Here is a 115,343-nt window from a genome sequence, read left to right as displayed (position 1 = left end):
CGACAAAAACCCAAGATTTAACCCATTCTTCATTCCTAAGATGATTTCAGACATATCGGCTGGAATGATCTCGATGAAATATGGTTTTCATGGCCCTAACTTTGTAACAGTATCTGCTTGTGCATCTGCTACAAACGCCATGATCGATGCTATGACCTATATTAAATTAGGCAAGGCAAAAGTAATGATCACTGGAGGTTCTGAAGCTTCTGTTGTTGAGGCAGGAATGGGAGGATTTAACGCTATGAGAGCACTCTCAGAGCGAAACGATTCACCAGAAACCGCATCTAGACCTTTTGACAAAGACAGAGATGGTTTTGTATTAGGAGAAGGTTCCGGAGCAATCATTCTTGAAGAATATGAGCATGCAAAAGCCAGAGGCGCTAAAATCTACGCAGAACTTGTTGGCGGTGGCATGTCAGCTGATGCTTATCACATTACTGCACCACACCCTGAAGGTCTAGGTGCATACAATGTAATGTTGAATGTGCTGGAAGACGCACAAATGAAACCTGAGGATGTAGATTATATTAATGTACATGGAACCTCTACTCCACTCGGTGATGTCAGTGAGGTAATTGCGATTGAAAGGGTATTTGGAGAGCATGCTTACAACTTAAACATCAGTTCCACCAAGTCTATGACAGGTCACCTTCTGGGAGCTGCCGGTGCTATTGAGGCCATTGCTAGTATTAAGGCAATAGAAAATCAAATTGTACCGCCAACCATTAATCACTTTACTGATGATGAGAGATTTGACCCGAGGTTGAACTTTACTTTTAACAAGGCCCAAAAACGTGAAATTAGAGCTGCACTCAGCAATACTTTCGGTTTTGGTGGACACAATACATCAGTGGTTTTTAGAAAAATTGATTAATGCCTCGGTTAACTAACCGTTTAAGATCAGTTTTTAAAAGGTATTCAAAAGAAGAAAAACGGCTTGCTGCCTCTATCAAAATGATAGTCGGTAGCAAGCCGTTTAATTTAAAGCCTTATCAAATTGCCGTACAACACACTTCTGTGGCACGATCGGTAAAACAAGGCTTCAAGGAGTCCAATGAACGTCTTGAATACTTGGGTGATGCAGTCTTGGGGATGGTGGTTGCCGAGTACCTGTTCAAAAAATTCCCCTTTAAAGATGAAGGCTTCCTAACAGAATTGAGGTCCAGGATAGTCAGCAGAGATTCACTTAACAATGTAGCCAGAACAATAGGTGTACCCCAGATCGTCAAGTTTGACAAGAAGAGAAAAACACCAAATTCTCATAAGTCACTCTATGGCAACGCGTTGGAGGCATTAGTTGGTGCAATCTACATAGACAGAGGATTCAGGTTTGCTAGTAGCTTCATAAAACAGAAGTTACTCCAACCCCACTTTGACCTTGAGGAAATTATCAACACTACCAAGAACTACAAAAGCAAGCTTATTGAGTGGTCGCAGAAAAACACTAAAACCCCTAGTTTTGATCACATACAAACAATTGACAAGGGACATTATAAAGAATTCATTATCCAGGTGTCCATTGACCAAGAACCAATTGCTAAGGGGCATGGTTTAAGTAAGAAGAAAGCCGAACAAGATGCTGCTCGTGAGGCTTGTATCATTTTAGAGCTGGAGTAATGCGCAGGTATAGAATTGCTGGAGGTACTGTCAATCAAACACCCCTTGATTGGGCTGGCAATGTTGCTAACCTCAAAAAAGTACTTAGAGAAGCAAGGGCGGCTAAAGTAGAAATACTATGCCTGCCAGAACTGTCTGTGACCGGTTACGGATGCGAAGATATCTTCTTAAGTGAATGGTTGCCCGAGAAGGCTTTGACCTACCTCCCTGAACTCATTGAGGAAACTGAAGAACTCCTAACCACTTTAAACCTTCCCATTCGGCATAATGGAAAGCTCTATAATTGCTCCGTTGTCGTTCACAACAAACAAATTCTGGGAGTGTATGCTAAGCAGTATATGGCCTTGGATGGTGTTCACTATGAACCGAGATGGTTTAACCCGTGGCCCAATGAGCAGGAAGACCGCATAGAACTATTTGGAGAAAACTACCCCATCGGTGATATAACTTTCGACTTCGAAGATTGGAAGATTGGTTTTGAGATTTGTGAAGACGCTTGGAGAGGCCCTGATAGACCCGCCTGCCGATTATTCGATAAAGGAGTCAACTTAATCCTTAATCCCAGTGCAAGTCATTTTGCTATGCAAAAGACGCTCGACCGCATCCATCTGGTCACTGAATCCTCAAAAAGCTTTGAATGCACTTATGTATATGCTAACCTTTTAGGTAATGAAGCCGGCAGGATGATCTATGATGGGGAAATCATTGTGGCTCAGGAGGGCCAAATGTACCTTCGAAACGAATTACTTTCTTTCCAATCCAGCCAATTGAAATGGGTCGATATTGCTCCCAATGAAAACAAGGCTCCTCAAGAAAGTCTTGTTTCTCCAATTGAACCTAAGGAGGAAGAATTCCCAAAAGCCACTGCTCTAGCCTTATTTGATTACCTGAGGAAAAGTGGAAGTAAAGGATATACACTATCACTGAGTGGTGGGGCAGATTCTGCAACCTGTGCTGTTATGGTAGCGGAGATGGTCAAAAGAGGTATTGAGGAGCTGGGTAAAATGGGTTTCCTAAAGGCCATCGGCAAATCTGAGTTCTCAGATTTAAATGAAAAAGAGATAGTCGGTAAGCTTTTTAATACTGCTTACCAAGGTACGATCAACTCATCTGCAGCAACACTGAACGCTGCCAAAACCTTGGCAGAGTCTATTGGTGCGAAGTTCTTCGACTGGACGATTGACAAATCAGTCGATGCATATACTCAGACCATTGAGCGTGTCTTAGGGCGGGAATTGAATTGGGAAGACGATGATTTAGCCTTACAAAATATTCAGGCAAGGGCCAGGAGTCCGATTATCTGGATGCTCACCAACATCACCAATACCTTACTACTAACAACTTCGAACCGAAGTGAGGGTGATGTAGGCTACGCAACCATGGATGGAGACACAAGCGGTAGCCTCGCCCCTATTTCAAGTGTAGATAAGCACTTCATTCGAACGTGGCTGAAGTATGCGGAAGCCGAATTAGGGTATGTAGGCCTTGCTCCGATTAATGCGCTTCCTCCTACTGCCGAGCTTAGACCTTCAGACCAAAACCAAACGGATGAAGATGATTTGATGCCCTATCATATCATGGTAGAAATCGAAAAACTTGCCATTAGAGATCATAAATCACCAGTCCAAGTATTCCATGATCTGCAATCTCGAAATCTGGAAAGTAGAGACTTGTTAAAAACACACATCATCAAGTTTTACAGACTTTGGAGTAGAAACCAATGGAAAAGAGAGCGTTTGGCCCCTGCCTTTCATCTGGACGAATTCAATGTGGATCCTCGGACATGGTGCCGCTTCCCTATCCTATCAGCAGGTTTCAAAGAAGAAATTGAAGAGTTAAAAAAGAGTTAATGAACCCAGAAGATCAGTTTTTGATCGATAAATGACTTTAATTACTTCGAGCAAACAGTATTGGCATGAAGTACTTTCAAAGAACCCTATTCATTCTTCTGTTCTCATACCTCTTTTCATTTACCGTTTCAGGTCAGGAAGAACAGATCACAGCTAAAGATTCTCTTGTCCATATAGTCAATGAATATTATCGGCTTAATGTAATTGTTTTCCAGGCCAACTCTTCGCCTGATGATATAGAGCGAATCTTTGATCTTTTTACGCCCGACTTTGTCTATGTTCACCCAAAGTATGGAGGTGAATACTCAAGGAAAGATCTTCACAACGGATACTTAAGAAACCAGAAAAACGGTGGCTATGATGGGTCCGTATCAGACATTTACGTGGCTAACATGATCGTAGGTCTTAATGCAGTTACCGTTGAAAAGCACTATGTAAGGAAACAGAAAGATGGAATCTCCCAGAGAGGGGATGCTGAAATGACTCTTTTTGAGTTCAAAAACGGTAAGATTTCCAAGATATTTGAATACTGGTAGGTGTCTCTCCTCGTATCAATAGTGGTCTAAATGGTTCTGAAGAATTAATCAACCTTTACCATACGGAATCTCTTTCCTTTTCGTAATTCCCATATATTTGTTGATTCTATAAAACAGTACAAAATGCTTCTACAAATCGTTTGGGACCCAATGCGGGAAATTATCAAGGACATTCAGCCACCTGTGTGGTATAGTGTCCTGTTTGCCATGGGTTTTATTGTGGGTTACCAAATAATGGTAAACATCTTCAAGAAAGAAGGCAAAGATCCATTAAACGTAGACACATTGACGGTACACATGGTCCTTGCCACCATCATAAGCGCAAGGCTAGGCCATTTGGTATTCTATGAGCCTCAAAGGTTTCTGGCCGACCCACTAATGTTCTTCAGAACATGGGAAGGTGGGCTTGCCAGTCATGGAGCCGCTTTTGGTATTCCTTTAGCCCTGTACCTTTATAGCAATTACTTTGTAGATGCGAGTTGGTCTCCATTTCGATTTAAGTTCAGGAAGAAAAAGAGAGCAGGTCAGAGCTGGCTCTGGATAATTGATCGAATAGTCATTACTGTTGCGCTGGCTGCCGTATTCATTCGAATGGGCAACTTTGTCAATTCCGAAATTGTAGGAAAACCTACTGGTACGGATTATGGTGTAGTCTTTGGTCGTGTTGCGGAAGAAATGATAGAAGATGCAGGTTTAGGAATTGAAAAAGCTGAAGCTTCGAAAGGAGTTTCTACCGAAAGGCCTGCTCCTGGTATAGTACCAGTGGATCTCACACTAACGTTCGAAAACTCTCAACTATCAGAACCAGATGCGAGGAGGATTATCGAAAACAATGTGAAGCGAATATTGACCGGCTATGGTAGTGTTAGAGAGCATTATGCACAAGGCAATGAACCCCTTAATTACGAATTGAAAGTGATCAATAGAAAAGTGGTTGTCACGGTTCACACATGGGGAATAAATCGTCATCCGACACAGCTCTATGAGTCAGCAACCTCATTGATCCTTTTCTTCATCTTGTTGGGCATTTGGATAAAGTATAAGGAAAGAACCCCAGAAGGTTTATTATTCGGAATCTTCTTGGTTTACATTTTCGCTTTGCGGTGGTTTCATGAGACATACAAGGAAAATCAAGTGGCTTTCGAAGATGAAATGACCTATAACATGGGACAATTGTTAAGTATTCCTTTGTTGGCATTAGGGGTATTCATCCTCATAAGGGTCTTTATAAAGTCGAGAAAATCTATAGAATAGCGTGTTGAAGAATAATGGCTGGTGGTATGTTTTATTGATTTGTGTTTTTGCGACACCGACTTTTGCTCAAACCGGAACTGTAGCCGACCTTAACCCCGATTCTACAGTAAGGGTTGGCAAAATCTATGTCACCGGCAACAACAAAACAAAATTAGAAATCATCTTACGAGAGCTCGATTTTCAGGAAGGTGAAGTCCTGAAACTGGCTGATTTCGCTGAAAAAGTCACTTTAGATCAGCAGAAGCTTACCAATACGAGGCTCTTTGTAATGGTGGAAATTGTTCCGCTGTTCATGTCTGAGAAAGAGGTCGATGTTCTCATTAGGCTTCAGGAAAGGTGGTATATCTTTCCCTTACCCATTTTCAAATTGGCAGACCGAAACTTCACCGAATGGTGGGTCAATCAAAATCGAGATTTCTCTCGGGTTAATTATGGTGCTCAACTCATTCATACCAACCTTACAGGGCGCAACGATCGGTTTAGGTTCCGAGCCCAATTTGGTTTCGCAAAGCAGATGTCACTCAGTTACCAAATTCCATATATTAACCGAGATCAGACTATTGGTCTGGGCTTTTCAACAAGTTACACTACCAATAAGACCGTGGGAGTCAACTCCATTGCGCATAGGGCCCAGTTTGTTGAAAGTGACAACGTAATCAGAAGAGCCTTCAGCACAAGTGGAACCATCACTATTCGCCCGTCATTCTATACTCGACATAGCCTAAATGTGGGCTACGTAAGGTCTTCTGTTGGAGACACCATTAGAGACGTTAATCCTGAGTACCATTTACGAAATGAAAGCGTACAGAATTACGTGAGGCTTTCCTATACCTTTAGCCTAGACAAGAGAGACTATATAGCCTACCCATTGACCGGGAGTCTACTTACAGTTCAGTTGAATCAATTCGGACTTGGTAGCTTCAATGACTTCAACATGTTCACTACTCGATTGACATATGCCAAGTTCTTCAACATAAATGATAAGTTCTACTTTGCCAACCGCATCGATGCCTACAATAACTCAGCACAGAACATACCTTACTTTGTTAGGTCTGGATTTGGCTACCGACCAGATTTCATCAGAGGCTATGAAAGGTTTGTGATAGAAAGTAATCGATATATATCCAACAGAACGGCACTCCGCTTTAAAGTGCTGGAAGGCGTACAGGAACTGAGCAGAAGAAGCTTGATCAACCAGTTTAGAACGCTGCCCTATGCCTTCTACCTTAAAATCTTTATGGACGCGGGCTACGCTGGTAATCCGATCGACTCTACACGAAACAACTTCTTTAACAACGAATGGATTGGGAGTATTGGTCTCGGTGTGGATATAGTCACCTACTATGACTTTGTCTTCCGTCTCGAGTATAGCATTAACCGAGAAGGAACTACCGGCCTGTTCTTCAACTTCAAGTCAGCGCTTTAAGTTTATTTTTTATAATTAAAATCAATATCAGTAATTGATTTTATTATATTAAAGCGTGCGCAGGTTATCAATAATTCTGATTAGCTGTGTCACTTTAAATCTTACTCTATGGAGTCAGCTGGCCGGAACACCCCCAAATGGGGCTGTTTCAATAGGTTTAGGTGACATAGTTTCCATAGGCTCTGAAGACTGGTCTATCTTTAACAATCCCGCAGGGTTGGCCGACATCAATGAGATCTCAGGTATTGCAGGATACCAAACCATCCTCGATTTCTCGCCATTCAATAGCGTATTTGCAGGTATCAACCTCCCATCGAGCATTGGCACTTTTGGTCTAGGGGCTTCCAAATTTGGAGATGAGATTTTCAATACACAAATGCTCCACCTGGCCCTGGCTCAGAAAATTGGGATTGTAAATCTGGGCTTCAAAACTGCTATTCAGCAGTTATACATTGACGGCTTTGGTAAGCGATCTGTTCTTGTATCAGAGATAGGTGCTATAACCAATCTAGGCCCAGAACTGACACTTGGAACTCATATTTACAATTTCACTCAATCCAACATCTCAAGAGATATTCAGGAAAAAATACCTGTGATTGTTAGAGCTTCTATTGACTACCACCCAACGGATGAATTGAATCTTTATGCAGAATTTGAGAAGGATGTCAGACTTGACCCCATTATTAAGATGGGCTTGGCCTATAGACTCATTGAGACAATGGTCCTCCGTACTGGAATTTCTCCCACAACAAATAGGCATTCATTTGGGGCCAGTCTGGTGTTAAAGGCATTCACGATTGACTATGGTTTAAGGTCTGGGCAGGGTATCGGAATGCTCCACAGTATTGGCATCATCTATTCTTTAAAGAGATGAAGTGTTCGATACAACTCATTATAGTTGCTTTGTTTATCCCAATGAACGGTTTATACGCCCAAGTCAAGAGGGAATTCGATTTGCAAAGCTTTGTAGAAAAACGCATCAATGACCAAGAAGTGGGTTCAAGCTTTGAAGATCTCTACGAAAGACTCTTGTTGGCTTATGAAAACCCCATTGATATCAATCAAATCGACAGACAAGGATTAATCAACCTTGGGCTTCTTTCCAGCGATCAGATTCAGGCCTTTCTTGAATATCGTGCGGCTAATGGGAAGCTCAATTCGCTCTATGAACTAGTATATGTTTCTGGCTTTGACTTAGAAGTGGTCAAAGACCTGCTGCCCTTTATCACCTTATCACCAAAGGGACTTGACCATAAACCTTTACTTAAAAGGATACTGAGTGAAAGGAACAATTACTTTATCCTCAGGCACGAGCGTGTATTAGAGGAGAAACGAGGATATGCAAATAAAGACATTCCGGATCAAGAGAGCTACTTTGGTTCTCCTGACAAGCTCTACCTACGCTATCGCGTTTCCAAACCTGGAGATTTTAGCCTTGGTTTTACAACAGAAAAAGATGCGGGAGAAAGCATAAAATGGAATCCGAAGGATCGAAACTACGGGATGGACTTCTGGTCTGGTCATGCTATGCTTCAAAATCAAGGCAAGTGGAAAAAGATCATTGCTGGAGACTATCAACTTCAGTTCGGCCAAGGACTGATTTTTGGTTCCGGCTTTTCAACAGGGAAAGGTTCTGAGACGATAAATATACTCGAAAGCGCTAGTATTGGAATTACTCCATACACTTCAGTAGTTGAGGGTGGATTTATGAGAGGACTGGCTACTACTCATGTCCTCAATTCCAAGGTTTCGACCACCATCTTCATCTCAAGCCTCAATCAAGACGCAAATATCACTGAAGCCTCAGTAAACTCAGAAAGCAACTTCTCCACCATCCAACTGACAGGCTTGCATAGAACTCAAAGAGAGCTTGAGAATAGACATCAGGTCAACGAAAAGATATACGGTATCGCACTAGGGTATCATCCAGATCAACGCAGTAAGGTTGGTATTCTAGGAGCATTCAACAAATTCTCAATTCCTATTCAAAGGAGTAATCAGGCTTATAACCTTTTCGAATTTTCAGGGAACCGGAACTTCAACCTTGGCATCTATGGGAGCACCTATTTACAGGGACTGAACTTTTTCGGAGAGGCTGCCATTTCAAAAAGCCAAGGGATGGGTGCCCTTGTCGGTTTTACCACTTATCTCTCCAAAAGAATCCATTTTGGGTTTGTTCTGAGAAATTATCAACAAGACTTTCATTCAATCAGAGGTTCTGCCTTTGGGGAGAATAGTAGAAATATAAATGAGAATGGCGTCTATTGGGGCATTAAGTATAAGCTAAACCGTAAATTCAATCTATCTGCCTACTACGACTCTTTCCACTTTCCTTGGCTTAAATTCAGAGTAGATAAACCTTCCCAAGGCAATGACTTTCTTCTACGCCTCAATTTTAACCCCAATTCAATAACAAGCACTTACCTGCAGATTAGAGGCAAAAGTAAAGATGAGAACGTAAGCCTTGAAGACGATACCAAAATTGTTGCAACTGGCAGAAAACTTCAATACTTAATGAATACCCGGTATCAAGTGACAAGCTCCCTGAGTCTTCAGACAAGGATTCAATGGAGCAGTTTTAATATCTCAGATGAACTGACTAATGGTTATGCCATAATTCAAGATTTGAATTACCAGTTGCTTGACCTGAAGGTTAGCCTCAGGCATGCCATATTCGATACAGAAGGACAGCAAAATCGACAGTATGTCTATGAAAGAGATGTACTCTATGCATTTTCGATCCCTGGTTATAGTGGTCAGGGTGTTAGAAACTATCTACTGCTAAGCTATCGAATGAGTACACAAATAAACATATGGGTGAGGATCGCGAGGACCACTTTCCATGACCTTAGCGAAATTGGCACGGGACTTGAAACCATAGACGGGAATAAAAGAACAGATATCAAATTTCAAATCAGGTATAAAATCAGGTAATCCCTCCTTTCAAACATTATCATTTGTTGGGGACTCTAAACTTTGATATTTTCCTGCCTAGAATAAAAAATGAGGATTATGAATATAAGACGAGTATTGTTTCAGGCGCTTCTCTTTGTAGGTGCATCCACCATGGTGATGGCACAAGGGAAGGCGAATAGAAGTGACAATGAACGGTGGCAGCAACGTGTAAACTACTACATGGAAATTGACATGGACGTTGAAACCAACCGCTATCAGGGCGTTCAGAAGTTAGATTATACCAATAACTCTCCTGACGACCTCAATATGGTCTTTTATCACCTCTACTTCAATGCGTTCCAGCCTGGAAGTATGATGGATGTAAGATCGCGTACCATTCAAGATCCTGACAGAAGAGTGGGAGATAGAATTTCCAAGTTATCGGAAGATGAGATTGGCTATCAGAAAATTTTCTCACTAAAGAAAGATGGTAAAGACCTCGAATATGAGGTAGTAGGAACCATTTTAGAAGTAAAACTCGATAAACCGATCAAGTCTGGTGAAACAGTCACCTTTGATATGACTTTCGAAGCACAAGTACCTGTGCAAATTAGAAGAACTGGTAGAGATAATGCCGAAGGCGTGCGTTATTCAATGGCACAATGGTTTCCTAAAATGGCTGAATATGATTACCAGGGCTGGCATGCAGACGAATACATAGGCCGTGAATTTTATGGTGTATGGGGAGACTTTGAGCTAAAGCTTAAAATTGACAAGGATTATGTAGTGGGCGGTACAGGCTACCTTCAAAACCCGCTTGAAATTGGTCATGGCTATGAAAACCCAGGAGATGTTGTCAACCAAAAAGTAGTTGACGGCAAACTTGAGTGGCACTTCATTGCCCCGGATGTTCATGACTTTATGTGGGCTGCAGACCCAGACTACCTGCACAATAAACTGACAATGAAAAACGGGACTGTACTTCACTTCCTGCATCAAAAAGGTCAGAATACAGAAAACTGGGAAAAGTTAAGACCCTTGACTGAGATGTCATTTGAGTATGCCAACAAGTACTTTGGCCAATACCCATATAAGCAGTTCTCTGTGATTCAGGGAGGTGACGGAGGTATGGAATACCCTATGTCTACTCTAATTACTGGTAATAGAGGAAGTCTTCTGGGTGTAACCATTCACGAATCTATGCACGATTGGTATCATGGCGTATTAGGTAGTAACGAAGCGCTTCACCCTTGGATGGATGAGGGCTTTACTTCATATGCGTCCTCGCGTATTTCTCAACACATATCTCGTACCATGAAAGGTGAGTCTGCACCGGCTACCACTTTAGAGAATATTGGATCAAGATCAGGACAAGGTGGTTACTTAAGGGCAGCTAAAAGCGGTAGAGAAGAAGCCATGAGTACACACTCTGATCATTATGATTTGAATGGAATCTATGGTGCTCAGGCCTATGGCAAAGGAGCGGTATGGATGAGCCAGATGGGCTATGTAATTGGTGAAGAAGCAAGAGATCGTGGTCTCCTAGAGTACTTTGATCGGTGGAAATTCAAGCACCCAAATCCAAATGACGTTCTACGTGTAATGGAAGATGTTTCTGGACTTGAGCTAGACTGGTACAATGAGTACTTTGTTTATACTACTAAGCAAATTGATTATGGTATTAAAGACGTTGTTGGCGAGGGGCAAAAGACCAAGGTCAGCCTGGAAAGGGTAAACAAGATGCCAATGCCGATCGATGTTGTTGTGACGTACACTGACGGTACCAAAGAGGTTCACTATATGGCCCTTAGAATGATGCGAGGTGAAAAACCAGCTGAAACAGCTGATAAAAGAGTCGTTCACGAAGACTGGCCATGGACTCACCCAACTTATGATTTAACGGTTGACAGGCCTATCTCAGAAATTGCCTCTGTTGTAATCGACCCATCAGGCCGAATGGCTGATGTAAACAAAGACAACAATAAGTGGGAAGCTACTGCTATTGAGAAAAAGCGATAAGCAGATACTATTGTTAAAAAAAGATCCAACCTGAACTGTTCAGGTTGGATCTTTTTTTTATACGTCTTCTAACTCATTGATGACAGACTCAATTTCCTCACTGGCATCTCTATAAGCATATAATAGTGCATCCAATAAATCCATTATTAGATACAACCTATTTTGAAACTGCCTTTTATTGACCGTATTCAAATTCTCGAAAGACTCTGTTGAAGTGTTAAAGTATTGGACAATCAATGGGTCGAGCATCTGATCTCGCTTTTCCAAATAAGAGCTTTCAAAGTTCTGAATCCTATTATACACAGTCTCAAGGTTCAACAACTGACTTTTCAAAACAATGCCTTGAATCAGCTGTATATCTCCGCTTTGCAGCATAATTGAATAGGTATTGGCTCCCTCTCTTTTAAAAATGGAAAAGCTCTGCATTCTATTGAAGTAATCACTAAATAGTTGATCAATAGGTTCATTTTCCTCTAAGCCCTTAACCATTTCTTTGTAGGCATCCAAAACATCGCTGACAACCCGAGTGGAACCATCTATACCTTCTCCTTGAGCCTTGAGGTCTGAAGCCAACAAACTCAAGTAGGTCTCGAGTTTGTCATCATTCGTTCGTTCTTGATTCCATCGATCTAAGGTAAAGGCGATCGTTATACCAATGATTACAATTGCCAACTCGAAGAAAAATTTCAAGAAAGTCTTTTTTGTAGCCGCCATCTAATTCTGTTAAAGTTTTACTACAAATTAAGTATTAGTCAGCAAAGGTCAATTAAATGCTTTTTATATAGGAAATCAATGCCATCGAAAAAGGGCGGAAGTCCTCTCGAGAAGCGACAAGTGAATTGGGGCTGTCGGACTTTTGTCGTTTGTGAACGAAACATAGTCCAACACAAAGAGTTCGCAAAATTAAACATGAGCATTATCCATGGTAATTCGCTAAATTAACTGGTACAAATCTTCAAGACATGCCTACCTACAAACTCAAAATCAATAGTCAAGAATATACTATTGAGGCCGAAGCTCAAACACCCTTACTCTGGGCAATTAGAGACGAAGTCGGCCTAACCGGAACAAAATATGGATGTGGAATTGCTCAGTGTGGGGCATGCACCGTGCATCTAAACGGCAACCCTGTGAGGTCCTGCTCTCTTCCCGTAAGCGCAATTGTCGGACAGGAGATCACCACCATAGAAGGGCTCTCTGAAGATAGTTCACACCCGGTTCAAAAAGCATGGTTAGAAGTACAGGCTCCACAATGTGGCTACTGTCAGTCTGGACAAATCATGTCAGCCTCTGCTCTTTTGGAAAAGAATCCTTCACCAAGTGATGAAGATATTGACCAAGCTATGTCCGGTAATATCTGTCGATGCGGTACATATCACAGAATTAGAAAAGCAATTCACCTGGCCTCAAAAGAAATCAGCAATGGAAGCAAATAAACTCAATCGAAGAAAATTCTTGAAGGTATCAGGTATGGCGGGCGCAATGCTTGCCGTTGGTTTCGATACCCTCGCTCTTGGTTCTGACGAGAGTACGCTGAAGATGATCATGCCGGAAGACTTGATCGATGGTGTACAAATCAATCCATATGTAACCATTAGTGAGAGTGGTGAGATTACCATCATGGCCCATGTTCCAGAGTTAGGACAAGGAATCTTTCAAGGCATTCCGGCAATAATTGCTGAAGAGCTAGGTGTAACAATGAATCAGGTGACCATTGTTAAGGCCAGTGCATCCAGAAGGTATGGAAGACAATCCATTGGTGGTAGTAGAAGTGTTAGAAGTCTATTTATGCCCATGAGACAACTAGGAGCAGCTACAAGAGAAGTCTTGGTACAAGCTGCGGCCCAGCAATGGGGAATTGATGCCTCTTCCTGTGAAGTCAAAGAAGGGGTAGTTTACAAGAAAGGATCCAAAGACTCATTGGCCTATGGCGATCTTGTATCCAGTGCGTCCAAGCTTGACCTTCCTAAAAAACCGACCTTAAAGAAGAAAGCTGACTTCAACATCATTGGAAAAGCCACCCATCGCCCTGATCTTGCTGGTAAGGTCAATGGCACTGCAGACTATGGCATTGATGCACAAACAGAAGGCCTACTTTATGCCACGATAGAAAGGTGCCCTACCTTACAAGGAAAGGTAACCAGCTTCGATGCCGATGCTGCAAAAGCTGTGAAAGGAGTGGTTGAAGTAATGGAAGTTACACGCACAGTCTACGGCAAAAAGAACACCGGTATCGCTGTGGTTGCAGAAACCTATTTTGCGGCCATCGAAGGCAGAAAAAAACTCAACGTGCAATGGGATAATGCAGAGTTTGCACAAATCTCTACTGAAAGTATCAACACTGACATGGCCCAACTTGCTCAGGAAGATGGACTGGAACACTTCGAAAAAGGAGATTTTGAACAGAGTAAAGGTAAAAGGGGTGCTACGGGAGACATAAAAGTCCGAACTGCACATTATAGGCTTCCACATGTTGCACACTCGTGTATGGAACCGATGAATGCTACTGTCCATGTTAGAGAAGATAATACTGTTGAGGTGTGGGCTCCAAGCCAAAGCCCTCAGGTACAAAGGCAATTCGCTAGACAATTAGGCATCCCTGATAACGAAGCAGAAGAAAAAATCAAAGTACACCTACCCTTTCTTGGCGGAGGTTTCGGTCGCAGATCAATGAACGATTCGCTTGAGGAATGCTTTCAGATATCTAAGACCCTTAGGAAGCCAGTCAAGCTTATTTGGTCTAGGGAAGATGATACAATGCAAGGCCCCTTCAGACAAACAAGTTATCATCGTATGACCATGACAACGAATTCGGATGGCAGGATTGGTATGCAACATAAAGTGGTTAGTCCAGCCATTACTACGCAAGGAAGAGCATCCAATGGCCGTGTTCCTTTTGAAGTGATGGAGGCGATCAATACCCACTATGACTTTGATGATATATCCGTAAGGTATAGCGAGTACAAAAACCAGATACCTATACACTGGTGGCGCTCAGTCTTTGGTTCCACCAATGCCTTTCCACATGAAAGCTTCATCGATGAAATTGCTACTGAACTCAAAAGTGATCCGTTGCAATTCAGAAAAACGAAACTCCAGTCAGAACCAAGGTTTGTCAAGGTTTTGGAGAAATTGGAAGAAGAGTCAGCCTGGAATGAAAAACTAGGACCAAATGAGGGCAAGGGCATTGCTATTGTTGAAAGTTTTGGCTCCATAGTCGCTCATGCTGTGTTCTTGAAAAAAGAGAATGGCAAAGTATCTATTCCTAAAGTGGTTTCAGTAGTTGACTGCGGTATTTATGTGAATCCGGACCAAGTGATAGCGCAAACCGAAGGCAATATCATTTATGGCTTAACTGCTGCCCTAAAAGATCCGATCACCTTTAAAAACGGAGTTGCCCAGCAGTCAAACTTTGATACTTACAGAATGCTTCGCATTAATGAAGCGCCTCGAGATATTCAAGTGCATCTAATGGAAAATGACGAGGCACCAGGTGGTGTTGGCGAACCAGGACTTCCTCCAATAGCTCCTGCTTTGGCGAATGCAGTTTTTGATCTGACAGGTAAGCGGATGAGATCTCTACCATTCGATCTGCAAGAAATATAAGCTTGTGGAAAATCAATCATTGTATTTTATGGCTGCTATGTATATAGCAGCCGGAATCCCTCATTTTTGGAAGCCAAAGGCATATATCAAAATCATGCCCAGCTACCTGCCCTACCACCTTGAGTTGGTCTACCTCAGTGGAGCACTTGAAATCCTTTTTGGGGTATTATTGCTTTTCCCAGACACTCAAAGTCTTGGAGCTTGGGGTATTATCGCTGTTTTGATCGGTGTGTTTCCTGCGAACATTGATATGGTAGTGAAGTATAAGGGCAAACGAACTTGGTACAGAGCACTACTTTGGCTCCGGCTGCCAGTCCAGCTTTGGCTGATTTACTGGGCCTGGATCTTCACATAATGGATCAACTCTGAACTCCCTTGACTTGCCGTTCGAAAAAACCTTAAAAAAATTTAACACTCTTCTGATTGACTTTTAGGTAGTTAACCTCTCCAGTCGAATTATTTTGGAAATTTTATTTCAATGTTTGAACTTTGATGTTGCAACATTAGTTTAGTATTTGAATTTTGAAAACAGATACAGAAAAACATAAAACATCAATTATCATGAGAACATTTGAAGTACCTACAAGAGAACAAGTGAGCCCAGAGGCTCAAGGCATCTTTGACAATTTAAAACAACAAGTGGGCATGGTGCCTAACCTGTACGCCACGATCGGCTACTCAGCCAACGCATTGAGTTCATTCTTAACATTCCAAGGAGCACAAGCCAAAGGCACATTTAATGCTAAAGAAAGAGAAGCTGTTTATCTAGCCGTTTCACAAGTAAATGGTTGTGCTTATTGCCAGGCAGCTCACACGGCATTAGGAAAAATGAATGGTTTCAGCGAAGAAGAAACTATCGAATTGAGACAAGGACGTAGCGCAGACGCTAGACTAAATGCCATCGTAAAACTTGCTCAAGACATCACAGAAAATAGAGGAAGAGCTTCTGAAGCTAATGTTGAAGCATTCTATGCACAAGGTTTTGACAATGCCGCTTTGATCGACTTGATCGCACTGGTATCAGATAAAACTTTAGCCAACTATGTACACAACCTTACTCAGATTGCGGTGGACTTTCCAGCAGCACAACCTGTAGAACTAGAGGCGGAGTTGGTATAATCACTAAGAACAAAGACTATTTAAAAACATAGAAAAATGAAAAGATCAATAATGATTGTGGCGCTGCTTATCGGATTTGTGGCAACAGGGTTTGCTCAAGAAGAAGCAAAAGTTATCAAACTGGATCAAACTCCAGGTAAGTTCACCAAAGAATCGCTTACGCTTAAGCCAGGGAAGTACATTTTCGAAGTAACAAATGCAGGCGTTGATCACGAGGTTGGATTTGTTATCGCACCGGTAGTCAATGGCAAAGAAGGTGACCATATCAAAGCTGGTTATTTACCAAAAGCTATCAAGGATGGTGAGAAAGCATCTTCTAAAGTGGTAGAACTAAAGGCAGGTACTTACAACTACTTCTGTCCATTGAACCCTACACCACATTACCAGATCATAGTAAAAGATTGAGTTAGTTGATTTGAGTGTTGAGTTAAAGTGCCAGTTCGACTAGTCGGACTGGCCTTTTTTTGTTGTGAAACTTGTAATACTGAATTCGTGTTACAACATTGTATTAGATTATAGATTTGAGTCAAAATGACCCTAGACGAACAATTGGTAAAAGGAACATTTCAGAACGATCATCATCAGACTCGTGTGAATATCCTATATACAGGTTATTGGTTGAGTCAGCAGATGACAGAGCAACTCAAACCTTATGGTATCTCATTGCAACAATTAAACGTTTTGAGAATACTTCGGGGTCAAAAATCTGAACCTATAAGTACCCTGGAAATCAGGGAAAAGATGATCATTGGCAATGCTGATGCCTCTCGCCTGGTAGATAAACTTTGTGCAAAAGGCCTTATTTGGAAAAGGCCCTGCCCTCATGACGGAAGAAAAATACAGGTATTCATAGGGGATAACGGTCTAGCGCTGCTCCAGAAGCTTGATGATGAAATGTCTGTTATTGATCAAATCACTGATAACCTTAATACAAAAGAACTCAAAGCACTTAATCAAATACTCAACAAACTCAGGGCCTAGGCCAACTCCATTGAAAAACAAACCAATTGTAAAGGCCACCATCCTGTTTTGCAGTATGATGACTGTAATGGCGGGGGCTACGATAGCGCCTTCATTGCCTGAAATGACGAAGGCATTTCCAGACAATCCTTCGGCAGAAACACTTGTAAAACTTGTCCTGACCATACCCGGCCTGTTGATCGCGCTCACCTCCCCTATTTCAGGTTGGTTCATTGACAAATTTGGTAGAATTAAACTATTGGCATTTATGCTTTTGCTATATGCTGCAGCAGGAAGTGCCGGACTTTACCTCAATACCTTAGTTGAAATTATCATAAGCCGGGCATTTCTAGGTATTGCTGTAGGGGGCATTATGACGACAGCCGTAGCGCTGATTGGTGACTATTTCGAAGGGAGTGAAAGACAGCAATTTCTCGGTACGCAAGCCGGAATTATGGCGCTGTCAGGGACTGTCTTTATCACTTTCGGGGGTATCCTTGCCGATATAAGCTGGCGCTATCCATTTGCAATCTATCTTTTGGCTTTTGTAGCCTTCCCTCTAGTGCTGATCTTCCTCAAAGAGCCTAAAAAGGTGGTATATGATGAGCTTAATAAAGCCGACTCATCGATTCCCAAATTAGCCTGGACTATTTTTATAATCTCCTTTTTGGGTATGGTAACCTTCTACCTGATGCCAGTTCAAATACCATTCCTAATGCAGGAGATCTCTGAGGTTGGCAATACAGAGACTGCCTTGGCCATTTCAAGCGTAATGCTTATCGGTGGTATTATGTCTTTTCAATACCCAAAACTAAAGATGAGACTCACACACTATCAGATTTATGGAATAACGTTCCTTTTTATGGGTATTGGTTACCTGTTAATTTCAACAGCAGACAGCTATTTGATGACGTTTCCAGGTCTGATCTTCTCTGGCTTGGGAGCTGGTCTTTTGATGCCCAACTCAAACCTATGTTTGGTCACTATGGCATCCCCTGAGAATCGTGGAAAGGTGCTTGGATTATTGACCACATTTATCTTTTTGGGACAGTTTGCTTCACCCTTATTCTTTCAACCGCTGGTGAACTACACTTCTATCAAAGGGGGATTTCTCTATTTATCAATTGCCCTAATTCTTGTCTCTCTTGTAGTGCTAGTTCGAAACAAACGCTTGATTAAACAATCCTAAAGAACTACTGGTCAAGCCATTAACATGGAACTAAAGTCGTTTATATAGCTAATATTCTTGTAGTTGGATGGATAGGCATTACCAGCTTATTCTATCCCAAAGTGGGTGTAACCGATATTTTCCAAAACAGCTATCCAAATTCTGAATACATAAGATTAATTGGATGTCTATGGCTCAGCATTGCACTCATTTCAGTACTTGGCCTATTCAAACCTATCACCTTAGCGCCAATTTTGTTGGTTCAACTCATTTACAAGAGTACTTGGCTATTGGTAGTAGCGCTCCCTTTTATAATTCCTTGGAAAGAATTGCTTTAAGGCAAGAACCTTTAAAACCTCAGAGAGGCCGAGGCTTTTATATTTTAAGATTAAGCTATCAAGAATGACATTCATCTTTATAGAATCCGTTGGATTCTATACTTAAAATTCCTACAGATTATTTTACATACAAAACACCATATGGTGGCAAAGAAAAAGGGTCTGCAAATCAAGTTTGCGGACCCTTTTCATAATTTAGATGGTCTTTGAAAGATTACTTATTCACTGTAACAGTGTAGTTACCAGCTATGCCAGCCCTTGTTGCTCCTGCAAAACTAAAGCTGAAAACAAATCTGTTCACCGTCAAGGTCTGTATAGTAATATCCAAACCATTGCCGTCAAGTCTTATGGTACGGGCTTGCTCATCGGTCCAGCCCCAAGTACCACTTGCGTTAAATAAGTCTGCTCCATTGCTAGTCTGGTAGGTGCCATCTGCAAAAGACAGTGAAAAACCTGGATAATTCGCACTTACATCTGTGCCATCAACCACAATACTACCATCTATCCCAAAGGTCCATTCACCAGCCAAGCTCTCAAAAGCTTCATCTTGGAATGACACACCTTCTGGATCGTCATTGTTACAGGCTGAAACCAGCAATATTGCCAGCACAAACATCATCGATATGTATTTCTGAATCTTCATTGGTGTCTCTTCTATCGTTTAATCATTACTTTTTTCCTTAATACTGACTTGCCGTCATTCAATACAACGATGTAGATACCGCTCGTGAAGCTCGACACATCGATGCTGATCTGAGTTTCTGTCACCCTCCCGCGTTCAAAAACAGGTTGTCCATTGATATCCGTCATCTGTATATCGATTGGGACGTTAGTTCTGTTCGGTAACTCTATATAGAGTGTTGTATTCGCTGGGTTAGGCGAGAATTTGACATCCGCTCTGGCCAAATCATCATCTGTTGAGGTCACTATCACACCTTCGCCATTTACCGGCAAGACCACGCTGGCCTGCTCTGTATCGGCTATGTTATAGTTGAATACAATCTGACCATTGTATTGCTGAGCAATTTGAGGGGTGAACACGGCTGTTACATCTTTGCTTTCTCCTGGACCTACAATCAATGAACCTGGGTCAACGCTGAAGGCTGTGGTAGTATTAATTACCCTCACCTCAGTAGACGCATCACCAGTATTTGTAACAGTCCAGGTTTTAGTATCGCTAAAGCCAAGAACAGTCATTTCAAAAGCACCATCGCCATCAACTACGATCACTGCTTCACCTACATTACTTATCGTTATTGTGAAGGCCTTTTCAAAGATACCACCATTCGCTCCATCATCTGTTCTCACCCTGATACTGTAGCTATCTCTGGTTTCAAAGTCGAAGACCGCTGCAGCTTTTAAGCTATTCCCATCTATTGTAAAACTTGCGTTATCAGCATCACCAGTACCTGATACTAATGAATAAGTATGGGTATCTGTTACATCAACATCAGTAGTACTGAATGTGCCTACTTCATCCCCAATGTCATTACGCTCATCTATACTCATAGAAGACAAGCTTATATCTGTTGGGTTATTATTGAACTGTCTTGAAATGCTATTGCTACCCGCTGCACTAGTATTACCAGCAAGGTCTGCTGCTACGCCTGCCGCAAGACTGACTACTACATCACCTGCAACTGTTGGGGTAATCTCTGCACTCCAGCTCTTACCTGCAATTACTTCAGTGAAGCTAGCAGCCGTACCGTTGGCAACCGTAATATCCGCTATTTCGAAACCACCAACAGACTCATCATATGTGAGAGTGACTGTAAATGGATCATTCACAACAGCCGAAGCTGAAGTGGATAGTGTTGGTATTGGTCTAACGCCATCTACCAATACAGCCGCTGTTGATGCAACGTTGTTGAGTCCCAATATGGCATTTACATCGAACGCATCTTTCATCGTTCCTCCATTTAGATTGATAGCTGAACCTACTGCTATGCCATCGGCATCCAGCTCACTCTCGAGTACAGTATACCTAAACACTAGAGTTGAACTGTTTGTGACAGATCCTACTAATGAAGCATTTACAACACTACCGCCAATGGTTATTGGGATAGTTGGCGTTCCAGTAACAGTCACTGGTAAAACCATGGTGATGGTAAAGTCCAGATTATCGCCAATACCATAAGTACCGGCATCTGGTACTACTACATTGCTCACAACTGATGCTGCAATGGTAGTAAAGCTCCAGTCTGTCGTATTACTGATCCCTGCATAGTCATTACCTGCTTGATCAACAACAGCGCCTTGACCTATCGTAACATAGACTTCCGTTGCCGGAGGCAGTGTGTTTTCCAGATCAATGGTTACTGTTGAACCTGATACAGTAACCTTGCTGCTAGAAACATCGAAGCTTTCCAGTATCGAATCATCACTTGATTTACGAATAGAGATATTATTACCACTCTTCACTACATCTTCTGCAAAGGTCAATACCAAATCTGTAGTTGGCAGTATATCTGTTGCATTATCCGCTGGTGACAATGTAGGAGAAGTGACTTCAGTATCAATGGTCACTGTCAGTACCTGACTCGCTGCTCCTGTATTACCTACTTGATCTGTGGCAATTGCTTTTACAGATATCTCTCCTGTCAAAGTCAGAGGTGAGGTGGTCAATGTCCACGCCCCCACTACATCTGCGGCAGTGACTCCAAAACTAACATCGTTGATAAATACCTCCACATCAGCATTGGCTTCGGCAGTACCATTGAATTTCAATGTTGTAGCATTGGTTAAATCATCACTATCACTTGCACCTGTATCAAAAGCTGCATCTAAATCTACTGTTGGTGCCGCTGGTGCAACTGTATCTACCGTGACACTCAATGCACTACTTTCCACACTAGTGTTTCCTGCAGCATCTGTTGCCTTGGCTGTTACCGAATAAACGGCATCTGCCAGCGTGGTTCCTTCATGGTTAAATATCCACTGGCCTGCACCATCTGCTGTAGTGGTGCCAATGCTCGTACCATCGATAAAGACTTCTATGGTTGCATTAGCTTCTGCAGTACCACTAAAGCTCAGTGTTGCATCATTTGTGTTTTGGTCTGTTCCATTGGCTCCTGTATCGTCAGTTATTGTACTCACTACCGGAGCATCAGGGGCAGCAGTATCAACAGTCACTGACAGTGCAGAACTGGTTGCACTGATATTGCCTGCTGCATCTGTGGCATTGGCCGTTACATCAAATGATCCATCTGCTCGGGCGCTGGTGCCATTATAAACCATGGTCCAGTTGCCAGAACCATCTGCATTGGTCGTTCCAACACTAACACCATCCACAAAGACTTCAACCGTACTATTCGCTTCAGCCGTACCATTAACATCTGGTGTATTATCACTGGTAATCTGATCAGCTCCATTGCTACCCGTATCGTCAGTTATACTACTTACTACTGGTGCTGTTGGAGCTGTCGCATCCTTGCTAGCACCATCGTTAGCTGTCGCTCCAATATTTCCTGATGGATCTGTTAAGGTGACTGATAAAGTAAGTGTACCATCGCTTAGACCTGATAGATCGGCTAAAGTAATCTGGTCGGTGGCTGTTGTAATAGTTCCTGTACCTGTCACGTCAGTTCCTCCACCATCAGAAGAAACCGTATAGTTATAGGTAGCACCTACTTCTGCTCCAGCAAAAGTGAAGGTTGAGGCAGTGGCTTCAGTTGCGTTGATCAAAGCATCATCCATTGTCACACTATAACCACTTGGAGGAGTAATGTCATCATCATCGATAATTGTAATGGTCTGTTGTTGTGTACCACTTTCTGATCCGTTTGTAACTCCTGTGATATCTACAATAATGGTTTCTGCTCCTTCTCCATCTGTATCATCTATTGCTGTGATACCTACTACAGCGCCTGCTGAGGTATTTCCTGCACTTATGGTAATACTCGTGCTTGCCGTGTTATTGTAATCAGTCCCACTTGTTGCAGTACCTGAATATCCCAAGTTCACTGTAACATCTCTGCCTGATACCGCTGAAAGGGTGGCCGTGATAGCACTAGTACCGGCATTTTCAGCAATACTGTTGTTATCTACACTCAAAGTAACCGTAGGCTCAGCATCATTGTCTTGAATCGTATAAGTCAGCGTAGTCTGAGCTCCTAGCGTAGCATTCGCAGGGTTGGAAAGGGTAAGAATGATGGTCTCATCATCTTCGTCCAACAAATCATCAATAATTCCTGTAAGCTGCAGTGTAAGGTTCTGATCTCCTGGATCAAAGGTGAAAGTACCATTCGCAAAAGTGTAATCCGTACCTGATCCAGTAGCCGTACCTGTGGCCGCATAGTCAACCGTAATCGTTTTGCTACTCACCGCGCTTAGTCCAATAGGCAAATCCTGACTTGGTTCACTCTCTGCCTGTCCATCTGTAGCCAGACCAAACTCAACTGTTGGGGCATCATCATTGTCCTGGATGGTATAGGTGTGAACCGTATTGGTACCTAAGGTCGCGTTGCTAGGATTGGATAATGTTACAATAACAGTTTCATCTACTTCGTCCAAAGCGTCATCTACTATTGAAGCAATCGTAATATTCTCGCTGACATCTCCGGCAGTAAAGGTCAAAGTACCATTGGCCAATGTGTAGTCCGTGCCCGATCCTGTAGCTGTACCAGTTACTGCATAGTCAACGGTTATGGTAAAATCACTTGATGTAGATAAGTCTACCTGCAAGTTAGTTGAAGCAGTTGCTTCGCTTCCTGAACTGGCCGTAGCGTTAAATGCTACCGTTGCCGCATCGTCATTTGTGATTGTTCCCGTAGCAGTAGCATCTGAGATCGTGCCGTTTTTACCTCCAGCCTGAAGGTTTGATAAGGTTACTGTAAAGGTTTCGTCAGCCTCGACTACATCATCATTAGACACAGTAACACTGAAAGTTTGCGTTTCGCCAGAAGTGTTCCCCGCAAATGTGAGTGTACCACTGGTAGCAGTATAATCAGAACCGGCTGATGCACTTCCATCACTGGTGGCATAATCTACAGTAAAGGCTTGATCTACCGACCCAGTCAAAGTAGTCGTGAACGTAAAGGTCGTTGTAGCGCCATCTGCATTCTCAACTTTCGTGACATCACCTATCGCTATGCTAGCAGCATCATCGTTCGTAATCGTATAAGTGGCTGCATCTGTAATGTCAACCTCATTCGTGGTCACCGCTGTGAACCCTAAATTTGTCATACTAATCGTAAAGGTCTCATCGGCTTCTACCTTAGTATCACCTAAGCCCTGAAGGTTAAGACTCTGGGTCTCTCCTGCCGTTCCAGTAAAAGTCAATGTAGAGCCTGCCGTTGAAGAGTAATCACTATCCGCTGTAGTTGCTGTACCATCTGTCGTGAACACATCAAAAGCAAAGCCACCCTGTACTGCTTTATCAAGTGTTGCAGTAATAGACTGACTACCAGAGTTCTCTGCGGCTGTCACATCAGCGATAGTCACCGTAGCAAAATCATTATTATTAATGGTATAAGTATGCACCTGATTGGTTCCTAATCCAGCATTGGTCGGATTTGACAAGGTCACAATCACTGTCTCATTAGTTTCAACAATCGCGTCATCTACAATGCCGGCAATGGTGATGTTTTCAGAAGTACTACCCGGGTTAAAGGTCAGTGTACCGTCAGCAAGGGTATAGTCCGTGCCAGAACCACTGGCCGTACCCGTCACTGCATAATCAACTGTTACAGTTACTCCACTGGCGGCATTCAGACTTACCGGTAGGTTTACACTCACAGTAGACTCCGCAGCATTACTGCTAGTCGCATCAAAGGCGACTGCTGTATTGATCGTAGTGAAATTCAGGGTAGTATTATCTGTAATTCCAGCGTAACTATTTCCTACCAGATCATCAATGGCTGTAGCCGCTATCTGAACAGCATAATTACTATTCAAGTCTAAGCTGTTGGTCGGGTTAAGCGTCAGTGTAGCTCCGCTAATCGAAGCTTGTGATCCCGGAGATGCAGCATCAATGGTGACAGTATTGGAAGCATCTGTCAAGTCAATGATCTCGATATTTCCTGTACCAAAAGCGATATCCTCACTAAAGGTGATGGTGATATTGTCTCCTATTCCTATATCCGTGCCGTCATCTGCTGGTGAAGTTGAGCTGATGGTTGGGGCTATTCCATCAATCACTAATGCCTTATTTGCCCCCAAAGAGTTAGCTGCTCCTGGTGTAGCTAAGGTAAGCGTAGCAGCATTACCGGCTCCATCGTTGATCGTTCCACCATTCAATGCAAGTGAATTAGTACCTGTATAGTCTAAGTCTGCACTGACATCGCCTGATTGTACCGTATAGTTAAAGGTTAGGATAGTTCCTCCTGAACCAGAAGTATAATTCACTGTTCTATCAGTAGTGCCCGTCTCTAAGGTAAGCTGTGGTGTACCCGTAACGGTTACATTCTCACTGAAAGTCACAGTTACTGCAATCACATCTCCTGCCTTGTAGTTTCCGTTGGCTGTGCTTGAACTCACACTCGTTACTGTTGGAACAACTCCGTCAACCACATGTGCCTTGTTCGCTCCTAGTGAGTTGGTGGCTCCCGGAGCGGGTAGCGTTAAAACAGCATCATTACCTGCCGCATCTTTCAGACCACCCCCGTTCAATGTCAAAGAATTTGTCGCTTTGTAGTCAAGATCTGCACTGACATCACCTGCTTGTACGGTATAGCTGAAAAATAGTGAGTTATTACCACTACCCGATGTATAGTTAACCTGTCTATCAGTTGTTCCTGTTTCTAGTTCAATTTGAGGAGTACCAGTTACCGTAATAGCCTCACTAAAACTGACATTGACATTAATGACATCACCTACTTTATACGTTCCATTGGCTGATACCGAACTCACGAATGATACTGTTGGAGCAACGCCATCAATAACTATAGCCTTATTCGCACCCAAAGAGTTGGCTGCTCCTGGTGATGCTAAGGTCAGCGTAGCAGCATTACCAGCTCCATCGTTGATCGTTCCTGAATTCAAGGCTAATGAACTTGTACCCACATAGTCTAAATCAGCACTGACATCGCCTGTTTGTACCGTATAATTAAAGGTTAAGGTAGATCCTCCTGAACCGGAAGCATAATCCACCGTTCTGTCAGTAGTTCCGGTCTCTAGGGTAAGCTGTGGTGTACCTGTAACGGTTACATTCTCACTGAAAGTCACCGTAACTGCAATCACATCGCCTACCTTATAGGTTCCATTGGCAGTAGTGGAACTTACACTCGTTACGGTTGGGGCAACACCATCAATCACGATGGCTTTGTTGGCACCTAGTGAATTGGCTGCTCCAGGTGTTGCAAGTGTCAAGGTAGCATCGTTACCTGCCCCATCTTTGATCGTTCCTGAATTCAAGGCTAATGAACTTGTACCCACATAGTCTAAATCAGCACTGACATCGCCTGTTTGTACCGTATAGTTAAAGGTCAATGTCGTTCCGCCCGATCCACTGGCGTAGTTGATCGTTCTGTCGGTAGTACCTGTCTCCAAGGTCAGTTGTGGAGTACCCGTAACGGTTACATTCTCACTAAAAGTTACCGTTACCGCTATTGCATCCCCAACTTTATATGTACCATCGGCAGTAGTGGAACTTACACCGGTGACTGTTGGAGCCGTAGCATCTACAGCAGCACTATTGGTCACAACAGAACTTTGATTGTTAATTGCATCCTCTTCATAAATAAACAAGTGATATGTCGTAGAAGCCAGCGTCAGACCATTCAGTGCAATCGTCTGGTTTGAACCGGTAACAGTCACGGCTGCATTGCCACTCGATACTACATTGGTGGAAGTACCTGACTGATCATTACCTGCTAAGATCTGAGCCTGGGTAGGTGTCGAAGAATTCGTAGTTACTACATAGTATAGCGTACCCGTCTCATTACTCTGATAGGTGATCTGTAAATCATCCGAGTCGGTTTGAGCTAAGGCCTGATTGGTCAATGTAGGTGCCGTAGCATCTACGGCAGCACTATTGGTCACCACAGAACTTTGATTGCCCACTGCATCCTCTTCATAAATAAACAGGTGATATGTCGTAGAAGCCAGCGTCAGACCATTCAGTGCAATCGTCTGATTGGAACCAGTGACGGTCACGGCTGCAGTGCCACTCGATACTACATTGGTGGAAGTACCTGATTGATCATTTCCTGCCAAAATCTGAGCCTGGGTAGGTGTTGAAGAATTCGTAGTCACCACATAATAAAGCGTACCGGTCTCATTACTCTGATAGGTGATCTGTAAATCATCCGAGTCGGTTTGAGCTAAAGCCTGATTGATCAAGGTAGGGGCGGTATTATCTATGGTAGCACTATTGGTCACAACAGAACTTTGATTGTTAATTGCATCCTCTTCATAAATGAACAAGTGATATGTCGTAGAAGCCAGCGTCAGACCATTCAATGCGATCGTCTGATCGGAACCAGTGACAGTCACGGCTGCATTGCCACTCGATACTACATTGGTGGAAGTACCTGACTGATCATTACCTGCCAAGATCTGAGCCTGGGTAGGTGTTGAAGAATTCGTAGTTACTACATAGTAAAGCGTACCCGTTTCATTACTCTGATAGGTGATCTGTAAGGCGTTACTGGCCGTCTGGGCAAGCGCCTGATTGATCAATGTAGGGGCCGTAGCATCCACAGCAGAACTATTGGTCACCACAGAACTTTGATTGCCCACTGCATCCTCTTCATAAATAAACAGGTGATATGTCGTAGAAGCCAGCGTCAGACCATTCAGTGCAATCGTCTGATTGGAACCAGTGACGGTCACCGCTGCAGTGCCACTCGATACTACATTGGTAGAAGTACCTGACTGATCATTACCTGCCAAGATTTGAGCCTGGGTAGGTGTTGAAGAATTCGTAGTTACTACATAGTAAAGCGTACCCGTTTCATTACTCTGATAAGTGATCTGTAAGGTGTTACTGGCCGTCTGGGCAAGCGCCTGATTGGTCAATGTAGGTGCCGTAGCATCTACAGCAGCACTATTGGTCACAACAGAACTTTGATTGTTAATTGCATCCTCTTCATAAATGAACAAGTGATATGTCGTAGAAGCCAGTGTCAGACCATTCAGTGCTATTGTCTGATTGGAACCAGTGACGGTCACCGCTGCATTGCCACTCGATACTACATTAGTGGAAGTACCTGACTGATCGTTACCTGCCAAGATCTGAGCCTGGGTGGGTGTTGAAGAATTCGTAGTTACTACATAGTAAAGCGTACCCGTCTCATTACTCTGATAGGTGATCTGTAAGGCATTACTGGCTGTCTGGGCAAGGGCCTGATTGGTCAATGTAGGTGCCGTAGCATCTACAGCAGCACTGTTGGTGACCACAGAACTTTCATTACCCACTGCATCCTCTTCATAAATAAACAGGTGATATGTCGTAGAAGCCAGTGTCAGACCATTCAGTGCTATTGTCTGATTGGAACCAGTGACGGTCACCGCTGCATTGCCACTCGATACTACATTAGTGGAAGTACCTGACTGATCGTTACCTGCCTTGACCTGAGCCTGAGTGGGTGTTGAAGAATTCGTAGTCACTACATAGTAAAGCGTACCCGTCTCATTACTTTGATAGGTGACCTGTAAATCATCCGAGTCGGTTTGAGCTAAAGCCTGATTGATCAATGTAGGCCCGGTTCCATCATAATCGAGACTCAGCGTGTTAGAGGTTGTATTGCTATTCCCTGCCTGATCAAATGCCCTACCTGCTCCAACAGACACCTGTACATTACCATTACCCGCAGGCGTAATATTAACCGTAAAGCTAGTACTGTCAGCAGAAGCAAAATCACCAGTTGTACCATTCACAACCGTAAGGTCATTCTCCTTCATATTTTCAGCTTCTGAATTGAAGGTGATGGTAACCGGAATCGGGTTATCATTGGTAGGGTCTGTAGAGGTAGTAGTTATTGTCACCGTAGGTTGTGTTACATCTATATTGATGCTTAAGCCAGAGGAAGAGCCCGAGGTATTACCGGCTGCATCCGTAGCCGTAGCTGTAATGGTATGTGCACCCGCTGTAAGTGTTGAAGCCATGATACTCCAGTTACCACCTGTGGCAGTAGCACTCCCAATATTACCGTCTACGTTTGAAATCAGGTTGACAGTAGAACCCGCCTCAGCAGTGCCTTCAAAAGTAGGGGTCTGATTGTTGGTTAGATTATCTGACGTGGATCCTGCGGTATGTTCTTCATTCCCTGAATCTGTAGCAGTAGTCATATCAGGGGTGCTGGGGGCTGAGGGGGCATCTCTATCCACCGTGTGAGTTGCACCTGAGCTGAATGCCGCAACATTTCCGTTTGTCCCATTACCATTACCGGTGTCGTCAGTGATGTTGGTTGAAGCCTTGAGGTCAAGCCTTATAGAACCTGTACCTGTTATAGAACTGACAGTAACTGTAATTGGGTCTCCTGTGCTTGCACTTACGGCTGAAACCGTACCCGTGGCTGTTCCAGATGCTGTAGAAACCGTAAAGTCATCGGTACTGACATTATTAGCGTTTTCATCAAAATCTACTGAGAAAGTCATAGAGGCGTCAGCTGCACCAGGTGATCCGCTGACGGTAATGCTTGAAACTACAGGAGGGTCTGTATCACCTCCGAAAGTTGATCCAGTAAAATCCCCTACAACATCACTAGGAAAGGTAAAACTAGCAATACTCCAAGAACCTAATGTGTTCACATCACTGGCAACGGCACTCAGAGTACCACTAAAACTTGTGCTCCCCGTATACCTGGCTTCACCATCGCCTAAGTTTAAGGCATTCGTCCCATCAGTTAATCCTGTACCCGACAATGTAACGACAGTAGCACCATCGAGTGCTAAGTTTCCAATTGCTGATAAAAATGTACCAGGTGAGGCCCTTGTGCCTGTAACCGCGTAGATTTGTTCGGCTGTTACGCCAGTGCTAAATCCACTTTCGGCCTCTACGGCAGTTCCTTGATTTGCTGAAATCCCCGCGCCATTATCATCGGCATCGGTGATGGTTATTACGGTTCCTTTTGATATGGTTGACCCTGTCGAATTGGTCCACGTCACTTCCCCTTCACTTGAGACTGAAGCGAAAGCAGACCCAGTCCACCCTTCATCTATAAACCTGATGACCTGACCAGCGGTACAATCATCGAGCAACACGAAGGCGAATCCATCATCATTATCATGAAATGCCACAAAAGCGATATCGCCAACGGCATCAATAGAGCCATTATTATTTTGTGCTTTCAGAGGAATTAGGCCAAATAGGCAAAAAATGACTAGGACAAGGAGACGTGTAAGTTTCATGTTTTCTGGATGATTTAGTTGATAGATCTCTTGTAATAAAAGCTTTTCAATAGGTAGTTATAAAATCAAAAAGTGGCCAGGAATAAGCTTCCCTGGCCACATGGTTAAATCAGTTACGAGAAGGATATATTCCGAAAAGTGCTATAATAAAATTCACTCCTAAATAGGGTTGCATATTATTGTAGGCCTGGCCGTTACCAGTCGCCTGAACACTTACGGTTCCAGCAACTTGAGTACCGGCTCCTCCATTATATGCGGCATTCCCTCCGGAAGAGGTGAAATTATCTGTACCAGTATTGGTCAGAACACCTGCAGCCGGATTGGCCTCATCTTCTTCACCTGGCGCTGATTGAACAGGAACATTCATTTCTGCGCCTGTCAAATTTGCTTCATGCGTGTGGTAAGGCATTGTCAGAACATTAACTGTGGTCTCTTCTAAACCGGATCTTTGTCCCAACTTCCGAAACGATAAACCAGGACCGTGACCGGGATGTACAGCCACTCTACCTCGCATGTCAGGGAGCCCATAGGTAGTACGTCCGTCACCACCGAAAGTAGTTCCCAGAATCGAGAACAAAGCAGTATTCTGTGCAATTGGCATTAACTGACCGTCACAAAAAGCCCATGATCTCGGAGCGAAATTTCCTGCAAACATTATTGTAGTTGCTATAAATGGATTTTGCATGAGTTCTTAGTTTCGTGATGGGAAAACGCCTTGTAAAGCAATAATGTAGTTCAAACCCAAAAATGGTTGCATATTATTCACCGGCTGCTGATTACCTGCAGGAAGAACCGTTACCGTTCCAGTAACTGGTACCGCAGATCCACCATAGGTTGCATTACCTCCAGAACTTGTATAGTTATCCGTACCAGTATTCGTTAAAACACCAGCAGCTGGATTAGCTTCATCTTCCTCTCCTGCAGCGCTCTGCACTGGGATCAAGGCTTGTCCATTCGTTAAAGTGGCATTGTGTGTGTGATTAGGTAAGTTATTCAAGGTTAAGGTGTTTGTTTCTGTACCACCTCTTTCTCCCAACTTGACCGTAGTAAGCCCTGGTCCAGTGCCAGGATGAACTGGAACTCTACCTCTCAAATCAGGTAAGGCAAATGTAGTTCGTCCGTCTCCTCCGTAAATAGTACCTAGTAGTGAAAATAAGGCACTGTTTTGATTAATAGGTAGCAATTGGCCATCGCAAAATGCCCAGGCCCTTGGCGCGAAATTGCCGCCAAACATGATAATCTCTGCTAAAAATGGATCCATGATGTAAGTGTGTTAAATGGTTTAAAATTGATTTAAGTGTGTATATATATTCTATTTAAATGCCTAAATATGGATTGAGCCAAGCAGCTGACTTCAGCGTAAGTGCCTGTTGTAAATCCTTGTCTTGGATAGTAGTAGTCTTCACTTCTTTCAAGAGTTTTCTTTCTATCGACTCTTTATCCCCCGAGTAAGAATTTTCGATAATGTAGACTCGGTTGCCTTCTCCCAGGCTCTCCACTGACATATTCAAAAGCCCACGTTTATCACTAACTGATTTTGAACCGTTCAACTGACTTTTTATACACAAACCTGTCTCTCTTCCCAATTGATGAAAGACGTCATAAGGTTTTATCCATTCTTGGTCCATATCAGACTCCGATAATTCCAGAGAGCTTAAATGTGTAGTGTAGATTTTCAAAGGCTCATCTACCTTTTGAGAAAATGATTCTAATAAATAAGGAGTTCCTAATAATGGTATCGTCTTATGAAGACCTCGCTTTATAAATTCATCCAAGAACAGGGTTGACTCCTCGCCACAGAATGCAGCAAATAAAAACTCAGGCTGCTCACGTTCAACGTGATCCAATACTTTACCAGGGTCTGATAACTGTCCCTGCTCGGGCATTGGGCAGACCGCAAATGACCACTGACTCTCTTTGTCAGCTGCCAACATACCTTGGTCCAGCATCATATTGAAGGAGTAACCCATGTCGTAAAGCGCCCCTACAATCATTCCTTTCTTGCCCAGGTCTTTTACAGCCCAATAACCAAGAGACCAGAGCTGCTGCCATAGATGAATGGAGTTTAATCTTACGTTGTTGGGTATCTTTGCTGGGTCCGGTGTATGCTCTCCAAGGTTGTTAATATAGTAGGGTGTATTTCCCTTTACCTTTTCCGACACTTCCATTAAGCCTTTGTTAGATACCCACCCGGTAATGATGTCGACTGAATGGTAACTTTTGAGTTTCTCTATGGCATTTTCCAGCTGTTTGACCTCACCTTGCCCAATGAACTCGGGAATGAATTCAACTTCAATTCCCTCAAGATCAGCGAGTTCTGATTTGATGCCTTTTTCAAATTGTTTCCCGATGGGATATATCGAAGATGATGGGAGGAGTACACCGACAGACACTTCTTTCATTTCAAAAGTGTTTTGTTTGGCGCTACAACTAGATGTTCAAGAGCAGAGATATGCTCTTGTAATGTGTTCTTCAACATGTGTTTTGGTTGGAGTGAGTGAGACCTAACTCCCTCACATTCTAAATCTATAGATTTTTCTAAGAATAGAAAAAGAAATTCTGAACATATGGAAACCAATTGAAGCATTCGTAAGACAGTAGAATACATAATTGTCATATATCAAACGGATAGTTAAGGAGATAAATCTAGAGAAACACAAGGTCTCACATCTAGCTGAAAACAGCTAAAGATGTATTTGGCAGAATGACAAACGCCTCTAAGAGTCCAGAAAGTCAGAAACTAAAAAGTGCTAATAACGATTCAATGGAGAATCATCATTAGCACTTTTACTGTATTCGTCAGGTTGACTTGTGTATAGTGTGTGTTGTGTGTTTCTAATTTTAAGTATTAATCCTAAAAAAAATAAAATTTAGCCCTAAAAATCACCAAGATTATTTACGAACGGTAACTTCTTCCCTGGAACACTCTTCACCAAATAGGGCTTACTAGTTACCCACATCATTCAGCATTTCTTGAATGGCGCGTTCCAGTTGTTGATCTCTATTCTTATCAATAACTCCAGGCATATTCTTCAATTTAATAGTAGGTTCCGTCTGTAGGTTTTCCATCCAACGACCACTTTTATCTTTGGCACTGACAGGCACAACCCCCCAACGCCCTCCATCAGGAAGTCCCTCCCATCCGGCAAAACTACAGGTACCCGGAACCGGCATTCCAATGGTCTTACCTATTTTCAGGTCCGTATAGCCTTGTGCGAAGCAGTGTCCATCTGAATACATGCTTTCGTTGAAGAGTGCTAGTGTTGGCTTAGTCCATCTAGAAGTAGGCTCACCTCCTACAACCTTCGCGGCTGTGGCGTAAGTAATGAATGGTTCGCCAGTAAAGAACATGGCCAAATCCGCCACTAGGTCTCCACCCCCATTAAAACGCGTATCCACAATAATCCCTTTGCGGTCAAAGTACTTACCCATGATATCCTCATAGATGCTCCTATAAGGCCCATCGCTCATACCAGGGATGTGCACGTAACCCAACTTGCCACCTGACTTTTCCTCTACTTCTTTCTCATTGATTTTCACGAATCTATTGTAGAGTAACCCACGTTCAGCGCGCAAAGTGATCGGCTTCACCGTGATTTGTTGTCTATCGGATTTTTTAGGACCTGTGATTTCCAGTAATGTGAACTTGCCAGATTTTCGATTGAGATAAGTCGCTACATCACGGTCTGGGGTAACCAGCTCACCATCAATTTTCTCGATGATCATTCCTGGCTCAATATTGAATTTGGCTTTGTCTAAGGGGCCACCCTTCAACACTTCGACTATCCTTATACCATTGCCCTTATGATCATAGTCCATGAAGATTCCTAGGGACGCTGTTGCATCTGCATTAGGAATACTGGTACCATATCGGGCTCCGGCATGCGAAACATTTAGCTCTCCCAACATTTCTGAAAGCATTTCCGAGAACTCGTAGCTATTGCCAATAGAAGGCAAATATTTAGCATACTCCGTACGCATCAAGGCCCAATCGATCCCGTGGAAAGTTGGTTCATAGAATATGTTTTTGGTGCGGATCCATACGTGATCAAACATATAGCTTCTCTCTGCCACAGCATCATACTCCATTTCCCCTCTTATGCTGATCGACTCTCGTTTACCAGCATCAGGATTAACCTTAGAGATCCTTCCACCACTTAGTAGGTAAAGGTTCTTCATGTCCTTATCCCATTGAAAAGAGCCAAAACCTCCATTGAGTTTAATCGCCATCTTAGTATCTCGAGTTCTAAGATTGGTTACCCAAAGGTTCTGTCCACCTTCGAAGCTTGCTAAATAGTAAAGTTTCTCACCATCCTTAGAAAGCGTAGCGTCACCAAGACTTGAAGAATGGATAGTGAACCTGACCTTGCGATCTCTCATATCTTCAAAGTCGAAGGTCAGATCTTTTTTAGCTTCATCTTTCTTTTCGTCCTCCTTCTTGTCTTTGCTATCTTCTTTCTTCTCTCCCTTTTTCTTTTCTTTCTCTATTTCCTTCATCAGGGCGTACTCTTCTTTATTTAGTTGGTACTTATCCCAACCATCCTGAGTGAAAAACATGGAGTAAACATCCCTTTGTGATTGACCGCTTGTCGCGTAACTCTTCAATCCGTTTCTATTACTGAACCAGATCATTTGCTTGCCGCCATTCACCCACTTTGGTCTGGAGTCATAGTATCCACTTTCTGTGAGATTCACTCGGTTACTTCCATCAGCGGCCATTAAAAGCACTTCGCTATTATTTAAGCTCATACTCCAGTCTACTAAGAGCCATTTACTGTCAGGACTCCAGGTAAAATACTTGTCACCATCACGCATATGGAAAAGGTCATTAGGTGTCAATAAATCAACAGAATTTCCAGACGCTATATCTAGCACCCTAAGCGTTCTTCGACCAGCGATGAAGGCCATTTTCTTGCCATCAGGAGAGTACTGAGGCATATAATTATCCTCATCATTACTCAATACGGCCTCTTCTTTTAATAGTGTCGAAGCGAAAAAGAATGGTTCTTCAGAAGCTCTCTCTTTACTTGACTTGTAGATATTCCATTTCCCTTCTCGTTCACTCGCATAGACAACTGATTTCCCCTCGGGGCCCCAGGTTACGAAGCGTTCTTGTTCCGGAGTATTTGTAATTCTTTTGGTAAGCGATCCATCTACAGAAGTCACGAACACCTCTCCTCTTGCGATAAAAGCTATTTCCTTACCATTAGGAGCAATTGCCATCTCGCGAACACCTCCGTTTATCGATATAAACTTATCTGCATTTGCCTTGTCTTGTGTGCGAATATTGACAGCGATTTTTTGAGGCTGACTTCCCTCCTGCATTGTATATAGTTCTCCGTCATAACCGAAACAAAGTGTACCATTGCCGAAGCTTAAGAAACGTACAGGATGTAAATTGAAATTTGTGAGTTGTTGGCTCTGACTGGGGTCTTCAATGGACAATTTATGTACGTTGAAGGTGCCACTTGATTCATTTAAATAATAAAGACTCTTCTCATCAGCACTAAAAACTGGTTGACGATCTTCCACTTCTCTGTTAGTAAGCATTTTATGCTCATCTCTTCTGACATCATACATCCAGATATCTCTTGTAATAGATGATTTGTGATGCTTTCTAAATTCGTTCTCTCCACCCTTTTTATCATGGTAGACCATATATCGGCCGTCCTTACTGACTTGAACATACTCGGCAGGAATAGTGAAGACTTGGTCAACCCGACCTCCGCCTACTGGCACCTTATACAGTTCGGATTGCGATCCATGTGGATACTGGCGATGCTCCGCTCTGTCTTGCCTTAAAGCACCAAAAACTACGTTCTTATTGTCATGCGTAAATGTATAGGGACTTTCATCATTTGAATGGAAAGTGAGGCGGGTTGCCTGTCCGCCCATCGCATCCATGACATACACATCAAAATTCCCGTAGCGGTCTGATGCGAATGCTATGTGCTTGCTATCCTTACTCCAAACAGGCATATAATCATGTGCCTGATGGAAAGTCAACTGAGTTGCATCTCCACCTGAGGCGGCTACTCGATACAGATCGCCCTTGTAAGTAAAGACAATGTGTTGACCATCGGGAGAGATACTTTGGTATCGAATCCAGTTGGGTGTTGTTTGAGCTTGAAGGTTTGTGCCAATAAGGCACAGCAGAATAATGACCAGTTTTTTCATGTTTTGATTGATTTGGCCCTGAATTTAGGAAAAGAAGGTGGAAGACGGAGGTCAGAAGATAAAAAGTTGGCTTAAGCCAAAGGACGTGAAGTCAACTCCATAATGGTGATCTCTGGTAGTATGCCTATCCTTCCTGGGAAACCAAGAAAACCGAAGCCTCGATTCACATAGAGATATTGATGCTGTTCTTGATAGAGATCCGCCCACTGTTTGTAAATATACTTGGAAGGGCTCCAACGGAAATCACCGATTTCTACCCCTAACTGCATACCATGGGTGTGACCTGAAAATGTGATATCAATATCCGGCTGTTGTCCTCTCACCTGGGCATCCCAGTGACTAGGGTCATGAGAGAGTAAAAGCTTCACATCACCTTCGGCATTCAAAGCAGTCTGATCGAGGCGACCATACTTGGCAAAGCGACCAGCACCCCAGTTTTCAACACCCAAAACTGAAATCTGGTCGGTACCAATTCGGATAGACCGGTTCTCATTCATTAGGAGATCCCACCCCATTCGCTCATGCACCTTGACCATGTCTCTCAGGTTATTATTCTTTTCAGCCATAGAAGACCAAGCCATGTAATCACCATAGTCGTGATTACCGAGCGTTGAAAAGACTCCCAGATCGGCTTTTACCTTTGAGAAAAGATCGAAGTACTCCGAAACTTCTTTGGTTTGGTTATTCACAAGATCTCCAGTAAAAAAGACCATATCAGGCTTTTCAGCCATCAACATTTCAATTCCTCCCTTAACAGCTACTTTATCATAAAAGCTTCCGCTATGGATATCTGATAATTGGGCTACCTTAATTCCCTCAAACTGTTTAGGAAGGTTAGGTAAGTAAACTCTACGCCTCCTGAGCCTATAGTCATAGGCCCCTCTGACTATACCAAAGCTCATAGTGACGATGGGCAGGGTTGCCATAACTACAGCACTTCGTGCTAAAAACTTAGAACGTGGCATCTTCTGTCCGGCAGCCACTCTCTTTTCATACCTTCTTCGTCTGCCTGCAAAGAACAGGCTCAATACTCTTCTTATGTCGTCAAAGAACACGAATACGACCGCAACCAACTTAGCGGTATATGACATGAAAACGATCGACATTAAGAAGGAGAATGGTACCGTTCCTGACTGAACGAACCTTAAATAAACCGCAAGAGAAAGCATAACGATGGCCTGAACCAGATATAAATATCTCAGCGTAGTTCTGAGGGCATTGCTCTTCCCAATTAAGAGGGCTTTTGTTGCCTGATAAGCATAGTAGTCGAGCCAGCCAAGAAAGGCTATGATCACTATAAAGAAAAGTGGCGAAATGCTCATCTAATTATTCTAACCTAATACTGACACGATGGGTTCAAAAAAAAGACTCCCGAGTACCACCTCGGGAGCCACCAAATCAACCTTAACTATGAATGATCCTCATTGAAGAGGATCATAATCACCACGTTAATACTATTATCAAACATCAGGCCAAAACCTTTCTTGGCCCGCCTGAAGATTCTGACATGTCAATTACACTCACTTTACCTCGCCACTTAGCGATTCTATACAATAGCTTATCAGCCAGTAGATACATGGTAGGTACCATAATCAGTGTAAAGAAAGTTGCGAATGTTAGTCCGAATATGATTGTCCAAGACATTGGCCCCCAGAAAATCACATTATCCCCACCAACATAGAAGTCAGCGTTATAACTAATGAATGTTCCTATAAAGTCTATGTTCAAACCAACGGCCAAAGGCACTAGACCTAAGATGGTGGTAATTGCTGTCAAAAGCACGGGTCTCAACCTAGTTCTACCGGCTGAAATTATCGACTCTACCACTTCATCCATTGGCAATGTTTCATCATCACCCATGCCCAGTTCTTGTCTTCTTCTCTTTCTAGTAAGCTCAATGAAGTCGATCAGTACAATAGCATTGTTGACAACAATACCGGCCAAGGCAATGATACCCACCATGGTCATGATTACCACGAAATCCATGTTGAATATTACTAAGCCCAAGAACACACCAATTGTACTCAATAGTACAGATACCATAATGATAAATGGCGCTGTGATCTTATTGAACTGCGAAACGATAATCAAGAAGATTGAGAAAACCGCAATCAATAAGGCTTTCGCCAGGAAGGCCATGTTCTCAGCCTGCTCTTCTGCTTCACCAGTAAAAGCGTAACTGTATCCAGCAGGCATATCGTAATCCGCCATCAACGCTTTTAGCTGGTCATTAATTACGGTGGCATTAGCTCCTGCCAAAACGTTCGAGCTTAATGTCACTACCCTATCCAGATCCTTTCTCTTGATCGATCCATAAGTAGAGCTATATCGTACATCCGCAACAGAAGAAATCGGCACCTGAACCAACTTACCAGAGCTTTGGTCTCTGAAAGTGATGTTCTTATTCATTAAGGCATCTACGTCATATCTGTAGTCCTCATTCAGTCGAACATTGATCTCATAGTCGTCCTCACCTTCCTTATACTTAGAAACTTCTTTTCCGAATAGTGCGGTCCTAATTTCATTAGCAATGGAGAAAGTCGACAAACCAAAACGTCTGGCATTATCACGATCGATATCTATTACCAATTCAGGCTTACCCAATTCTAAAGAACTCTTGAGCTTTTCAATTCCCTGAATGCCTGATTCAGCGATTTTCTGCTTGATGTCCTCCCCAAGGTTAATCAGTGTAGGAAGGTCTTCTCCAATGATCTCCAAATTAACTGGCTTACCCGTTGGAGGTCCTGCGGCATCCTTATCTACTGTCAATGTAACTCCCGGTTGCAGTTTCACTTGAGCACGGATATCGTTCATTACATCCTTTGTGTTCAAATCACCTCTCAGTTTACTCTCGATGAAGTTCACAGTAATTCTGGCCTTATGAGGTTCTTCGGACTGCCCAACTGCTGTAGGGTCATTCGGATCAGCCGCTCCCTGACTCACATTCGTAGATACGGACTCCACAATGGCCTCATATGGTTTGATGATTTCAAGCACTTGGGCCTCAATATCCTTTGAGAAAGCATTTGTTTTCTCAATATCTGTCCCTACCGGATACTCAACAAAAACATTCACATACTTAGGTTCATTCTCAGGGAAGAAAAGGACATTGGGCTGAAATGCACCAAAGATTCCCAGAGAGATAATCAATGTTAAGAAAGCTCCTCCCAGGTACATAACAGGATGCTTTACAGCACTCCTAAGCACCCTAACATAAATCCCTTCCAATCTTGGTAAAAAACCTGCCTGGAACCTCTGTGACAAAGGTCCTAACACATAAACATTAAGCAGTGTAATCACACCAATCAGCATCAAAAGGTTACCAAAACCGATAACACCAAGGCCGAAGGCAAATACAACCCCAGCTATAATGGAGAGCGTAGATCGTATTAAAATCTTTTTGTGATCATACTCTTTTTGACCATCAACTTTCATGAAAGTTGAAATGAAAACAGGGTTAATGACAAGTGCTACAAAGAGTGAAGAACCCAGTGTAATGATCAAGGTCAATGGCAAATAGAGCATGAACTCTCCAATGATACCAGGCCAGAAAGCCAATGGAATAAAAGCCGCTAATGTAGTTGCAGTAGAAGAGATAATAGGAAGTGCAACCTCACCAACTCCTCTACGGGTTGCTGCCATTGGGCTAAGGCCTTCTTCCATCAGACGATAGACATTCTCAACAACCACAATACCATTATCCACCAACATACCCAGAGCCATAATAAGACCGAAGAGTGTCATTGTATTAATCGTGATGCCTGCAAGTCCAAGAATCATCAATGCCATGAACATGGACAACGGAATTGCCATACCCACGAAAAGTGAGTTTCTGGTTCCCAAGAAAAACAGTAGAACCGTCACTACCAGGATCACCCCAAAGATGATATTGTTACCCAAACTACTTACCTGCTCTCTGGTGTCCTTGGATTGGTCATTTGTAATAGTCACTTTGGTCGACTCTGGAATTTGACCACTCTGCCTACTCTCCTCAATTAGCGCCATAATATTATCTGTGGCGATCAACAAGTTCTCACCACTTCTTTTCATGACGTCTACTTTGACCACCGGGTCTAAATCCAGTCGGGCGTAGTTCTGCTTGTCTTTGTAACCAAACTCAACAACCGCTACATCCTTGAGGTAAACGATATTGCCATTCTCGTTGCTGATGATAATGTTCTCCATCTGTGCTGGATCATCAAACTCACCAATAACGCGCACGTTTCTTCTCAATCCATCGGCAATCACATTACCTCCTGAAAGGGTCATGTTCTCTGAGGAAATAGCATTTTCAATATCATTAAAAGTCACCTTTCTAGCCTCTAGCTTGAAAGGATCTACTCTTACCTCAACTTCTTTCTCATCAACACCGACAATATTCGCCTTAGAAACCTGTGGAAATTTTTCAATCTCGTCTTCAAGGTATTCCGCAATATCATTTAGCTCATCCAATGATTTTGATGGGTCAGTCAAGTTGATATTAAGAATTGGGAAGTTCTCTGAAAAGCTAAATTTGATCACGTTAGGATCAGTCTTCAAGTCAGTAGGCAGTTCCGATTTAGCTCTATCTACGGCATCTTTCACATCGATAACTGCATCGTCTACGTCTATGCCTACTTGAAATTCGATCACAATAGCTGAGAAATCCTGTACCGAAGTAGACTGGATATTATCCACGCCTTCTATAGTATTGATCTCTTTCTCAAGCTCTCTTGTAATCAAGCTTTCGATATCCTCTGGCGAGTTTCCAGGGTGAGCCGTACTCACATAGACAGTCGGTTGCTCAACTTCGGGGAAATTTTCTTTCGGCAAAGTGATATATGAATAAATACCTGCTGCCACAATGATCAGTGTCAGCACATATACCGTGATTCTATTGCGGAGGGAAAAGGAGGTTACACCAAATTCCTTATCCACTACATTCTGTTCGTTCTCGTTAGCCATAATCTATCGCTTTGAGTTTGATTAATTTTGAATACTTACAGTGGTTCCATCAGCAACAGTTCTGTTGCCCTTATCCACCACAACTTCGCCACCGGCTAAGCCATCAACAACTTCAGTATGGTTATCATATGAATAACCCAGCTTCACATGTACTTTACTGGCCTTTTTTCCCTTTACCAAGTAGACAAAGTTGCCTTCGAGGTCTTCCTGAATAATTCTGGAAGGGATAACAACCGCGTCATTGGCCTCATAGTCAGTCAATGCTATGCGCGTAACGAGATTAGTTTTGAGGTATTGATCAACGCGAGGCAATCTTACTTCAATAGTGAAAGTTCTGCTTGCAGGATTAATCACTCTTCCAACAGAGATAATCTTTGAATCAAAGCTCTTATCCAATGAAGGGATACTAACAGATACATCATCTCCTCTTTTGAACTTTCCAACGTAGGCCTCAGAAACTTCTGCAGAAATATACATGTCTGCATTACTCACGATTAGGGCTACCGGAAAGCCTGGTTGAACAAGCTGGCCTCTCTTAACAGGCACCTGCTCTACCGTACCACTAAAAGGCGCTCTAATTTCTGCCTTATCCAGTTGTGTGTTTAATGTCGCCAACTGGTTCTCTAAAGAGGTCTTGTTATTCTTGGCCTGCAAATAATCGATTTCAGTGCCTATATTCTTCTTCCAAAGTCTATCACGCTTTTCGAAAATTGTAGTCGCATAATCCAACTGACTCTCAACTTCCGCGATTGTCTTTTCAAGGTTTTCAGAATCAATAACCGCCATCACTTCACCTTCTTCTACGTACTGACCTTCTTTGACATTTACAGCGGTCAAAATTCCAGCCATCTCAGCGCTTACGTCAACATTGGTTCTTGAATCCACGTTTCCTCTAACTTCGATTTTATGTTCGAAATTAGTCTTGGCAGCAGGGACAGTAGTAATTAAAGTCGCTGTCTCAGTCGGTTTATTAAAATCAGGATCTTCTGCAATGATTTCTGCCTCTAAGGTCTTAATCTCTGCCTGTAGGGCTTTGATCTCTGCTTTGGCTTCTGTTAGCCTTGTTTTCTTTCCTTCAACGCCCTCTTCGCTCTGACCGCAACCAACTGCGATTAAAGCAATGAGTAAAAATGTGATGATGTTCTGAGGTTTCATGTCTCTATATATTTTTGAAGTTCTGTAAGTCATTGTGTTGTTAGTTAAGTTTACCCAGTGATCTGTCTAAATCTACTTTAGCAATGATCGCCTCATAAAGGGCACTCAAATAGTTGATTTCGGCTTCTTTGTAGTCTTTTTCAGAATTGATAAGCTCCAAGTTTGAACCAACGCCTTCCGTGTACTTCTCACGGGTGATGTCTGTTACTTCCTTAGCCAAAGCCATATTTTCTCTTTGTACTTCAAGACGCTGAAGATTTACATCCAGTGCATCTTTGGCATCCAAGAGTTGTTGTTTTAAGCTATTGGTCAAAAGTGAGTACTGATTATCAAGTGTCTCTAATTGATATTTTTTTCGGGCCACGGTGTATTTCTTCCGAAGCCCGTCAAAAACCGGTATGCTGATATTCACGCCAATACTAGAGTTGGTAAACCAGGCGCGGTTAGAATTCCAAAGGTTACCAAATCCGTCATTTCCGGTATTCCTTGCCCATCCAGCATTTAGGGTAACCTTAGGGATGTACTGCGAATAAATATTCTTGATATCCAGTTCGGCAAGGCTCTTTAAGTAGTCTAATTGCTGAGCTTCAATGCGTTCTTGCACATTAAATGCATCAACATCTGCAGTCGAATATTCAAAATCGAAATTGGCAAGGTTGCCACTCAATTCAACATCCTTTGTCACTGGCATACCCATTGTCAATTTGAGTAAATTCTTGCTAGACTCTATCACCTGATCGACACCTTGGCGTTCAGTCTTTAGGTTATTCAATTGCACTTGAAGCCTGGTTACATCTATTTTTTCAGCAAAACCATTTTCATAAAGTGCTCTTGTATCTTTCAATGTCGACTCAATCGTACTAATATTGGTATCGATGAGTTCAGTCCTTACTTGATTGACTAAAACCAGATAATACGCCTTGGTGACTTGTTCGATTACATCGATCTCAGTCTTCTTTTCATCAACAATTACTTTTTCTCTCAACATCTTAGCGGCCTTTAAACCAATGAAGAAAGATCCATCCCAAATCATCTGACTACCACTCACACTAAAAGTACCCAAATGCTGAACACCAAAAGCTGCTGGAAATGTCCCATCCGGGGGTGTTTGACCAGTCGCATCAAAAGTTCCGGGTAAAAATATCCTCTGAATTTCTAGGTTGTTGGTATAACCAAAACTTGCATCGACCTGAGGTAACCCATCGGCACGGGTCTCAAAGACTTGTGCATCGGCATCCTTTGTCGCCACTTTAGCATTCTTTATATCTTCATTATTTAATAAGGCATAACTGATTGCCTCTTGAAGAGAAATCCCGCTTTGTGCATTGGCTCCTAGAGCCAATAGCATCAGCACCGCTAAATAGTTTAATCTCCTAATTGAGCGTCTCATTGGTTTTAATTTTTGACGTGGTATAATCATTAAAAAGTTGATGGCCTTCTATGGTAAAAAGACCGTGTATAAAGTGATCGAATAATTGCATTTGTGCATCGTATAGCGAATACTTTTCCCTAGGGAATAAGTTTCTCATAATGAAGGTTTGAACCTGTTCAATCCGCATTATGGCTATCAAGTAAGGATCTACTTCGGCACGAAATAGGCCTTCTTTTTGTCCTCTTTTTATAACTGCGGTTATAGATTCTAACAGTACCTCTGTTTTGAAATCCTCGTACATTTGCCAGGCCTCAGGATAAAACTTCTGTAACTCGTTCATCAGGCTCATCTTCATGTCTTTCATAGACTCTCTCAAACATTGAGAAACCATGATCAACTCATGAACACTGTTTTCGCTAGTAATGGCAGTCCCCTCAAATCTCTCCTTCTCCAAATTCAAGTTCATGCTTGTTATGGTATTAACAAGCTCCTTCTTATCCTTAAAGTATTGATAGATTGTTTTTTTGGAAATCCCCAGGTCGCGAGAAATATCATCCATGGTCACAGTTCTTATACCGAACTGTTGCATGAGTTCACTCGCTCTTTCCGCTATTTTCTCTTTCATTTCCATTCTTGAGCAAAACTAAGGAAACTATTATCGTATTCAAAGTTTCCTGATGTCCTAATGACGTGAATATCAATACTTTTGTTCCAAAAGAATTGAAAAAATCTATAAATCACCTTCTGAAAACGGTTGCACTAACAACAGATAATTTGGCAGATAAAAGACAAAACAATCAAAAATAATGCAGGTCGCGTTTTTAGTAAATGGAATAATTAATTGTCATGCAGATGACTTAAGAATTATTGGTTTTTGAAAAAAATCCAAACCGGAGGTAATTGACTAGATCACAATCACCGATATCTTCCTCAGGCCAATATTCGTTTGAATTAGTGATTATACTTTAGCAACTTCACACAAAATCACCTTATGCCGAAAATCTGGGTTTTCATATTTCTTTTCATGTCCTTCTCTGCCGCTGGTCAAGGCACAGGACTGATAGAAGCCCGTACGCTCCAGGCCGAAGGCAAATTATCGGAGGCATTAGCTGTGATTAAAGAAGCTGTTAAGACCAATGAGTTTAAGGAAGATGGTGGTGCCTGGTACACCTATGCTGAAATTAACAAAGCACTGTTCAAAAATGAGCCTGCCGGGACAATAAAGTCTACTTACTTATCTGATGCCATCCTTGGGTATCAAATGACCCAGAAATACCCCTCAAATAATGTCAGGATTAATCTATCAGCAGATCAGAGTATTGAACAGATCTTTCAGGAATTAATACAGAACGGAGCCCAATGGTATCAGCAACAGGATTATCAGTCTGCTTTGGAGGCTTTTGAAAATGCTGTAATCATTGCACCCAATGATTCTACTATCATCACTTATGCTGCAAATGCTGCGGTTCAGGGTAAGCTTTATGATAAGGCCTTGGCAAACTTCAGGAAGCTTCTGGACATGAGGCCAAAGGAGAGTATTTATCAAAGCATGATCAGTATTCAGCGAGACCTTCAAAAAGACTTTCCGGCTGCCTTATTGACTATAGATCAAGCAAAAAAAGATTTCCCAAATTCACCAGTATTCGATCGTTACAAGCTCGATATCTACTTGTTATCGGAAGAGAATGAAAAAGCGATCGACCTGATTACTGAAATTCTGAAAACGGATATAGATAACGATCAATTGGCACTTAGGAGAGCAGTACTCTATGATGATCGAATCAAAGCATTAAAGGCCGAAACAGTAATTGACAGCCTCGCTCTACAGACTGCGATAACTCAATCTGAAGAAGCCTACTTGAAGGTCCTGGATATCTCTCCAGATAACCTTGTAGCTAATTTTAACTTGTCCATGCTTTACAATGATCAGGCGAATAGCTACTACCTGGCAATCAATAACATGACCAATGATGAGTATAAGGCCAATGCTGAGTCCTACGAAGAAATCGCACTAGACTTTATTAGAAAGGCATTACCAAGGATGGAAGCCGCATCGAGAAAAGATACAACTGACCTGAATATTCTAAGGACACTCGAAACCTATTATGACAGACTCAGTATGGGAGACGAGAAGCGTGCCATACAAAAAAAGCTGAAGGAAAAAGAAGGCAATAGGCCTTAAATAATATACTTCCCTGCTACTTCATTGAAGGACTCCAATTGCTCGTCTATCCATTCAGAGCCTTCCCCTAGCTCTTCTGCCATTATTTCTGCCACTCTGCCAGAGACTCTCAAAGACTCAGTTGCATCAAGAAATAAGCCTCGAACTCTTCTTGCCAACATATCTTCAACTGTCCTTGCCATTTCATGTTTCACCGCCCAAATGACTTGAGATTTCCTAAGGGGTATGGTCTCACTGATCACCTCGGCCAAACCTGGGTCCTCCTCCTCCAGCTCAAGCAATTGATACTTCTCAGTACCATAAACCGCCAGTGGGTCTGTGGTCAAATCGAGGTTTTTGTCATAGCCCGAAACGGGCAGGTTTTTAGTGATACATTTTCGTTCGGGCAAAGCACCAATCAACATGGCATTGTCAACAGTATCTTCGGCCATTTTTCGATAGGTGGTCCACTTGCCGCCAATAATTGTGATCAGCCCCGATTGAGAAATCATAACTTTATGGTGTCTGGATATTTCCTTGGTGGACTTGCCATCTCCTTCTGGTTTGGCCAATGGTCTCAAGCCTGAAAACACACTTAAAATGTCAGATTTGGTTGGTTGTTTTGTCAGGTATTGGCCTGCCGTTTCTAAAATAAAATCTATTTCCTGTTCTTGAGCTTCAGGCTCCAACTCTGGCTTCTCCTTCATGGTATCGGTTGTTCCCAAAACCACCTTGTCATGCCAGGGCACAGCAAACATCACACGACCATCCTTGGTCTGTGGCACCATAATGGCATATTTATCTGGCAAAAACTCCTTGCCAACCACAAGGTGAATCCCCTGACTCGGCTGAATCATAGTTTTCACCTCAGGCTCATCCATCTTCTTAACGCTATCGGCAAAAACTCCTGTGGCGTTGATGACTGCTTTGGCCTTAATGCTATAGTTTTTTCCCGATTCACGATCACGTGCCTTCAGCCCTTCGATAATGCCCTCCGCATTCTTTTCAAGACCAGTGACTTCAAAGTAATTGAGCATTACACCATTATATTGATGCGCTGTCTTAGCCAAAGTCAATGCCATGCGCGCATCATCAAATTGGCCATCATAGTAGACCACACCCCCCTTCAAACCATTTTGGTCGATCGTTGGAATATGTTCAACAGTCTCTTCTTTAGAGAGTCTTTTAGATGATCCAATACCAAGCTTACCTGACATCAAATCATATACCTTCAGTCCTACCTGATAGAACGGACCATCCCACCATTCATAATTAGGGATAATAAAGGCTTGATTCTTAACAAGGTGAGGCGCATTCTGGATCATCAGTCCTCTTTCTTTTAAGGCTTCCAACACCAGAGAGATGTCGCCTTGTTGTAGGTAACGGACACCACCATGCACCAATTTTGTACTCCGGCTTGAGGTTCCTTTAGCAAAATCGTGCTGTTCTAACAGCAGTGTCTTATAGCCTCTCGAAGCAGCATCAACAGCTACACCAAGGCCAGTGGCTCCTCCGCCAATCACAACAATATCCCAAGGCTCTTTTTGCTTCTTGAGCCTTTTCAACATCTTTTCTCTCTTCATGATTTTGCTCTTTTTGGTGGATTATTCAACCCAAGCCTTAGCCCGTTCCACTGCCCGTGACCAATTCTTTTTGACATCAGAAACATCCTTGCCAGATGGCTCAAAAGTTTTGTCAATGGCCCAAAGTGATTGAATCTCTTCTTTACTCTCCCAATAGCCCACTGCCAAGCCAGCCAAGAAAGCGGCTCCCTGCGCTGTAGTTTCTACAATTTGCGGTCTGACAATCTTGAGCCCTGTAATATCCGATTGGATTTGCATTAAAAGGTTATTGGCAGAAGCCCCACCATCTACTCTGAGTTCTTTTTGTTCTATTCCTGAGTCCAGCGCCATGGTATCAATGACCTCCATACTTTGAAGTGCTAAGGCCTCTAATGCTGCCCTGGCAATATGTCCCTTTTCGGTTCCTCGAGTCAGGCCAATCATAAGGCCAGTACTGTATTGATCCCAATGTGGAGCACCAAGCCCTACAAAGCCAGGCACGAAATAAACTCCGCCATTGTCTTCGACAGATTTTGCCAAAGCTTCTATCTCAGGAGCATTGTCAACAAAATGAAGGTTATCTCTTAAAAATTGAACAATCGCTCCACCGATGAAAATACTTCCTTCTAGCGCATAGTTTACCTCATCACCAATCTTCCATCCTATGGTCGATAACAATTTGTGCTTTGATTTGATGACTTTATTACCCGTATTCATGACCATAAAGCAGCCTGTTCCGTAGGTATTTTTCACCATTCCGGGCTCTGTACACATTTGACCAAATAAGGCTGACTGTTGATCACCGGCTATACCGGCAATTGGAATTTCTCCTCCAAACAGTTCTGCATCTGTATGACCATATACCTCGCTACTGCTTTTTACATCAGGCAACATCACTTTAGGGATATTAAACAAGGCAAGCAATTCATCATCCCATTGAAGATCATGAATATTAAAGATCATTGTTCGGCTGGCGTTGCTGACATCTGTGGCATGCACTTTACCTCCTGTCAATTTCCATAGCAACCAACTATCTACAGTTCCGAAAGCCAGCTCTCCCGCTTCCGCTCTAGCCTGAGCACCGTTAACCTGATCGAGTATCCAACGAATCTTAGATGCTGAGAAGTAAGCGTCAATCAATAAGCCCGTCTTGTCCTGAATCATATCAGCATGCCCAGCAGCTTTAAGTGACTCACAATAATCAGCCGTCCTTCTGTCTTGCCAAACGATCGCCTTATGGATAGATTTTCCAGTTTTCTTATCCCAAACCAGGGTCGTTTCCCGCTGGTTGGTTATGCCAATAGCGGCAATATCTGAAGCCGATGCTCCTTGCTTTTCCAATACATCGCTAATCGTAAACTTTTGTGTCTCCCAAATCTCCAATGGATTGTGCTCGACCCATCCTGGTTTGGGGTAGAACTGTTCAAATTCTCGCTGGGAGACATTGACAATCTCACCTTGCTTATTAAATATGATGGCGCGCTCGCTGGTGGTTCCAGCATCAACAGTAATAATGTATTTCGACATAGAAGGATACGAATAAGTTGGATTTCTAATTTAGAACATTTCTGGTTTCAGGCACCGATAAGATCAAAAACTCTTGAATTATTAACTCACCATACTTAAACCGCCATATGATCGTATTGTTAGGAAACAATTATTCCTTAGTGCGTAGACTAATTCTTATCGCTTCGTTAATGTATTCGGCCCTAAGTATCGGGTTTGGACAATCACTTTCTAAGAATCAACAAGTTCGATTAATGTATTCTTTGATTGAGGAGCATGATCCAGATGCTTTCAAAATGCTGGAATCTTTAAGCAAACTCCCTACGAAGTACAAGATCAATCGCATGACCATAACGACCGGCAAACCTACCAAACCAGAGACCTGGCTAAGTGGGAGAACTGCAGAAGAGGTTCGAGGCTCTTTGAACACAGTTGTACATGAATCGCTTCACAACTTCACCAGCTATTATGGGTATCAAATACTAAGCGAAAATCCACCGGAAGATTTTGACTTTTCAGACTCCTTTTCAGCCTTTATGATCGATGGCGATAATATTCTACTAGTTAAGCACTCTGAAGTCTATAATAGCAACGAACTAAAGCGAGATATTCCTAAAGCGCTAAGGACTTTTCGCTACGATCCTTACATCACTCCCAAAAGCAATGTAGGAAGTCAAAAACAAGGGGTTTACGGCCTTCTGGATGAATTCAATGCCTATTATCGAGGTACACGGATCTCCTACAATCTCTTTCCTGTGTACAAAGAAATGGCAGAAAAAAGGCCAGGAGCCTATCTGGATTACATTCAAAACATGAGCAGCATTCGCATGGCTTATTATGAATTCAAATACTTCATGCTTTCCTATTTAAGCAAGGCTCAAACCAAATACCCTCAGCTCTATGAAGGTTTTTTGGCAAACACAGACTTGAGGCAAGCCTACACTTTGATCCACTATAACTTTCAAGAGCTTAATCAAAAGATCGATCAAAGATTGGCCAATATCATAGCTGATTTAAATAATAAGGGAATAGAATCTTATATTAAGGACAATTACTTCTGGGTGCGAACGCGGGGAGTCGGTATGAATTTGGAAGCTATCGGGCTTCTGAAAGAGGAATTATCGAAAAAGCGCTTCACCGATCAGCATGCAGCATTTGTTTTGAATTAAAGATCAATCATGAAAAGCTTGTTTACACTGTTCTTTGCCTTGGCGACAACCTCGCTTTCTGCCCAAAGCACTGTTAAAGAGAGTCTCTCGTTTGAGAGTAAAACCCTCGCCAAAGACATCAACTACTCTGTTTATCTGCCAGACGGATATGAACACTCTGAAAGAAATTATCCGGTAGTTTATCTGCTGAATGGCTTTACTGGAAATGAAACCGACTGGATTCAGTTTGGCGATATGCAACGCATTGTTGACGAAGGCATTGAAACAGGAGAAATTCCTCCCATGATCATTATTATGCCTGATGGTGATGACAGGCTCTATATGAATAACCACGACAATTCTTACCGATATGGTGACATGTTCATCGAAGAGCTCATGCCACATGTCGAGGATCAATATCGCATCAGAGCAGAAAAACAATTCAGAGGTATTAGTGGGCTATCCATGGGGGGAGCTGGAACCTTGCGCTTTGCCATGCTTTATCCAGATCTCTTTGGTGCAGCTGCCGCCTTTAGTTCAGCCGTAGGAACAGATGAAGAAATGTTAGCTGGCCGCCAGCAAGGTTTCGATGGTTATTGGGGGCGCGTCTTGGGGAAAGGACTACAAGGAGAAGCACGATTGTCGGATCACTACCGGAAGAACTCTATACTCGATATTGCCAAAACAGCGGACGTAAAACGCCTAAACACTGTAAGAATCTACTTTGATTGTGGAGATGATGATTTTCTTGCCATAGGCAATGCCAGTCTTCACATCGAAATGCGAAAGCGAGGCATTAATCATCAATATCGCGTAAGAGATGGTGCCCATACCTGGAACTTTTGGAGAACTTCTCTTCCCATCGGATTGAAATTTATCAGTCAAAGTTTCACCCGATAATCAACGGAAAGCTCTCAGCGCCATCAAAAAGGCTAAACCTGTCAGGATTAATAGGAAAGTAAATCCGTTTACTAGGCCATAACTATCGGCTATGAACCCAATCAGAACAGGACCAGCAAGCATACCAATGTATCCTGAGGAGGCCACCGTAGCGATGCCCTTAGACGGCTTGACGCCCTCCTGCTTGGCAGCTGTGCTAAAAAGAATCGGGACGATTACTGAATAACCCAAACCCGCCAGACTGAAGCCAATAATGGCCCATAAAGGGGTCTGTAATAATACTAGTGCTAAACCAGCAATTGCCACCAGACTACCGGCTAAAACCAGCGACTTAGCTCCAAACCGAACATGCAAACTATCCCCTTGAAACCTAGCCATCGCCATCATTAATGAAAACCCAGCAAAACCGGCACCTGCATACTGACCAATAACCTCAAGGTTTTCCTTCATATAGATAGATGCCCAATCGGTGATTCCCCCTTCGCTCATCATGACACAAAACCCAATGAAGGCAAATACCAACACCTTGAATGTGGGTAATTCAAAACCCTTATTGGCCTCTGCTTCGTGTTCTGGGGCATCAATCATATGTTTGAAGAGTGGCGCCAGAGTGACAATCAGGACCACGCCTATCATTGCCATTTGAATCGATAGATCAATAGATAGTGATATGAAAATTGAACTTATAACGGCACCAAGCATCCCCCCTATACTAAAAAAGCCATGGCATGTAGACATGATGATCCTGGACTTCTGCTTTTCAATTTCTGCTACCTCTGCATTCATTGAAACATCTGTTAAACCCATTCCCAGTCCAAGTAAATAGAAGACGCCCATCAACGTGTACTGATCAGAAGCATACCATGGAAGAATCATGCTCAGCAGCAAGACACAAATCGACCAAGCCGTAGTTCTTCGTTCGCCAAATCTGCTAATGATCTTACTATAGAATGGTAATAGCGTTGCAGCCCCCAGTGGAATGAAGAATAGTGCAGTACCCAGCTCTGCCTCACTAAGTCCGAGCTTAACCTTGATCTCCACTAGCCTCGTTACAAAGGCACCAAAGACCATGGACAGTGCCATAAATACCATGGCGACAGCCCGGCTCTCTGGGTGTTGCAATACAAGCTTAATGTTTTTTATCATCGTTTACATATCCTAAATGCCACATCCCTATAACCTGAGTTGGATTCTTTTCTTCAAATTAACCGAGCCCTTCTGGAATTATTTCTTCGCATATTCACCACTTTTTGAACAATATTAACCTTAGAGAACTCCAAACTTGATTTTAAAGGCAATATCATTCAAATTGATACATGCGTCCACTGATAGAAAAAATCTCTCCAGATGTCGGCAGCTCGTTTCACATTCAGAAATATGTGACCAAACATGAGTGCATCATGAACTATTGGCACCATCATCCGGAATACGAGCTTGTCTATGTTCACAAAGGCAGAGGAGACCTCTGCATTGGTAATTACTTATCCCATTTTCAAGATGGTGTTTTGCTGTTTATTGGACCCAATATTCCACACCATCCATTTTTAACTTCAGCTCATGATGACAACTTCGAAGTAGTACTTCAATTAAAAGAGGATTTTATGGGAGAAGGATTTTTCGAGAAACCAGAGATGGGTCAAATCAAACAGCTGTTTGAAAGAGCTAAGCAGGGTATCATCTTCGGCAAGAAGACTAAAGAGAAATCTGTTAAGAAGCTATTAAAAATATTGGAAGCCCCACCATTCAAAAGGCTCGTCCTACTACTGGACTTTCTCAATGACCTCACAGAGTCTTCACAGTATCAAATCATAAACACCAATGCCGCAGCTTTAGCAATAGGTACTGGCGACTTCAATCGTATGAAGCATGTTTACGAATTGGTGGCAGAGCATTACATGGACGATATCAACTTGCAGGAAGTGGCGGATTTGACCAACCTGACAATTCCCTCCTTCTGTCGGCTATTCAAACGTTTAACATCTAAGACCTTTACGAAATTCTTGAACGAATACCGAGTAACAAAGGCCCTGCAATTATTAAACACCGAAGATTGTTCCATTTCGTCAGTGGCCTTCGATTCAGGTTTTAAAAGCCTCTCCTATTTCAATCGGCAATTCAAGGAAATCACTGGACACAAACCCTCTCACTATAAAAAGGCCTATAAGCAATTGATTGTTAACTGACCCGGGCTCATTACAGCATTACGCTCACCCAATGGAGCGTTTTCTCCACCCCCTAGAGAGGTGCCAACAGGCGGAGGGAGACTGAGAAATCAATTCCCATAATCTTAGGGCCATACATTCAGAGATACCGCATTACTCAAAGAATCAATAAATCAAACTTTTCTTAAAGAGAACTCTCTCCACCCCCTAGCCCCCGCCAGCGGGGGACAACTAAGCCCAAAAGATACTCGAACCATTTTAAAGAGACCTAATGATAAAAAAGAGCCTACAAAACGGAGTTGCTTGTCCTCCCTTGAGGGAGCCTGCCTACCGGCAAAGGCAGGGTGTCCACAGGACGGAGGGTGATTCCTATTTGCCTGAATTTTCCAGTTCTTCAATCGAACCTAGTATCGATTCCCTAACCCTATTGATCTGGGTAAGTACCTCATCATCGGTAAATCGGATTACTTTAAACCCAAGTTCCTCTAACCTCTCTTGCCTGACATTATCTTCTAAAGCAATTTCTCCATGCTCATGCGTGACCCCATCAACCTCAATAATCAGCTTAAGTTCAAGGCAGATAAAATCAACAATGTACTTATCAATAGGACGCTGCCTTCTAAATTGATGCCCTTCGAGCATCTTCGCCCTAAGCACATATTTCCATAAGCAAGCCTCAGCCTTTGTCATTCTCTTTCGAAGGGCATTTGCATTTTCCTTAAGGTGCTTGTTGTAGTAGTTATTTGACGGCATCTGCGTAGAATCAAGATAACGAAAGAAAATTAGTTGGCCCAACCCCTAGCCCAGCCAGACAATGAAATGATCAACCTTGTCCTCCCTTGAGGGAGGTGCCGACAGGCGGAGGGAGACTGAGAAATCAATTCCCATAATCTTAGGGCATACATTGAGAGTTATGCATTACTCAATCAATAATGCAACCTCATCTTAAACAGAATTTACTCCACCCCCTGCCCCCGCCAGCGAGGGAAAGCGAAACAATCATCCCTGTCCTCCCTTAAGGGAGCCTGCCTGCGGCAAAGGCAGGGTGCTCCAAGAGCGGAGGGTGACAACTATCTCATCAAATCTAAGAACTTGCCGAGTGCTTCATTTCTATTCTTGGCATCCCAGACGGCCATCAGCTTGGTACGTTGAGGCAAATGGTTCAAAGGAATAAAAAGTACACCTAAGTCCACACCACCTGCCAAAGCGGATGGCACTATAGCAACGCCTAACTGTCGCTCTACTAACCGAAATATACTATTCGCCTGTACAGATCGGTGGGAAACCTTTGGCTCAAAACCATGATCTGAAAATATACTCATGATATTGTCGTAATACTCCTCACTATAATCATTCGAGAAGAGTATAAACTGCTCCTCTTTAAACTGATAGAGACTTTCAAAAGCATCAGGTTGAATCGGATGTCGTTCAGAAACCACCAATGAGAAAGAGTCTTCAAACACTACCTTTTGCTCAAATCCCTTATGCACACTCTCCAACCTTACAAAACCAATATCCAGCCGATCATGAGCAATGGCATCTAGCTGGTCCTTATTATTCAACTCATCCAGAGAGGCATGAACATTTGGATGATCCTTACTCATTTGTTCCAACAACTCGGGTATGATATTCTGCATAGCAGAGCCCACAAATCCAATTCGAATTTCTCCTTCCTCGCCTTCTCCTTTGCGCTTGGTAGCTTCTACTACTCGATCGATATGGTTGATAATATAGTCTGCCTCATCCATCAAGTATTTGCCTGCTTGCGTGAGGCTAACACTTCGCTTGGTACGATTTAAGAGTCTTGTACCTAGCTCCTCCTCGAGTTGTTGAATTTGCTTAGATAAGGCAGGTTGGGTGATGAACAACTTCTCTGCTGCCTTGGCAAAATGAAGCTCTCGGCCCAGCACCAGCAAATACCTTAAATGACGTAATTCCATTAATTACTATTAGTTATTATTCAATAATAATAAATCATTTATAGGAATTACTATTTCAAAGTAGATTTATGTGCTGATAAATCTCAATTGTATGGAAGTATTCAACTACGGATCGCAACATTTAACTGCGGGTAAAGCGCTAGGAATTGCAAATGGCAATATCCAAGGAGCCTTAAATCGCGAAAGCATAGATCGAATTAATCAAAGCACTCAGTATGTCAAAGAGATCACTGAAAACGAAACAAAGGTCTACGGCATAAACACCGGTTTTGGACCCTTGTGTACTACCAAAATATCTGCTGAGGACACCGAGACCCTTCAATACAATATCCTAAAAAGTCATAGTGTGGGTGTAGGCGAGCCAATAGCCCCAAAATTGAGCAAACTGATGATGATTCTGAAAGTGCACTCTCTGGCTCAGGGCTTCTCAGGTATTCAACTGAGTACTTTAGAAAGAATCATTTGGCATATTGACAACGATGCAATCCCTGTTGTTCCCGAAAAAGGCTCCGTAGGTGCATCAGGAGATTTGGCTCCTTTAGCTCACTTGTTCCTACCACTTATTGGCCTTGGAGAGGTTTTCTATCAAGGCGAGAAAATCAGTACTAAGTCACTCTTTGAAAAAACTAACCTCAATTCAATAGCACTTGGTCCAAAGGAAGGGCTTGCATTAATCAATGGAACACAATTTATCGCAGCTCATGCGGTCGAAGTCCTCGATAGACTTCATAACTGTCTCAATCATGCCGATATCATTGGTGCAATGATGATTGAGGCGCTGCAAGGTTCTATCAAACCGTTTTCTCCCGAATTACATGCCTTAAGACCATTCAAGGGCAATCAACATGTTGCCCATCGTGTAAAGACACTGCTGGAAAACTCTGAAATTCTTTCTGCGCATGCTGATTGCGATCGGGTACAAGACCCCTACTCCCTCAGGTGTATTCCTCAGGTTCATGGTACTTCCAGAAACACATGGCTTCACCTAAAAGAATTGCTGGAAGTCGAGTTGAACTCAGTCACCGATAACCCGATTATCCTAAGTGCAGAAGAAACGATCAGTGGTGGTAATTTTCATGGGCAACCTCTGGCATTGCCCTTAGATTATGCCGCACTGGCGGCAGCAGAACTAGGTAATATCTCTGATCGGAGAATTTACCTTTCACTAGAAGGCAAAATTGAAGGCTTGCCCCAACTTCTAATGAATGATACGGGTATCAACTCAGGGTTCATGTTGCCACAGTACACTTCTGCCGCCTTGGTCAGCGAGAACAAAAGTCTTTGCTTCCCTGCCAGTGCCGATAGTGTCCCGACTTCTTTGGGACAAGAAGACCATGTGAGTATGGGGTCGATCAGCGGTAGAAAGGCGTTGGAAATCATTGGGAACCTGGAGCAGATCCTGGCCATTGAATTACTGTGTGCCGCTCAGGCATTCGACTTTAGAAGACCTTTAAAATCAGGTGCAATTCTCGAAGCCTGCCACGCCCATACCCGAGAAAAAATCGATCATGCGGAAGCGGATCGTATCTTCTCCAAAGACATTGAAAAAGCACATCAAATCATTGAAAGCCGCGCCTTCATGGATATCTGCAAAACCGCAGCTACAGATCAACTAACAAGCGATCACCACTCACTATTTGAAGTATACTAGTCATGAATACATTCCATCAAAACCTCCAAGAAGGAATCCCTTCCGTTTTACCAGAAGCACCCGTATTTGATCCGGAAATCAACAGAGCGCCAAAACGTAAGGACATCCTTTCTGATTCCGACAAAAAATTGGCCATCAGAAATGCACTAAGGTATTTTCCAAGCGAATGGCATAATGAACTAGCCTCTGAGTTTTTGGATGAACTAAATACCTATGGCCGAATCTATATGTATCGATTCATGCCAAAGGATTTTGTTTCAGCTCAAGGAATTGACAGCTACCCGGGTAAATCACAACAGGCAAAAGCGATCATGTTGATGATTCAGAACAACCTAGACCCAAAAGTAGCGCAGCACCCTTATGAGTTAATCACTTATGGTGGAAATGGAGCTGTCTTTCAAAACTGGGCGCAGTACAGGCTCGTCATGAAATACTTAGCCGAAATGACGGATGAACAAACATTGGTCATGTACTCCGGTCACCCAATGGGCCTCTTCCCTTCTAGCAAGAATGCCCCTCGCGTGGTAGTCACCAATGGTATGATGATTCCTAACTATTCTAAGCCTGATGACTGGGAAAAATTCAATGCTTTGGGTGTTACGCAGTATGGCCAAATGACAGCAGGTTCTTATATGTATATAGGTCCACAAGGCATTGTTCATGGCACCACGATTACGGTATTGAATGCTGCCCGAATGAAAAGACCCAATGGAGACTTCAGTGGTCTACTCTTCGTGACATCTGGCCTGGGAGGCATGAGTGGTGCCCAACCCAAGGCGGCCAAAATTGCCGGCCTCGTATCAGTGACCGCGGAGGTTAACCCAAAGGCAGCTTACAAACGACAAGAACAAGGCTGGGTAGATTTGGTAATTGAGGATATTGGCGAGCTAATCAGTCAAGTAGAAACTGCTCGAAATACTGGCAGCAACACATCATTCGCCTACTTGGGGAACATAGTAGAGGTTTGGGAAGGTTTTGAGCAAGCCGGGCTGACCATAGATATCGGTTCTGATCAGACCTCGTTACACAACCCATTTGCCGGTGGTTATTATCCTGCAGACATGAGCTATGATGAAGCCAATGTTATGATGGCTGAGCAACCCGATCAATTCAAAGAAGAGGTTTACAAAACGCTTCGGAGACATGCAGCTGCTATTAACAAACAAACGGAAAGTGGCACCTATTTCTTCGACTATGGTAACGCTTTCTTGTTAGAAGCCGGACGAGCAGGTGCTGATGTGTTCAAAGCAAATTCTGAAGAATTCAAATACCCATCTTATGTACAAGACATTATGGGGCCACTTTGCTTTGATTATGGCTTTGGTCCTTTCCGATGGGTTTGTGCTTCTGGTAAGGCTGAAGATTTAGAATCAACCGATGCTATTGCAGCGGCTGTTATCGAGCAAATGCTGGAAGAAGCACCAGATGAGATCAAGCCACAACTTCAGGACAACCTACACTGGGTCAAGGAAGCCCAGAAGAATCAATTAGTTGTAGGGTCTCAAGCACGAATCCTATATGCCGATGCTGAAGGCAGAATGCGAATTGCTCAGGCTTTTAATCAAGCCATTGACAAAGGCGAAATTGGACCAGTAGTATTAGGTCGAGATCATCACGATGTTTCTGGCACTGACTCCCCCTACCGAGAAACTTCTAACATCTATGATGGCTCTCAATTCACAGCCGATATGGCGGTACAAAACTTTGTAGGTGATGCCTTCAGAGGTGCTACTTGGGTTTCACTCCACAACGGTGGCGGTGTCGGCTGGGGAGAAGTCATCAATGGCGGTTTCGGCATGTTACTTGACGGTTCAATCGAAGCTGAAGAAAGACTCAAAAGCATGCTGTTTTGGGATGTTAACAATGGAATTGCCCGAAGAAACTGGGCACGTAACCCACATGCCATGAGTGCCATTGACCGAGCCATGGCATCAGAACCCAAGCTAAAAGTAACGAAACCTCAATTGGTTGAAGACGAATTAATTAACAACCTATTTACGTCACTCTGAATTTATTTCAGGGTCTAAGAGATGCTGAAACACTCAGAAGCTTCGAGGCAGTATGACGATTCATAATCAAAAACAGTAACTTCAATCATGCAAAAAGTCTTCATTAATATCGGTACACTCCTTCAAACCAGAGAGCCGGGCACTAAAATTCTACGTGGTGCATTGATGGCTGATGTTCCCTCATTGAAGAATGCGTGGCTAAAGACCAATGATGGCCTTATTGAGGATTACGGTTTTATGAATGATTTTGTAGAGGACAATGCATATGAAGTGGTTGACCTGAAAGGCCGCATGGTCTCCCCTACCTTTGTAGATTCCCATACCCACTTGGTGTTTGCTGCGGATCGTGATGAAGAGTTTGTCATGAAGATCAAAGGCATGGATTACCAGTCCATTGCTGCAGCAGGTGGAGGAATTATAAACTCTGCCAAAAAGTTAGAGGGGACGTCACTGGAGGAATTACTCGATGGAGCTAGACAGCGGTTATCAGAAGCCATTGCCAGTGGCACTGGGGCTATAGAGATCAAAAGTGGGTATGGTCTTACCATGGAAGCAGAAATCAAAATGCTTCAGGTTATTGCGCAATTAAAACAAGAATTCGCAATCCCCATTAAGTCTACTTTCCTGGGTGCACATGCTTTTCCCCATGCGGATCATGACAAATACATGAAAACGCTTTTACAAGAGATGCTACCCGAAGTATACTCACAGCAATTAGCCAACTACATTGATTGCTTTTGTGAGGAAGGCTATTTCTCAGTGGATCAAATGTGCCACATTCTGGAGGCTGGTGAGAAATATGAGCTAAAGCCAAAAGTCCACGTCAATCAGTTCAATGCCATCGGAGGTGTTGAAAAGGCCATTGAGTTTGGCGCTGTTTCTGTAGATCATTTGGAAGTATTACCAGAATCTGAAATGGTCCTACTGAAAGACTCAGATACAATCCCTGTCGCACTTCCTGGCTGCTCATTCTTCATTAATATCCCTTTCGCTCCAGCAAGAAAGATCATCGAAAATGGATTGCCATTAGTGTTGGCTTCGGATTTTAACCCTGGTTCCGCACCATCATTCAACATGAGTTTGATAAACAGTCTGGCCACGATGAAAATGAAACTATTGCCGGAAGAAGCTTTCAATGCCACAACCTACAACGCAGCACATGCTTTAGAACTGGAATCGGAAGTTGGAAGTATCAGCAAAGGGAAACGTGCCAATTTCATTGTCTCCAAACCCAATAGAACCTTGAATTCCATTGCCTATAATTTCGGTGTCGACTGGATCGATTCGGTGTATATCAGAGGTGAAAAATTCTGATTAGCCATGACCAAAGAATTGCATTTTCACTAAACATTTTGGTGTTTCTTTTTGATAGAATAGGGTTAAACGAATACTAACCTTAATCTATGATATTGCGACAAAGCATTGGTGTTTTAAGCCTCCTGATGTTTATGTTATCGACAGTGAGCCTCAGGTCTCAGACTGACGAGGGTCGCGATTTTTGGTTCAGTTTTAACCCGAATGCAATTCCACAAGGTTCTAATCCCTTCGGCCCACCTCATGACTCCTTCATTGACCTTATTGTACTAATCTCCAGCAGAGAGGAAGCCAAAGTCAAAATAAACGTATTTGGTACAGGAACAGAATTTGATATAGTTGTTCAGCCTGGAACTATCTACAGACAAAAGATCGAAAGAATAAACTCGATAAATTTTGACCCCAGTGTACCCATAGGTGCACTAGAAAATTCAATTCACCTGAGCTCTGATGTTGATGTAAGTGTTAGAATAATCAACGGAAACTTAAGTAGTAGTGCGGCATCCATTGTTTTACCCACACATGCATTAGGAAAAAGATATGTGGTTTCGGGATATATAGACGACCTTGACAATATCAAAGGTAGTGTAAGGTCGCAGGTTGTCATTGTCGCAACCAAAGACAGCACAAAAGTCCAATTCACTCCAACGGAGGGCACTATTTGGAATGCGCATGATAAAGGTGTCACTGCTACAATTGAACTGAACAAAGGTGAAGTCTATAGATTCCGTTCAGCCTTTGACCTTACAGGCACTTTAATTGAATCAACCGATGAGTGTAAACCAATAGCAGTGTTTAGCGGAAACTCTTATACGGAAGTCACCGGTGGACAAAATTGCTTCGCCACGAGGCAAGTGCCCAGTCTAAATAGTGGGTTTACAGAATATAGAGATGGCTATAGTGATGATCACCTTTTCAATCAGCTGTCACCTATCAAATCCTGGGGCACAGAATATATAGCCCTTCCCTTTGGGCTTCGAAAAGGCTTTGTGTTACAGGTAAGTACCGCTTCGGATAACACCATAATAACGATTGGCAATGATGAATATCAACTCAATACAGGTGAATTTTTGAGGACTTTGCACAATGAAGCAGTAACAATAAAAGCAGACAGGCCAATTCAGGTAGCCCAGCTCGCTCAGTCTCAAAGCTGTGATCACCCACCTGGTGTAAACAATCCTACCAACCCTGCCGATCCGTTAATGCTAATGCTTAATCCAAATGAACAACTTGCTACCAGAGCACATATCGACACTTGGGAGGAAAGGTTCTTTTTTTACAACCTGAGCGTTGTGGTAAGAACGGATGAGATTGATAGTTTCGAAATCTCACAAATTGCCAACAGTGATATAGACTTTCATGTTATAGGCGGAAATCCCGAATACTCTTTTGCCATAATCCCACTTGAGGAAAACCAAAACTACATAGTAAACTCAAAGGGGTTTATCGGTTATTTAAGTGCGTTTGCACTCAATGTTGGTTATGGTTATCTCGTAAGCGCAGGAACACGTAACCTTCTGGCGGATATCATTCTTTCCAATGATAACCTAGGTATAATTACCGATGAGGCATGTGCCAACCAAGGCATCAACTTTGAGGCAACTTTCAATGATTTTGATGCTCTGGAACCTAGGTTTACCGACTTTCAGTGGGACTTCGGTGATGGGCAATCAGGAACAGGGCAGTCGACCAATCACATCTATCAAGAAGCTGGTGATTACACCATCACCCTAGTGGCCTCAAAAGGAGATGGAGATTGCAGAACGGAAGAAACATTCTACCGAGACATCACTATTCTTCCCTTCGGAATAGAAGAGATAATTGGACCACAATCTGTCTGCCCAGACGTAGAAGGAGTCGGGTATTACATTGATGGACATCCAGGCAATACATACAACTGGAGGGTCAATGGTGGAACAATTGTCCAAACGTCAAATGATCAGCAGAGGATTTGGGTAGATTGGGACATCACCAATGCCAACGCATCAGTCGAGATAGTAGAATCAAACGCCCTTGGGTGTATTGGAGACACTTTGAAACTAGACATTAGAATTAATAAAGCCTTAGAACCACCAGCTCCAAAACCACTCAATAGTGCATTCAAAGAAGTCTGCTTTCAGGATTTTCGAAGCGTGAGCTATTTCACACCACAAACTGCCGGGTCGGAATATTTCTGGGAAATAGAAGGAGGAAGTTTTACGGGTGGAAACACGGGCAACCAAGTTACAGTCTCATGGAATGGAGTTGGAAGCGGAAAAATTTGGTTCAGGGAAAACAACCCGACAATCGATGCTTGTGAGGGAGTTTCGGATACGCTTCAAGTCACAGTTTTGGAAGATATTGTTTCGACACCGATCATTACGAATCTCAGTTGCTTCCAAAATTCAGATGGAGAGGTTTTACTTGAGGTAAGCGGAGGAAAAGGACCATACGAAGCCATATGGACAGATGGTAGTCAAGGGCTTTGGAGGAATGGTCTGACTGCCGGTAGCTATAGCGCAACAATCTATGATGCAATAGGCTGTTTACAAAATGTATCTGTTAATGTAGCAGAACCTGAAGAACTAATTGCGGAGATAGAAACCCAGTCAACGCTGTGCTTTCAAGAGAATAACGGAACGGCTACTCTCATTATTAATGGTGGAACCGCACCTTATCAGGCCTTTTGGAATGGAGCCAATATACCCGGTGGTCTAGTCAATAACAATCTTGGTGCTGGCTCTCATTCCGTGCGAATCCTTGATGTACAGGGTTGTGAGTTGTCTATGTCCTTCGATATTACTCAACCTGACCCACTCTTTGCGGTCACGACCGATTCCCCTTCATGTCCAGAGAATAAAACAGGAACTATTTTCGTGGAAGCGAGTGGAGGAACCAGACCATACACATATCGTTGGAATACAAGCCCACCACAAGATGCTCAATTGATTAAAGGACTGTCGGCTGGAAATTACTCTGTCACGGTAACCGATGCGAATGGATGCACTTTTACATTTGACGATGAACAGATCAGAGAAAAGTACCCGAGAATTCAAATGCCTAATGCTTTCAGTCCTAATGGTGATGGTGTCAATGATCAGTTCCAAGCGGTGTATGAATGTACCGCTAGTTTTCAAATGAAAGTATTTAATCAATGGGGAGAAATGGTATTCTTCTCTGAAAACATTGATGCAGGCTGGGATGGCTCGTTCAAAAATACCGAAGCTCCGTCAGGTAAATACTCTTTCATTATTAGTTATTCGGCCGAGGTCAATGGACAACCTTTCAACGAAACTGTCAGGGGAACAGTAAGGTTAGTTAGGTAATGATCTAATTTACCAAAGTGTAAACTTCATTAGGAGTCTGTAAACCCTTGTGAATTTGGAATCGTAACAGTCCCTCCGTCAAGCTGAAATCTACACCTACTATGTCATTATCGTCAACACAGTAGCGACCATTAGGTTGTTTGCAATCCACATTGGGATCAAAGAAATACGTCATGACATCATCATAGGTGGTACCATTGATAGTCATGCTTGTGGTTCGTTCAAAAGTGGAAGGATCCATTGTGGTGCCATCAAAGAAGATATAAATATTGGCATCACCCATACTGATCACCATTTGAAGATCTGAAGAAGAAGTATCATCCCTGAACTTATTCAATTCGACCGTTAGATCAGGAATACCTCCAGAAACATCAAACCGTTGTGAAGCATTGGTGGAACATGCGTCAAGATCGGGGGAACCAAAACCTCCACAAGTTTTGCCACTATCCTCGACATCTGTACCCCGAAAACGGAGTGTTACTTCATTCCCTGAAGCATTCTGAAATGTTCTATTTGAAGCAGTCTGATACTTCAAGTTACTAAGTTCGGATTCCTCAAATGGTAGATCACACTTTTTGCAACATCCAGTAACCAGTAATGAGAATATGAAACCACAAAGTAGTATTGACTTTTTCATAGATCTTAATCAATGCAACATAGTTGCAATATCTGAAATATAAGCGTAGACTAATTAACTCTAGAGAGAATTAACATAGACATAATACAAGACACAACTAAATGCTTTTCAGTTGCAAGAGATTCCTTTCAATAAGCTGTCTGTTCAAGACTAGTAATCTATTGGTCTTCCAAAACAAAACCCTTGCCGTGGACATTGGTAATTTTCACCTCAGGATCTTGGCTTAGGTATTTGCGGAGCTTAGAAATGAAGACATCCATACTCCTCCGATTGAAGTAATCGCTCTCCCCCCATATTTCTTTCAGTGTAGTTTGCCGATCTAGAATCTGCCCTTTCCTTAAGCAAAGCTGCTTCAATATTTCAGCTTCTTTGGTGGTAATCGTTTGTTTTTCCCCTTTGAAGACAAGTGTTTGATTAGGATAGTCAAAGCTGTATTGGCCGATCTGGTAGATTATGGATTGATTCGCTTGTCTGTGCAAACCACTCCTTTTCACGATAGCATTGATCCTGGCAATCAATTCTTCCTCATCTACTGGCTTAACGATGTAGTCATCGGCACCTGCCTTGAAGCCTTTCAGTTTATCAATTTTCAAGGCCTTAGCCGTAAGAAAAATCAATGGCACTTCAGGTGATCTACGTTTGATCTTTTCAGCCAGTGTAAACCCATCCATTTTGGGCATCATTACGTCTAATATGCACAAATCAAATGAGCTTTCTTCGAAGGTATCTAGTCCTTGCACCCCATCCTTAACCCAATTTACTTCGAACTCATGCACCTTAAGATATTCTTTAAGGATATACCCCAGATTATCATCATCCTCTACCAATAAAATACGGACTTTAAGGCTCATTATCTCACAGGTAAGTATATGTTAAATTCGCTTCCCTCATTCTTTCTACTATTAAGATTAATCCGGCCTCTATGTGCCTCAATTACACTTTTTACATAGCTTAAACCCAATCCAAAACCCTTCACATTGTGTAAATCACCCGATCCTGCACGGTAGAATTTGTCAAAAATAAACTTCTGCGTATGCTCACTCATTCCTATACCGTTGTCTTTGATAATGAGCGTAATTCCTTTATCCGTTCCCAAAGTACTTACCAGAATTTCAGGTTGACTCTCAGTATACTTCACGGCATTGTCTAAAAGGTTGTAGATAATATTATTCAAATGGGTTTCGTCAGCAAAAATCGAGGGGTTCTCGGCATTCAAATCTAGTATCAATTGCCCCTGTTTTTCATTGATGATCAGCTCAAAATTCTTAGATACCCTTTCGATTAAATCATGAAGATTTAACTGCTTCTTTTCAAGTTTGAAATTACCTGAATCGATAAGTGCCATCTGCAGAATTTTATCAACCTGACTCTTCAGACGCTTACCTTCATTGTCGATAAGTTCAGTATACTTCAATAAGCGATCAGACTGTTTTACTTCATCTGATTTTCTTAGCAATCCCGATGCAAGAGATATTGAAAAGATTGGAGTTTTGAACTCATGCGTTAGATTATTGATGAAGTCATTCTTCAGGTCTGATAACTTCTTCTGCTTATTAATGGTAATGACTGTATAAGAAAAAGCCGCAATTAGGATAAGTAGAAGTAATAAGGAAGTTCGTAACAAAGGTCCATTCTCACCCACGAAACCACCCAACTCGTTGGGGTAGTCGATGCTTACATCAAGGGCCGTATACTCCCCATCACCATGCTGACCATGCCCCATCCCCACATTTGGCCCACAGAGACACATAAAATAGTCATGACCTACAATCTCCTCGATTCGTGGATTACGCGCCCTTTCCTCTTCTCCAGAATAATGGTAGCAACGCCTGCTCGCTCCCATCAATACTTTAAGTTCGTAGTCAATATTGAGTTTATTGAGGTCAAAAACATCATCAATATTTCGCTTTAAATTGACTAGAATGGGGTCTTTTGGCGCATCTTCGAAAGACTCTAACACAAAATACTTTTCTTCTCCTTCATATGAATTGACCAGGTCCCTCAAAACCTTATCCTTGCGAATAGCATCTTGTAAATCGCTGATATATTCGGGTACCAGAAGTTTGAATTGCTGCTGATAAACCTCTACATCAGCCCTGATCAGCTTCAATTGTACGTTTAGCAATCCTATCACAGAAAGTGCTACTGCACCTATTACTATGTATATGGTCAATTTAGAAAGCCTCACTGTATAGTATTTCTTCGAAATTAAAGATAACCCGACAGATTCTGAATGGCTTAACCTTTCGTTAACACTTTTAACAGATCATTGGCTAAGCTTAACATCGCGTTCGCCCTTTGGCTTTCATTCTGGTCATAGTTTTGGGGAAACTTAAAACAACAGAAATGAAAGGTCAAAAACTCAAAAATACGCTCGTTGCAATAGGCGTGTTACTGGCAATTGTCATTCTTACAACCGAGCCGGTCAAAGCTCAGGATAGCAAACCACATTATAAGTGCACACCCTGTGGCTGTAGTCAAGATGATGTTCTTGTCGCTGGTCCTGGAAACTGCTCAAGCTGCGGTATGAAGTTGATCAACATTCACAATCCCGATGAAGGTTTGGCTTACAATAATCTCAACAGCGCACAAGTTTGTGAGTTGCTTGAAAAAGATCCAGATGTAATATTACTAGACGTGCGTTCTGAAGGTGAATTCACACAAAGAACTACCAAGATTGGAAGGTTCAAAAATGCCCTCAACATACCTGTTAGCGAAGTTGCCGATCGCATTGATGAACTAAAACAGTACAAGGAAAAAACTATTCTCGTATACTGTTCAATAAGTGCCAGAAGTCCAAGAGCCAGTGCTGTTTTAGCTGAAAACGGATTTAAGAAAATCAAAAACTTAATGGGAGGACTCAATGCTTGGAATGAGCAATCGCTTGAGAAACTACCTTGCCGAGACACATACACGACAAAACAATAGGTCATGTTAGAACTGCTCAAAAGTATCTCCCGCATTGGTGATCAATTACTACCAAAAAATCCATACAAGTCCTTTATCAGTAAATATCCAGCATTCCAACAGACGCATCATATTGATGAATTAAGATCAAATGACTTTAAACGCTTAGATGAACAAGAACACACTTATTTGGACTTCACTGGTGGGCAACTTTTTGGAGAAAGTCAAGTGCGGAAGCATCACGACTTTCTCTGCAACACCATTCTTGGTAATCCGCATTCCATCAACCCCAGTTCAGCTCTTGCCGAGGAACACATACAAGCCACCCGAAGAAAAGTACTGGACTACTTCAATGCACATGATGACTACATATGTGTGTTTACTTCAAATGCCTCAGCAGCCCTAAAAATCATCGGAGAATGTTATCCCTTTGACCAACAAAGCAGGCTCTTAATGACTTTCGATAATCACAATTCTGTCAACGGCATTCGAGAGTTTGCGAGGAAGAAGAACTGTCCTTTTTCATACAGTCCTTTGACCAACGAACTCAGAATAAACGAGGAGCAGCTCAACTTAGAACTATCCAGAAGGGGATTGAACAAGTTATTTGCCTTTCCTGCCCAATCCAATGTATCGGGTGTTAAACATGACCTCAGTTGGATTAGTAAGGCGCAAGAACAAGGTTGGGACGTACTCTTGGATGCTGCGGCATTTGTACCTAGTGACGAGCTGGACCTTCAAGTGTATCAACCTGAATTCGTCTCCCTCTCATTTTATAAAATCTTTGGCTATCCCACGGGGCTAGGTGCTCTACTAATTAAGAAAACAGCTTATGACAAATTGCAAAAACCTTCTTTTGCCGGAGGCACTATTACCATTGTGAGTGTTCAAGGCGATGGTCACTACTTAGAAAAACAAGCAGCACGCTTTGAAGAAGGCACGGTGAATTATTTAGACATTCCAGCGATCAAATTCGGCCTGGAATATATCGAAGCGATAGGCATTTCGAATATTAAAAACCGGGTCAACTCTTTAACCGGGTACTTGGTAGATAAATTAACAAGGCTCAGGCATGCTAACGGAAAACCGCTGATCGAAATCTATGGACCTAGAAATATGAAAGGTCGTGGTGGAACCATTGCCTTGAATTTCTTTGACCCCGATGGTGTAATGCATGACTTTCTGTCTCTCGAGCAACAGGCCTTTGAACGCAACATCTCTATCCGAACAGGATGCTTTTGCAATCCAGGTATAGATGAAACTAATCACCAACTCAAAGCTGATAAACTCAAGGCTTATTTCAATAAAGAAGGCCAAAAAGACTACTTCGATCTGATAGAGTTTATTGGTCAAAAGAGAGGAGCTGTCCGAGTGTCCATTGGCTATGTCACGAATTTCAATGACCTTGAAACATTTTTACTCTTTTGTAAAACCTTTCTAAATAAAAAGGTCGCTTTATAAAGAATAAAGCGACCTTTCAATAAGCTAATGGGACTTCTACTCTCCCTCATTAGGCTCAGTAGGAACATGTTTCAGCGACTCTTCGATAGCAGCTTTCTCTTCCTCTTCCGTCATTTTAGGAATAGGCTTGACTGCGGCTAATTCCTTTTTTACAGCTTCGTAGAGCTCTTCGCTCACATGGTCGGGGGCCTGTGCTTCTGCAATTTGCTCATCAACTGAGGGTGCAGTAGGTTCTTCAACCTTATCCAGGCTTGCTAGAAATTCATCTTTTAATTCTTGTGTGGGTAGGCTGTCGAGAATAAATTGTTTGTTCTCTTCTAAGCTTTCTTTAAGTGCCATAGTTTTTGTGCGTTTAAAATATATGTGAATTGATTTATGATTAAAAATAGTGAATTCGACTCAAAGCACAACAAAAAGTAAAAGTGCTCAAGCCTCTAGCACAAACCCTTTGCCATGCACATTGGTGATTTTTACCGTTGGATCGTGCTCTAGGTACTTTCGCAGTTTATGAATAAATACATCCATACTTTTTCGATTAAAAAAATCACTCTCCCCCCAAACCACCTTCAAAGCTTTATTTCTATCAAGTACCTGATTCTTTTTCTCACAGAGCAACTGTAATAGCTTAGCCTCTTTACCAGTCAACCGTTGTATTTGCTCATTGTGAATCAAGGCTTGATTGCTTGAATCGAAAAGGTATTCACCAATGGCATACACATCATCATGATATCCATTCGAATGTTCTCGATTCGTTCTTTTGATCAAAGCTCTCACTCTGGCAATAAATATCTCCTCGTCAATAGGCTTTACTACAAAGTCGTCACAGCCTATCCTAAAACCCTTAAGTTTATCGATCTTAAGACTCTTCGCTGTTAGGAAAATAAAAGGTACTGACCGATCGTGGTCTTGAATCTCTCTGGCGAGTGTAAAACCATCTTTCAATGGCATCATAATGTCCAAGATACATAGGTCAAAGTCATCGCTCTTAAAAGTGGTCAAGCCTGCTACACCATCCCGCTCCCAGGTCACTGAAAAGTCATTGATCTCCAGGTATTCTTTTAGAATGTAACCGAAGCTTTCATCATCTTCAACTAGTAGAATTTTGCCTATCATCATACTGAAGGAAAGTACATTCTAAATTCGCTGCCTTGGTTTACCTTACTAGTCAACCCAATATTCCCACTATGTGCCTCAATTATCTTTTTTACATAGCTCAATCCCAAACCGAAGCCCTTCACATTATGGAGATTCCCTGATTCTGCTCTATAGAATTTGTCAAAAATGTATTTTTGAATCTCCTCCCCGATCCCAATACCATTGTCCTTAATGATTATTTCAATACCGCTTTCACTGTCGAAAGTCTTAATAGAAATTGTCGGTACATCGACTGTATATTTCGAGGCATTATCTACCAGGTTGTAGATCACATTGACTAAATGAGTTTCGTCTGCCATTACGATGGAATGGCTGGCATTAAGGTTGAGTTCTATACTACCCTTACGCTTGCTCACTACGAGTTGCATACTCTCGACAACTTTGGTGATCGCCTCATGAACATCCAATTCCTTTTTGTTCAGAGAGAAATTACCAGAGTCAATCATAGCGATTTGAAGCACTTTATCGACCTGACCTTCCAGGCGTTTACTTTCATGTTCGATTAGGCCTAGGTAATTCGCCTTTTTCCTTTCATTCTCATCGACCGAATCGCGCTTTAGCATACTGGTTGCCAATGAGATAGATGCAATAGGTGTCTTAAACTCATGCGTAAGGTTATTGATGAAATCATTCTTTATGACAGAAAGCTTTTTCTGGCGTTGGATAATGACTAGTGTGTAGGCAAAACAGCAAAGCAAAAGCACAATGAAGACAATAGAGAGGATCAAAGCCCCGCTGGATTGTGCAAAAACATAGGAGTCCTGGCTCGGAAAGAATACAGCCAAATGATACTCACCGTCCTGGTCATTACCATTTGAGCATGTTAGTACAGTCCATGAATGTCCTCTCTCTTGAGGATTTTCACAGCTGGCCAGTTCAAAATCCAAACTGCTCCCCTCGTCTCCCAGCACAAAGCTATAAAGGCCATCTTCTCTTCGTGTTTTAGAGTGCTCGTAGACAGCGTACTCATAGGAAAGATTCAACGAGTATGTCTCAAAAACCCCATCAATCAGAGTTCTGAGTTGTTGATCCACTTCCGGATCGTTTAGCCCCCCATTTTTCTTCACGCGCTGTGCAGCCTTGTGCAAAAGTTCAGCATAGGCTGGAGTCTTGGAGAAGCGTTCACCAATCATCCCAGAACAGAGGTCAACTTTCTGCAAAAAAATCTGCTTATGCGTCTCCATGGATGAATTCAAGTTCTTGACTTGAATCATAGATAAGCCCAGAAGCGCAATAGTGGCCAAGCCGATAACCAAGCCGATGGATTTCTTTGATAAGTTCATGATATCAGTAGATCGAAAATACGTGATTTAAGTGCCTTATGTTAGAATTTAACTTTTGCTTAACCATTTTAATTTTTCGATAAACAAGCTTAACTCCCTTTTAATCCACTCATGATTCGACCACGCGTATGTTTGAAGAAACAGCAGCCCAATGGTCAAAATATTTTTCAATCTTCTCCTACGAAACTTCCTCAAACACAAACTCCTTAACAGCTTCAATATTTTAGGTCTCTCTTTAGGCCTCACAGCTGCCATCTTGATAATTTTCTATGCTGATCACCAGCTGAGCTATGACAGCTTCCATAAGGATGCCGAGAACATTTACAGACTAGAAGCTACAACCAACACACCTGACTGGTCTTCTAACCTTGGTTTTGAGCATACCCGCGAACTTGGAGCCGGCACATACCCTGAAATTCGAAATATCGTTCAGGTCAACAATCAGGGTGAGACATACATCTCGGCAAATGGAAAACGGTGGGCTGAAAAGAGCATCAAAAAAGTGGCGCCCGGAAGTCAGTTCTTTCAACTGTTCGACTTTGAAATATTGGAGAGGGTGAAAGACAACGTATTGGAAACCCCGTATTCGGTCATATTGACCCAGTCGACTGCTGAAAGATATTTTGGAGATACACCCGCCATCGGTCAAGTAATAAAACAAGATTCTATTTCGATGCTGGTCACCGGTGTAATAGCCGAAATTCCGTCCAACTCTCATCTCAGCTTTGATATACTCTATACTGATCCTGTTTCTTTTTCCAATAACCACTTTCACACCAACAGCTATATACAACTGGTAGATGGCGCCAAAGCCGAACAACTAGAGGCTAAGATTCTTGCTATGACGGGTGTCGCCTTTAACGAATTCCATGAACTGTCCAATGTCAAGCTTCAACCCCTTGAGGATATTTATTTCCATTCACAAGCGAGTTTTGGAGCTGGTGGAAAAGGGGATCAGCTTCAGTTAATCGTATTCATTGTAATAGGATCGCTCATTCTGTTGATATCAGTTTCCAACTACGTCAATTTATCGTTGGCGATATATTCGAATAAATCAATGGAAGTGGGCATGAGAAAAGTACTGGGAGAATCTCGTGTCAAAATCATTCAAAACTTTTTCTTAGAAGCCCTCTCTACTTCTCTTTTGGTAATCCCCCTTGTGGTTTTAATTCTCCAGATCACCCTACCCCTTTTCAATAGCTTCATGGGGTTGGAGATCCAAAATCAACTAGCGATTAATCCCACTTATTGGTTTGTAGGCGTGTTATTTCTGGCATTCCTTAGTGGACTTACAGTAGTTTACCCAACGCTAACACTTACACGCATAAAAACTGCTGACCTTCTTAAAAGCAGAAATGCTGTGCATACTTCAGGGGGAATTAAGCTCAGGAACATTCTGATTTTCTCTCAATTCATCATGCTCTTCGTTCTCGGAATATCTGCATGGTTTATGAATCGTCAGATCAGTTATTTGGATAATAAGGACATGGGCTTTGATGCACGGAATATTGTCAAGATTACAAATGCCTTTGATATAGGCGACATGAACGCCTTCCAGCTTTATAAAACCAAACTCCTTTCCTACCCACAGATTTCTGGAGTTTCATTTGGCCCAATGATGGGTGATGGTATGAATCCTCTAGCCTACAAGCCTGAAGGTGAGGACGAGATATTTGAGAACCTCCTCTCCTATGGTGTTGACATCGACTACTTTGAGGTTATGGGCATGGATATTTTGGATGGTGATTTCAAAACTGTACTTCTTTCATCTGAGGCTGGTCAGGTGATCTCCCTGGTTAATGAAAGCTTCATCAAGAAATACGGTTGGGAAGATGAACCTATTGGGAAGAAAATTATCTTAAGACCCGGTACTGAAAATGAGTTGAATCGTAAAGTCTCGGCAGTATTTAGAGACTTCCATTTCTTCAGCCTAAAAGAAAAAATCACGCCTCAGATCATATCCTTAACACCTCAACCCCAATTTGTTAACACCAACATCCTTGTTAAGGGAACCACGAATGACAGTCAGGCCATCGTAGACATTATGCAGAAAGAATGGAATTCCATCAAACCCAACCTACCGATGCAATATGATTTCATGGATGATGCGGTGAAAAGGCTCTATATAGAAGAAAAAAGAACGGGTAACATCAGTGTTATCTTTTCCCTGCTTGCCGTACTCCTTTCCGTCATGGGCTTGATTGGATTTATGGTTTACATCATTGGTCTCAAGTCAAAAGAAATAGCCATCAGAAAGGTTTTGGGAGCTTCTCTAGCACAAATTGTTACTTTTCTCAATCGACAGCTTTTCTTAATTATCCTACTTGCTGCTGTCATAGGCAGTGCCCTGAGTTTTTGGCTCTTACAAAGTTGGTTAAGAGATTACGCATACGCCATTAAACTAAGTCCTGTGACTTTTGTCATCGCTGCTATGGCAGTATATGGCATTGTCTTTCTTATCACTTGCATACAATCTTTCAAGTCAGCCTTGTTAAACCCCACTTTAGCCTTGAAAAATGAGTAAAAAGCACAAATGGATCTTTTTAGGGATGATTGCCATTCCCTTCGCAATTGCCTTGGGTTTCAGAGCTTTTGATAACTATCAGTTTCATCAAAAAATCATTACTAATAGAGAACAACAGCCTGATAAGTCATTTACTCCCTCCGATGATGACTGTATACATTTCCTACTAACATTTGGTGAAAGCCTGGATAAACTCAAGTCCAAACTCTAAGGAAAAATCAGTACCATCCATTTGCAAAATCATTTGTACAACAAAATAGTAAGTAATTCGTAAATTGACTGTAAAGTCAAAAAACTTACAAGATGAATCGCTTACTTAAAACCATATGGATAATCATTTTTCTCATACCGATAATACCCTGCAGCGCTCAATCAGGCACTGATAAGCTTCTAAAAATGACTCTCATCTCGCAAAAAGTGGGAGACACATGGGTTCTCAAACAATCAGAACAGTTTCAGTATACTTCCTTTGGACAATTAAAGTCTCACACCATGTCTCTTTTGAAGGATGATCAATGGATTAATAGTAGCAGATTACAATTCGAATACGACTCCATTAGCCATTTAGAAACGCTCCGTTACTGGCAATTGTGGAAAGAAGGAGAATGGTCATCAAACCTTCGATTTAGACCAGTAAGAGATCCTAATGATCGACTCATTGAAGAAAAAGTGGACAAGAAGGATGAATCAAATTGGTTGCTAGCAAGAAAAAACACAAGCTCATTTTCAGAAGTTGGAGGGCTGAAGCAAGAACAAGTATACCTGAATCTTAATGGAGATGATTGGGAATTCAGTTGGAAGGACATTTATACGTATAACGAAGGGAAACTTGTAAAGAAAGTTGGATATAGCTGGAAAAATGGAACCTGGGCCAAGGGGATGATCATCAAGTATTCGTACAATTTGGATGGTCTGAGAACTGAAGAGTTAATGATCAGAGTAATTAATGGAGAAGAATCCAATTGGAGGAGGACTTCATTCTCTTACAAAAATGGACTCAAGACGTTTGCAAAATTAGAAGTATCAAAAGATGGTCAATGGGTCGAAAATCAGCTTCACACTTTCACTTATCTAGATCAAAAATTTCTAATCAACTGATACATGAAAGGTAATTATCTCGGTGAATTTGAAGAATTAGTTATGCTCACCTGTGCCTACCTGAAAGATGAAGCTTATGGCATCAACATTGTCGAAGAAATAAAATCAAAACTGGATCGATCCGTAAGGCTTAGCGCGGTTCATATGACTCTTTATAGACTAGAAGACAAGAAGTTAGTAGAATCACATATGGGCGGATCTACTACTCAAAGAGGTGGTAGAAGAAAGCGAATTTTTAGGATTACCAGTGCTGGCATGGAAATGCTAAAAACCACACAGAGAGGGCGCATCAGTCTATGGAATCAAGTACCTGAACTTAAACTCAATTGATCCAAGATGAAAACACCTCACAAATGGGTTCTTAAATTAATTCATAGGATATGCCCTGAAGAATTACAAGAGGGTATCATAGGAGACCTCATTGAACAGTATGATATCAATAGGAGTCGCTCAAATAAGTTCATCGCCAACTGGCTATTCATTTTCAATGGACTTCAATTTATCAGGTTGGGCATGCTCAAAAGGAGACATCAATATCGAAAACCAAACGCAACATCCATGCTTCTTAGTTATCTCAAAACCACCTTCAGAAATATTCGAAAACAGTCTGCATATTATTGCTTCAATTACATCGGGCTCACTTTGGGGTTGACTTGTTGTGCTTTGGCCATATTATATGTTCGGTACGAACTCAGTTATGACGATTTTCATCATGAACCCAAAAACACGTATCGTGTTACGGGCGAAATTAACAACCGAGCATGGTTCCCTTCTATTCAGGATATATATGCCGAAAGGCTCATGAATGGTACTTTTCCTGAGATCAAGAAAGTCGCAAAGTTTAGGAGAACACCCCAGCAATTTGCCATTTATGGAGATCAACGCCTACCTACTCGCACTTTAGTCACCAATCCTGGGTCTGAATTATTCGACATCTTGAATTTAGAATCCTCAGAAGGCAATCCAAAAGAAATGCTAGCTGAACCTAATTCCATTGTAATGACAGAAAGTTCAGCGAATGCATTGTTGGGAGATTCTCCACATCTCGGCAAGATCATTAAATGGGATTCGCTAACACTTAAAGTGAGCGGCATTCTGGAAGACATACCCGACAATAGCCATTTGACTTTCAATGCCCTCATTGCAGCTGACATACAGTTTTACGGAGTCTTCACTTATATGATATTGGAAGATGATACGGACCTCAATGCGCTGGAGGAGAAAATTGTCTCATTAGATATCCCTGACAATCAGTTCCCAATTAAAGAAATCGCACTTCAACCCATTGAGGCAATTCACCTGGCTGATCCACTTACTTTTGAACTAAAACCACCAGGTGACAAAGGCTACCTCTATTTATTTTCCAGTGTGGCCCTCTTCATACTCATCATTTCTTGCACCAACTATATCAATTTATCCACAGCAATCTATGCAGGGCGCACAAAGGAAGTAGCCATCAGAAAGGTTTTGGGCAGCTCAAAAAGGAATCTCAATTTCCAATTTATGTCAGAATCGTTATTGCTAGCATTTCTCACTTTGCCGCTTGTGATACTGACGGTAGAGCTATTACTTCCAACATTCAGGAATTTTGTAGATGTACAACTGAACAACGAATTTTTAACCTCTCCCCAACACATAGCCATGCTGCTGGTGATCACACTCTCAGTTGGTCTCATAGCCGGTATTTATCCAGTTGTTGCTATGAACCGATTCTCACCCCTGAAGCTTTTTCGAGGTAAAAACTTTGTTGGATCGCATAAAATGTCATTGAGGAAAATATTGCTTACCATTCAATTCACTTTACTCATCTTCTTAAGTGCTGGAGCCTATTTTATAAATCAACAGCTTCGTTTCATACGTCACAAAGACCTCGGCTTTGCCAAAGAAGGCATCATCAAAGTTTCAAATGCTTACAACATTAGATCAGGGGAGCAATACAATGCGATTAAGACCCAAAGCTTATCAAGTCCGCATGTTCTCGGCTTCACAACAGGTATGCCTCCTGGGACAGAGAATTATGGACTGCCTTATCAGGCAGAAGGGCATGAAATAAGAAACGATGCGCTATCCTTCGGCACCGATCCGGACTTTTTTGAAGTAATGGAAGTAGAAGGAGTATCAGGAGAATTTTTCGAAAAAGGACCTATGGACTTACCAAGGCTTTCTCTTCTAGTTAATGAAAAATTTGTAGAAACAATGGATTGGAAAGACCCAATTGGAAAGACCATCACGCTCAGCCCAGGTCGAAACAATCAAAGAGATAGAATAGTAGCGGGCGTCTTCAAAGATTACCATACCCTTTCGCTACACAATGAAGTAGTCCCTCAATTCATTTTTGTCAGAAACGGATTGGCAAGCCCTTCTGAAAACATAATGGTCAAAATTAACATGAAGAACATTCGATCCTCCTTAGAAGCTATTGAGAAAGCCTGGTACTCGGTGTTGCCTGATGTCCCCATTGAGTACGAATTCATGGAAGAAGATATTCAGGCTGCATATGTTCAAGAGCAAAGGGTAGGAAGGCTCAGTGTAATCTTAAGCACCTTAGCCGTGCTCCTAGCCATCATGGGTCTAGTAGGCCTTGCCGCCTATATGGCGCAACTCAGAATAAGGGAAGTTGGTATTCGAAAGGTTCTCGGGGCATCCACAAGGCAGATCATGCTCCTTCTAAATAGAGAGTTCACAATGTTGGTGGTTCTGTCAACCATCATTGGTGGAGCTTTATGTTATTATATGCTGGGAGCTTGGTTAGATACCTTTGCCTATCGAACGTCCATAGATATACTGGTATTCCCGGCAATAGGAGCCCTAATCTTTATCGTTACCTTTTTGACAGTCAGTGCTCAGTCTGCAGGAGCCGCTCTCCAAAACCCTGTAAAGGCACTTAGACATGAATAACTGAAGAATTATCGACTCTCAATCTGGAGAAACTCAAAATTTATTTCGGTCATTATAGGGGTTAATTGGTTTTTATATTGTTTGATTGGTAAGGTGGCCGCCTAATTCGATTTAACAACTCTTATTATGGAATAAGTGTTGAACGCGCATCATATGTACGATGATGCAAAATTGTAACCCTTAAACTATCGACTTATGAGAACTTCAGCATTACTAATGGTAATGTTCATGGGCGTCTATTTTGCCCATGGACAATCAGACATCGAATCCAAATTAATCTCAGCCAAAGTTTATACACAAGGGGCCGAACTAAAACGGTCCGCTACATTAAACCTTAAAAAAGGGAAGAATGAATTTAAGCTGTCCAAACTATCAGCGAACCTGGACCCAAAGACAATTCAGGTAAGCGGAGAAGACATCACAATACTTTCCGTTCGGCATGAAAAGGATTTTATAGAAACCAATACCCCTGAAAAAGTTGAAAAGCTTTTAGCTCAGAAACAGTCTTTGATGGATAAGATTGAAGTGCTGGACATGAAGGTATTCGTCTTAAAAAAAGAAGCCGAATTACTCTCTAAGAACATGAAAGTGATCGGCACTGAGGGCACTAATGGAGAAGACTACCAAAAGGCTTTAGAATACTTTTCAAAGAAGTTCGAAGTCAATACTAATAAGGGCTTTGACTTGAAACTTGAAATTCGAAATCTTAAAAAAGAAGTCAACGAGATTGACAAACAGATCAACTCATATAATGTGGAAGAGGACGAACCTACTTCAAACATTTTTCTGGTGATTAATTCAGAAAAGGACATGAAGCGCGATATCAAGATCAGTTACGCAGTTTCAGAAGCTGGTTGGTTTCCAGCCTACGACATCAGAGCTACTACTGTCAACCATCCTTTGTCTCTCACTTACAAAGCAAGAGTATTCCAGAACACGGGTATTGACTGGAAAGAAGTTAAGCTGACCCTCAGCTCGGGAAACTTGGAAGTTAGTGGTACAGCACCCGCACTGATACCACACTTCTTAGGGAGAAATAATAGAAGAGAATACGTCTATTCTGGACGAGGTAATGTCTCAGGTAGGATCTCTGGCTCGGATGATGGTTTGCCCCTACCACAAGTGAGTGTGTTCGTCAAGGGCACTACTTTAGGCACTGCGACAGACGCTAATGGTTACTATAACCTCCAGGTACCGAACGGATATAATTCGCTGGTATATAGGTATCTCGGATATGTGACTGAAGAAATTGCCATCCAAGGCAGGCCAATTATCAACCTAAGTCTAGTTCCGGATGCCACATCCTTGGGAGAAGTAGTCGTAACTGGAGTTGCAGCGGCCACCCCAGAGAAGAAACTCACTTTTAGCGTGGGCAAAATTAATATGGATGATGAGTATGTCTACTCTGGAAATTCGGGTAACACCCTGAATGGCCGAGTAGCGGGAGTTAAGGTTCGTCAAGCAAGTGAAAGCATGAATCCCACATTCCAAATTCGAGGCGCAAGTCAGCTGAGAGCTCCTAGGCGTGAAAACAATCCATTGCCGGTGAATCAAATAAATTATCAGACCACTTTTGTCTATGAAATTGAGCATCCATATGACATCCCAAGCACCGGCCAACCAGAGGTGGTCGACATTCAAACTTTAGAGGTAAATGCCAACTACATTTACTCTACCAGTCCTAAGGCTAGGGAGAATGCTTATTTGGTAGCCGAAATTCCAGAATGGGAGAAATTGAAACTGTTAGATGGCGAATCGAATCTCTACTTTGAAGAGAGCTTTGTAGGTAAATCGATCATTGACACCAACATTGGTAAAGACACGCTTGATATCTCTTTAGGAAAGGATGAAGGGATTGTGGTTAGTCGAAAGCGCTTGAAAGAATTCGAAAAACAGAAGTTCTTCAGCAATAAGAAGCGAGATGAACGAAAATTCGAAATAACAATCGTAAACACTAAGTCAACTGACATCAACATTAATGTTTACGACCAAATACCCGTAGTGCCTAACAAGGACTATAAAGTTATCGCTGATGACTTGGCAGAAGCCAAGATTGACAAGGAAACGGGTTTATTAACCTGGCACATCAAGCTAAATCCTGGAGAGAAAAAGGTGATTCAATTCAGCTATAGTGTTGAATACCCTAAGTACATGGATTTGGATATTGACTAAACGAAGAACCACCGAAGTCACTTTGAGGCTTCGGTGGTTAAATTTTCCATTGGTGTATTCCTCGGAGAACCTCATACATAATTTTCTTATTTTGGTTGAATCAACCTTAAAGAAAATGATGGATAGATTCAAGCAAACCCTCTTCACCCTATGCTGCCTTGCACTTATCGGCAGCTCAGCATTAGCGCAAAAGAAATATTCTAAAAAGCAGATTGAAAGACTCAAAAATGAGGCTTCCGAGATTGTTGCTTCAAATGCTAAGCAGACTCAGGTGATGATTGACAAAATCTTCAGCTTTGCCGAACTGGGGTTTCAAGAGTTTGAATCATCAAAATACCTTACCAATATCCTGACCGAAAATGGCTTTGAGATCACGGAGTCCGTATCTGGCATCCCAACCGCTTGGTTTGCCAAGTGGAGTAATGGTGAAGGGCCAACCATAGCCTTGGGCAGTGATGTGGATTGCATCCCGAAGGCTTCTCAATATCCTGGAGTAGCTTATCACAAGCCGATGGTTGAAGGAGCACCTGGCCATGGTGAGGGGCACAACTCAGGTATCCCATTAAATATCACTGCTGCTTTAGCAGTAAAGGAGATCATGGAGCGAGAAAACATCGGTGGTACCTTAATCCTTTGGCCTGGTATTGCAGAAGAATTGGTGGCAGCCAAGGCATGGTATGCCCGAGATGGCATGTTTGACGACATTGACATGTGCATTTTCACGCACGTAAGTAGCAACCTTTCAGTTTCTTATGGCCAAGCTTCAGGTACGGGGCTGATCTCCGTAGAATATACTTTCGAAGGAGAAGCCGCCCATGGAGCAGGCGCCCCCTGGCGAGGCCGCAGTGCACTTGATGCAGTTGAGTTGATGAACGTAGGTTGGAATTATAAGCGTGAGCATTTACACCCATTAAAGAGGTCACATTCCATTATCACGGATGGTGGTGATCAACCAAATGTGGTACCCTCAAAGGCATCCATCTGGTACTACTTTAGAGATGTTACCTATGAGGGTATCATGGACATGTACGCTGACGCCAATAACATCGCCAAAGGAGCTGCCTTAATGACCGATACTGAAATGACCTCTAGAATTTTAGGGACAGCATGGCCTCGTCACTTTAACAAAGTCATTGCAGAAACCATGTATGAAAATATAAAACAAGTGGGTCTTCCAGAATGGTCTGAAGCGGATCAGCAGTTGGCCAAAGCGGTTCAAAAAGAAGTGGGATCTACCAATCCAAGAGGACTTAATACAAAACTTTCTTCTCTTGGCTTGCCAGTAACAACTCCTAGAAGCGGTGGATCGGACGACATTGGAGATGTCAGTTGGAAAATCCCCACCGTGACTATGCGATTTCCTTCAAACATACCAGGACTTCAAGGCCATCATTGGAGTAATGCGATTGCTATGGCCACTCCTATTGCTCACAAAGGCGCGACTAACGGGGCGCAGGCAGAAGCAATGACCATTTTGGACTTTCTCCTGAAACCCGAACTTGTAGATCAGGCCAAAGACTATTTCAATAATGTTCAAAGCAAGGAAACTAAGTATAAGCCAATGATTTCGGCAAGTGATATGCCACCTATTTACCTCAATAAAGGAATCATGGATCAGTTCAGACCGCAATTGGAGAAGTTCTACTATGACGAAAACAAGTATGCTACTTACTTAGAGCAATTGGGTATTACTTACCCGACCGTCAAAAAAGAATAACTAGATTAGCTCAGCAATAAAAACACATGAAGTTAAAGTCACTTTTAGCCCTAGTATCTGTTGTGGTCTTAACCTTATCCGGTTGCACTGACTATGCAGAGGATCCCTTTGAACCCTATATCCCGATTGCGCGCATATATGTCTTTACTTTGGAAGACGGGTTCATAACTTATGAAGGTTTCCAATCAGTCACGCTCGAAAGAGATACTCAAAATCCTAATTTCCCATTTGAACTGACTACTTTTTCATCCGGTGATTCGCTCATCCAGGAGTTAAAGCATATACCAAGTGCAAAAGTTCTGGCAAGTGGCTATGCTCTGCCTGAAAGTGACTCACCGGGACAACTTCATGACATTCGATCATTTTCAGAATATTATGAATACTATGATGATTATTACAGAAAGGCGTCAAGACCTGAATTTGATCAAGTAGAAATCATTGGGCGACCTATCTCAGAAACAGAACTTGACTTCCCTTATATGTGGGGAAGATTAATCAAAAACTCATATTTCAACCGAGATATGAGCTCACAAAACGTTAGAATTGGGCTAGCCCAATTTGTTCCATTCTCAGACTCGGATGATCCTAATGGATCAACATTTGTGTTTATCACTTACACCTATTGATCATTTAGGAAAGACCCCATCCCTCTTGTACCTGCTTGTCTATTCCTTGTAGCAGTGATTCCATAACACCCTCCTGTTTTACGAGAAAAAGTAACACATCATTATAAAATTCGTAAATGAATACATTATATTTAGTTCGTAAATGAATGCAAAATAAATATCAATGAAGGGATCATACCTTGGGGAGTTTCAGGAAATCGTACTCCTATCCGTACTGGCTTTAACCAATGAGGCCTACGGAGTCAAAATCCAGAAAGAAATTGCAGAAAAATCAGGACGCAGCATTAGCCGTGGTGGATTGCATAGCACTTTGTCTCGATTGGAAGAAAAGGGCTTTTTGGAGTCTAAACTTGGCGAAGCAACAAAGGTGCGCGGTGGAAAAAGCAAGAAAATCTACTCTGTCACTAACCTTGGCAGAAATGCGCTTATGGAAGCAGAAGCCGTCCGAAAAGAATTCCGAAAATCAATTCTTGACCTCAACTGGATGAAATTCGGTGCTGCCTGAAGAACACATACCAAAATTTCATCATTGGCTCTTTTCAGTGCTTTGCAAAGAAGAGCTCTATCACGAGCTCGCAGGTGATCTGGAAGAGACCTTTGCAGAAAACTATCAGCAGCTAGGCGCAAAAAAGGCCAAGTCAATTTATAGAAGAGAGGTGCTCAAAATGCTAAGGCCTTCAGTCATTCGAAGATTTAAACTATTACCGACATTAAGCCCATTCGACATGCTAAAAAACTATTTCAAGATCTCAATAAGGAATATCTGGAGAGACAAGGAGCATTCCTTCATTAGTATTTTCGGTCTGGCCACAGGGATAGTCGCCAGCATCTTGATTTTTCAATATGTCAATTTTGAATCGAGTTACGATTTGATGCATGATCAAAGCGATGGTGAAATCTATCGCCTTTCTAGAATCTCTACCGATATGGGGTCGGGAGAAATAGATTCTAAAGCATCAAGTCATTATATGGCGATCCAATCCACAATTGGAGATGACTTGCCAGAGGTGAAACATGCCACCCAGCTCTTTCCCCTACCAGGTGTCCTTACCCATGAAACACAAGGATATAATGCCGAAGACATCTACTTTTCTACCAGTTCCTTCTTCGAAGTTTTCGATTTCAAACTCCTAAAAGGTTCAGCTAGCGACCTGGATCAACCTGGCACCATCTTCCTTTCTCAAACCGAAGCTATACGCATATTCAGAACTGAAGATGTGCTTAATAGAGTAATTACTTTTAATGCTACAGGTTTTCCTTGGGAATTGGAAGTACAAGTGAAAGGCGTCTATAAAGACCTGCCGGAAAACACACACCTCCCAAATCCTCAAGCTTTACTCTGTGTCAAACAATCCAATGAAAGGATGGCTGCATTTTTTCCTCAAATGGATGAAAATGAGTTGAAATGGCGACTGACTGGCTACCACACCTATATTAAAGTATTACCTGATACAGACGAGTCAGAACTATCAACCAAACTCGTAGAATGGATCAAGACTTATCGAGCCCCTTTCAACGCCAATCAGGGTAGAGAACACTCTATAAAAGCACACGCTCTTCGAGACATCCATTTTATTAAAGATTATGACGATCAACTTAAGCCTGCTGGAGACCGAAGCATTATCAACCTATTCAAGATCATTGGTGTGCTGATCGTCTTAATCGCCTGGACAAACTTTGTTAATCTGGCCTCAGCCAAAGCAGTAAAACGTGCCAAAGAGATAGGCATTCGAAAATCACTTGGGGCATACAAGAAACAACTCGTTCAACAGTTTCTGTTGGAAGCCATTATGATCAACCTTATGGCACTATTACTCGCCATAGGCATTGTCATCTTAGTCATCCCAAAATTCCATCAGCTCGTTGGATCGCAGGCATTTGACTATTTCGATAGCTTTATTCCCTTCTGGTCGACCTACCTAATCGTCTTCCTATTAGGATCTATCATCACCGGTCTCTACCCTGCTTTGGTCCTTACACGATTTGAGCCGATAAAAGTATTAAGGGGCAATTTTGCCAGTTCCACGCAAGGCACTTCTCTAAGGAAGTCACTCATACTTCTACAGTTTGCCATTGTATTAGTGATGCTCTCGGGTATCATGGCCATTAGGTCTCAAATTCAATTTATGATGAATGCCGATATGGGCATGAACATATCCCAGACCCTAGCCATAGAAGGACCTCCGGGTTATTTAAGGGATTCTACTTATGCCCAGAAGACTCAGGCTTTTCAGGGAGAAGTGGAAAGGAATTCAAGTGTAAAGGCGACTACGCTATCTTCCATATTACCGGGCATCCGAAATAACTTCTTCCAAACCACCAATCGGCAGGATAGACCTTCAGGTGAAACCGTAATGCTTTATCGCAGTTTTGCTGATCACGACTATGTAAAATTCCACGATCTGGAAATCATCAGTGGAAGGGATTTTGACGAGTCCTTAATCGGAGATCAAAACGTCATACTACTGAATCGTGAGGCAGTAGAGCGATTTAATTTCGAAAGCCCCGAAGATGCGATTGGCAAGCGGCTGGATTTCTCGAACAATGTTACTCCCCTCATTGTAGGCGTAGTGGAAAACTTTAATCAAATGGGGATCAACTTTGCCATTGAACCCCTGTCGATCGAGTTGATTAATGGAGGTGGCAACTTTATCAATGTGCGTGTGGATACAGAAAACATCACTGAAACCATGCAGTTTCTAGAGAAAAGCTATGAAGCCTTTTTTCCTGGTTCACCTTTCGAAGCTTCCTTTGTTGACCAGAACTTCAACGCCCTATATGAGTCTGACCAACGCTTCAATCAAGCCCTACAATTCTTCGCCCTCGTAGCAATTTTCATCTCATGTCTGGGCATATTCGGTTTATCTTCTTTTTTGATCAACCAAAAAATGAAGGAGGTGGGCATTCGAAAAGTATTGGGTGCTAATATCATGGAGATCATACGCGTCCTGACGACAGAATACATTTGGTTGATCGCGATATCTACTCTTGTTGCAGTTCCAGTAGCCTATTTACTGATCAATAATTGGCTCGACAGCTTTTTAGTTCGGGTAAAACTAGATCCAACCTTCTTTATTCTGCCCGTTGTCGGACTGCTAATGATCATACTCATCACCATTGGCAATAAAACCCGAAAAGCAGCTTTGACGAATCCTTCTAAGACATTGAAGAGTGAATGAGCTATTTGGTTCGATTGTTAAAAACTAGATATCAATCAGGCCTTCCTTCACAGCCCGAACGATTAACCCTGCCGTATTTTTAACGCCAAGTTTTTCGATAAGGCTTCTTCGGTGACCTTCGGCAGTTCGTGGACTGATAAACAGCTTCTCAGCAATCTCCTTGGCCGTATATTCTTGACAGATTAATTCCAGGACTTCTATCTCTCGGCTGGTTAAAGTGACATTATTTTTGAGCACTGGCTTTTTTGGACTATGATTTTTCAAGCCCCCTAACATGGCTTCTGAGACTGCCTTGTTGAAATAGAAGCCTTCTTCCTTTACACTCCTAATCGCTTGCTCAAGTTCTTCGGGACTGGTGTCCTTCATTAAATAACCGTTCGCACCCAATTCCATTAAATAGGCTATCATCTTAGCATCACTATGCATGGTGAGAATTATAACACCCATTGATGAGTAAAGGGAGCGAACCTCTTTCAAAACTTCGATACCATCCATTTCAGGCATATCAAGATCAAGTAATAGGACATCAGGGACTTCTTCCTTTAATCGGATTATCAGCTCCTTACCATCAGCCACTTCAAAGCATATGGAGATCCCTTCCATTTGATCTATCAAAAAATGGATACCCTCTCTGAAGAGTTTATGATCGTCTGCTATCGCTACCTGAATATTAGTCATCTTTCTGTGTGTCTTTTGTTATCTCAGATGTCAGTTCAATAGAAATTCCTTTCTCAGTCTCATTGAAAATCAGCTCCCCATTCATTAGGCTCAACCTACTTTCAATATTGCTTAAACCCAATCCTGGCTCATGCTTGCCACTGGCCATGCCAATGCCATTATCGTTATAGCTCAACTTCAGTTGATCGCCATTTCCTGACATATGAATTGCTATTCGGTTGGCATTCGCATGTTTGAGGGTATTATTGACCAATTCCTGAATGATACGATACCAGTTCAATTGATACTCCTTCGTCATTACCCCTTTCCAGTCACTCTCAAATACCATTTGAACCTCTCCAGAGGCGTTCAATTGATCTCGGATATTAGCTACGGCTTCTTCCAACCCTAAGGTCTCTAGGACTACTGGTCTGAGGTCATGTGAGACCCTTCTTACGCTCGCGATAGTTCCTTCCAGCAAGTCAAAGACTTTGTCCTTTAACTCGGTAAATTTCTCCTTGGGGGCATTCTGCGCAAGGTGCCTGAAATAGAGTTTGGAGGTGGTGAGCATGGCCCCTACTTCATCATGCAGATCTTTGCCAATTCGGTTACGCTCCTTTTCCTGACTTAGAAGGTTGGCTCGCAACAATTGTTGTTGATATTCGGCTTCCTTTTGTTGATGTTCTTTTTGCTGTTTTAGTAATCTGCGTTGGTAAACTAAGAAAAAAAGCACCACACCTAGGGCTAGAAAGAACATTCCTAACATACCGATTAATATAACATCCGAAACACCTATTTCTGCGGACTCACCCATAGTGCTAAAGCATAAAAAACATTAAGAATGATGTTGAATAATATATTCAAAGCCCATAGGCTAATAGACACCTTCGCAGTTTCCCCCAATCCGGCTACATAATTGACCATAACATAGAGTAAAAGAGTGCCAGAATAATAAATAAGGACCCCAGTATTTAACCAAAACATAGGAGTTCTCTCTAAGGCTAAAAGTGCAGTACCTCTCAAGAGCTGATGAAAATATGTGATTGACAAGAGTATGTATAGGACACTTGAAACAGTTATAGTGTTTGAATTAAACACATCGAGAGGTTGAATAAATAGACTATTAAGCACCGCAAAAAGCAAGAAACCTATTGAAATGGCATTAAAGACCCTCCTTGTAATAACCTCCTCAAATACTCTTTTGTAAATCCTTAATACCACAAGAAAGGTACATGGTACGAACAGATGATAAACCCAGAGATTATTAACCCCTCTCATTCTCAAGTAAGTGGCTAGCGCCTCGTTAACCAAAGCAATTAGGACGATAATGAAGACCAACCTCTGTAGGTAGTTAAGCCTTTGAAACTTAATAACTCCAATTAACAATGGGATGCATATCACCAAGTAAAAGTATGAGATGTAATTGTTTATGAATTCAAATAAAACATCCATAGTTATCAGTCTGGTGGGCACGGAGGTTGTCCAGGAGCACCACAACAAAATGGTGGACAAGCATTGACGAAATCTAAAAAGGTTGTTTCATCTCCTTCGTCATCCTCTTTCTCTATCTCTTCCCCTTTCTTTCCAGCCGCTGCTTTCACTTCTGTATTACCTGTACCAATTTCTAGGATCAGGGTAAATAAGTCGTCATTATAGTAGAAATCTGCCGGGTTAACCGCAAAGGTTATGGCGATTTCACTGGTCTCCTTGAGGATAAGCTTGAGTACTTCCAAGTTGTATCCAATAATGGGATACTTCATCACCCTGACCGCCACTCGGTTAAAGGGATCACTAATCTCGTTGACTACGTTATGAAGATTTATGGGTGGGTTACCCTGACGACCTCCTTCAAGCCAGCCAGCAACACCTTCAATAATATCCTCCAAACCCTTCTCCTCAATATCAGAAACATCCGTCAGCTTTTGGGACAAAAAAAGCTTTTCAATATCACCAGGTGTTTGCCCCAGCCAATTGACAGCAAGGTGGTCTCTCACCACAGGAAGGATTCCATATCGCTTAGCAGGTCTAGCTGATGAATCCCGAGCAGCTTTACTCAAGGTTCGGGAAGCGCTTTGAATAATGTCATTGGTACCGTAGTAGCTTTTGTTGCCATCGTCATCTATGGTCTCAAACAACACCGAGATTGCGTTGTCGGCTATTGCCATACACATCGCCAATTGCGGGTATTTCATCTTTGGCATTTCCTGAGTTACAAACTGCAACAAACCTGAATCAATTTGTCCGAAGCTCACCCCGCGTTGACGATGGAACTGCCCACCATTGCAATTTTTGCAATCTGCTGCTTCAAACTTTTGAAAGCAGTTGAATAGCTCGTTTCCTTTGCATTCCGCCCAGGCCATTATCTGTGCCTGGGCTTCATTATTGCCTATCTTCTCCATAAGTCTCTGATTTAAGTGTATTTATTCAATTACAAATTAAGAAATCGTCCGTATTATCACAGTCTTCTATTACATCAGACCGTTCATGTTTTCATTAATTATTGAAGCCCACGTCCACTGGGGATGTCCTGAGTATTCTTCACAATCATTGTTCAAAGCAAACTCCATCATACCGCAGTTATCGGTTTGTGCAGCAAACTTGGCCGCCTGCTCTACCTGCTTCAAAGCAGTGGACATACCATTCTGATAATCGACCCCAATACCCAAATTCACTTGCTCCACATACTGGGAGTATGTATCGAAGAGGACTTCATTATCTGTTGCGCTATTCCAATAGGCCATGGTATTCAGCCAGTCTAAATCTGTCCCTGCGGAAGATAAAATGGGTTTTTCCTTAGTAGGTCTATAGGCAGCAACAGACATCCTCGAAATGTTTTTTCCGGAACTGTCCGTGGTACCCTTTGGCCCCAGTACTTTTCTAAATTCCTGGATGAGTTCAGTAAAAGTACTAGCCCAAATATCATCTGGCATTCCTGACTCTAAATCAATATCCACACCATTCAAGCCCCATTCTCCATCGATTACTACATCCTTAAAATTCTGCACATAAGCAGGAATATCCACTTCGTTCCACTGAATAGTAGATGAATCCATAATACTCATAAGCACTTCCGTACCCTGAGCCTGTAATTGCCTCGCCCAGGCAATCTGATCTTTTGCAGGATAGGCCTTGGTCAGAAAATTGAAACCAACTGATGTACCATCAGGAGCAGCTCCTGCCACAAATAGTGTAACTGTATTTACATAAGGTGGAGTGACTCCAAGCGTATTGCCATTAGGTTGATAGCCCATCCAATAGCCATTAAACATTTTATCTTTTTTCATCATATTAAGGTTTTGTGAATTGTGTTTTGGTAATGAACCCGAGACTCATTTGCTCCCGGGTTCTGATTTGGTTAAAAGTTGAGGGCGATTAGCCTCCGTAAACACCAATCTCATTGATGAATAATTGCCCGGAAGCAGATGCATCCAAACTCAATTCGATGGTATTGCCACCAGCTTTCAAGGCACCTGAAGGTATCGTCTTTGTAGACGCTTCAAAGCCGCTGTTCTTAGGGTCCATCTGCCAGAAGGGCTTGCCATTGACAGTAATGGTACTTGGTGAATTTGCTTTGCCATTGACTAATGCAGAAGCAACATCAACAGTCAAGTCTACATCAATCGCCTCGGGAAGATCCAGTTGAAAGCGCATGAAGCCACCATTAACCAGTAATGACCAGGTTCTAAAGTCTGCTCTGTATCCGGCACCCTGATAAAGTGGCATAGAAAGCTGTGCCGACTGAGAAGGGTTAGGTATTGTCAGGTTAATAGACTGGTTTGCCAGTACCGCCTGGTCAACACCTGTCGCATTTATGAATAGCTGTGTAGTGGCAGATTGATCAAGGCTGACTAGTACCTCGTTGTCACCAGAAGTCAACCTATCTGCTGGAATTGTCCATGTGACCTCATGAAAGCCAGGGTTATGATCACTGTAAGACTTGACAAGTGTCTGACCATTCACTGTAATCGTGATCGGACAATTTGCTTTACCATCTACCAAGGCCGCAGCAACGTTCAAGGAAAATGCAACTGGAATTGCATCAGCAAGAGAAAGATTGAACTTCATAAATCCTCCTCCTTCGATTAAAGACCAGGTCTTGAAGTCAGCTCTGTAGTCAGCCCCCTGATACAAGGGTAATGAAAGGTTGCTCGTTGCTTTTGGATCAGCAACGGAAAAATCAATAGTTTGGGCATTAAGTGTGCTCATTGTATTTGTGTTTAATTGTTTACCTACTCTATCAAAGGCTTTTCGGTATCCGCCATGTGTTTATTAAAATCTATGATCCAAATGTGGCCGATTAAAAAGCGGATTTTAAGCGCAGAAATTCGGGTTTCTGAAAATCACGTATTTATACCTAGTCACAGAAAATTAGGCTAGACGTTAAGCTTTTTAAAAGGGTATTGATATCCTTCTTCAGATACTTCTAAACTCAAAGATTTTCTTAATTTTGCCAGCGGTATTAACACCCAAACCCAATCGTTCTAATGATTCAATTTTTCGATGCCGGGGCTGGCAAAATTTATGCTGTTGGCCTCTCTTCGCAACTCGCGTCACAAGACCTTCCAAAACTTGAATGGCTCTTCGGAAATGCCTCACTGATACAAGGCGAAACTCTGGAGGGCTTTTTTGTTGGTCCACGAAAAGAAATGATCACGCCATGGAGTACCAATGCCGTGGAAATCACCCAAAATATGGGCATTTCAGGGATAGAACGTATTGAGGAGTTTGAGAAGGTAGAAAGCGAAAACACGGCTTTCGACCCTATGCTTCAGGTTCTCTACAAGGGGCTTGATCAGGAATTATTTACTATCGATATCGAGCCAGAGGCGGTTCGGCATATCGAAGATATTGCCGCTTACAATCAGGCCGAAGGACTCGCACTAAGCCAGGAAGAAATCGACTATTTGAACGAGGTCAGTGATAAGCTGGGCAGAAAGCTTACCGATGGCGAAGTATTCGGCTTTTCGCAAGTCAATTCCGAGCACTGCCGACATAAGATATTCAATGGGGTCTTTATCATTGATGGGCAAGAAATGCCAAGTTCTCTGTTTAAAATGATCCGAAAGACCTCAAATGAAAAGCCAGAGGGATTAGTTTCGGCATACAAAGACAATGTTGCCTTTACCCAAGGACCTGTGGTAGAGCAATTCGCTCCTGCCACGCAAGACAAAGCAGATTGGTTTGAAACCTCCGACTTTGAATCAGTGATCTCGCTTAAAGCAGAAACACACAACTTCCCAACTACTGTAGAGCCCTTCAATGGAGCAGCAACTGGAGCTGGTGGAGAAATAAGAGATAGAATGGCGGGTGGTAAAGGTTCTATGCCTTTGGCAGGAACGGCTGTCTATATGACTTCCTATTCGAGGCTCGAAGATGGCAGAACCTGGGAGGCCAATATGCCCGAACGCAAGTGGCTTTATCAAACCCCGATGGACATCCTGATCAAGGCATCTAATGGTGCCAGTGATTTTGGTAACAAGTTCGGTCAACCGCTGATCTCAGGGTCGGTCTTGACTTTTGAGCACGAAGAAGGTGGCAAAAGACATGGCTTTGACAAGGTGATCATGCTGGCCGGAGGCATTGGTTACGGTAAGAAACCTGATGCCCTCAAAGCAACTCCAGATAAAGGCGATCAAATCGTGGTGATGGGTGGTGATAACTACCGCATTGGTATGGGCGGTGGCGCAGTGTCGTCCGTAGATACCGGTGAGTTCTCAAGTGGCATTGAATTAAACGCCATTCAGCGTTCTAACCCGGAAATGCAAAAGCGTGTATACAACGCGGTTCGTGCCATGACCGAAGGAGACAAAAACCCAATCGTATCAATTCACGATCATGGTGCAGGTGGCCATTTGAATTGCCTTTCTGAATTAGTGGAAGAGACGGGCGGCACCATTGATGTTAAGAAGCTACCAGTTGGAGACCCGACCCTCTCCGATAAAGAAATTATTGGCAATGAGTCTCAGGAACGCATGGGGCTTGTCATCAAGGAAGAAGATATTGCCTATATGGAGAAGGTGGCTCAGCGCGAAAGAGCTCCTTTCTATGTAGTCGGTGAAACGACTGGCGACATGCATTTCAAGTTCGAAAACAAGGTTTCTAAAGAAAACCCGATCGACTGGAATTTAGGACACATGTTTGGATCGTCACCGAAGACCATTTTGGAAGACAAAACGATCGACCAGAACTTTAGTGAGGTGAGCTACGACATTAAAAAGCTTCAAGAATACCTTAATGGCGTTCTTCAGCTGGAAGCTGTAGCCTGTAAAGACTGGTTGACCAACAAAGTTGATCGATGCGTAACAGGCCGTGTAGCTAAGCAACAAACCGCAGGACCTATCCAATTGCCATTGAATAACGTAGGTGTAATGGCCTTGGACTACCGGGGTGAGAAAGGAATTGCCACTTCTATAGGTCATGCTCCAGTTTCAGCCTTAGTAGACCCTGTTGCGGGATCTCAATTATCCATTGCCGAAGCCTTGACCAACATCATTTGGGCTCCAATTGAAAAAGGATTGGGTGGCGTATCACTCAGTGCCAACTGGATGTGGCCCGCTAAAAACGAAGGGGAGAACGCGAGACTTTATAAAGCCGTAGAAGCGGTTTCAGACTTCGCCTGCGATCTGGGCATCAACATTCCGACTGGTAAGGACTCCATGTCCATGACCCAGAAGTACAAGGATGGCGTGGTGTACTCTCCGGGTACAGTGATTATCTCTGCCGGGGCTGAAGTAACAGACCTTAAAAAAGTGGTAGAGCCAGTATTACAACCGGATTTTGAGTCTACCCTATTGTATATCAACCTATCCGATGGAGAGTTCAAATTAGGTGGTAGCTCCTTTGCTCAAATTGTGGGTAAAGTAGGGACTACAGCGCCTACCGTAGACGATACCGATCGCTTTGCCAATACCTTTAACATGGTCCAGGCGATGATCAAGGAAGGTAAAATCATGGCAGGCCATGATGTTTCAGCTGGTGGATTGATCACTACCCTGCTTGAAATGACCTTCTCACAAGTAGACTTAGGCATTGCAGCCAACTTGAAAGCGATCAAAGGCATTGACGACATTTCGACATTCTTCTCTGAGCAACCTGCGCTTTTGATTCAGGTGGCCAATGAAGATCTGGAAGATATTAAGACATTATTCGATACCATTGAAGCTTCTTATCTGGAAGTGGGAAGCCCAATAGGTGAACCTATCCTTTCTATCCAGACTAATACACAGAGCTATCTGATGGATATTGCCAGCTTAAGAGACACCTGGTACAAGACTTCTTACCTATTGGATCAGAAGCAGTCAGGCGAAGAACTCGCCAAGCAGCGATTCGAGAATTACAAGAAACAACCCCTGTCATTTAACTTCCCAGAAGGGTTTGAAGGACAGTATGAGGCTTTGGGGCTTAATCCAGACCGCAAGGAAAAGACAGGCATAAAAGCAGCCATCATCCGTGAAAAAGGAGTCAATGGCGATAGAGAAATGGCTTATGCCATGCATCTGGCTGGTTTTGATGTTAAGGACGTACATATGACCGACTTGATCTCAGGCGCTGAAGACCTAAGCGATGTAAACTTCATCGCCTTTGTCGGTGGGTTCTCTAATTCTGACGTTTTAGGTTCTGCCAAAGGCTGGGCAGGCGCCTTCCTCTACAATGAAAAGGCCAAGCAGGCCCTAGACAACTTCTACGCCCGTGAGGACACCATTTCTCTCGGTATTTGTAACGGATGTCAATTGATGGGTGAGCTAGGACTGCTCTACCCTGAGCACAAAGTGCATCCGAAACTAGACCATAACATTGCCCACAAATTCGAGTCAGGCTTTGTCAATGTGACCATTCCTGAAAATAACTCAGTAATGCTCAGTGGACTGGCAGGTTCTAGACTGGGCATTTGGGTGGCTCATGGTGAAGGTCGTTTCAGGCTGCCAGAAGCAGAGTCAGAATACAACGTCATCGCCAAGTACTCACATGAGGCCTACCCCGCATCGCCTAATGGTTCGGATTATCACGTGGCTGGCGTGGCAAGCAAAGACGGTAGACATTTGGCGATCATGCCACATTTCGAGCGTTCTGTATTCCCTTGGAACTGGGGGAACTATCCTGCAGCACAGAAGGCTGATGTATTGAGTCCTTGGATCAAAGCTTTTATGGCCGCTAAGGGTTGGGTGGAAAGGATTTAGTTGGAAGGTTTAAGGATTTAGACTTTAGATTCTAGACGATAGACTTTAGATATAAGGCCTCAGCTTGAGCAATCAGGCTGGGGTTTTATTTTTTTGTAAATTATTGACAGACAAAAAGAATGCATACAACAGGATCCTCATTAGACAATCTAGAGCTGAAAGTCCTAACTTTAATGAATGAGCCTTATACAATGTTAGTAATAAGTTAAAATAGTCAATGAACCATAAAATTCTTTCTTTAAAGAAAACTTTACCTGAACAATTGAATGAAAGTAAAAAAGAAAACAACTGCCCAATAAATAATGATGCTGTAAAAGCTTATTTTCAGAATGCTCATGTGGAAAATTCAACTCTTCTAGGCATGATGATTCATGATTATAATCTTCCTAATGAAGCAATTGAGTATAGGTTTGAAAGGGAAAAAGAAATCATTAATGAATGGACTTCTAATTTTGACAAATCTGCTAGAGTTCTGGACATTGGTTGCGGCTCAGGTGTTTGGACCGAATTTTTTAGTAAAAAACATGGACATGTTGTAGCATTAGAACAGAGTGACGTTATGCTAACGGCTGCAAAAGAAAGACTTAAGGATATAAAAAATATTGAGATAATTAAAGGAGATGCACTGAGAGATTTGCCGGATAATTATTTCGACATAATTTTTTTAGGTGGACTTTGCATGTATCAAAATGATAATGATGTTTTGAAAATATTAGCAAGTCTGAAAAGGCGCCTTGCGACAAATGGTGAAATAATTTTACGAGAATCTACAGCTCACAAGAATTTATTCAAAGAAAAAAATGGGTATCAAGCAATTTATCGTAGCCCTTCATCCTACTATAGATTGTTTAATAAATCAGGTTTTATTATTGAAAATACTAAGAGAAATTATAGCTATACTAGCTTAGCAATTACCAAACAAATAATCAACTTTCAACGTGAACATTTGCCATTTTTTTCAAAGTACCCTAGAAAAACAGAGCCTTTCGTGTGGTGGGTATTAAGATATTCGGAACCATTTAGTTTTTGGGCTCTACCAAGAATCTTAAACCGCCTGAACATATTCTGGCCTGACACTCAAAATCATTTTTTTAAGCTTAGTTTAAGCTCATGAATAAAGATATAAATCGACCATTATGGAAATAGACTGGGTTCAATTAATCGCGGGCTCTTTAATCCCTATTATTGGATATTTTTTTCGATTAATTTTAATTTCAATAAAAAATAATCGACTAAAAAAAAGCATTATGGGAGAATGGTACTCATACCATATTTCAAGAGTAAATTATAAAGATGAGCTTAGAGTAGAAAAATGGAAAATAAGCACCAAACTATTTAGAGAGGGAATTAATATTAAAGTACTTCAGGAAAACTCAACCAAAAATGACCTGAAATACACAGGTAAGATAGAGTTTGATAACAATTTTGTTATCTTTCATATAACAGGGAAAGAACATTCTGAAATAAATCAAACCAGACTTACAAAACCAATTCCTAATGGGGATACTTTGATGATAGGTTTTCATCTGGCTCAAGACTTCAATCATGAATTATACACTACTCCAAAATTAGTCTGTAGAAGAAAACGGTCACACGAAGAAGCGGTGAAAATTCTAAAAGAATCTACCGAATGGATTGAGGATGAAATTTGTATAAGACTTACAAAAAGACCGATTCCTAGCTTGGAGAAGCCATCAGAGTAAAATCTTTTGCCGCGTTGTAAAAAAATAACGACTTAATCGCTAAGCTTAAATCCATAAATCAAAACGTTGATAAACGGAAAAGTAGGTAAATAAAAACCACTACTATTCTTATACGAGCTCATTAGCTCCAATGGACGAGCAATCGATAGCTACAACATTTAAAAAATGACAAAAAACAAACTGGATAAAATGTTTGGGCCAGTCGGGACTTCGGCAGGAATCTTTATGTTCTTGGCTGGACTGGTTATGACCTACTTTTCTTGGTCTGGGTTGATTCTAGCTTTGATAGGCGCTTTCATTGGATTTACTTCAACAAGTACGCTGATAGATCTGGATAAAAAGAGACTAAAGTTTTCAAGCAATATTTTCGGAATCATTCAAATTGGACAATGGATTTCTGTTCAGGCAGATATGAAAATTGGTATGAAGCAATCGAACCAAGTTTGGCGTGCCTACAGTCAGAGCAACCGGACGCTTGATATAGCTAATGATCATTATCAACTGATACTTTATGATGCTAGTGGCAATGAGATCATGCCAATGCAAAAATCATCTCATTTGGATGCTTTGAAATTGGATATGGATAAGTATACGAAGCAGTTGGGTATAGGGGTAATTTGATTAACTGACAATAATCTGACATGAGAATAAATAAAAGACTAAGCCCAACGATTGCTTTTATTCATTTTAGCTCCATGTCTTGTCAAGACAAACTCATGGTCAATCACTCACAGCGATAACCGCGTATTATCCCACAACGAAATCACAGCCACGACCGTTGTAAATCATTAAAATCAGTAAAATTCGCCCCAACTATGAATAGTAAGTTATTGCCGCTTTTATGTCTATTCCTCTTGGTATCCTGCTCAGATAAAAAAGAAACAGCTGAAGAACAAAAATTAGAAACATTGGATCATCCCTATAAAATTGATTCAATTGTTCACAAACCTATCAGGTTCCATCCTGAGGTTGTGTCTACAAACATTGACAAATTCAATACGAGTTTTAGTCCTGATGGAAACACCATTTACTATACAGTCACAAGTCAAAAATTAGGCATAACCGGAATCGCTTTTCAAAGATTTGAAAAAGGTCGATTCAACCTACCTGAATTTGTTCCATTTGTTTCAGCAGATGTTCCAATTGCAGATGTTCAAATTTCACCTGATGGCCAGTTAATGTTATTTTCTACATTTCAAGACTATCAAGGAAAGCCAGAAGGTTTCAACTTCAATATATGGACTTCAGAATTGAAGAATGGAGAATGGCAAAAACCAGTACCCATGGGCAATCCCATATCCTCATCTGGAAATGAGTTTTACCCTGTAATGACTGATAGTAAAAACTTATACTTCAATTCTGATAAGAGCGGCAATTCCGATATTTATTTATCGAAGTTTCAAGACGGCAAATATCTAGAGCCAATAAGACTTCCGGATAACATTAACTCAGAAAAAAGAGAGGCAGATGCATTTGTAGCGAAGGATGAATCTTTTATGATCTTTGTAAGGGTTGATGAACCAGATGGCTATGGTAATAGCGACTTGTACATTAGCTTTAGAGAAAATGAAACCGAATGGTCCGACCCTATCAACATGGGTGAAGATGTTAACAGCGATCAAGTTGATGGTAGCCCATATGTTACTCCTGAAGGGGATTACTTGATTTTTACATCAGGAAGACTAACAAAAGGAACTAAAGAAACAGCTACTAAAAGTTATAAAGATTTTAGCAGTAGTATTTCTTCGAGTAATAATGGCTCACTCAACTTTTATATTATGAATCTGAACTTAGATAAATACAGACAATAAAAAAGATGTGCAACAGTAGTCTCCTGTTATGTCCCATGTTATGCTAAAAGACACTAGAGATAGTTTCTTGAATCCTTAGTCTTCTCAACTGCCTTCCAAATATTTCTTAAGGTTAAAGTCAATAAACCTATCCCAGGTATGGGAGCAGAAATCGTAACAGAGAAATTCAGGTACTAGCCCCTCATGTCTGAATTGAAGCTCAATTTCATCCTCGTTTAGCTTATTAATTGTCCATTGTAATTGGGTTCCGACCCACTCCTTCTCAACCCCTGCCAGGCCGCCAATGATCTGTTTAGAGTCAATACATTCCCAAACTATTTTTTCGTTAGGCTCAAAAGCCACGACCTTGAATTTGTACCAGGGTTCGCCCCATGACATGGTAAATACATCGCCTAAACCTTGTGCCGGTTTGTCCTGATCTCCCCACCAATCTCCAATTTTTATAGACAATGCCTCGAAAGCGGTTTCGTCTAAAGTATTGACTCTTAAAACATTGGAATAGCTTCTTTCTTTTGAATTCATAATAAAAAATCTAGTTGCAAAATAAAATCAGTTGTAAATATATACAACCAATTGTAATTTGCAATCAGATTTAAACTATAATGAAGCAGCCAAGATCCCATTGCCCTCAGAACCTGATACTAGAAGTGATCGGTGATAAATGGACTCTCTTAATCATAAGAGACATGATCTTAGAGGGAAAGCGGTACTTCCGAGAGTTTTTACAATCCGAAGAGAAAATTGCCTCAAACATCTTGTCGAATCGTCTAAAGTCATTGGAAGAAGAAGGAATTATTTGGAAGGAAGCTGACCCCGATCATAAGCAGAAAATCAGATACTCTCTTACCCAGAAAGGCATTGATCTATTTCCAATTATGATGGAAAATGCCAAATGGAGCTTAAAGTATAAACCTGTAAACGACAGTGACGCTATCAAAGCCCAAGCAATACTGGACAAAGGACAAGAGGGAATCAGGGCTGTTATGAAGAGCCTAAAAAGCGATCACTTAAAGGGAGGTAAAAGTTAGCACAGTACTATCGGACAATGGGTTTTAGTTCAGAATGACATGAAAATCGGCATTAAGCAATCGAACGAAGTTTGGCGTGCCTACACTCAGAGTAACTGGACGCTTGATATTACGAATGACCATTATCAACTGACTCTTTACGATACCAATGGCGAAGAGATTATGCCCATACAAAAGTCATTGGACATGGATGAAGTAAAATTGGATTTGGAGAGATTTAGTCAGCAGTTAGGAACAGGGGTTATTTGATTATTATTGCGGAGGTTACTCGAGTATTCAGTTTCTACAGAGGCTAATAGACGCAATTATTAACAAGCCGACTTCCCTCCTCTGGCAAGTTTGCAAAGCCTGTTGGCATCCAATACATTAAGAGCGCAACCGCTTGTCAATGATACCGTTTTGAGTAATTAAACTAAGTACCATGCAACAGATTAAATGGTTTGAAAGGAAATTTGACTTTTCTTTTCAACAGAATATTTTTCCTTCCATTGTGGAGCGACTTAGCGGAACTCCTCTAAGGTTAAAAGCCAAGGTGGAAGGTTTTCCTCTTGAGTTGTTAGAAGCAAAGCCTGATGGCAAATGGTCTATTAAAGAACAAATCGGACACTTAAACGACTTGGAACCCCTTTGGCAAGGGAGACTCAATGACATATTAGAGAACAATGACTATATGAGGCCTGCCGATTTAGAAAACAAGAAAACGCACATTGCCCAACACAATGACAGCAGAATTAATGATCTACTTACCCAGTTCGAGCGTTCAAGGAGAGTAACCCTTAGCCAATTATTCGAATTGACAGAAAAGGAAATTTATAAAAGCGCATTACATCCAAGACTAAGAAAACCCATGAGGACGATGGACTTGTTCTTGTTCGTGGCTGAACATGATGATCATCATTTAGCTAGAATTACTGAGCTAATGAACAGTCATAATCTCGACTCTAAGTAGTTTTCCATTTGCGGGAGGAATAAAGTTTCACAGAAATCCACCCTCCTATGACCATTTCAACCCAGCTGAGTGGAAGTGCCACAAGTAGAATGCCCCAATTTGATAATCCCATATTTGAAGTAGCCACCCAAAAAATCACGAATACAGCGGCCCATACCAAACTGGATGAAAAGATGATAGAACGGTTGCTACTCCCAAAAAACTGCGTGTATAACCAAACCACAAAGACTAATACGCCAGTCAACAATGTGTCCCATAAACCCCATATAGAAAAAATAAGGCCGTCCATTTCTGCAATTCTATGATCTACTCCGCCCCAATAGTCCTTCATCATGGGCATTACAAGTAGGAAATAACGGAGTATTTCCGATGCATTTATCCATATACTGGTTATCAACACCACAATTATGAACTGTTTTACTCTAAACTTTTTAGTTGGCATGCCTCAAAATTTTTTTGATGTTTTGTGAGATCATCTCAGGAGCTTTGAAATCAGGGTTTGATCGATAAATAGCTACCTCTTTTTCCAAAGAGTCAATACTTAGCAATAGATCAATACTCCTCTCTTTGAATTTTGCGAATTTCAATGAAGAATAATTGACCAAGTTCTGATTAGAGAGAAAATCGATCTTACGCTTACATCTACAAGGGTTTTCAGGGTTTACTAACCCACATTTTCTCTGTAAGAAACTCCTTATTTTCTTCCTTGAACGCGACAGTTGCTGCCTGAAGGTTTCTGGTGAGACAGATAAAACCTCACAGGCCTCTTTACTATTGAATTCTAATATATCTCCTAGAATATAGGCCATTCTATGGCGAGCATCCAGACATAACAATAGTCCTTGTGTGCAACTGACCTTTACCTCCTCTTCTAACAAAAGTAGTTCCCCGCTGTTAGAGACACTGCTTACTTCATTTGATTGCCCCATGTCAATAAACTCTGAATAAGCTCGAAAATCCATAGCAAACTCTTTTGACCTCTTTCCTTTGATCGTGAATAAATAGTTAGAGGCAACCCTATAGACCCATGTGGTAAATTGACTTTGCCTTTTGAATGTACTTAAATGAGTGACTACCTTAATCAAGATTTCCTGAGTGGCATCTTCTGCATCCTCTGGGAACAGCAACATCTTCAAAGAGAGATTGTAAACTAGGTCCTTAACACTCAACAAGAGTCTTTCTAAGGCTTCCTTGTCACCTGTTAAAGAACGCTCTACTAGTAACTCTAAATCATTGCTCATATCTAATTAGACTATTTTGAAACTGGTATTGTGACAGGGTAATCAAAAATACTTAGAAACATAAGCCCAACTAAACAAACCCTATCATGGACATTTAGTAAATTGTCATGAATGGGATAATATGGCCAAGAAAAAGTCAAAGACCATCATCAGAATTGCTTTGTTCACGGGCACTGCTGTCTCGCTTTTCTTTGTACCGTGGATTTTGGTTTGGGCCTGGATATTGCCTTTACCCGATACTGTTCAAAAACAAGCAGAACAAGCCATTGGACACGGGCTGGATGGTATCATTGTCTATGTAGATCAGGCCGGAAAACCACCCGGGTTCTACGCTGCTGGCTGGCACGATCGAGAAAAGAAAATCCCAGCCTACCCTCAAGCGCTATTTAAAATTGCCAGCATCAGTAAACTTTATGATGCGGTGGCAGTAACTAAATTGGTGAGTGCTGAACGTCTATCCTTGGACAAGACCCTTGCTGATTATCTACCAGAGCTTATAGGGCGAATTGAAAATGCGGATAAAATCACCTTGAGATTGATGATCCAGCACCGAAGCGGTATCCCCAACTTCACGGATACTCCCAACTTCTGGGCATCCCCCACCGAGACCTATGAAGAAGGTCTCTCATTAATTCTCGATCAGCCGGCCAACTTTGAACCTGGTGAAGATTACGAATATTGCAACACCAATTATCTATTGATCAATAAGATCATGGATGATGTATTGGGCTATGAAAACTTTCAATTTATCAAAGAGGAGATCCTAGTCCCCTTAAACCTCAATAACACTTTCAGTTCCTCAGATGTAGTGAATATGGACAGTGTTATGAGTGGCTATCATGTAGGCTACCCTCATGATTTAAAAGCAGATGGACATGATATGTTAGCATCAGCAGAGGATGTAGGGGTTTTTCTTAGGGCACTGAACGATGGGACCTTATTTGAAGCTGGTGAAAAGGAGATTTATTCCTCCATTTACGAGTATAATCACGGAGGTTGGGTTCCCGGCTACCAGAGTTTCGCTGAATACAATGAGGACCTGGATGCTATCATTATTCTGTTCAATAACACTACTGATCGTAAGTTGTTACTCTGGAATTTATCCGAAATCATCTGCGGCCGAATTGTGAAAATACTGAAGCGAAACTAGTCCATTCATGAGACTCGATAAGTTCTTCAAAGCCCCACACCCACTCATTTTAGATGGGGGCTTGTCCAATGTACTAGAAGATCAAGGCTGTGATTTAAATCACTCCTTATGGACCGCAAAGCTACTGGCCGAAAATCCAGAAGCTATCATTGAAGCTCACCTTAGGTACTTAAAGGCTGGAGCACAGTGCATCATTACCTCCAGCTACCAGGCAAGTGTTTCAGGACTTATGACCATGGGTTATAGTAGAAAAAGAGCAAAAGAACTTATTCTGAAATCAGTCTTACTAGCCGAAGAAGCTGTTGCCAAAGCCATAGCTTCAGAGACCATTAAGGCTAAACCACTCATTGCCGCGAGTATTGGACCTTACGGTGCCTATTTGGCGGATGGTTCCGAGTACCACGGTAACTATGGTGTTTCTGATCAGGTATTAAGGGACTTTCATGCCGAAAGAATAAGCATACTGGCTGGCTCAAATGCCGATCTCCTTGCCTGTGAGACCATTCCTAGCCTCCTGGAGGCAAAGGTCCTTTCAGAGGCCTTAAAGTATGTCGATAAGCCCAGTTGGGTCTCCTTCTCCTGCAAGGATGAAGAACATTTAAATGATGGAACCCGCATCGAAGAATGTGTTTCACTCTTCAAAGACCATCCTCAAGTTTTCGCGGTGGGTGTCAATTGTACTAAGCCCAAGTTCATCTCTGGATTAATCAAACACATAAAGGAAAGTACCAATAACAAGAAAGTCATCGTTTACCCCAATTCTGGGGAAGCCTACAATGCTCAAAGTAAAACCTGGAAGGGTCTATCAGAACCAAAACACTTTGTAGAGATGTCGAAAGAGTGGGCTAAACTCGGAGCTGATATTATTGGTGGATGTTGTAGAATAGGCCCTGAACATATCCAAAGGATGAGCAAACAAATAAGGCATTTTGTTGGCTAGTCATTCAATTTTATTTTTAATCCGTGTAAGTTTTTCAGGTGCATTTAGGTACTAACTAGTAAAGGACAAATTCAATAGCGATGAGAAAGAGATTCAAACTAGCCGCACTCAAGAAAAAATGGTCAAGGTTTTACAAATCAGAACTAAAGCAGTTCGATAAGTTAATCGGGAGTAAATGCTAGTAAATAGATTGAGTTGAACCTCAAAAGAAGATTTAAATGGAAGTATTCTTTTATGGCTTATTTATGGACAGCTCCATTTTATCTAAAAATGGAATACAATCTACCAACCCAAGGAAAGGTTATCTCGAGAACTATACGCTGAAAATCGGCAATAGAGCGTCACTCATTCCTTCAAAAGGAGGAAAATCCTATGGATTGGTAATGACGGTGAATAGTGACAAGATTCAATCCCTTTATGCCGAAGCCAGCGTATCAGATTATGTTCCTGAAGAAGTCGAAATCATCTTAGATTCTGGCGAAAAGTTGAAAGCGACTTGCTATAACCTCCCATTAGAATTACTGACAGGGACAAATGAGTCCTATGCAAAATCGCTTTACCGACTAGCCCAAACTTTAGACTTCCCAAAAGAATACCTCGATGAAATCAAACAGATGAGCCAAAAGCCTGATGGGACAACAGGATAATCGCTTCAGACATTTTCTTTGTACCTTCTGGGTCTTGACCCATTACCTTAACCAGCAATCAAAGTATGTTTAAAAACTCGAGAATCAGCATCTTATCCGTCATGATCATTTTAAGTCTGGCAATGGCCTGTAACCCCTCATCAGACCAAGGCTTGGACTTTGAAAAAGAGAAAGCGGCCATTCTTGAAACCATAAATGGTGAAACCAGGGCGGCATTTAACAGGGATTATGAGGCTTGGAAGTCAAAGTGGATTCATGAATCGTCCCTAACGAAAACCTATATTGACTTCTCGGACAGCACATTTACCGAAACTCTGGGATGGAAAGAGATTGACGACTTTGTACGAACCTATATTGAGGAGCATCCAGAACCAGATCCTTTACCCGAAATGGTAGATGACATTGAGGTGCGACTCTACGGCACTGGGGCTTGGGTTAGCTTTGAACAGCATGACGCAAATCGAGGACTAAAAAGAGAAACGCGCCTGATGGAAAAAGTGGATGGAGAATGGAAAATTGCAGGCATGCATACAACCATCTACGGCTTTACCAAGGTCGACCAATAAAAAAGGCCCAACTGTTAATCAATCAGGCCTTTTAGTCCGGTTAAATCTTTCTACTTATTCACGTAAAATGGAATATTGGCATGCGCGGTATGATCTTGGTTGTCATCAACATAGATAAAGAGTCGGTATGCTCCCTCCTCATTTGGTGCCATAAATGTCAAGTCGCCTGAAGTCTGATCATTTGAAATCAACCCTTCTATTACGGCAGGTACTTCTTCAGCGTCACCACCAGTAGCATTGGTAGTACTTTCTTTCATGATTTCCCATCGATAGGTGAGCACATCGCTATCAGGATCAGTAACGTCTATTGAAGCCTGATACTGTTTGCCAGCAGTCAGCTTAATGTTATCATAAGGCTCTTTTCCTTCTAGGCTAAAAGTGTTGATGCGTGGACTTCTGTTCTCTGGCCAGGCGCCATTCCAAATATTATGCATTACGTCAATGGACTCGGTTTCTTTCCCATCAGGCATAAACATACCGAACCAGGTAGGTGTTCTCTCCTGTTTTTGGCCCCAAAGGAATACATAGGAACCAATGACCTGAGGCCTTTGCGATTCAATCGCATTTCTATAGCGGCTTCCGTAAAAATCGGCTTTGACCGAGCTATTGTTTTCGACAGGTGCTCCCCACTCGGTATTACCCACTTCCCAGTAGCCAGTAGCTCCCCATTCTGTTACCATCAAAGGGCCTTCCCAACCAGATTCCTTAAGCAATCTTGGCAGTATTTCTACTTCTGCATACATCTGCACACTGAGAATGTCCAGGTCAGGCGCACGCTCCATGATCAGGTGGACAAATTCCTTATTCATACCTGCAAGTGAGGTAGTTGTTAAATGATTTGGATCGATCTCGTGGATCATCTTTGAGATCTCATTGACCGCATCCCAAACCTTTGGGTTTTCTGCTTCATGATTGAGTTCGTTTCCTATACCCCAAATAATCAATGCAGGATGATCCTTAAGTTCCATCACCTCGCCTCTTATTCTTTCAAGTTGGGCTTTAACGGCTTCTTCATCGTCATAATCAAAGCCATGACGCTCTCTGCCTACATCTATGCCCATTGTTACTTTTAGCCCATATTTCTGAGCATCATCAAGTACTTCTTTACCTGATCGCTGACCATTATCTGTTCTCCAGGTTCTGAATGAATTCGCGCCATGCGCAGCCAGTTTGGGAATACTGCCAAACTCAAGGCCAGCTCCCTGAATAAAGAAAGGCTCTCCATTGAGCTGAAGCTCAAAACCATTTTCGACTTTAACAATCGTGGACTTGGTGATTTCAGAAGCCTCATCTGCTTTCTCATTGGAGCAGCTAAAAAAGAACGAAACCAACAGGAAAATGGCAAAATAGGATCTGAATGAATTGAGGTAAGAATCGCGTTTCATTATGTCGTTTTAGTTAATGCTGAATATATAAAAACTTGCTGCAAAATCCTTTGCTCACGTTTGCACTGGATCTACTTAGACACTAATCAAAAAAGGAAGCCCTTTACGAGCTTCCTTTCTATCTCAGTTGATTTCGTATTATTTCTTTCTGCCAGGGGTAAAAGGAGCCCCAGCTTTTTCGAGTTCGGCTTCGTAGGCTGTCAAAGCTGCAAAGAAGTTTTCAGCATTTTTCAAGAACTCTTCAAAGCCACTTTCGGCTAAAGCCAAGTCTGATTTCTGTGTTTCTGTAGGTGCTTGTGTCGTACCACTATGGCCTCCTATGGCAGTGCCCATACGAGACCTGATCGATGGTGAGGTGGATTCGTTTTTGGAGCCTGGAATTGGATCACCATTCAGGCTCTTGCGCAAGTCTGCCAAACCATCGTTCAGTCTTTTCAAAGTTTCAAACATGGCCGGTGTGGCTCCTGGTGTTTTAGGTAATGCTGCACGAATAAACCTCAACTTTTCAGCTGCTTCGCCCATGCGCCTATTGGCATTTGACATCTCTCTTGACAGTTCGTCACCTCTTCTTTGGAACGCGGCCGCTGCCTGATAATCAGCGCCTGAACTCGCATTTGGTGCTGCCTTCACCATAAACTCCTGTGGAGAACCTTGAGACTGAAGACTTCCGTTATTCAAAACATAAAGCTGCACGGAGTACTTACCAGGGGCCACCATAGGTCCTTGTGGTGTTCCTGCCCATGGAGGCCTAAAACCTGGTTGACTAAGGCTAATAGGGTTAGAAGGTGGTAACCTCAAATCCCAAGTTATGCGATGAAGCCCCTTACCAGAAACTCCTTGTAGCCAACGAACAGTAGCTCCATTTGCATCTTTGATTTGAAGCATCGTTGTGGCATTGCCTTCTCTTGATTCTTCAGACAGCTTATCCCAGCCAGGAAAAGGAATACTCTCTCCTTTCTCTCGCATGGCCTTTTCTGATGCCAAACGCTCACTTCGTGCGGTCTTGGGCATATCGTGTAAGTAATAGGTGATCAGCGCGCCAAAATCTGGGTTTGGAGTTTTGAAACTTGTAGAACCCGCGGAAGGCATACCTGCCGCCTGCATTGGCGCATTTGGCATATACCACCAGGCGTCCCTAACCGGAAACACCGTATTGGATTTGGCTTGAATGGCTTTGTTTACTTCCCGCAATGCGGAATAATCATCTAACATATATACCCCTCGGCCGAAGGTTCCGCCAACTAAATCATTATCTCTTGGGTGAAGTTCGATATCTCTAAAAGCAATGGTCGGAACACCAGCTCCTAACTTGATCCAGTTTTGACCCATATTGGGTGAAAAATAGATGCCATATTCTGCTCCTATAAACAGTAAATTCTCATCTATATGATCCTGTTTAATCGACCAAACAATCGTTCCCTGTGGTAGATCGCCAGCAATGGACTGCCATGATCTTCCTCGGTTTTTACTCATGAAGAGGTAGGTATTGTAATCACCCAACTTATGGGCATCGGCAATCGCAAATACAGTATTCGCGTCATGTTGTGAAGCCTCTACATCATTGATAAACGACCTTTCAGGTACTTTCGGCAGGCTTCCGGCCATCTTCCAGTTCTGACCGTCATCTTCGCTGACATGAATCAATCCGTCATCAGAACCTGTATAGAGTAAGCCCTTAACCAATGGTGATTCTGTAATACCAGTGAGCGTGGCATACTTCGACATAGCACCATTGTCATACAGGGCATCTATGCTCGGCACACGATCTATCATTTCCAAAGTATAGCGGTTGGTATTGGTGGTTAGGTCCTCACTAATTACCGTCCATGAATCACCTCTGTCCTCACTCTTCCAAACCCGCTGAGAGCCGAAGTAAATCGTCTTACTATCGTGCGGACTCACAATGATCGGTGCATCCCAGTTAAATCTTTCAGGCGCATCGCCAGGTGCTGGTGATGGCTTAATTTTGATTACTTCCTCAGTTCTTCTATCCAATCGATTCAGCTCACCACCTTGAATCTCCATGTAAACCGTATTTGGATCTTCTGGATCAAAGGCGGCATCATAACCGTCTGCGCCTAGTGGAATATACCAATCTTGATTTCGGACACCTTCCGTGTTGGTAGTTCTTGACGGACCGATCAATGTGCCTAAATCTTGAGCTCCCGCTACGATATTGTAGAAAGGTTCAGCATTGTCTAAAGCAATCTTATAGAACTGCGCGATCGGCAAGTTGGGGAAATGTCTCCAGGTAGTACCTTCATCGAAGGTCTCATAAAGGCCGCCATCTGTCCCTGCGATGAGGTGATTTCCATTATCCGGATCGATCCACAAGGCGTGATTATCACTGTGTTTTTCTCTTCCATTACCCAGCACGTTGAAGTTCTTTCCACCATTGCGTGTTACCTGAATGAACACATCCATCTGATAAATCAGGTTAGCGTCCTGAGGAGATGCTTCAATTTCCTGATAGTAATGAGGCCCTGTTCCACCAGAGGTATAACTATTCTGCTTTGCCCAGCTTTCCCCTTTATCGGTAGACTTATAAAAACCTTTGTTTCTGCCATCGGATTCAATAGTGGCATATACCAAATCTGGATTGGCAGGAGTAACAGCAAGTCCAATTTTGCCCATATCTCCCCTTGGAAGTCCGGTGGTTATTTTCTTCCAAGTCACGCCATTGTCTGAGGATTTATATATCCCAGAATTAGGTCCTCCCGCCAATAGAGACCAGGTTTTTCTCCTGCGCTGATAAGCAGCAGCATAGATAACGTCAGGGTTAGAGGGATCAAACTCAATGTCGGTTATCCCTGTGTTTTCATCGATTTGCAGTGTTGCCGCCCAGGTTTTTCCGCCATCGGTTGATCTGTACAAGCCACGTTCTCCTCCTGAAGACCATAATGGACCTTCTGCAGCAACCATTACCACATTACTGTTTCGTGGATCAATCAGAATCTTTCCTATGTGCTCGGACTTCTCCAGCCCCATTCGATTCCATGTTTTACCAGCATCGGTGCTTTTATAGACACCATCACCCCAGCCAACATGGCGACCACTCACGTTTTCACCCGTTCCTACCCAAACTGTGCTTGGCGTATTTGGATCTATTGACACTGTGCCAATAGAATAAGAAGCTTGATTATCAAATACCGGCTTCCAGGTAATGCCACTGTTATCGGTTTTCCAAACGCCCCCTGAGCCAACAGCGATGTACCAGTTGCTTTTATTATGAGGGTTTACGGCTATGTCCGCAATACGTCCACCCATAACGGCCGGGCCTATATTTCTAAGTTGCATTCCATTGGCCGCACTTTGTAATGCTGAGGGGTCGACTGACTGAGCAGATAAATGAGACAATGAAAACAAGCAGAGGATTGACAGCAGGAAAGCCGTGCTTTTTCGGAAGCTGAGCATGATAATTTGTTTAAGGTTGATAATTGATAGACCAGTTCGGATAGAATCGTTACCAGATCTATGTAAAGCAATTTAAAAATTGTTCCTTCATATGAAGAACCAGTTATCAAACAAGTCTTATAAAAGTCTCAGAAATCCATACGGTACCTCACCTCTCTTCTCGTATTCGATTACAAGAGTATGGAGTCTGCATATTCTCAAGTATTTCAACAAAGTCAGCACTAAAAAAGGCATTGAAGAAGCAGTTAATCGAAGTCAATGGACTAACCGCCTCAACGGCTACATGGATCAAGGGGGGAGAGACAATAACCCTTTACTCTATTGAAGGGGTCAAACCAAAGAGACCGCTCATTTTTCCTTTGAAAGTCTTATTTGAAGATGAGTATCTGGCCATAATTCATAAACCCGCTGGCATAGAAGTCAGCGGCAACAGTTTCAAAACCATTGCCAATGCCCTCAGTCAAAACCTCAATCAAAGTAATGAGGCAGATGCTACCGTCCCACAACCTGTTCATAGACTAGACTATGCCACCACTGGCCTACTTCTGGTGGGCAAAACGAGCAGTAGTATCAGAGCCTTGAACAAGCTTTTTGAAGACAAAGGTGTTAACAAAACTTACTATGCCATCACCATTGGGCAGATGGACCGAGAAGGCATTATTACAGCGTCCATGAAAGGCAAGGAAGCCAAGTCGCACTACTGCATTGCAGATAGGGTTCACTCAGATCGATTTGGGCAACTGAATTTGGTTGAGTTAAAACCAGAAACGGGTCGTAGACATCAACTCAGAAAGCACCTTGCCAGCATTGGCAACCCCATTCTTGGGGATAAGGACTATGGAACTGAAGGACTGATTTTAAAAGGGAAAGGCCTCTACCTCCATGCCTATTCTTTAGAATTCAAACACCCATTCACAAATGATAAGATCCTCCAAATAGACGAGCTGCCATTAAAGTTTAAAAAGATCTTCCCTTTATGGGATGCATTGTCTCAAGGGGATTAAACTTCACTCCTTTAGAAAATTAGTATTTTAGGTCAAAACACTTTGACCATGAAAGCCTTTATCACTACCCTTCTTTTACTTGTTTGTACGACCACATTCAGCCAAGAAGCCATGCGCAGATGGCGAAAAATGAATCAGGTTCGCAATGACAAATTCGATCTGGTACTTCCCGAAGTCATGAGGGAAAACAATATTGATATGTGGATTATCATGAATCGAGAAGGGAATTTGGATCCCTTATACTCAGACCTGGGCGAGGGTTACGTAGGCTCTTTTGGAAGCTATTACATTTTCACCGATCGTGGAGGCGATCGTATTGAACGTGTGTCTTTGGGAAATAACGGTTACTTATTGAAAGAAGGCGGTGGCTACGATTATTTCGGCTCTGTGGATGAATTGAAGGAGTTCGTCATGGAAAGAGACCCTAAACGCATCGGACTGAATATCTCCCCAAATATTGGCGGTGCGGATGGGCTTACGCATTCGGGCTATCTTGAGTTGGCTGAGATCCTTGGAAAGAAATATGAAGATCGATTTGTCTCTGCGGAAAAATTGGTATCTGACTTTAGGTCCAGACGAGTAGCCAGTGAAATTGCTATTTATGGTGAGGCCGGAGAGTTCTCCTATACGATCGCTGAAAGGGCGCTTTCCAATGAAGTGATCACTCCAGGCGTCACCACATTGGAAGATGTGGCTTGGTGGATGAAAGAGCAACAGTTCAAAAATAACTTAGGTTCTTCCTTTGGTATGCCATCGGTCTATATTACGGGTCCCAATGGCGTGGAGGCCACATCTTCTGATCGCATCATCCAAAGAGGCGATGTCATTATGATTGACTGGGGCGTTGGCCTTATGAACATGTTTACCGACATGAAAAGGATTGCCTATGTGTTGAAAGAAGGAGAGACAAAAGTACCGGCTGGCATTCAAAATGCATTTGACCAGAGCATGAAGGTGCGTGATATCGTTCAGCGCGCAATCAAACCCGGTGTAACTGCCAAAGAGGCCGAGGAAGAAGTATATAAACGACTAACTGCGGCCGGATTTAATCGAATGAAGGGTTTCAATCAGTACACGGACCTTGATAAGACCGATGTAATTATTGGTTGCCACTCTGTTGGTAATTGGGGCCACGGCATTGGACCTTCAATTGCTTACTGGAATCCTGTGAGAATCAACTATGAACTCAAGCCCTCGAACCTGATCTCTATTGAGTTTTTCGCTTATACCAAAGTTCCAGAATGGGGTGGGAAGAAATTGAGAGTTCCCATCGAGGATGATGCGGTAATTACCTCCAGAGGAATTGAATGGTTATATCCTATCAATCCGCGGATGCTGGTAATCAAATAGTTCAATTAATCATCACATTGCAACCATACGTGTACTTAACCAGTCTATGATTAAGCAACACAACCCATAGAATTATGAACTACAGAGAAGCAATAGGAACAAAAGAGAACCCTCTGGTACTAAAGACGCCTCCGCAAAGCTCAGAGTACACCATGCATGTTGATGAAAAGGATGGTAAAGAGATTCTGGTATGTACAGTCAAGACAACCGTGCTACACTATGACATTCAATGCATCAATGATCTTCACAAGATGTTGAAGGCACATGGAGACTGGATGGAATTGGGAAGTAAAGATGAAAAGCAAGACACCAAGGAAGGAACAGTAGAACACTGGGGGCGTTCCCCTGAAAACCCAATTGGCGGCTGGTATGGCTTGAAAAAGAACTTTCGAGGAAGATTCGGTATGTATTTACCACCTTTAATGGAAGCCTTAGGCCTTGCTGAGGTGACTCACGAAAAGCGTGGCAACCAAATGAGAGCTATATAATATTAATGAGCAATTTTGAGCAAAGATTAACGGGTGGTCACCCTAATTCTTTGGGCAACACGGTAGAGGTTGTTGAAGAAGTGCTTTCGAATCCAACCCGATTCGAAGAGCTCTTTAACTGCTATTTCAGCAATGATGAGGTAGTTCGACTTCGAACTTCCAATGCGATGAAACGGATTTGCAAGGCTAAAAAAAGCATACTCATTCCTTACATCGATCGGTTCTTAAATGAAATATCAAGTATCGACCAAGCTTCAACTCAGTGGACCCTCGCGAGTCTTTTTCTATTGTTAGAGAAAGACATGTCCGAAGACCAAATAGCCAGTGCCAAGGAAATCATGAAACGAAATCTGGCATTTCATAATGACTGGATCGTACTCAATACAACCATTGATGCACTGGGTAAGTGGTCCAAGAAGGACAGTGCACTGAAGCAGTGGATTCTGCCTCATTTGACAAGATTATCAAAAGATTCACGAAAATCAGTATCCAAACGAGCAGCTAAGGAACTCTCTCGAATTTGATCCGCTGTTTGATTAAGTTTGTGCAATGATGATAATACTCATTGGTATCTTCTTTATAATTCTTGGTGCCCTTATTAAGTATGCACGCATGCATCACCTGATTGCTGGCTATAGTACCATGTCGGCAGAGGAGCAAGCGAAGTATGATATAGAGGGTATTGCCTCAGTGCTTAGAAATGGATTTTTCGGGATGGCCGTGTTGGTAGTCCTTATACCCCTCATTCCATTAGGACTCGATAAGTCTACCTCTGATTTTGTTAGCATCATGATATCCGTCTTTATCGGGGTTACTTACATTCTCATCAGAGTCAATTCAAAACAGTTCAGAAAAAAAGAATAGAAAAGCACTGCCAAGAACTGACAGTGCCTTACCCCTCATCTAAAAAGCCTCAACCGACTATGACAGCTGCTTCTCCATATTTAAAATGGAAAGGTGCGGCAGTTCCTTGAGCATTCGCCCATTCCTTGATAAATAATAATCTGTTTTGTGGTTGCTCAAACACCAAGATGATGTCAGAACCGCCAAAGGCGAAGTAGCCAAACTCGTCCCCCTTGGCCACAGTTTCACCCTCGTTCAACTCCATATGTACTGAAGAAACCTGTGCCATCCCTACAGGAACGATAGCCACTTTACCGATATCACCAGCAGGGCTGCCAGCCGTATCGACTATGATAACTCCCCTTGCTTGTGTGAACTCATAACCATCTTCTGAACCGTCAGGCGCATCAAACTGTCCATTATCAAGTACAACATCCAAGAACACATTACCCGCTACTGCCTGAGAATCGATTACCTTTCCCGCTACTGGTACATGAAAGCGATGGTAGTCAAACGGACTTAAAAAATAGTGCACGAACGTTCCTCCATTGAATGCACTTGCATATTGGCTCTTATTCAACAATTCACTAATACTTCCTAGTGTATGCGTGTGCTTTAACGTGATTCCAGCAGTCCCCTGCCCTTCTTCTATCACATTTCCACTCGCATCAATATTATAGATAGCCTTAAATGTACAGTCAGCAGGCGCACAAACTACTGTATTGTCGTTTGGGCATGCAATCGGACGCATAGGGGTCAAATCTGTTTTACTGTCATTCAACTGTCGATAGAAGAAGTCATTGAAAGTTGTCCAACCTGAAATGTAGTCTGACGAGTCCTGTAAGTTGTACATTGGATCGTCTTCGAAAGACTTCAAGGTTTCCGATGTCAATGATGCCGGAGTGTTGAGGAAATTGCCCCAGGCCTTGGCATAGTTATCCAGCCAATGCTCAAACTTGAAATCGTTGACCTCACTCTCGTAGTTCTGCAAGACGATTTCTTGTCCATTCACCGTTATGTTTTGGTCGATCAACCAGTAAAAATGACATAGTCGATCATATATTTCTTGGCTGTATCCGTTTTTCTCATCAGTGTTATTCCAGGCTGTGTAACCCGGAACTTGATTCTCGCTCGGGATAACTTCGGCAAAGGATGTTAGGTAATCATAGTAGTCATTCGCATTTGTCGGCCAGCCATTGCCATCGTATAATTCATTCAGCGCCTCATAAAGATCAGCATTCAACTGACCATTTTTAGCACCGGTATTGGCAAGGACTAATGACTCTTTCAAGGCGACAGCCAATACTTCGTCTTTGGCTATTTGTACCTTTAATACTTCAATGATTTCGGCAGATGTGATCTCTCTTTCCATAGTTTAGGTTTTTACTGTGTGTTTTGTGAGTAGCGCTGAATAGCTGGCTTATCACAGGTATGAAGTTACGATCGAGCGACCGTTTTTATTCAGCCAAATCGCAAAGTAGCTGAAAACCACCAGCAAGATTCTCCTTGTATCATTGACGGATAAGACTCAATTTTAGACTATGAAACACTTTGATTTAGATCAGAAAAGATTTGTCACAGCCGAAAACAAAAGTGGTCTTGCTTCCCACGAAACAGTATTTGAATATCAACAGAATGGCGAAACCATTACTGGAAGTTACCAAGGCGGATTGATCAAAATTGGTCATATCGTAGGAAAGCAGGTAAATGCAGACACCATAGCGTTATTATATCATTGCATTACAAACGAAGGAGCACTCATGGCAGGAGAATCAACTGGAAAGCTCAGTATGAAAGGAGAACTAATACAGATTAATTTCGACTGGAACTGGCTTAACGGTGACCGATCGGGAGGAAAATCCGAGTATATTGAAGTAATCTCTCAGGCCTAAAAGCTACTGCATAATGATCACGCCCCAAGAAACTGATCGAGCCCAGGTCTTAATACCAACTAAGGACCTCACACTTGAAATGGAGTTCTTTGAGCAGTTGGGTTTCAAACTGATCAACATCTTCCCCGATGACAATCCTGAGGTAGCTGTGATGTCGGGTTTTGGCATTCAGGTTAGGATAGATAAGTCTTCAAAAGTCACAACTCCTGCCATCCACATCCTATCCGATAGTCCGGAACTTATTCTTGGGACTGAAAATCAATTATCATCCCCAAGTGGCACTGTGATTACTGTTGGCCCCAAAACCTATCAGGTCCCGAAGCCAGTTACCAGACACAAGTTCGAAGTCCGACAATTGAGAGATCAGGTACCTTGGGTAATAGGTCGTGCTGGAATGCAATACCGAGATTTAGTTCCGGACCGACTGGGAGGTGGCATCATGGCTTCCCACATTCGCATACCCAAAGGCGGACCCGTTCCAGACATGGTACATTACCATACCATAGGTTTTCAATTAATCTACTGCTATCGGGGCTGGGTCAAACTGGTTTATGAAGATCAAGGCCCTCCATTTATCCTTAAGGCGGGCGACTGTGTGACACAACCCCCTGAAATAAGACATCGAGTACTTGAAGCTTCTGACAATTTAGAGGTCATTGAAATAGGTGTACCGGCAGAACATATGACTACGATTGACCATGAAATGGAATTACCGACCGATCACTTTCGACCCGAGAGAGAATTCGGAGGACAGACATTTTGCCACCATAAAGCTGATGAAGCCAATTGGCAGACTGATGTGGATAAGAACATGAGGTTTCATGACACGGGCATTCTTCTGGCAACAAAGGGAGTGGCCTCAGTCAAAGTCTTCAGCAGGGAAAACTCTTCATCTGAATCCCAAACCATTAATCATCAAGCCGATATCCTCTTCAATTTTGTTACCGAAGGAGAGGTGAAACTAAAGGCCGAAGGACAATCAATTCATCAACTTGAAAAAGGTGATGCTTTTGTTATTCCTCCAAATTTAGATTATCAGCTAACGGATTACT

At 42.3% G+C, this 115,343-nt stretch carries 89 protein-coding genes (2 of these 89 only partly in view); 55 read left to right on the top strand and 34 right to left on the bottom strand.

The annotated features are described in order from the left end of the window. The 9 genes from fabF to BFP97_RS01825 form a co-directional block, all read left to right on the top strand. A protein-coding gene (fabF, locus tag BFP97_RS01865) for a beta-ketoacyl-ACP synthase II (protein ID WP_069840788.1) crosses the window boundary here: on the top strand, window positions 1-877 show its 3' portion. 374 nt of this gene lie to the left of the window's left edge; only the last 877 of its 1,251 coding nucleotides appear in the window; the start codon falls outside the window, past its left edge; it ends in the stop codon at window positions 875-877. Next, complete coding sequence (rnc, locus tag BFP97_RS01860) at window positions 877-1,620, top strand: ribonuclease III (protein ID WP_069840787.1); 744 nt, start codon at window positions 877-879, stop codon at window positions 1,618-1,620. The genes fabF and rnc overlap by 1 nt, the downstream gene beginning before the upstream one ends. Further along, the gene (gene nadE, locus BFP97_RS01855) at window positions 1,620-3,470 is read left to right on the top strand and encodes an NAD(+) synthase (protein WP_069840786.1); all 1,851 of its coding nucleotides are present in this window, start codon (window positions 1,620-1,622) and stop codon (window positions 3,468-3,470) included. Before rnc ends, nadE begins: the two co-directional genes overlap by 1 nt. Window positions 3,471-3,535: 65 nt before the next feature. Next, a complete protein-coding gene (locus BFP97_RS01850) occupies window positions 3,536-4,006 on the top strand; it encodes a nuclear transport factor 2 family protein (protein ID WP_069840785.1) in 471 nt (156 codons plus the stop codon). A gap of 123 nt (window positions 4,007-4,129) precedes the next feature. Then, window positions 4,130-5,260, top strand: coding sequence for a prolipoprotein diacylglyceryl transferase (locus BFP97_RS01845; RefSeq protein ID WP_069840784.1), 1,131 nt, complete (start codon window positions 4,130-4,132; stop codon window positions 5,258-5,260). 1 nt (window position 5,261) lies between these two features. Beyond that, window positions 5,262-6,686 (top strand): BamA/TamA family outer membrane protein, encoded by a 1,425-nt coding sequence (locus BFP97_RS01840; RefSeq protein WP_069840783.1) that lies wholly within the window; start codon window positions 5,262-5,264, stop codon window positions 6,684-6,686. Window positions 6,687-6,741: 55 nt separating this feature from the next. Next, window positions 6,742-7,560 (top strand): hypothetical protein, encoded by an 819-nt coding sequence (locus tag BFP97_RS01835; RefSeq protein ID WP_069840782.1) that lies wholly within the window; start codon window positions 6,742-6,744, stop codon window positions 7,558-7,560. Window positions 7,561-7,601: 41 nt separating this feature from the next. Further along, on the top strand, window positions 7,602-9,620 hold the full coding sequence (locus BFP97_RS01830) for a ComEA family DNA-binding protein (RefSeq protein ID WP_170827384.1): 2,019 nt from the start codon (window positions 7,602-7,604) through the stop codon (window positions 9,618-9,620). A gap of 78 nt (window positions 9,621-9,698) precedes the next feature. Continuing rightward, the gene (locus BFP97_RS01825; RefSeq protein ID WP_170827383.1) at window positions 9,699-11,600 is read left to right on the top strand and encodes a M1 family metallopeptidase; all 1,902 of its coding nucleotides are present in this window, start codon (window positions 9,699-9,701) and stop codon (window positions 11,598-11,600) included. Window positions 11,601-11,657: 57 nt separating this feature from the next. On the opposite strand, the gene BFP97_RS01820 is transcribed toward BFP97_RS01825, so the two are convergent. Next, the gene (locus tag BFP97_RS01820) at window positions 11,658-12,314 is read right to left on the bottom strand and encodes a DUF6090 family protein (protein WP_069840780.1); all 657 of its coding nucleotides are present in this window, start codon (window positions 12,312-12,314) and stop codon (window positions 11,658-11,660) included. A 248-nt stretch (window positions 12,315-12,562) separates the two neighbouring features. On the opposite strand from BFP97_RS01820, the gene BFP97_RS01815 reads away from it, so the two are divergent. From BFP97_RS01815 to BFP97_RS01785, 7 genes are all read left to right on the top strand, one after another. Then, on the top strand, window positions 12,563-13,036 hold the full coding sequence (locus BFP97_RS01815) for a (2Fe-2S)-binding protein (RefSeq protein WP_069840779.1): 474 nt from the start codon (window positions 12,563-12,565) through the stop codon (window positions 13,034-13,036). Then, entirely contained in the window at window positions 13,023-15,206 is a 2,184-nt protein-coding gene (locus tag BFP97_RS01810) for a molybdopterin cofactor-binding domain-containing protein (RefSeq protein ID WP_069840778.1), read from the top strand. The genes BFP97_RS01815 and BFP97_RS01810 overlap by 14 nt, the downstream gene beginning before the upstream one ends. A gap of 4 nt (window positions 15,207-15,210) precedes the next feature. Next, the gene (locus BFP97_RS01805; protein ID WP_221406583.1) at window positions 15,211-15,561 is read left to right on the top strand and encodes a DoxX family protein; all 351 of its coding nucleotides are present in this window, start codon (window positions 15,211-15,213) and stop codon (window positions 15,559-15,561) included. 206 nt (window positions 15,562-15,767) lie between these two features. After that, complete coding sequence (locus BFP97_RS01800; RefSeq protein ID WP_069844155.1) at window positions 15,768-16,325, top strand: carboxymuconolactone decarboxylase family protein; 558 nt, start codon at window positions 15,768-15,770, stop codon at window positions 16,323-16,325. A gap of 36 nt (window positions 16,326-16,361) precedes the next feature. Further along, window positions 16,362-16,730 carry a cupredoxin domain-containing protein gene (locus BFP97_RS01795; RefSeq protein WP_069840776.1) on the top strand — a complete coding sequence of 123 codons (369 nt, stop codon included), beginning with the start codon at window positions 16,362-16,364 and terminating at the stop codon, window positions 16,728-16,730. A gap of 126 nt (window positions 16,731-16,856) precedes the next feature. Further along, the gene (locus tag BFP97_RS01790) at window positions 16,857-17,306 is read left to right on the top strand and encodes a MarR family winged helix-turn-helix transcriptional regulator (protein ID WP_069840775.1); all 450 of its coding nucleotides are present in this window, start codon (window positions 16,857-16,859) and stop codon (window positions 17,304-17,306) included. A gap of 10 nt (window positions 17,307-17,316) precedes the next feature. Then, entirely contained in the window at window positions 17,317-18,474 is a 1,158-nt protein-coding gene (locus BFP97_RS01785; protein ID WP_170827382.1) for an MFS transporter, read from the top strand. Between the two features lie 531 nt (window positions 18,475-19,005). On the opposite strand, the gene BFP97_RS01775 is transcribed toward BFP97_RS01785, so the two are convergent. The 11 genes from BFP97_RS01775 to BFP97_RS01720 form a co-directional block, all read right to left on the bottom strand. Then, window positions 19,006-19,434 carry a hypothetical protein gene (locus BFP97_RS01775; RefSeq protein ID WP_069840772.1) on the bottom strand — a complete coding sequence of 143 codons (429 nt, stop codon included), beginning with the start codon at window positions 19,432-19,434 and terminating at the stop codon, window positions 19,006-19,008. Window positions 19,435-19,445: 11 nt separating this feature from the next. Beyond that, window positions 19,446-30,083 carry an Ig-like domain-containing protein gene (locus BFP97_RS01770; RefSeq protein ID WP_069840771.1) on the bottom strand — a complete coding sequence of 3,546 codons (10,638 nt, stop codon included), beginning with the start codon at window positions 30,081-30,083 and terminating at the stop codon, window positions 19,446-19,448. Between the two features lie 109 nt (window positions 30,084-30,192). Next, window positions 30,193-30,768, bottom strand: coding sequence for a phage tail protein (locus BFP97_RS01765; protein WP_069840770.1), 576 nt, complete (start codon window positions 30,766-30,768; stop codon window positions 30,193-30,195). A 6-nt stretch (window positions 30,769-30,774) separates the two neighbouring features. Next, window positions 30,775-31,344 (bottom strand): phage tail protein, encoded by a 570-nt coding sequence (locus BFP97_RS01760; protein WP_069840769.1) that lies wholly within the window; start codon window positions 31,342-31,344, stop codon window positions 30,775-30,777. A gap of 55 nt (window positions 31,345-31,399) precedes the next feature. Further along, window positions 31,400-32,485, bottom strand: coding sequence for an ABC transporter substrate-binding protein (locus tag BFP97_RS01755; protein WP_069840768.1), 1,086 nt, complete (start codon window positions 32,483-32,485; stop codon window positions 31,400-31,402). Window positions 32,486-33,029: 544 nt separating this feature from the next. Then, the gene (locus BFP97_RS01745) at window positions 33,030-36,260 is read right to left on the bottom strand and encodes a S41 family peptidase (RefSeq protein WP_069840766.1); all 3,231 of its coding nucleotides are present in this window, start codon (window positions 36,258-36,260) and stop codon (window positions 33,030-33,032) included. 71 nt (window positions 36,261-36,331) lie between these two features. After that, the gene (locus tag BFP97_RS01740) at window positions 36,332-37,582 is read right to left on the bottom strand and encodes a metallophosphoesterase (RefSeq protein ID WP_069840765.1); all 1,251 of its coding nucleotides are present in this window, start codon (window positions 37,580-37,582) and stop codon (window positions 36,332-36,334) included. A gap of 145 nt (window positions 37,583-37,727) precedes the next feature. Next, complete coding sequence (locus tag BFP97_RS01735; protein WP_069840764.1) at window positions 37,728-41,204, bottom strand: efflux RND transporter permease subunit; 3,477 nt, start codon at window positions 41,202-41,204, stop codon at window positions 37,728-37,730. A 21-nt stretch (window positions 41,205-41,225) separates the two neighbouring features. Continuing rightward, window positions 41,226-42,359 (bottom strand): efflux RND transporter periplasmic adaptor subunit, encoded by a 1,134-nt coding sequence (locus BFP97_RS01730; protein ID WP_069844154.1) that lies wholly within the window; start codon window positions 42,357-42,359, stop codon window positions 41,226-41,228. 40 nt (window positions 42,360-42,399) lie between these two features. After that, window positions 42,400-43,749, bottom strand: a complete 1,350-nt coding sequence (locus tag BFP97_RS01725) for a TolC family protein (protein ID WP_069840763.1) — start codon at window positions 43,747-43,749, stop codon at window positions 42,400-42,402. Then, a complete protein-coding gene (locus BFP97_RS01720) occupies window positions 43,733-44,356 on the bottom strand; it encodes a TetR/AcrR family transcriptional regulator (RefSeq protein WP_170827381.1) in 624 nt (207 codons plus the stop codon). The genes BFP97_RS01725 and BFP97_RS01720 overlap by 17 nt, the downstream gene beginning before the upstream one ends. Before the next feature lie 366 nt (window positions 44,357-44,722). Here BFP97_RS01720 and BFP97_RS01715 point away from each other — a divergent pair, with 366 nt between their 5' ends. Further along, window positions 44,723-45,913, top strand: coding sequence for a tetratricopeptide repeat protein (locus BFP97_RS01715; protein ID WP_069840761.1), 1,191 nt, complete (start codon window positions 44,723-44,725; stop codon window positions 45,911-45,913). On the opposite strand, the gene BFP97_RS01710 is transcribed toward BFP97_RS01715, so the two are convergent. Both BFP97_RS01710 and glpK read right to left on the bottom strand, forming a co-directional pair. Then, entirely contained in the window at window positions 45,910-47,475 is a 1,566-nt protein-coding gene (locus BFP97_RS01710; RefSeq protein ID WP_069840760.1) for a glycerol-3-phosphate dehydrogenase/oxidase, read from the bottom strand. The genes BFP97_RS01715 and BFP97_RS01710 overlap by 4 nt on opposite strands. 21 nt (window positions 47,476-47,496) lie before the next feature. Further along, a complete protein-coding gene (glpK, locus tag BFP97_RS01705) occupies window positions 47,497-48,981 on the bottom strand; it encodes a glycerol kinase GlpK (RefSeq protein ID WP_069840759.1) in 1,485 nt (494 codons plus the stop codon). Window positions 48,982-49,088: 107 nt separating this feature from the next. On the opposite strand from glpK, the gene BFP97_RS01700 reads away from it, so the two are divergent. Both BFP97_RS01700 and BFP97_RS01695 read left to right on the top strand, forming a co-directional pair. Continuing rightward, on the top strand, window positions 49,089-50,129 hold the full coding sequence (locus tag BFP97_RS01700) for a hypothetical protein (RefSeq protein ID WP_139135151.1): 1,041 nt from the start codon (window positions 49,089-49,091) through the stop codon (window positions 50,127-50,129). A gap of 9 nt (window positions 50,130-50,138) precedes the next feature. Further along, window positions 50,139-51,008: an alpha/beta hydrolase gene (locus tag BFP97_RS01695; RefSeq protein ID WP_069840757.1), complete on the top strand. Its 870-nt coding sequence runs from the start codon at window positions 50,139-50,141 to the stop codon at window positions 51,006-51,008. Here BFP97_RS01695 and BFP97_RS01690 read toward each other — a convergent pair whose 3' ends face one another. After that, entirely contained in the window at window positions 51,009-52,154 is a 1,146-nt protein-coding gene (locus BFP97_RS01690; RefSeq protein ID WP_069840756.1) for an MFS transporter, read from the bottom strand. It lies immediately after the preceding gene. A gap of 170 nt (window positions 52,155-52,324) precedes the next feature. Between BFP97_RS01690 and BFP97_RS01685 the strand changes: the two genes are divergently transcribed. Further along, window positions 52,325-53,191, top strand: a complete 867-nt coding sequence (locus BFP97_RS01685) for a helix-turn-helix domain-containing protein (RefSeq protein ID WP_069840755.1) — start codon at window positions 52,325-52,327, stop codon at window positions 53,189-53,191. A gap of 348 nt (window positions 53,192-53,539) precedes the next feature. On the opposite strand, the gene BFP97_RS01680 is transcribed toward BFP97_RS01685, so the two are convergent. After that, window positions 53,540-53,923: an endonuclease domain-containing protein gene (locus tag BFP97_RS01680; protein WP_069840754.1), complete on the bottom strand. Its 384-nt coding sequence runs from the start codon at window positions 53,921-53,923 to the stop codon at window positions 53,540-53,542. Window positions 53,924-54,240: 317 nt separating this feature from the next. Continuing rightward, a complete protein-coding gene (locus BFP97_RS01675) occupies window positions 54,241-55,110 on the bottom strand; it encodes a LysR substrate-binding domain-containing protein (protein WP_069840753.1) in 870 nt (289 codons plus the stop codon). Between the two features lie 91 nt (window positions 55,111-55,201). On the opposite strand from BFP97_RS01675, the gene hutH reads away from it, so the two are divergent. From hutH to BFP97_RS01655, 4 genes are all read left to right on the top strand, one after another. Continuing rightward, window positions 55,202-56,761: a histidine ammonia-lyase gene (hutH, locus tag BFP97_RS01670; RefSeq protein ID WP_069840752.1), complete on the top strand. Its 1,560-nt coding sequence runs from the start codon at window positions 55,202-55,204 to the stop codon at window positions 56,759-56,761. A gap of 2 nt (window positions 56,762-56,763) precedes the next feature. Then, complete coding sequence (locus tag BFP97_RS01665) at window positions 56,764-58,770, top strand: urocanate hydratase (RefSeq protein WP_069840751.1); 2,007 nt, start codon at window positions 56,764-56,766, stop codon at window positions 58,768-58,770. Between the two features lie 87 nt (window positions 58,771-58,857). After that, on the top strand, window positions 58,858-60,084 hold the full coding sequence (gene hutI / locus BFP97_RS01660; protein WP_069840750.1) for an imidazolonepropionase: 1,227 nt from the start codon (window positions 58,858-58,860) through the stop codon (window positions 60,082-60,084). An 89-nt stretch (window positions 60,085-60,173) separates the two neighbouring features. Next, window positions 60,174-63,389, top strand: coding sequence for a gliding motility-associated C-terminal domain-containing protein (locus BFP97_RS01655; RefSeq protein WP_083262376.1), 3,216 nt, complete (start codon window positions 60,174-60,176; stop codon window positions 63,387-63,389). A 4-nt stretch (window positions 63,390-63,393) separates the two neighbouring features. Here BFP97_RS01655 and BFP97_RS01650 read toward each other — a convergent pair whose 3' ends face one another. From BFP97_RS01650 to BFP97_RS01640, 3 genes are all read right to left on the bottom strand, one after another. Then, window positions 63,394-64,026, bottom strand: a complete 633-nt coding sequence (locus BFP97_RS01650; RefSeq protein WP_139135150.1) for a hypothetical protein — start codon at window positions 64,024-64,026, stop codon at window positions 63,394-63,396. A 158-nt stretch (window positions 64,027-64,184) separates the two neighbouring features. Next, window positions 64,185-64,877 carry a response regulator transcription factor gene (locus BFP97_RS01645; protein WP_069840747.1) on the bottom strand — a complete coding sequence of 231 codons (693 nt, stop codon included), beginning with the start codon at window positions 64,875-64,877 and terminating at the stop codon, window positions 64,185-64,187. After that, window positions 64,877-66,199: a sensor histidine kinase gene (locus tag BFP97_RS01640; RefSeq protein WP_139135149.1), complete on the bottom strand. Its 1,323-nt coding sequence runs from the start codon at window positions 66,197-66,199 to the stop codon at window positions 64,877-64,879. Before BFP97_RS01640 ends, BFP97_RS01645 begins: the two co-directional genes overlap by 1 nt. A 173-nt stretch (window positions 66,200-66,372) precedes the next feature. Between BFP97_RS01640 and BFP97_RS01635 the strand changes: the two genes are divergently transcribed. Both BFP97_RS01635 and BFP97_RS01630 read left to right on the top strand, forming a co-directional pair. Then, the gene (locus BFP97_RS01635; RefSeq protein WP_139135148.1) at window positions 66,373-66,954 is read left to right on the top strand and encodes a rhodanese-like domain-containing protein; all 582 of its coding nucleotides are present in this window, start codon (window positions 66,373-66,375) and stop codon (window positions 66,952-66,954) included. Between the two features lie 3 nt (window positions 66,955-66,957). After that, complete coding sequence (locus BFP97_RS01630; RefSeq protein WP_069840744.1) at window positions 66,958-68,394, top strand: aminotransferase class V-fold PLP-dependent enzyme; 1,437 nt, start codon at window positions 66,958-66,960, stop codon at window positions 68,392-68,394. Between the two features lie 36 nt (window positions 68,395-68,430). Here the strand turns inward: BFP97_RS01630 and BFP97_RS01625 are convergent, their stop codons facing one another. From BFP97_RS01625 to BFP97_RS01615, 3 genes are all read right to left on the bottom strand, one after another. Continuing rightward, window positions 68,431-68,733: a hypothetical protein gene (locus BFP97_RS01625; RefSeq protein WP_069840743.1), complete on the bottom strand. Its 303-nt coding sequence runs from the start codon at window positions 68,731-68,733 to the stop codon at window positions 68,431-68,433. Between the two features lie 87 nt (window positions 68,734-68,820). Beyond that, window positions 68,821-69,510 carry a response regulator transcription factor gene (locus tag BFP97_RS01620; protein WP_083262375.1) on the bottom strand — a complete coding sequence of 230 codons (690 nt, stop codon included), beginning with the start codon at window positions 69,508-69,510 and terminating at the stop codon, window positions 68,821-68,823. Continuing rightward, complete coding sequence (locus BFP97_RS01615; protein WP_069840742.1) at window positions 69,507-70,832, bottom strand: sensor histidine kinase; 1,326 nt, start codon at window positions 70,830-70,832, stop codon at window positions 69,507-69,509. The genes BFP97_RS01620 and BFP97_RS01615 overlap by 4 nt, the downstream gene beginning before the upstream one ends. Before the next feature lie 151 nt (window positions 70,833-70,983). On the opposite strand from BFP97_RS01615, the gene BFP97_RS01610 reads away from it, so the two are divergent. From BFP97_RS01610 to BFP97_RS01565, 10 genes are all read left to right on the top strand, one after another. Beyond that, entirely contained in the window at window positions 70,984-73,356 is a 2,373-nt protein-coding gene (locus BFP97_RS01610; protein ID WP_069840741.1) for an ABC transporter permease, read from the top strand. After that, window positions 73,349-73,567: a hypothetical protein gene (locus tag BFP97_RS01605; protein ID WP_069840740.1), complete on the top strand. Its 219-nt coding sequence runs from the start codon at window positions 73,349-73,351 to the stop codon at window positions 73,565-73,567. The genes BFP97_RS01610 and BFP97_RS01605 overlap by 8 nt, the downstream gene beginning before the upstream one ends. A 92-nt stretch (window positions 73,568-73,659) precedes the next feature. After that, window positions 73,660-74,454 carry a hypothetical protein gene (locus BFP97_RS01600; RefSeq protein ID WP_139135147.1) on the top strand — a complete coding sequence of 265 codons (795 nt, stop codon included), beginning with the start codon at window positions 73,660-73,662 and terminating at the stop codon, window positions 74,452-74,454. A 3-nt stretch (window positions 74,455-74,457) separates the two neighbouring features. Next, the gene (locus BFP97_RS01595) at window positions 74,458-74,784 is read left to right on the top strand and encodes a PadR family transcriptional regulator (protein WP_069840738.1); all 327 of its coding nucleotides are present in this window, start codon (window positions 74,458-74,460) and stop codon (window positions 74,782-74,784) included. A gap of 6 nt (window positions 74,785-74,790) precedes the next feature. Further along, on the top strand, window positions 74,791-77,352 hold the full coding sequence (locus BFP97_RS01590) for an ABC transporter permease (RefSeq protein WP_069840737.1): 2,562 nt from the start codon (window positions 74,791-74,793) through the stop codon (window positions 77,350-77,352). A gap of 195 nt (window positions 77,353-77,547) precedes the next feature. Next, window positions 77,548-79,524 (top strand): mucoidy inhibitor MuiA family protein, encoded by a 1,977-nt coding sequence (locus BFP97_RS01585; RefSeq protein WP_083262374.1) that lies wholly within the window; start codon window positions 77,548-77,550, stop codon window positions 79,522-79,524. Between the two features lie 118 nt (window positions 79,525-79,642). Further along, on the top strand, window positions 79,643-81,241 hold the full coding sequence (locus tag BFP97_RS01580) for an amidohydrolase (protein WP_069844152.1): 1,599 nt from the start codon (window positions 79,643-79,645) through the stop codon (window positions 81,239-81,241). A 26-nt stretch (window positions 81,242-81,267) separates the two neighbouring features. Further along, window positions 81,268-81,867: a hypothetical protein gene (locus BFP97_RS01575; protein ID WP_069840735.1), complete on the top strand. Its 600-nt coding sequence runs from the start codon at window positions 81,268-81,270 to the stop codon at window positions 81,865-81,867. Between the two features lie 163 nt (window positions 81,868-82,030). Further along, a complete protein-coding gene (locus tag BFP97_RS01570; RefSeq protein WP_069840734.1) occupies window positions 82,031-82,372 on the top strand; it encodes a PadR family transcriptional regulator in 342 nt (113 codons plus the stop codon). Further along, a complete protein-coding gene (locus BFP97_RS01565) occupies window positions 82,362-85,046 on the top strand; it encodes an ABC transporter permease (RefSeq protein ID WP_069840733.1) in 2,685 nt (894 codons plus the stop codon). The genes BFP97_RS01570 and BFP97_RS01565 overlap by 11 nt, the downstream gene beginning before the upstream one ends. A 24-nt stretch (window positions 85,047-85,070) precedes the next feature. Here BFP97_RS01565 and BFP97_RS01560 read toward each other — a convergent pair whose 3' ends face one another. From BFP97_RS01560 to BFP97_RS01535, 5 genes are all read right to left on the bottom strand, one after another. Further along, window positions 85,071-85,724 (bottom strand): response regulator transcription factor, encoded by a 654-nt coding sequence (locus tag BFP97_RS01560; RefSeq protein WP_069840732.1) that lies wholly within the window; start codon window positions 85,722-85,724, stop codon window positions 85,071-85,073. Next, the gene (locus tag BFP97_RS01555) at window positions 85,717-86,517 is read right to left on the bottom strand and encodes a sensor histidine kinase (protein WP_069840731.1); all 801 of its coding nucleotides are present in this window, start codon (window positions 86,515-86,517) and stop codon (window positions 85,717-85,719) included. Before BFP97_RS01555 ends, BFP97_RS01560 begins: the two co-directional genes overlap by 8 nt. A gap of 643 nt (window positions 86,518-87,160) precedes the next feature. Next, entirely contained in the window at window positions 87,161-88,102 is a 942-nt protein-coding gene (locus BFP97_RS01545; RefSeq protein WP_069840729.1) for a hypothetical protein, read from the bottom strand. 69 nt (window positions 88,103-88,171) lie between these two features. Continuing rightward, on the bottom strand, window positions 88,172-88,987 hold the full coding sequence (locus BFP97_RS01540) for a glycosyl hydrolase family 18 protein (RefSeq protein WP_170827380.1): 816 nt from the start codon (window positions 88,985-88,987) through the stop codon (window positions 88,172-88,174). A gap of 88 nt (window positions 88,988-89,075) precedes the next feature. Further along, complete coding sequence (locus BFP97_RS01535) at window positions 89,076-89,909, bottom strand: hypothetical protein (protein ID WP_069840727.1); 834 nt, start codon at window positions 89,907-89,909, stop codon at window positions 89,076-89,078. A gap of 278 nt (window positions 89,910-90,187) precedes the next feature. Here BFP97_RS01535 and purL point away from each other — a divergent pair, with 278 nt between their 5' ends. The 5 genes from purL to BFP97_RS01510 all read left to right on the top strand — a co-directional run bounded on the left by purL (window position 90,188) and on the right by BFP97_RS01510 (window position 97,394). After that, window positions 90,188-93,880 (top strand): phosphoribosylformylglycinamidine synthase, encoded by a 3,693-nt coding sequence (gene purL, locus BFP97_RS01530; protein WP_069840726.1) that lies wholly within the window; start codon window positions 90,188-90,190, stop codon window positions 93,878-93,880. A 217-nt stretch (window positions 93,881-94,097) separates the two neighbouring features. Beyond that, window positions 94,098-94,994 (top strand): class I SAM-dependent methyltransferase, encoded by an 897-nt coding sequence (locus BFP97_RS01525; RefSeq protein WP_069840725.1) that lies wholly within the window; start codon window positions 94,098-94,100, stop codon window positions 94,992-94,994. 22 nt (window positions 94,995-95,016) lie between these two features. Next, window positions 95,017-95,583, top strand: coding sequence for a hypothetical protein (locus BFP97_RS01520; RefSeq protein WP_069840724.1), 567 nt, complete (start codon window positions 95,017-95,019; stop codon window positions 95,581-95,583). Window positions 95,584-95,748: 165 nt separating this feature from the next. Beyond that, window positions 95,749-96,204 (top strand): hypothetical protein, encoded by a 456-nt coding sequence (locus BFP97_RS01515; RefSeq protein WP_069840723.1) that lies wholly within the window; start codon window positions 95,749-95,751, stop codon window positions 96,202-96,204. Between the two features lie 194 nt (window positions 96,205-96,398). After that, the gene (locus BFP97_RS01510; RefSeq protein ID WP_083262373.1) at window positions 96,399-97,394 is read left to right on the top strand and encodes a TolB family protein; all 996 of its coding nucleotides are present in this window, start codon (window positions 96,399-96,401) and stop codon (window positions 97,392-97,394) included. Between the two features lie 84 nt (window positions 97,395-97,478). Here BFP97_RS01510 and BFP97_RS01505 read toward each other — a convergent pair whose 3' ends face one another. Further along, window positions 97,479-97,916 (bottom strand): hypothetical protein, encoded by a 438-nt coding sequence (locus BFP97_RS01505; protein ID WP_069840721.1) that lies wholly within the window; start codon window positions 97,914-97,916, stop codon window positions 97,479-97,481. A gap of 80 nt (window positions 97,917-97,996) precedes the next feature. Between BFP97_RS01505 and BFP97_RS01500 the strand changes: the two genes are divergently transcribed. The 3 genes from BFP97_RS01500 to BFP97_RS01490 all read left to right on the top strand — a co-directional run bounded on the left by BFP97_RS01500 (window position 97,997) and on the right by BFP97_RS01490 (window position 99,371). Further along, entirely contained in the window at window positions 97,997-98,422 is a 426-nt protein-coding gene (locus BFP97_RS01500) for a winged helix-turn-helix transcriptional regulator (RefSeq protein ID WP_069840720.1), read from the top strand. A 39-nt stretch (window positions 98,423-98,461) separates the two neighbouring features. After that, window positions 98,462-98,671 carry a hypothetical protein gene (locus BFP97_RS01495; protein WP_069840719.1) on the top strand — a complete coding sequence of 70 codons (210 nt, stop codon included), beginning with the start codon at window positions 98,462-98,464 and terminating at the stop codon, window positions 98,669-98,671. Window positions 98,672-98,843: 172 nt separating this feature from the next. Then, window positions 98,844-99,371 carry a DinB family protein gene (locus BFP97_RS01490; protein ID WP_069840718.1) on the top strand — a complete coding sequence of 176 codons (528 nt, stop codon included), beginning with the start codon at window positions 98,844-98,846 and terminating at the stop codon, window positions 99,369-99,371. On the opposite strand, the gene BFP97_RS01485 is transcribed toward BFP97_RS01490, so the two are convergent. Further along, on the bottom strand, window positions 99,364-99,813 hold the full coding sequence (locus BFP97_RS01485) for a hypothetical protein (protein ID WP_069840717.1): 450 nt from the start codon (window positions 99,811-99,813) through the stop codon (window positions 99,364-99,366). The two genes, BFP97_RS01490 and BFP97_RS01485, sit on opposite strands and share 8 nt — an antisense overlap. Continuing rightward, the gene (locus BFP97_RS01480; RefSeq protein ID WP_069840716.1) at window positions 99,803-100,612 is read right to left on the bottom strand and encodes an RNA polymerase sigma factor; all 810 of its coding nucleotides are present in this window, start codon (window positions 100,610-100,612) and stop codon (window positions 99,803-99,805) included. The genes BFP97_RS01485 and BFP97_RS01480 overlap by 11 nt, the downstream gene beginning before the upstream one ends. Window positions 100,613-100,733: 121 nt before the next feature. On the opposite strand from BFP97_RS01480, the gene BFP97_RS01475 reads away from it, so the two are divergent. The 4 genes from BFP97_RS01475 (at window position 100,734) to BFP97_RS01460 (ending at window position 103,915) form a co-directional block, all read left to right on the top strand. After that, complete coding sequence (locus BFP97_RS01475) at window positions 100,734-101,762, top strand: serine hydrolase domain-containing protein (RefSeq protein ID WP_069840715.1); 1,029 nt, start codon at window positions 100,734-100,736, stop codon at window positions 101,760-101,762. 7 nt (window positions 101,763-101,769) lie between these two features. Further along, window positions 101,770-102,702 (top strand): homocysteine S-methyltransferase, encoded by a 933-nt coding sequence (gene mmuM / locus BFP97_RS01470; protein WP_069840714.1) that lies wholly within the window; start codon window positions 101,770-101,772, stop codon window positions 102,700-102,702. A gap of 218 nt (window positions 102,703-102,920) precedes the next feature. After that, on the top strand, window positions 102,921-103,349 hold the full coding sequence (locus BFP97_RS01465; protein WP_069840713.1) for a gamma-glutamylcyclotransferase family protein: 429 nt from the start codon (window positions 102,921-102,923) through the stop codon (window positions 103,347-103,349). 65 nt (window positions 103,350-103,414) lie between these two features. Then, a complete protein-coding gene (locus BFP97_RS01460) occupies window positions 103,415-103,915 on the top strand; it encodes a hypothetical protein (RefSeq protein WP_069840712.1) in 501 nt (166 codons plus the stop codon). A 50-nt stretch (window positions 103,916-103,965) separates the two neighbouring features. Here the strand turns inward: BFP97_RS01460 and BFP97_RS01455 are convergent, their stop codons facing one another. Together BFP97_RS01455 and BFP97_RS01450 are read right to left on the bottom strand one after the other, a co-directional pair. After that, window positions 103,966-105,300 carry a glycoside hydrolase family 2 TIM barrel-domain containing protein gene (locus tag BFP97_RS01455; RefSeq protein ID WP_083262372.1) on the bottom strand — a complete coding sequence of 445 codons (1,335 nt, stop codon included), beginning with the start codon at window positions 105,298-105,300 and terminating at the stop codon, window positions 103,966-103,968. A 138-nt stretch (window positions 105,301-105,438) separates the two neighbouring features. Beyond that, a complete protein-coding gene (locus BFP97_RS01450) occupies window positions 105,439-108,714 on the bottom strand; it encodes a WD40/YVTN/BNR-like repeat-containing protein (RefSeq protein WP_069840711.1) in 3,276 nt (1,091 codons plus the stop codon). 233 nt (window positions 108,715-108,947) lie between these two features. On the opposite strand from BFP97_RS01450, the gene BFP97_RS01445 reads away from it, so the two are divergent. From BFP97_RS01445 to BFP97_RS01425, 5 genes are all read left to right on the top strand, one after another. Then, window positions 108,948-109,718: an RluA family pseudouridine synthase gene (locus BFP97_RS01445; RefSeq protein WP_255399299.1), complete on the top strand. Its 771-nt coding sequence runs from the start codon at window positions 108,948-108,950 to the stop codon at window positions 109,716-109,718. Between the two features lie 48 nt (window positions 109,719-109,766). Next, the gene (locus BFP97_RS01440; protein WP_069840709.1) at window positions 109,767-111,068 is read left to right on the top strand and encodes a M24 family metallopeptidase; all 1,302 of its coding nucleotides are present in this window, start codon (window positions 109,767-109,769) and stop codon (window positions 111,066-111,068) included. Between the two features lie 74 nt (window positions 111,069-111,142). Then, window positions 111,143-111,556, top strand: a complete 414-nt coding sequence (locus BFP97_RS01435; protein WP_069840708.1) for a DUF6855 family protein — start codon at window positions 111,143-111,145, stop codon at window positions 111,554-111,556. A 5-nt stretch (window positions 111,557-111,561) separates the two neighbouring features. Further along, entirely contained in the window at window positions 111,562-112,080 is a 519-nt protein-coding gene (locus tag BFP97_RS01430) for a hypothetical protein (protein WP_139135145.1), read from the top strand. 25 nt (window positions 112,081-112,105) lie between these two features. After that, the gene (locus BFP97_RS01425) at window positions 112,106-112,420 is read left to right on the top strand and encodes a DUF3784 domain-containing protein (protein ID WP_083262370.1); all 315 of its coding nucleotides are present in this window, start codon (window positions 112,106-112,108) and stop codon (window positions 112,418-112,420) included. Between the two features lie 49 nt (window positions 112,421-112,469). On the opposite strand, the gene BFP97_RS01420 is transcribed toward BFP97_RS01425, so the two are convergent. Then, window positions 112,470-113,771: a phosphatidylserine decarboxylase gene (locus BFP97_RS01420; protein WP_069840706.1), complete on the bottom strand. Its 1,302-nt coding sequence runs from the start codon at window positions 113,769-113,771 to the stop codon at window positions 112,470-112,472. A 169-nt stretch (window positions 113,772-113,940) separates the two neighbouring features. Between BFP97_RS01420 and BFP97_RS01415 the strand changes: the two genes are divergently transcribed. Further along, a complete protein-coding gene (locus BFP97_RS01415; RefSeq protein WP_069840705.1) occupies window positions 113,941-114,291 on the top strand; it encodes a hypothetical protein in 351 nt (116 codons plus the stop codon). Window positions 114,292-114,304: 13 nt separating this feature from the next. Further along, window positions 114,305-115,343, top strand: partial view of a cupin domain-containing protein gene (locus tag BFP97_RS01410; RefSeq protein ID WP_069840704.1) — the 5' portion only. The gene runs 44 nt beyond the window's last position; the window shows 1,039 of its 1,083 coding nt (coding positions 1-1,039); the start codon lies at window positions 114,305-114,307; the stop codon falls past the right edge of the window.

The organism is Roseivirga sp. 4D4 (assembly GCF_001747095.1).
Taxonomy (GTDB): domain Bacteria; phylum Bacteroidota; class Bacteroidia; order Cytophagales; family Cyclobacteriaceae; genus Roseivirga.
This window is presented reverse-complemented; position numbering and strand designations above follow the sequence as displayed.

What these genes read in the sequence shown, in the direction of transcription:
- rnc (WP_069840787.1), top strand. Translation starts at nt 877, where the DNA reads ATGCCTCGGTTAACTAACCGTTTAAGATCAGTTTTTAAAAGGTATTCA.
- nadE (WP_069840786.1), top strand. Translation starts at nt 1,620, where the DNA reads ATGCGCAGGTATAGAATTGCTGGAGGTACTGTCAATCAAACACCCCTT.
- BFP97_RS01850 (WP_069840785.1), top strand. Translation starts at nt 3,536, where the DNA reads ATGAAGTACTTTCAAAGAACCCTATTCATTCTTCTGTTCTCATACCTC.
- BFP97_RS01845 (WP_069840784.1), top strand. Translation starts at nt 4,130, where the DNA reads ATGCTTCTACAAATCGTTTGGGACCCAATGCGGGAAATTATCAAGGAC.
- BFP97_RS01830 (WP_170827384.1), top strand. Translation starts at nt 7,602, where the DNA reads ATGAACGGTTTATACGCCCAAGTCAAGAGGGAATTCGATTTGCAAAGC.
- BFP97_RS01825 (WP_170827383.1), top strand. Translation starts at nt 9,699, where the DNA reads ATGAATATAAGACGAGTATTGTTTCAGGCGCTTCTCTTTGTAGGTGCA.
- BFP97_RS01820 (WP_069840780.1), bottom strand. Translation starts at nt 12,314, where the DNA reads ATGGCGGCTACAAAAAAGACTTTCTTGAAATTTTTCTTCGAGTTGGCA.
- BFP97_RS01815 (WP_069840779.1), top strand. Translation starts at nt 12,563, where the DNA reads ATGCCTACCTACAAACTCAAAATCAATAGTCAAGAATATACTATTGAG.
- BFP97_RS01810 (WP_069840778.1), top strand. Translation starts at nt 13,023, where the DNA reads ATGGAAGCAAATAAACTCAATCGAAGAAAATTCTTGAAGGTATCAGGT.
- BFP97_RS01800 (WP_069844155.1), top strand. Translation starts at nt 15,768, where the DNA reads ATGAGAACATTTGAAGTACCTACAAGAGAACAAGTGAGCCCAGAGGCT.
- BFP97_RS01795 (WP_069840776.1), top strand. Translation starts at nt 16,362, where the DNA reads ATGAAAAGATCAATAATGATTGTGGCGCTGCTTATCGGATTTGTGGCA.
- BFP97_RS01790 (WP_069840775.1), top strand. Translation starts at nt 16,857, where the DNA reads ATGACCCTAGACGAACAATTGGTAAAAGGAACATTTCAGAACGATCAT.
- BFP97_RS01775 (WP_069840772.1), bottom strand. Translation starts at nt 19,434, where the DNA reads ATGAAGATTCAGAAATACATATCGATGATGTTTGTGCTGGCAATATTG.
- BFP97_RS01770 (WP_069840771.1), bottom strand. Translation starts at nt 30,083, where the DNA reads ATGAAACTTACACGTCTCCTTGTCCTAGTCATTTTTTGCCTATTTGGC.
- BFP97_RS01765 (WP_069840770.1), bottom strand. Translation starts at nt 30,768, where the DNA reads ATGCAAAATCCATTTATAGCAACTACAATAATGTTTGCAGGAAATTTC.
- BFP97_RS01760 (WP_069840769.1), bottom strand. Translation starts at nt 31,344, where the DNA reads ATGGATCCATTTTTAGCAGAGATTATCATGTTTGGCGGCAATTTCGCG.
- BFP97_RS01755 (WP_069840768.1), bottom strand. Translation starts at nt 32,485, where the DNA reads ATGAAAGAAGTGTCTGTCGGTGTACTCCTCCCATCATCTTCGATATAT.
- BFP97_RS01745 (WP_069840766.1), bottom strand. Translation starts at nt 36,260, where the DNA reads ATGAAAAAACTGGTCATTATTCTGCTGTGCCTTATTGGCACAAACCTT.
- BFP97_RS01740 (WP_069840765.1), bottom strand. Translation starts at nt 37,582, where the DNA reads ATGAGCATTTCGCCACTTTTCTTTATAGTGATCATAGCCTTTCTTGGC.
- BFP97_RS01735 (WP_069840764.1), bottom strand. Translation starts at nt 41,204, where the DNA reads ATGGCTAACGAGAACGAACAGAATGTAGTGGATAAGGAATTTGGTGTA.
- BFP97_RS01730 (WP_069844154.1), bottom strand. Translation starts at nt 42,359, where the DNA reads ATGAAACCTCAGAACATCATCACATTTTTACTCATTGCTTTAATCGCA.
- BFP97_RS01725 (WP_069840763.1), bottom strand. Translation starts at nt 43,749, where the DNA reads ATGAGACGCTCAATTAGGAGATTAAACTATTTAGCGGTGCTGATGCTA.
- BFP97_RS01720 (WP_170827381.1), bottom strand. Translation starts at nt 44,356, where the DNA reads ATGAAAGAGAAAATAGCGGAAAGAGCGAGTGAACTCATGCAACAGTTC.
- BFP97_RS01715 (WP_069840761.1), top strand. Translation starts at nt 44,723, where the DNA reads ATGCCGAAAATCTGGGTTTTCATATTTCTTTTCATGTCCTTCTCTGCC.
- BFP97_RS01710 (WP_069840760.1), bottom strand. Translation starts at nt 47,475, where the DNA reads ATGAAGAGAGAAAAGATGTTGAAAAGGCTCAAGAAGCAAAAAGAGCCT.
- glpK (WP_069840759.1), bottom strand. Translation starts at nt 48,981, where the DNA reads ATGTCGAAATACATTATTACTGTTGATGCTGGAACCACCAGCGAGCGC.
- BFP97_RS01700 (WP_139135151.1), top strand. Translation starts at nt 49,089, where the DNA reads ATGATCGTATTGTTAGGAAACAATTATTCCTTAGTGCGTAGACTAATT.
- BFP97_RS01695 (WP_069840757.1), top strand. Translation starts at nt 50,139, where the DNA reads ATGAAAAGCTTGTTTACACTGTTCTTTGCCTTGGCGACAACCTCGCTT.
- BFP97_RS01690 (WP_069840756.1), bottom strand. Translation starts at nt 52,154, where the DNA reads ATGATAAAAAACATTAAGCTTGTATTGCAACACCCAGAGAGCCGGGCT.
- BFP97_RS01685 (WP_069840755.1), top strand. Translation starts at nt 52,325, where the DNA reads ATGCGTCCACTGATAGAAAAAATCTCTCCAGATGTCGGCAGCTCGTTT.
- BFP97_RS01680 (WP_069840754.1), bottom strand. Translation starts at nt 53,923, where the DNA reads ATGCCGTCAAATAACTACTACAACAAGCACCTTAAGGAAAATGCAAAT.
- BFP97_RS01675 (WP_069840753.1), bottom strand. Translation starts at nt 55,110, where the DNA reads ATGGAATTACGTCATTTAAGGTATTTGCTGGTGCTGGGCCGAGAGCTT.
- hutH (WP_069840752.1), top strand. Translation starts at nt 55,202, where the DNA reads ATGGAAGTATTCAACTACGGATCGCAACATTTAACTGCGGGTAAAGCG.
- BFP97_RS01665 (WP_069840751.1), top strand. Translation starts at nt 56,764, where the DNA reads ATGAATACATTCCATCAAAACCTCCAAGAAGGAATCCCTTCCGTTTTA.
- hutI (WP_069840750.1), top strand. Translation starts at nt 58,858, where the DNA reads ATGCAAAAAGTCTTCATTAATATCGGTACACTCCTTCAAACCAGAGAG.
- BFP97_RS01655 (WP_083262376.1), top strand. Translation starts at nt 60,174, where the DNA reads ATGATATTGCGACAAAGCATTGGTGTTTTAAGCCTCCTGATGTTTATG.
- BFP97_RS01650 (WP_139135150.1), bottom strand. Translation starts at nt 64,026, where the DNA reads ATGAAAAAGTCAATACTACTTTGTGGTTTCATATTCTCATTACTGGTT.
- BFP97_RS01645 (WP_069840747.1), bottom strand. Translation starts at nt 64,877, where the DNA reads ATGAGCCTTAAAGTCCGTATTTTATTGGTAGAGGATGATGATAATCTG.
- BFP97_RS01635 (WP_139135148.1), top strand. Translation starts at nt 66,373, where the DNA reads ATGAAAGGTCAAAAACTCAAAAATACGCTCGTTGCAATAGGCGTGTTA.
- BFP97_RS01630 (WP_069840744.1), top strand. Translation starts at nt 66,958, where the DNA reads ATGTTAGAACTGCTCAAAAGTATCTCCCGCATTGGTGATCAATTACTA.
- BFP97_RS01625 (WP_069840743.1), bottom strand. Translation starts at nt 68,733, where the DNA reads ATGGCACTTAAAGAAAGCTTAGAAGAGAACAAACAATTTATTCTCGAC.
- BFP97_RS01620 (WP_083262375.1), bottom strand. Translation starts at nt 69,510, where the DNA reads ATGATGATAGGCAAAATTCTACTAGTTGAAGATGATGAAAGCTTCGGT.
- BFP97_RS01615 (WP_069840742.1), bottom strand. Translation starts at nt 70,832, where the DNA reads ATGAACTTATCAAAGAAATCCATCGGCTTGGTTATCGGCTTGGCCACT.
- BFP97_RS01610 (WP_069840741.1), top strand. Translation starts at nt 70,984, where the DNA reads ATGGTCAAAATATTTTTCAATCTTCTCCTACGAAACTTCCTCAAACAC.
- BFP97_RS01605 (WP_069840740.1), top strand. Translation starts at nt 73,349, where the DNA reads ATGAGTAAAAAGCACAAATGGATCTTTTTAGGGATGATTGCCATTCCC.
- BFP97_RS01600 (WP_139135147.1), top strand. Translation starts at nt 73,660, where the DNA reads ATGAATCGCTTACTTAAAACCATATGGATAATCATTTTTCTCATACCG.
- BFP97_RS01595 (WP_069840738.1), top strand. Translation starts at nt 74,458, where the DNA reads ATGAAAGGTAATTATCTCGGTGAATTTGAAGAATTAGTTATGCTCACC.
- BFP97_RS01590 (WP_069840737.1), top strand. Translation starts at nt 74,791, where the DNA reads ATGAAAACACCTCACAAATGGGTTCTTAAATTAATTCATAGGATATGC.
- BFP97_RS01585 (WP_083262374.1), top strand. Translation starts at nt 77,548, where the DNA reads ATGAGAACTTCAGCATTACTAATGGTAATGTTCATGGGCGTCTATTTT.
- BFP97_RS01580 (WP_069844152.1), top strand. Translation starts at nt 79,643, where the DNA reads ATGGATAGATTCAAGCAAACCCTCTTCACCCTATGCTGCCTTGCACTT.
- BFP97_RS01575 (WP_069840735.1), top strand. Translation starts at nt 81,268, where the DNA reads ATGAAGTTAAAGTCACTTTTAGCCCTAGTATCTGTTGTGGTCTTAACC.
- BFP97_RS01570 (WP_069840734.1), top strand. Translation starts at nt 82,031, where the DNA reads ATGAAGGGATCATACCTTGGGGAGTTTCAGGAAATCGTACTCCTATCC.
- BFP97_RS01560 (WP_069840732.1), bottom strand. Translation starts at nt 85,724, where the DNA reads ATGACTAATATTCAGGTAGCGATAGCAGACGATCATAAACTCTTCAGA.
- BFP97_RS01555 (WP_069840731.1), bottom strand. Translation starts at nt 86,517, where the DNA reads ATGGGTGAGTCCGCAGAAATAGGTGTTTCGGATGTTATATTAATCGGT.
- BFP97_RS01545 (WP_069840729.1), bottom strand. Translation starts at nt 88,102, where the DNA reads ATGGAGAAGATAGGCAATAATGAAGCCCAGGCACAGATAATGGCCTGG.
- BFP97_RS01540 (WP_170827380.1), bottom strand. Translation starts at nt 88,987, where the DNA reads ATGAAAAAAGATAAAATGTTTAATGGCTATTGGATGGGCTATCAACCT.
- BFP97_RS01535 (WP_069840727.1), bottom strand. Translation starts at nt 89,909, where the DNA reads ATGAGCACACTTAATGCCCAAACTATTGATTTTTCCGTTGCTGATCCA.
- purL (WP_069840726.1), top strand. Translation starts at nt 90,188, where the DNA reads ATGATTCAATTTTTCGATGCCGGGGCTGGCAAAATTTATGCTGTTGGC.
- BFP97_RS01525 (WP_069840725.1), top strand. Translation starts at nt 94,098, where the DNA reads ATGAACCATAAAATTCTTTCTTTAAAGAAAACTTTACCTGAACAATTG.
- BFP97_RS01520 (WP_069840724.1), top strand. Translation starts at nt 95,017, where the DNA reads ATGGAAATAGACTGGGTTCAATTAATCGCGGGCTCTTTAATCCCTATT.
- BFP97_RS01515 (WP_069840723.1), top strand. Translation starts at nt 95,749, where the DNA reads ATGACAAAAAACAAACTGGATAAAATGTTTGGGCCAGTCGGGACTTCG.
- BFP97_RS01510 (WP_083262373.1), top strand. Translation starts at nt 96,399, where the DNA reads ATGAATAGTAAGTTATTGCCGCTTTTATGTCTATTCCTCTTGGTATCC.
- BFP97_RS01505 (WP_069840721.1), bottom strand. Translation starts at nt 97,916, where the DNA reads ATGAATTCAAAAGAAAGAAGCTATTCCAATGTTTTAAGAGTCAATACT.
- BFP97_RS01500 (WP_069840720.1), top strand. Translation starts at nt 97,997, where the DNA reads ATGAAGCAGCCAAGATCCCATTGCCCTCAGAACCTGATACTAGAAGTG.
- BFP97_RS01495 (WP_069840719.1), top strand. Translation starts at nt 98,462, where the DNA reads ATGAAAATCGGCATTAAGCAATCGAACGAAGTTTGGCGTGCCTACACT.
- BFP97_RS01490 (WP_069840718.1), top strand. Translation starts at nt 98,844, where the DNA reads ATGCAACAGATTAAATGGTTTGAAAGGAAATTTGACTTTTCTTTTCAA.
- BFP97_RS01485 (WP_069840717.1), bottom strand. Translation starts at nt 99,813, where the DNA reads ATGCCAACTAAAAAGTTTAGAGTAAAACAGTTCATAATTGTGGTGTTG.
- BFP97_RS01480 (WP_069840716.1), bottom strand. Translation starts at nt 100,612, where the DNA reads ATGAGCAATGATTTAGAGTTACTAGTAGAGCGTTCTTTAACAGGTGAC.
- BFP97_RS01475 (WP_069840715.1), top strand. Translation starts at nt 100,734, where the DNA reads ATGGCCAAGAAAAAGTCAAAGACCATCATCAGAATTGCTTTGTTCACG.
- mmuM (WP_069840714.1), top strand. Translation starts at nt 101,770, where the DNA reads ATGAGACTCGATAAGTTCTTCAAAGCCCCACACCCACTCATTTTAGAT.
- BFP97_RS01465 (WP_069840713.1), top strand. Translation starts at nt 102,921, where the DNA reads ATGGAAGTATTCTTTTATGGCTTATTTATGGACAGCTCCATTTTATCT.
- BFP97_RS01460 (WP_069840712.1), top strand. Translation starts at nt 103,415, where the DNA reads ATGTTTAAAAACTCGAGAATCAGCATCTTATCCGTCATGATCATTTTA.
- BFP97_RS01455 (WP_083262372.1), bottom strand. Translation starts at nt 105,300, where the DNA reads ATGAAACGCGATTCTTACCTCAATTCATTCAGATCCTATTTTGCCATT.
- BFP97_RS01450 (WP_069840711.1), bottom strand. Translation starts at nt 108,714, where the DNA reads ATGCTCAGCTTCCGAAAAAGCACGGCTTTCCTGCTGTCAATCCTCTGC.
- BFP97_RS01440 (WP_069840709.1), top strand. Translation starts at nt 109,767, where the DNA reads ATGAAAGCCTTTATCACTACCCTTCTTTTACTTGTTTGTACGACCACA.
- BFP97_RS01435 (WP_069840708.1), top strand. Translation starts at nt 111,143, where the DNA reads ATGAACTACAGAGAAGCAATAGGAACAAAAGAGAACCCTCTGGTACTA.
- BFP97_RS01430 (WP_139135145.1), top strand. Translation starts at nt 111,562, where the DNA reads ATGAGCAATTTTGAGCAAAGATTAACGGGTGGTCACCCTAATTCTTTG.
- BFP97_RS01425 (WP_083262370.1), top strand. Translation starts at nt 112,106, where the DNA reads ATGATGATAATACTCATTGGTATCTTCTTTATAATTCTTGGTGCCCTT.
- BFP97_RS01420 (WP_069840706.1), bottom strand. Translation starts at nt 113,771, where the DNA reads ATGGAAAGAGAGATCACATCTGCCGAAATCATTGAAGTATTAAAGGTA.
- BFP97_RS01415 (WP_069840705.1), top strand. Translation starts at nt 113,941, where the DNA reads ATGAAACACTTTGATTTAGATCAGAAAAGATTTGTCACAGCCGAAAAC.